Source organism: Brevibacillus migulae (assembly GCF_004521915.1).
Lineage (GTDB): Bacteria > Bacillota > Bacilli > Brevibacillales > Brevibacillaceae > Brevibacillus_F > Brevibacillus_F migulae.
Genome location: NZ_SDKD01000009.1, coordinates 1 through 115,343, shown reverse-complemented (window position 1 = coordinate 115,343; position 115,343 = coordinate 1). Strand labels below are relative to the sequence as shown.

The following is a 115,343-nucleotide window of genomic DNA, read 5'->3' as shown; positions in this document are numbered from 1 at the left end:
ATACAACCATATTCAGGATCGATATAGTATTCGGTAAATGAAAAAAGCAGGTGGTTACGGTGAATGCCCAGTGGCGGGGGAGTATCTTTGTATTTTTGTCAGCGGCTGGCTTTGGAGTCATGTCCATCCTGGCTGAGTATGCGTATCAAGTGAATGTAAGTATAGCGAATCTGCTGTTTTGGCGCTTTTTGCTGGCGGCTGTCCTCTTTTTTCTCCTGCTAATCGGGAAAAAGGAAACGCTGCGCGTAAATCGGAAACAGTTGGTCGCGTTAATTGGCTTGGGCGGGGTGCTTTATACCCTGCAGTCGTTCAGCTTTTTCTCCGCTGTCGACTATATCTCGCCTTCGATGGCGGCACTGCTGTTATACTCTTTTCCGATTTTTGTCTCCATTCTTTCCTATTGGCTGGAGAAGGAAAAGCTGAACAAGCAGACGTTGGGAGCCATGCTGCTGTCGGTTTGCGGCTTGGCGCTGGTCTTGGGGAATGCGTTTGACGGTCTTCATCCGTTGGGCATTTTGTTCGGGTTTGGGGCTGCCGTTTTTTATTCGTTTTATATCGTGTTGGGAAATCGGGTGGTGCAGACACTGCCGCCGCTGTTGACCAGCGCCTATATTTCCTTGTTTGCTTCGGTGTCGTTTTTGCTGTTTTCCTTTGCGGGAGACGGGTTGCGCTACGATTTGCCCGGACAAGCATGGGGAGCGATCGCAGGGATCGTCTTGTTTTCTACGGTAATGGCCATCGTCTGTTTTTTTGCGGGGCTCCGGCTGATCGGGGCGACGAAAGCTTCCGTCTTAAGCACGATCGAGCCCGTCGTTACCAGTGTTATCGCTCTGCTCTTGCTCGGAGATCAGCTGTCCTTGGCGCAGATGGCGGGGGGACTTTTGGTGCTGTCCGGGGCAGCGCTGATCGTCATTACGCGTTCAGGGGAAAAGAAAGAGCTGAGGCTGGAGATTAGTGAGAAGTAAAGAGGGGATCTAATGGAGGCAAAGCACAGTGTGCTGCTACGTGACAGATGCGCAGCAGGCATTGTGCTTTCATTTTTTCTTGGGGACGGTGAACCTTTTGCTCACGATCCGCGACTACCTTTATGAAAGCAAAAACAAAATCAAGGAGTGATCTTCATGAATAAATCCAATCAAAACTACAACATCAATCTGGCGGAGCTGGAAGGACTGCTGGAGCTTGCCTCCGACAAAGTGCCGCAGCTGATCTCCGGGATCATGAAAAGCTTCTATACAGAAGAAGCGGGCAGCCAGATTGGGAAAGCGGTCGGTGTGCTCTACAAAGAGCTGATCGCTGCCGGCATGCCGCAGGAGACAGCGGTGAAAATGGCAACCGACTATATGGTTTCCCTGAAGGATGTCCTGAAAACGGCAGATATGCAAGATAACCATAAATAAAGGAAAGGAGGAATTCCTGAATGGAGAGTCTGGTGAGTACGGTTCGCTTGCTGAAACGCTACGGCGACCGGACAGTGGTGAAGGGGATAGACTTGCAGATAAATCGGGGAGAGGTGCTTGCCATCATAGGTCCCAATGGTGCCGGCAAGTCAACCACGCTCGAAATGGTCATCGGCGTGCGTAAGCCGGATGAAGGCACGGTACGCTACTGGTGTCAAGAACCCAATAAGCATATCGGGGTGCAGTTGCAAACCACTCCCTTTTTTCCGGAGTTGAACACACAGGAAAATCTTCGTCTGTTTGCCGCCTTTTACGGAGTCAACATCACGGATCAGCAGCTCAACGACACGCTTGCCCGATGCGGACTGGAGGGAGCCCGGAAAACCGATGCCTCCAAGCTGTCGGGCGGTCAGCAAAAGCGGTTGGCCATCGCCATGACGCTGGTGCACAATCCCGAGCTGATTTTTCTGGATGAACCAACGGCGGCGCTGGATCCGCGGGCGAGACATGAAATCCGCGAGCTGATCAGCAAGCTGGCAGCGGCGGGAACATCGATCGTGTTCACCTCGCATGATATGGAAGAGGTGGAGAAGCTGGCCACACGTGTGATCATGATCGCCGATGGGCAAGTGCGGGCAAGCGGAACCCTCGAGCAGCTGAAACAGAAGCATCAGGTTCACAATCTCGAGCAGTTGTATTTGACACTCACGGAGTAAAAAGAGGAGGAATCGAAAGTGCGCATGATCGTGTTCAAGACCATGCTGGGCAGCTTGTTTCGCGATGCTCAGACGTTGTTTTGGTCCATCGCCTTTCCGATCGGATTGCTGGTCGGTTTGGGTACGTATTTTGATGATCCGCAGTATTCGCAGCAGCTGCTGGCAGGCGTCCTGACGATGAGCGTCTTGTTTGGCTCGCTGAACATTACGGCTTTCGGGGTCCTGCAGCAGCGCAACCGCGGTGTTTACAAACTGCTGAAAGCCACGCCGTTTTCGATCGCTTCCTTCGTCAGCTGTCTGACGGGGGCACGCACGGTAGTGGGGTTGATCGTCAGTCTGGTTACATTGGCGGTAGGCATGATGGTATTCCATGTATCTTTCAATGCGCTCAGTCTGCTGATGCTGGTACTCATTTTGATACTGGGAACAATCTGTTTTGTCAGCTTGGGCTTTGTGGCGGCCAACTTCGCCCAAAATGAGGGACAGGTGAACATGATTTCCAACCTGACGGGGATGCCGATGCTGTTTCTCAGCGAAGCGTTTTACAGCCTGGAGAATGCGCCGGTTTGGGTGCAGATGCTTAGCAAATGCTCACCGTTTACGTACTTTGTGCAAGCAGCCGAAGCCACGGTGCAAGGGAATTTGTCCGCCGCTTTTTTCTACGCGCTGATTCTTGGGTGCTTCACGCTGCTTGTCCTGGCGCTGGCTGTGTTAAGTTTTCGCTGGGATTCAGAAAGTAAGCGGATGATCCGGTTGGGGAGTGCGAATTAATTGATCGATACGTAAAGCGGGCTGCCTATTGGCTGAGGTGCCCGTTTTTTGTTTTTTTGCTGACGGAGCATGGATCGAACCTCCCCTTTATTCTTTGCCATACTCGGAAGCGGGTACTATCGACTCGGCAGGGGGCAGATGTTTACTTACGCGTTAAACTAGCAAATTTTGAGAAGGAGCCTGTGATAAGATTCGCTATACTGGGGGAAGGACGTTGAATATTCGCCCGCGAAGAAGTCCCTGTCAAGTGGGGGACATTTTGTGATCCTTGGGGAAACAGAATCGGTTTTTTCGAGTATCTCGATAAAACAGAGGAAAGGGAACGCATGAAAACGATCTTGGCGGATCATCGGTGAGGCAGCAGTATGTTGTCGATGCGAAAAAATCGGTGGAGGATCGCAAAAAGTGGCATATAGATGGCCATGAGAGTGGCGGAGGAGAACGTGATGAACCAGAATGGAATCATATTAGTGGCCAGTGTAACCATATTCAAAGACGAAAAAGTGTTGATCATCAAAGAAAGTAAACCGAATGCCATCCAAAAGTGGAACTTTCCAGGCGGCCGCATGGAAGAGGGTGAAGAAATTCTGTCTGCCGCACGCAGGGAGGTAAAAGAGGAAACAGGGTTGGATGTAGAGCTTATAAACACAACAGGGGTTTATACGTTCATCAGCAGTGTAGGGAATCAAGTGATCCTCTTTCATTTTACAGGCAAAATTGCGGGCGGTGTGTTGAATAGAGAGGAAGGGATCCTCGAGTGCAAATGGGTAAAGGTATCCGATCTCATCAGCATGAAGCAGGATGAATTTCGTGATGGACGTGTGATCAAACAAATCATAAATCGGTTACGGAATCAACTCACTTATCCATTAGATCTCTTCCATGAAACAATTACCTGACCGCCGGAGGGGCAGTTGAAATACGTGAAAAACCGCCTTGTCGGGCGGTTTTCATTCGTTCATTTCAAGAAATATTTGAGTTTTTTCAATCCGTTCTTCATGTTTGGGTAACGGAAGGGTATATCGAAGAGCGTTGTTTGTTTCAGGACGCTCTTGTGGTGAGAGAACGTATCGAAGCTTCCTTTGCCATGATAGGCACCGACCCCGCTGCTGCCGACACCGCCGAAGGGCAGATACGGGGAGGCAACATGATAGACGGTATCATTCACGCACCCCCCGCCAAAGGAGATGCTTTGCAACACCTCCTGCGCTGTGGCATCGGATTCTGTAAAGACATAGAGCGCGAGCGGATTCGGATGATTCCGAATCCCTTCTATCACTTCAGAGAGCTGACTATATTCCAGGACGGGAAGAATGGGTCCGAAGATTTCATCCTGCATCACGGGATCGTCCCAGGTAATCCTGGTCAGTACGGTCGGTTCGATAGCCAGCCCGTCTTTGTTTGTGTTCCCGCCGATGCGGATAACGCCGTTCGTGAGAAAAGACGCGAGACGATCGAAGTGCCTTTCGCTGACGATCCGCGTGTAGTTTGGATTCGTCAACGGCCTTTCTCCATACAGCTCTTTGATCGATTCGTGAAGATGGGTAAGAAATTTCTCTCTGATGCTTTGATGAAGATACAGGTAATCCGGCGCTATGCAGGTTTGGCCGGCATTCAAGAACTTGCCCCAAGCGATCCGCTTGGCCGCCAGCTTGATATTGGCGTCCTCGTGCACGATACAGGGGCTTTTTCCGCCCAATTCCAACGTTACGGGGATCAGATTCTTGGACGCGGCTTCCATCACGATTTTCCCAACGGGGACGCTGCCGGTGAAAAAGATCGTATCGGTTTTTTCCTGAAGCAGGGCTTGGCTGGTTTCCACGCCACCTTGAACGACCGTAATATATTCTTCGGGAAAGAGGGCGTGAATCAGCTCTCCTAATACGGCCGAGGTTTTCGGCGTCAGCTCGGAAGGCTTCAGGATCGAGCAATTTCCAGCGGCAATGGCACCTATTAGAGGGGCAATGGCCAATTGAAACGGGTAATTCCAGGGGGAAATAATCAGCGCTGTGCCGTAGGGCTCGGGATAAATATAGCCAGTGGAGCCGATATGGGTGAGCGGCGTTTTTACTTTCTGCGGCTTCGCCCATTTGCGTAGATGTTTCAGCGTAAAGCGTATTTCCTCCAGGACGATGCCGATTTCGGTAGAGTACGCTTCAAATTCGGATTTGTTTAGATCTGCTTTGAGAGCGTCAATAAACTTCTGTTCGTGATTTTTGATTCCGTCTCTCAATGTTTGCAGCGCATTCAGACGATAAGCAATGTCTTTCGTTGCGCCGGTGCGAAAATACTGTTTTTGCTTTTCGACGAGCGATCGGTAGTTTTCCATAAGGTACATGCCCTGCCTTTGTATGGATAGGTTCTACTTCATACTAATCTCCTTAATCCTTGCTCCTTACTCATTGGGTACAGTGGAATCTTTACGTGGTTGTCCTTAGATCCAATGAAATTGTGTGACCAAAAGAAAAAAGATGGTTACAAAAGAAATAATGAATAATGTCATGCCGATGTCTGTAATTCTTTTGTTTCGAAACATTAGGCCACTTAACCATGTGGAAAGCCCGAATAAAAATAGGGAAAACAGAACAGCAGCTATTGGCATGATGTTTCTCCTTATAAATCAAAATATGAAAAATGATCAAGTCCTTTTCGTTCATTTTACACATGGTGAATGTGATCGTCACATGTTCTTGAACCGATTATGAAAAATTAGTAGACGTTTTGAATCGCACCGGTACGATAACTGGTGATTCGAAGAAGGTTCTGAACAAGGCGAATCGTCAGCAAAAGGAAAACAGCGACAGTCTCGGACTTCGTATCGTCCAAGGCTGCCGCTGTCATCGATTGTGGGAATTATCCGACCTCTTTGCGCGCAAACAGCTTTTGTTCCAGCGCGAGCAGCTTGCTGCCGCTTAGCGTGAGATAGACCGACATGGCCAACAGGCAGATATGCAATTCGTGGCTCGAAAAGAAGCCTCTCTCGCCTGGGGGCATGACAAACATGACGACCAGCATGATCGCGGCAAACAGGAACGGGATGATTTGCGAGCCAATCCCGATGATCACGAGCAGCCCCCCGAGCAGCTCAATAGTGGCAACTACGTAGGCCATGAATCCCGGAATGCCCATCTTTTCAAAGAAGCCGGCTGCTCCGGAAAGGCCGCCTTGAAACTTCGACAGTCCGTGCATGAAGAAGATCAAGCCGACCACTATTCGCACGATCAACGTGCCAATCTCCGGATATTTTTTCAAAAGCATCGTTTTTCTCCTCCCTTTATGTATCTGTCTTTGATCTATGTTAAACTACGTCGTGTAGTGTAACATCGTAAAAAAAATCAGGTCATGGCGACCAGGAAGACCTGAACGAATATCAATACGGTACTCAGAGAAATGACGACGGATGTGGTTGGCAGTACAAATGGAATATTTGTTTGAGGGTCCAGTATGCGTTGGATGCGGAGGTTGATGGAAGCTCCGCCAATGGAAACATGCACGGCTGCGGGCGACGGGATAAACGTTCCCTTTTTCAACAGCTTCAGCAGTGCGCTGCCCAGCGGGATCGTGCCGCCAGCATGCTCCATGGCATGATGATCCGCCAACACTTCCCGAATGATTTTGTAGTTGGCATCCAGATGCTTGAGCACGGGAATGAACCATAGCACTTTTGCGAACAAAGACATCAGAAAAGATTTGAGCGGATCTGCGTGCTTGCGGTGAAAGATCTCATGATGGATGACGGCAGACAGCTCCTGCTCATCCAAAAGCTGTAAAAGGCCGGTAGATAGCACGATTTTTGGCTGGATAAAGCCATAGGTGAAGGCAAAAGGCTCCTGCTGCTGCACAACGAGAAACTCATTTTTTCCTTCGCCGAAAAGTCGGTTGATCCGGGCCGTTTCCTCGCGCTGCTCACACAATGACAGCTTGGCGGCAAAACGGTTCGCTAGCCAGAGCTGGTGCAAGGTCATCGATAACGCGAGCAGAAATGTGAACACGATCAGGGCGTTGAACAGGTAAATGACCGGACCAAGTCCCATGGAGCGGATCGTCATGCTGCACATTTGAAAGAAGTTAAACCGCAATTCCCAACCCATCAGACCGTAGAGCAGGTACATCCCCATTTGGAAAAAGACAAATCCGGCAATCAAAACACCTGATAAAAAAAGAAGGCGCGACCGATTTTCCCACATGTCTCATTTTTCCTTTTTCAATTGCAAGATTTTTTGTTCCAGTTTTTCTAACAGTTCTGGGTCTGCTTCCTCGAGATGATCGAGCATATGGTTGACGACCAAGGTGCCGAATTCCTCGATCAGCTCATGGGTCAATTCTTTTGATTGGTCATTGATGAAATCCGCTTTCGACTGGACGGGAAGATACAGTGACGAACGGCCATGGGCTCTTTTTTGCAAAAAGCCTTTTTCGACAAGCCTGTTCATGACAGTCATGACGGTGTTGAAATTAATTTGTTTTTCCTTCTCCAGCCTTTGCTGAACTTCCTTAATGCTCAGCTCGCGTTCATCCCATAGGATATTCATGATTTTTGCTTCCAGCGGTCCAAAAAAACGGTTGAGTCCTGACTCATGCATTTTAAAATGATGAAATTTCATTGCAGCACCTCACACTACGTATTGTAGTGTCATCGGCAGATGCAAGTCAAGCGTTAAGGGAAAGAAAAAGGAAAAATTTACAAACAGAAACGGCCCCCAGCTTGTGAAGCCAGGTGGCCGTATCCAATCATCCTGATCCAGCATGAAAAACTTCCACTAAAGAAGGACTCGACAACTTCTTCTTACTTGCACTCGTTCAGACGCTCTTCCAGTCGATCCCAAGTCTCGGTGATGCCTTGGAGCATGCCCATGTCCATAACCGTCTTGAGAGCATCGGCTGATACGTATTCGGCACGGTTGACCAGCTTCGTTTTGCCGTCCTGATCAATGAATTCCATCGTGATCTCGGTCGACGGCATGGCTTCATTCACATTGCCTTCCGCATCCGAAAAATAATCGGTGTAGACGATCTTCTCGGGCTCGACAATTTCCTTATAAACCCCTTTGCCCCAAGATTCCATCCCGAAAAAATCGCCTTGGTTCTGATCAACGCACTTCATGCAGTAATGCCAGACACCGCCCGGACGAAAATCGACGGTGCAGACAGGAACCTCCCAGCCTCTCGGTCCCCACCAGCGTTTCAGATGCTCCGGCTCTTTAAACATCTTGAACACGAGCTCGCGCGGCGCATCGAATACGCGCTCCAGCACCAGTACCCGCTCATTCTCAACTCTCGAAACCATTGTGTTGTTTGTCATTGGACTTCCTCCTTATGATCATGAAAGAATTATGGTTTTTCCTCGTTCTGCAATTCACGCAAGTAGTCATCCAGATTGTCGAATCTTTCTTGCATCGTTTTCTGGAAGGACTTTATCCAAGAATCCAGCGCTTGGAAGGGCTCGGGCCGGAGCTTGTAAATCCGACGGTTGGCCACTGCGTGCACTTCCACAATCCCGCTGTCGCTAAGCACCTTCAGATGTTTCGAGGCTTGGGGCTGTCTGAGCCCCAGCCGCTCGGCGATTTCCCCTACGGTCAGGGGACCATCGCGCAAGAGCTCAACGATATTCATACGATTCGGTTCGGCCAAAGCGCTTAGCGTGGTTATATCTATGCCGAGATGCTTCCTTGACATGCTGTTCACCTCATCATGTGATAGTCTCTCGGTATCAGTCACCCCTCCTTTATCACCATGTTCATTTCCTTGTTGCTTAAAATATACCCCAACAGGAATATTCTTGTAAAGGAATATTTTTTGCAAACCTTTCCAGGTAAGCGGCAGAGCCTCATCTCCGAAAAGATGAGGCTCTTGCGGATGGCGCTAATCAGCCGGAAAGCAGCGCCGCTTTATTGCTTCGTCCACTTGTCATACTCGCACAGTGGTCGCGGGGATCCCATACCGATGCAGCGGCAGTACGGCAAAAACCAGCATCAATACAACGAAAGCCACGAAATACGAGGACACATAATCGCGTAAAACTCCAGCCGCCAGGGGGCCGACGAAGGCGCCGACCGAAAAGGCGATGGACATGAAGGAGAACATGCGCCCATAGCGTTCGCGGCCGCTTAATTCAATGAACATGGAGGACATCGCCGGAAAGAGTACGCCTTTGGCCATTCCGACGATCAAAAGCATCATGAACAAGGGGACGGATGCGCCGGCTGCCATTCCGTAGAAGGTCATGGCGAGCAGGCCGGTTCCGACCATCGTTCGGTTGAATGGCGAAAACCGGTTCAAGAACAGCATGCTCAACGTGACGAGCGATCCGATACTCACTAATGAGAACAGCAAGCCTGTGGTTAGCATCCCTTTTTGCGAGGTATCCATCAAAGGAAGCTCGAAAAACAGGATTCCCTGTGAACATGAGATGCCTATAGGCAGTAAGAAAGCAATCCAGGTGTAGGGGCCAGCTGTCCCTCCCGCTGAAGCCGCGGTCAGGGAGTCGGAGTGAGGAGTGTGGCCAGTCCTATCTTCCAGCATGGATGTTTTCTCTTTCCCCATTGGTTGATCATGGATAAAGAGAAGCGCACAAAACGCAATGACGATGAGCGTCCAGCCGAGTACGGTAAACGCTGCGCTAAACCCAATTTTCGCAACCAAAATCGCGCCTGCTGCGGGAGACACGATGGATGCCAGTGTATGCACCAATCCATTCCCCGTCATCAGCTTTCTTTGCATGAAATGATCCTTCGCGATTTTTGCCAGCAGCGTCATGCAAGCCGGCGACAAGAAGGCAAGCACGAAGCCGCTGATCGAGCGCAAGAGCAATAGCTGCCATGGATTTGAGACATGCGCTTGGAAGAGAAGGATGACGCCTGCAAGCAACAGGCTAAGCACAATGAACAGTCTGCTTCCATAGCGATCGACACTAAAGCCGGCTAACAGATTGCCCGGCACATGCGTGATCGAATACATCCCCATCATCAGTCCGATGAACGACGGCGCCGCGCCCAGGGATATGGCAAAAGGCGTTAATATCGGATACTGAGCATGCAGATCGAACAGTGCCACGAACAGAAACAAATACAGCCAGATGGCGGTTCTCAAACCATTCACCCCTCCTTACTCCTCTGTATAGAACCTCCCTTACAGATGTACGCGCTAAGGACTAGCGTTAGACATGATTTGCGAAAACCAAAAGAAGGGAATTGATGCGGAGGCATGGAATGAAGAAAAAACCATTTCGCAAAAAGCGAGGGATTATTCTGAAAGAGAATTTTCCAAACAGAATCCATATTATCGGCTCGGTAGGAAGTGGAAAAACCACTCTGGCGAAAAAATTATCGTGTAGATATCACATACCGTATTATGAGTTGGATAATGTGGTCTGGAAGAGGCATAAATCTGGAGATAGGAAACGGTCAGAGGAAGAAAGAGATGAGTATTTGGAGAAAATCGTCTCTTCGGATCGATGGATCATTGAGGGCGTTCATTATCAGAATTGGGTATATGACAGTATTCACAATGCGGATGTAATCATATTCTTGGATACGCCATATTGGAAACGGATTTGTAGGATTACAAGGAGATTTCTCCTGCAAAAATTAGGGGTTGAAAAAGCCAATTATAAGCCGACATTCAAGATTTTTGTGAATATGTTTCGCTGGAATGCTAGCTTTGAGCAAAATGGTAAACCAAAGATCCAGCATTTGCAGCTTCATGGCAAAAGGGTTCTTGTTTTAAAAGATAATACCGAGATTGATCGATACTACACGTAATGTAGTCTGTAGGACGATTCTTTGCAGCTTGACCTTGTATGCCAAGTAAACACACTTCTTTCAAATGTGAAGGTAGATTACCTCCACACAGCGTCAGATTGAAAAGGGAACGTCATGCACCAACCTAATCCCGGCACTCAGTGACCGGCTGCCCTTCTCTTCAAATGAGGAAAACCAACATAAACAGGAGGTCGTACAAATCCATGGCACATGAACCCACTCGGTTTCAAGGTTACATCGATTCCTCGGAAATGCAACAAAAACTGTATAAGCGTTCCCTTCTGATAGTCGTGATTTCCCAGATTTTTGGCGGCGCAGGGCTTGCAGCTGGGGTAACGGTGGGGGCCCTTCTTGCACAGGAGATCATGGGAACCGATAGTTTTGCCGGTATTCCGGCAGCCTTGTTCACCCTTGGTTCAGCTGGTGCCGCCCTGCTCGTGGGAGGTCTGTCACAACGCTACGGGCGTCGGTTAGGGATTGCCGCAGGATTCCTGGCTGGCGGTCTTGGCGCGATTGGCGTATTGTTGGCCGCATACCTTCATAGTCTGGTCCTTTTGCTCCCATCGCTGCTAATTTACGGAGCAGGAACGGCAACGAACCTGCAGGCGCGTTACGCAGGCACAGACTTGGCCAGCCCTGCTCAACGGGCAAAAGCGGTCAGCTTCGCCATGGTTTCGACTACTTTTGGTGCGGTCGCCGGTCCGATTCTGGTAGATGTGATGGGCCGATATGCAGCTTCAATCGGTTTTCCCGCTCTCGCCGGCCCCTTCATGTTAGCGGCGATTGCCTTCATCCTTGCTGGACTGGTCATATTCATTTTTCTTCGTCCGGACCCATTCATCGTAGCCAAGGCTATTTCCCGTGCAAAGTCGGATGAGAGCCCATCTGGTGTTAGGGCAGCGGCAACAAAATCACAGCAAACGAACAACAAGGGCTTGGCGATAGGGGCAGCCGTCATGATCTTAACACAAATCGTGATGGTAGCCATTATGACGATGACGCCCATTCACATGAAGCACCATGGGCATAGCCTGGGAGATGTCGGATTGGTGATAAGCATCCATATTGGCGCGATGTATTTTCCTTCCCTCATCACAGGTATGCTGGTCGATAAAATCGGTCGCACGGCCATGTCAATCGCTTCAGGAGGAGTCTTACTCGCTGCTGGGATGGTAGCTGCTTTTGCGCCTGCCGATTCCATGCTGCTGCTTACCATTGCGCTTGCGTTGTTAGGACTCGGCTGGAACATTGGGTTGATTAGCGGAACCGCCATGATTGTCGATGCGACAGATACGGCAACCCGAGCGAAAACGCAAGGAACGATCGATGTGCTAATTGCGTTGGCGGGAGCATCTGGAGGGGCTTTATCAGGGGTGGTTGTCGCTCATTCCAGTTTCGCGACGCTTTCGCTGGCTGGCGGAGGTCTGGCCCTTTTGCTGATTCCGGTAGTGATATGGTCGCGCAAAAAGCAAAAAGGGGAGGCATCTGACACGATCTCGATGAATTGAGGGAAAGGTTGTGAGAAAAAGCCAATGCAAACGGAGGAAAACAAGGAAACCGCCGGCCTGCTGCATATGCAGGATGCTCCCCCGTTCAAAGAAGCTCGTATCCACATCCGCCGCCTGTACATGCTGCTGCCGCTTTGTCTAATGGCTTTTCTCATGGCCATCGTGGCTGCAGATACCCAAGCCACTACGATCGATGAGATCACCGACGATGGACTGGCATACACCTTGATCAGTCAAAAAGGCGCTCGGCCATACGGTGATACTCTCGTGATCGACAGAATATCCGTAGAAGGGGAGAGGCAGCGCATCTATCACAAGGATTTCAACGGCCTCAAACCATGGAAGCTGGGGATCGCGGATGTGGATGGGGACCGCAAGAAAGAGCTTTTGATTGCCGTCCGGAAAACGACGCACTTTGATCCACTGGAGAAAAACCGCATGTTTATCTTCCAATATGATGGCGAGAAGCTCTATAAAAAGTGGACGGGCTCTCAGATTGCTGGCGTATGGAACGATTTCTACGCTGGAAACCTCCTGCCGATTCCGGGGGATGAGCTGATTTTTATTGAGCAAGTCAGCGGCGACGAGGAAAGAATCAGCATTTATTATTGGTTTGATTTCGGGTTCGTATTTCTTGCGGCAAGCGAGCGTTATCCTGATATCAAGAACATATCTATTCGCGGGGAAAACCGGTTGAGCATCACGACAGCTGCGGAAGGTCAAAATCAGTCTCGCACGCTTATGGTTAAAAGTGGTAAAATTATCGAGTTGATTCCAAATCCATAAAATCGCGAGGTCCTGAAAATGAGAAGATTGTGGACGGTAGTGCTCGGTGCAAGCTTGATCGCGAGCGGCTGCATTCCTGGCAAGGAAGCGAGTTCGGATCAGAAAGTGCCAGCTTCTGTGCGCACAGCAGAAAGCGGGGAAAAGCCCCTTCCGCTGATGAAACTGAATGAAAAGTGGTCCACTCTAGAGGTGATCAGCAGCAGCAAACCGCCTTTCACCATTCCTGCCTATGAAGCAAAGGTAAAGCCTTACACCATCGCACCAGACTTCTCTAACATCGAAAATATCCACCAATTTTCAGGATTCACGGACCAGCAGCAAGAGATGCTGCGGAAAAATGGCTTTGTCGTACTGCCGAGCCGGGACACGAAAATGTTCTACGTCTATGATGCCAATGAGTACGGCGGGATCCCCAATTTCATTACCGCGGATTCTGTCCTGCATACGTATCATCAATTTTATGACAAGTCGCTGATGTCCGTCGAATCCGGCTATTTGAGCAAAGATCTGGACCGGTTGACGGAGCGGATGCTGGACAGTTCGGTTGCCATGCTGCAAGCGCTGAAGGAAGACGAGTTAATCAAGCTGCAAAAGAAGAATATCGCCTACTTTTTGGTCGCCCGTATGCTGATGAACCCGTCCGCTCCCATCCCGGACGGAATCGATAAAGAGATTGCTGAACTAGCCGGCAAGGAAATCACATTGATTCAAAAAGCCGAATCGTTTTCGCCATCCCCTCTGTTTCAGACCGATTTGGACTATTCGCAGTTTACAGTCAGGGGACATTATACGAAAAGCGAGGAGCTGGGCAGGTTTTTCAAGACCATGATGTGGCTGGGGACAGCGCCCCTGCCCTTCTTTACGGACAGCGGGGAGTTTTTATACGACAACACGCTGCAAGCCTTGCTCATGTCCATGACGACCTTCCTTGAATCGGAGGAGCCGGGCAGTGCCGAGCTGTGGTCCAATCTGTATGTGCCAACCTCTCAATATGTCGGGGTATCCGATGATATTCATGTATTCACCATGAACGGACTGCGCGTATCGGTATTCGGCAAGGACACAAATCCGAATGCATTCAACGACAAAGCATATGTGGAAAAGCTCCGCGAGGCGGTCAAAGCGCTGCCCGAGCCGAAGATCCAGGGGAAGCTTACCACCGTGACCACGCCTGTGGGCAAACAGTTCCGATACATGGGACAACGGTACGTGATGGATAGTTTTATCATGCAGAGCTTAATGGAACCCATCCTGCGTCCGGTGCCTTCCGGGCTCGATGTGATGGGGGTACTGGGAAGCAAGACAGCCGAGGACCTGCTGCTGCATACGTATAAACCGCAGGAACGCTGGCCTGATTACGAAAAGAATTTTAGGCTGCTGAAAGACAAGGTGTCCGGTTATCCGGAGGACATCTGGGGGAACAACCTGTACAACGGCTGGCTGTGGTCGATCCAGGATACACTAACAGAGTATGACGCAAAATCCGGCATGCCCTTTTTCATGACGACAGAAGCATGGAAGCGCAAGTCGTTGAATACCGGGCTCGGCAGCTATACAGAATTGAAGCATGATACAGTATTGTACGGAAAACAGCCGGTGGCGGAAATGGGCGGGCCGATGGAAGTGGCCAAGCAGCATTATGTGGAACCGAATATCCCGCTCTACAGCAAACTGCTGTACCTGACCGACTATACCATCAGCGTGCTGAAAGAAAGAGGGATGGCCAGTGAAGCGCTGCTTACCGGTGCTGATGAGTACAGAGATTTGCTGGAACTGCTCATTACCTGCTCGATCAAGGAGCTGCGCAACGAGAGCCTGACGGCGGAAGAGAATGAACGGCTCTTGTGGTACGGCGGTACGCTGGAGCATATTTCCAATTCCTACTTGACGGGAATGGCGCAGGATGAGTCTGCGTTAGAGCTTAGCGATATGCTCGTCTCAGACGTTGCCACCATTGCACCCAATCAGGCGAGCCCCGGAGGCAATCTGTCGTTGGGAACCGGGTATTTTGATCATATCTATGTGGTTGTGCCATTTAACGGGAAGCTGTCGCTGGCCAGAGGGTCGGTCTATTCCTATTACGAATTTGTCAGCGATAAACGTCTGACGGATGAGGAGTGGTGGGAGCTGAACGGACTGCAAAAGGTTCAGCAAGAGTACGGCACTTTCCTGGAGAGTACCGCGCCATCGAAAGCACTGCCCAAGCAACCGTCCTGGGTGGAGACCTTCAAATCGAATATCAACAAAGTGGAAACGAAGCCGCTCGAGGTCGATTGGGATCAGTTGAATGAGTAGGAGAAACAAAAAAAGTCCCGTATAAACGAGACCGATTCATTCATCATTTCCGGAACTCTATTTGCTGGTTGCCTGAAATTGGGATTGCACGTCACTGATTAGTTTTTGCGTTTGGCTAATCTCGTTGGATGCTTGTTTTAATGCTTCCTGAGCCAATATTTGATTGGCAGCAGATTGCTCAATGGCTTGCGTAATCATGTCTTTTGCCAAAGAAGAGGCAGCTTCAGCCCGTTTCAGTTTGTCTACATCAATTTGTTGGGACATCGTATTCCTCCGTCATGTAAATGGTAACAACGTTATTATGGCTTTTGCGATGGGAAATGATAATGTAAAAATTTGGATGAATAAAGGGGCAGTCTGGATCAATCATGATTCCAGACTGCCTTTTCATCATTCCCGTTTGCTTTGAGAAAATAAATGATCAGATCGGTGTCAGTACCACTGTCACACGTTGCTGCGAGAGGAAATAGCGTTTAGCTGCTTCCTGGATTTGCTCCATCGTCACAGCTCGAATCTGTCCGGCATAATCCGGCAGCGCTGTATCACCCGCATTGGCCATTTCATAGAGCAGGTGCATGTACGCTTTGCTCGTCTTGGCTTGGCCTTTGATCGAAAAGCTGTTGATCAGCCGTTCCCGGGCGCGATGCATTTCGGTGGCGTCGATCGGGTGATATGCCAAACGTTCCCACTCCTCCAACAATGTCTGTTCCACCGTCTCCAGATGCTCCTTTGGACAAACGGCGTAGCCATTGGCGTAGCCTGCTTCCAAAAACTCCTTGCTGAAGACTGTGAAGGAGTAGGCGAGCTGTCGTTCCTCACGAAGGCGGGAAAAGAGCCGCCCTCCTTTTCCCGTTAGCATGGAGCCGATGATATGCAGGGCGAATTTGTCTCTTGATGTCAGCGGTACGCCGGGTGTCTGGATGAGCAGATGGGCTTGTTGGCCTCTGGTGCCATAGTGCAGTCTGGTTGGATGCTCGGGCATAACTGTGGGCGCAGGCAGCAGCTCCGGATCAGTGGAGCGAGCGGGACGATTGTGCCACTGACGGGCAAAGCGCTCTGTAATAGCGAAGTTGGGGATTCCCCCGTATACGCTGATGATCATGGGTGAAGAGAAAGCTGCCAGACCGTTTTCTGCCACTTGCTCATAAGCAAGCTGTCGGGCAGATTCGTCATTCCCATAGATCGCATGCTCGTAAGCGTGTCCGCGAAACATGGCGGAGTGGGCGGCTTTTTGCATTTGTTCAAAAAAAGTGCCGGCTCGGGCTTCCATTTGTGATCGAAGCGTTTGCTGAATGTTCGGCCAGATGGATGGCGGGAACGCAGGTGAGCATACATAAGAAGACAACCGATCGATGACTTCACCCAATTGCTCCGTCAAGACGCTGATCTGGAGGCCGAAGCAGTCCTCTTTCACCAGCGGGAGCACAGAGAGTCCGGCACGCAGGAAGCTGCTTTCTTGACCTTCCATACCCGACCGCAGCAACCCATTCATCCAGAAAAGCGATAAGGCATGGGGAAGCGCAGATAGCCTGGGCCAGTCGGGAATCGCCCGATTGGGGAGAGCGACGACGACCGAGGTCATGGCGGTGTCGGGAACCGCGTGAATCAGCAAGCGGGACTGATCAGCGAGAAGTGTTTTTTGTCTGAAAGAAGTTTCTTTTTTGCTCATCTGTAGAGCAAAGGGTTGCACCAGTCGGGGATGAGCTGCTTGTACCGCCTGTCCCCACGCGGAAAGATATTGTTCAATCTGCTCGGGCTGGATCTGCCGGAGCATCTGGCGGTAGCGTTCAAAGCTGTCCATCTGCCGAAAATACAGCCACATCAGCCCATCATGGAGGGCTTTCGCTTCGATACGCTCCCGTTTTTTCTCATACTGCTGCTGCAGATGGATACGCAGCGTTTCCCATTCTTCCAGCGAAACGGAAGCTTGCGACACGCGGGACAGCATGATCGAGGGATCGGAAGCAGCTGCGGCAGCCTGTGCAGTCCACCCCAGCTTGGATAATCCGCCAAACCGAGTGTTGCTTCGTTCCAGCGTGCAGCCGTATCTTTTCCGGACAATTTCTGCGGCGGCTTCCGCAATGATTTGGCCTGCCGGGCTTTGCTCGCAATCGAGCATGCCTGCTGCATGATGGGTGGAAGAGCCCTGTGTCAGTTGATGATGGTTGTACAACATGTCCGGTTCAGCCATTTTTACAGAATGCGGATCCTGGGTGCCGCTGCTGCGGGAGAAGCGGGAAAACAGCCCGATGACAGTGTCGGTGAGCGGCTTCGATGAAGGGGCGCCCGCGATGACCAGCAGCAGATGATCCGGCGTATAGTAACGGTGATAGAAACGCGCAAGCTGGGAATGCCCGATGCGGGAAAGCGATTCCTTCGTACCCAAAATCGGATGGGCATACGCGCTGCCGCCCCAAAGCTGTCGATGCAGCCCTTCCTGCAATAACCAGGAGGGGTCACTTTGCCGCATCTCCAGCTCGCGGTAGATGATTTGCCTTTCTCGCTCCACCATGGCTTCGTCCCAGAATGGCGCGTGGAGCATTTCAGCCAACACCTGCAACGCCAGCAGCAGCTGCTCAGGCTGGGCGGTGATGCTGTACACGGTATGCTCCTTGCTTGTCGTGCCATTGATGAGCGCACCGGATTGCTCCAGCTGGTACAGCGGGGAAGACAGCTGCTCGCGGCGGCTTAAAAAAAGATGCTCCAAAAAATGACTGACCCCATGCTGGTCAGTCATTTCATCTGCACTGCCTGCTTTGATCCAGGCTTGCACGGTGATCAGCGGAGAGGAAGGGCTTTCGGCAATCAATGCCTCCAGCCCGTTTTCCAGACAAAGAATCAACGTGTCGTCACGCTCCTTGTCGATACTTCCAGGAGTGCGATACTGCTCAAGTAAGCACAGTGACGCATGATGCGCAAATCATAGGTGGGATGCTGCCAGTTGCCTTCCGCCGACTGATGGGCAAGCAAATGATCGAGCAGGCGATGATACAGCTCATCGTCATGCAGGTTGCAAAGCGCCATGCAGATGGCAAATTCGCTGATCAGATCGTGCAGGTTATGCGCCATGACCGAATCGGCATGCTGCCGGATAAAGGCAAGCACATGGCGGTAAGGCTCGGCTGGCATCGAGGGAATCTCCAGCATTTCCGCATCCGCAAAGAGAATATGGGTGTAATAGTAGGCTTGAAAGAGAAAGGCTACTTCCCGGGGCAGTCCGGCATAGGACTCCGTCAGTTGAAAATAGGCGGGCACCGGGAGGCCGCATTTTTTCAAATTGTAGGCGTACATGTATTGATAGAGAAAGCCGCTATGGCGTACCTGTGTCTCATAGGTAGCAAAGAGCTGCTCGGTTTTCGCGAGAAGTCTTGCGGTATCTGCTCCCGTCGGTTCATAGCGGCAGAGCAAATGAGCGAGCATCACGACCGCCATCAATTGATCGGCGAAATAGATGCGGTCGTGCAAGGTTTGACCGCCATGATCGGCCACATCCGCAAACGTCATTTGCTTGATCTGCGCGACACGTTCATCCACCGTCGCCTGCCATTTGCGGCTGAGCTCGGGAAACTGATCGCGAAAACGGAAGAGCAGCAGCTGGTTCAACCATGCATCATCCGCGAAAAGCAGGAGCGATTGGTCCGCTTGATAGCTGCGGTCCAGCCAGGCAAATGCTTTTTGCACGGCTTCCTGGGCTGCGTCTACGCGGTGCATGTCGCAACCTCCGCTTCGACACGTGCGACAGCGTTGAGCAGAAGGCGATTTTTCTCATCGGTCATGCCGATCAGCCAGTCGCCTGGGATTAAATTCGGATTGTCCTCCAGCGGCACATCGGAGATCACGACAGGATTTTCCGGTGTCACCTGATGCGTTTCGGTCGTAGTAATCCCGCTGGCATTGTAGCCGACCAGGATGTCTTGCGGTTCGGTGATATCACCCAGCTCCACCATGGTACGGAAAACGCGGCGTCCTTCCTTGTCCCGAGTCTCTACGATCGATGCCTGCTTGATGGGCAGCGGAGACACAAAATCGCTCTCAGGCATGTAGTAGTGGCCGATTTCGCCTTTTTGGTTATAGACGAGCACATCGCATGACATCATGTAGTTGCTGCTGTCATGGACAGCGATGTTAAAGTAATTCTTTTTGTAATCGCCGAGTGCGATCAGGATTTCGCTCGTGGCCTGCGGATTTTCCGGGCTGACAATATAGCCGATTTCCCGTGATTCGTGCAGCAAGGGGAAGGAATACCGATGCACGATGGAGATGGTCTTTTGCAGATTTTTCAAGTGGCTGGTGTATTTCACCCGCACCACCCCTTCGCGCACCAATTCAGACGTATAGGAGCATTCGATCCCCTCCGTGTATTCTTTCAAATCCGGGCTGATGACATAGCTGTTCACCGCTTCATGAATGCTTTTTCCGAAGAATCCCTCATTGGTCATCAAATCGGTAGTCAATACCACTTTAGCGCTTCTCATCTTCTCTTCATCCTCTCAAATATCGTAGTTTACAAGGCTCAGGCAAACGGGTGTGGATACGGATTGTCCGGCTTGCATGCATATCCGAGCTTTTGGGGGAGCTCCTGCAAGCGGCGCCCGCCCAGCAAGCGGTATGGATGGTTGCCGGTCAGGTGCACGAGACCGGGGACAACGGCACGGGCAACCCGGACGCCGAGCATGCGCAGATCGGGTGTCGTCAGGTCGATCCCGATCGCCCGATAGCCGTTTTTCTGCAAGCTATCGATTAAAAAGGGTAAATCTCTTTTTGCATCGGCTTCCCCGAGTGATGCTGCCATGTCCAATGTAGAGTGGAGCGGGGTAGGGCGCATGGACAAGCTGCGATCTACCTCAGGGTCCATGATGTACCCGACCTGTTTTCTCATCTCCGGATATTTGGTATAGAACACCGCGTGCTTTTGAAACGTATCGATGGTGGAAAAATCCGCCACCGGAGCGCCGGTCGGATGGTCCTTGACCAGCGCGCGGATGTAGGGGAAGCACTGGGTCGCTTCCAGCAAGGCTTTGTCCATCGCCGCCAGCGGATTGCGGCGGGCGGCACTGCCCATGCGCAGCATCGTCCTTCCTTGCTCCACGTTTTCGATCATCGCCAATGTGACAGGGACGGGGATGTCGAGACTCAAATCGAAGAAACGGTATGTAAGCCCGGTATCTTTGGGAAAGATGCTGGCAAACGTCGGGTTTGCGGCGATCAGATCGGGGCTTACCTCGCACGGCGGGAGTTTGCACAGCCAGGAGACAGCCAGGGCATCCCGCTCAATCACCTCGTACAGCCCGGTCAATATCGCATGCTCCCACGTCGGACCGGCAGCGAGCCCGGTTGTCAGCGAGACCGTGATATTGGTTTCCTCCCTGATCCTCCGGTACGGGATATACACCATCGCCGCAGGTACCCAGACCTCCTCGCCGCTGATCAGATCCGTTCCTTTTGTCCAGCGGATCGGTGTGTTCTCCCGGAAAGGACGATAGAGAAAGCCCGGCTGCGCGTATTGCTCGGCGGAAAACAGGGCGAATTCCTCCGGGTGAATGGCATGGGGCAGCTCCTTCCAAGTGGCTAGCGGCAGCGTTTTTTCATCGTACAGAGAGCCAGCGTAGCGCTCCAGCGTCTCGCCGATCGCAGAATGCAAAGCCGCTTCGGGTGTGTAGCCAGCTCCGGAATGCACGAGCATCGGCAGCAAGCTGTTGATCACCGATAGCTCAGGCGTCACACTGGCTGAGCTGAAGATCTTGGGATCCGTCGGAGCAAACTCCAGCTCGAACGTTTTGTTGACCAGCCCGATACGGGAATTGACTGCTTTTCGCAAATCATTCGGATAGTCTGGCAGCTGGGCAGCTTCCTTTGCCTGCCGTTCCTGACAGGAAGGACAGCGGGGGACGGGATAGAGCGCATCTTGGGTTGCGGCGAGCTTGTCTTCCTCCAGCCAGAGGACTTGTCCCTTCAAATCATGGGCATGCCCGGTTTGCTGCGCGTATTGCCAGACGTGCCAGCCAGCCGCTGCAAAAAGCTGCTCGCGAAAGGCAGGTGCGATGACGATCTCCACGGGCGTTTGCCCTGTGTCCTGCATATGGCGGGAAAACTCGTCACGCAGCTTCCCTTGGGGATCGTTCATATTCAAGCGCAGCTGTAAGCATTCGTAGCAGGGGAGGCAGGCATGGGCTTCCCAAAGCGGACCGATATAGGCGAGGCCATTTTTCTCCAGCCCGACAAAGAGCATGGAGAGATTGTGCCGGATCGCCCAGCGATTGAATTGGACACAGCGCGGGTCCTGGGATGTATCGGTCACGACGACTGTAAGTCCGGTGAGTGTGGGGAGGTAACGTTCCCACTCCTCTGGCTGTCCGTGCAGGGAGATGAAATCGACATCCGCCATGCCCAGCCGCAGCAGGTGAGCATGAAACTGCTCCGCCAACTTTCCTACCCCGACCACTGTGCCGGGCAAACAGTGCGGAGGAGCAGCGGGGGCTTCCCCATTTTCCAGAAAGCCGTTGGTCGTCAGGGTTTCTATGAAATTCTCCACTTCGCTGCTGTTCATTCCGGCAGGTGGGTTCTTTGTCAACTCGAGCAGCGTGTGGTTGCCGTCGAGAAGCGCGACGGTGTGCTCGACAAATGCGGAAAACAATGCGCTTTTGATACGATACAAGCCCTTTTGCGTCTCGATGTAACCATATTCCTTCGTCGCGCTGAACATCTTCACGCCTTCCCGGAGCCGTGGTGTCGTCTGCAGCGCGACTCGATCTTGTTCCGTTTTCATGGATTCACCACCTGTCAATTAGTGTGTGCCTCTGCCCACGCACATCATATAGAGCAGCGCTTCGTCCGAGCCGTCCAGCTGAAGCAAACGATTGAAATAATCGTCGGTAAAGCCCATCAGACCATGGGCGACCAGTCCGAGGCCAGATGACACCAGGATGAAATTTTCGCCGAGATGCCCGCAATCCAGATTGACGATCCGGTAGCCTCTCTCCCGGTATTTCCACTGGTTGCGCCGGAAATTGCCCACAAAAAACAGCGTGCAGGCAGCCTTCTCCAACCGATGGGAGGCGTTGACGTAGTCTTTCACATCCTGCGCCCGGTACCGCCCGGAGACAAGCAGCAATTCATGTTCATGCGGATGGTAGTAATACATCCCTTGGGGAACCTCTTCGACGTGCTCAATCAGCAGGTACACGTCGACTGGATAAAGGGCGCCGCCAGAGGGAGCGGCCCGGAGCGGATTGACGATCCCCTCCTGCCGGTTGCGCGCGATCGCGGTGACGCCATAGGAAAAGTAAAGCAGATGAGAGAGTTCTTCCAGCGTCATCGGCTCCGCTGCCAAAGGGAGCGTGCTGCGGCGGCGGAGGATCGCCTCCTCGATCGGCACCGTCCGCCGTTCGCGGACATCGGGGAGTTTCACGCGTACCGGGGCATAGCGAAAATCCTTGACCCCGTTGCTGATCACGCGCTGGATGTGGGGATCGATCAGCGAGGGCGGAAAAATGAAATCGTCTGGCCGCTGATGCTCATGAATCTTCGAGTTTTCATGATACAGCCGTGACAGCTCCGTATCCTGTCTGCCATCCGGCATATATTTCATGGAGGGCAGCAGCGGGCATTCCTGCGGGAGGAACCAAAAGCTGTCCTCGTACCCGCTGCTGCTCATGGGAAGCTGGTCGAGCCGTACGGAGACCCCATGCAAGTGAAGCTCGTCCAGCAACTCATGGGTAAGCGGGACAGAGTGCAAGGACCAACCATTCCGCTGAGCCGTTTGTTTCAAGGCAACCAGCTCTGCGTCGATATCCATCGGCGGATATTGCTGGCTCAACATGGTCCACGGCACGGCCAACTCTTCTGACGATGCTTCTTGTGCCCAAGCATCCTTTGGTGTGCTGCACCATGCTGCAGTCGGGCGGATCCCCGCGTCCTGCTGATAGGTGTACAGAGAAAAGGCATGCAGCAGCTGCTCGACAGCCCGTTCCAGTGCAGCGGAAAGATGAAATCCAAGAGCCAGCGTTCCCAACACATGTGGCAGCCCAGCCAACCGCAGAACAGCGGCGACTCCCGGCAGCCCATTTGCCTCGATTTTGTGTAACGCCAGCGTGCCGGACAGATCTTCCATGTTTCGCAGAACCGTGTGGAAGCGGGGGAAATGAGCTTCCCAGTCCACGATGCGAACGCTTTGCTGACGATTCAGTTGAAAATCAGCAGCGCAGCTTTGCTCCAGCACTTGGTAACACCCGGCCAGCTCCGCCAGCGCACCGCTTCCATGCAAGCCAATCCCTTCATACCACACCGAGAAGTCTGGCGGGTCTGAGGAAGACCGGTTCTGCAGAAAAGCCGCCAATGTGCGTTTGATGCTGGCGGCAGCCGCGTGCTCCCTGAGCGTGCTGACGCCGATCTGGTACATGTCCGTATCGTGAAAGGTCAGCTTGGATGCATAGGCGTAAAGCGGCATATAGGGCAGGGCAGGCATTTGCTTTAGCTGTACATATTCATTTCCAGTGTCCACAGCCAAAAAGAGCTGCTTCTCTACAGAAAAGGCTGCTGTCTGCATTATCGCGTCGCCTCCACCCATAGCTGCGGTCGCTTCGCGCTATCCGTACATACCGGACAGGCGGGATGCTTCCAGACGCGTTTATTGGCTTGCGTCAGCTGCTGGCAGTCCAGCTCGACGATCCGTCCCCAAGGGGTCTGCTTGGTCAGGGAACCGAACGCCTGATTGACCTGCATGCTGATCATGGCCGCGACCCAATGCATCGAGTTGGATTGGCAGGAGGTCCAGCCTTTGAAAAACGTTCGGGTCAAATCCTCATGCAAGGAGGAGGGGCCATCGGTGCGCTGATCATGCGGATGCATGTCCATACAGGAAAGGCAGGAGGAACGCTCAGGCCAGATCCAAGGGCCGATCGTGATTTTTTCCGGATCAAACAGGACAGGTACCCAGCGCATCTTGTGGTCCTGAAAGTACTTGTTGAGGGAGAAGAGCATCTCTTTTTGCGTGTGAGCCAAGGAAACGATGACCAAGGAGGAGGTGGGATCCATAGCAGCGATGGAGGGCAACGGCAGCTCCGCTTCAATCGTTACCTTGCAGCTGTTGGCGGTAAGCAACGGCTGCAGCATGCGGCTCATGGACAGATTTCCTGCCAGGTACACGCCTAGCTGCTTCAGCCGGAGAAAAGAGTCGAGCGGTTGTTCCTTGGTTCTTGCCAAATGGGTGTAAAGCTGGCGGTCGGCTTCTCTTTCCACATAGCCTTGATAGGCTTGATCGAGGGAAAAGAGGATGCCCATTTTCATCAATTGCGGAGCAACACCTTGCAGGATTTGCAAGTCGGTTGGGGAGAGGGCTTGATCTGCCGGAACCGTTCCAGTCAATTTCGGCAGAATGTTGCGGAAGAGAGCGTCGATTTGCTCGTTTTTCGCAACGCGATAGAGATGGCCCGCTGTCTGAATTTCGTAGGACTCGTCTTCGAGCTGGCGGAAATCAAAATCGGCACAAGAAAAGATCAGCGTGCTCAAATACATACCTTCCTTTCGTCAATGTAGTGAAAAAGCAGTTGGCGAAAGATGCGCTCAGCGGGCGATGAGGGGGGAGGTTGTAGCTATGGAATTAGTGAAAATTATATAGCATTGAGGTAAAATGTAAATGATTTCCTTGTAAAATTTTTGAAAATTGGTAAAGAAAAGGTATATTGAACAAATTTGTCGAAATTGTGAACGGACAAAAACGATTGGCATGAATGAACCTTTTCTCGCGTTTTCACGACGTAACGATTGTGGAGCAAAGTCATCCAAAAAGCTGGTTGAATAGGGGGTGTGCAGCATTACAGCGAACGGAGCGGAAAAGGAAACGGAGTATCGAACCCTGATTCGGCAAATCGCGAATGGCGATCGGAACGCATTTGAAAAGCTGTACCACCACTTTGTGGGTCCGCTTGCCGCCTACTTGAAAAGACGCTTTCATGACGAGCACCTCGTGTATGACATGATGCAGGAAATCTTTGTGGCCATCTGGAAAGGAGCCTCCTCCTACACGGGAAAAGCAGCCCCAAGCGCCTGGGTATTCGGGATCGCCCGGTTCAAGATGATGGATATGCTCAGGGAAAAATACAAGCGCAGCGAGCAGCTGGCGGCGTCTGCGGAAGACACGGACGGGCAGGGACAGATGCCGACGGAGCTGGATTTTTCCGATCAGCTGTCCACAAGCGTGGCGATACGCAGCGTCCTGGAAAAGCAGCCGCCGGATACTCGGGAGCTGGTGTCGCTCGTGTTTGAATATGGGTTCTCGTACAAGGAAATCGGGCACATCATGGGCATTCCCGAAGGCACGGTGAAAAGCAGGCTGTTTCACATCAAAAAACAGTTGAAAAACGAATTGGCAGATTGGGGGGCGCACTAGCATGGAAACAACCTGTGAAGAAATCCAAATGTCCTTGCCGTGGCTGATAAACGGGTCACTGAAAGCTACGGAGAGGGTAAGCGTTTACGCGCACCTGTCGAGATGTGCTGTTTGCAGGGAGGAAGTGAGCTTTCTCGTTTCCCTGCAGGAAGCCATCGCTCCGAAAGCGGAGGAGCAGCCGGCTGTGACGGGGATGGACACGCAGCTGCTTTTCCAAGCGATCCTGGAAAAAATCGATCAGGATCAAGAAGAACGGGAGCCAATCCAGCCCGTTCATTCCCCGCGAAACGAACCATCGCCGGATGTGCTCGCGTTGATCCAGGAAAGGTATCGTGATGAATGGGACGGTTTCCGCAATCGTCTGGAACCAGCGATGGAAGATCTGCGGGCATTCGCCCGTATCGTGAGAAGCTTGACCAGGTTGGCTGGATAGGAAAAGGCCGAAAAGAAGGAGAGATCATCTATGGATAAACAGCAAGTGAATGTCGAGGAAATTTCCAAACTGCTCGATTTGGCAACGGAAAAGGTTCCGGGTCTGATCCGCAGCCTGCTGCAGTCCTTTTACGCGGAGGAAGTCGCCAGCAGCATGGGAAAGGCGGTAGGCAGTCTGTACAAGCAGCTGATCGAAGCGGGATTGCCGCAGGATGTGGCGGCCAAAATGGCATCGGATTACATGGTTTCCTTGCGGGAAGTCAGCAAAGTCATGGGACTGGATGAGAGCCATGAGCGCTGAGCAGCAGGAGAAGGGAAAGCGGGAAAAGGACCATTACTCCGTAGGGGATGCCGGATTTTGGGGGATCGCCAATCTGACGGTAAGAGGGACCTACCTGTTGATGAGGCTTGGCACCATATGGGGAAAGACCGCCAAACAGAAGAAAAAGGCAGTCCGCGCTTTTGAACAGTCGCTGGTCAAAAGCGGCCTCCCTGCTGAGGCGATCGCCCAGCTCACGAAGGTATATCATGATGTGTTTGATTTATCCGCTTTGCTGGACTGGAAAACGTATCACACACGAGGTCAACGGAAAGAAAAGAAGCGTTGACCCCTTCTTTTAACTTCGCATTTACAATTATCCATAAAAATTGGAAAAATCTGTTGATTTCATCCCGGACAAGGTGATATGATGACGGTGGAGGTTGTACCAATCGGTAACAGTTCTATGTTATCGATGGGGGCAGCCTCTTTTATTTTGGGAAGGGAGGTAGAGTCGAGCATAGCCCCGGAATGATCATGCAGTGCCTCATAGGTAGATGTCAGAAACGCAACATCCAAAAACCAATTTTTAAAGGAGAGTGTTTTTCATGTTGTTGATCCTGGATGAAAAAACAAGCGTAGCACCTGAAGTGAACGAAAACTTTATCATCGCGACATCTTGCAGCTCCCTCGAGCTGGATATCATGGACGAGAAAGTGCAAGTAGCGCCAGAAGTGAACGAAAACTTTATCATCGCGACCTCTTGCAGCTCCCACGAGCTGGATATCATGGACGAGAAAGTGCAAGTGGCGCCAGAGGTGAATGAAAACTTCATCATCGCGACCTCTTGCAGCTCCCTCGAGCTGGATATCATGGACGAGAAAGTGCAAGTAGCGCCAGAAGTGAATGAGAACTTCATTATCGCGACCTCTTGCAGCTCCCTCGAGCTGGATATCATGGACGAGAAAGTGCAAGTGGCGCCAGAAGTGAATGAAAACTTCATCATCGCAACTTCTTGCAGCTCCCTCGAGCTGGATATCATGGACGAGAAAGTGCAAGTGGCGCCAGAAGTGAACGAAAACTTCATCATCGCGACATCTTGCAGCTCCCTCGAAATTGATGTAGATACCGAGTAGTTTGTAGCGGAATCCGCATAACCGGCCAAGGTGGTGAGAGAAATCTCGACGCCTTGGCCACCACTCTCCATTTTTGCTGACATCTACTTGATCGATACATAGCCATAAGCAAAGCAGTACACAGAAGGGAGGTCTTGTCATGATCGAGCTGAAACATGAGGTCAATCCGCTCGCCGTGCGTCCCATCTTGCCACCGGGGGTCAAGATGTTGGCCGTGAACGAGGAATTTGGCTATGTGGATTGTCCAGAAGGCTTGTTCCGCGTAAAAAGCCCGTTGTTTTCCCGATTTGTTACCCACGTGCTTCCATTGATGGATGGACAGCGCACGCTCGGGGAAATCGCACAAGAAGCCGCAAACCAGATGAATCTGGCAACCCTGCAGGAGATGCTCTACTCGTTTCGGGAAAAAGGGTTTGTCCAAGAAAAAATGGAAGGACCGGATTCTTCTGTCGCGTCCGCGTTGTTGATTACACGCGGAAAACTCAGTCATCACTTCCGGGCTACTTTCCAAACCTTCCAAATGCCAATAACGGTAATGAATGCAGACGATCCGGGAACCGACTGGGGGGAAAGCCTGGCTGACCATCACGGATTGGTCATAGCAGTTTCCGACCGTGTCCATGATCCATTGCTCTATCAGGTCAACCGTGCGTGCGTGGCAAAAGGGCTTCCGGTCTTGTTCGCCGGTCTGGAGAAAAAAGGGGCAGGCTACGTGGGTCCTTACTGGGAGCCGGGGGACATGCTGCCTTGCTTCGATTGTTTCCAGCTTCGGGTCAGCATGAATGATCCCCAAGGCAAATTGCGGCACGAGTATGCCCAGTACATCCTGGAGACGCAGGAGTTACCGGCACAGAGCGTGGTATCCTGGCAGCTGCTGGGCGAGTGGGCGAACCGGGTGGCAGCCGAAGCCATTCGTTGCATTCAAGATGCGTCCCTCCCCGCGTCGGTTAAAGGCAAGGTTGTCTGGTATAGCAATGAGGAAAAAGTCGTTTCCGAGGAGCATGAGCTGCTGCCTGTACCGCGTTGTCCCGCCTGCTATGCCAGACAAAAAGCGGAGAGCGAGCATCGTGAATATCCGAATAACCTGATGAAAGCGGTCAATCCGCGCGTTGGGCTGCTGCGGGATATTTTCTCCGTCCAGATGGGAGAAAAGGAACCGCGCATCTTTTCCTATGGGAGCACGACAACGGATAACTCTCTCATCCATAGTCCCATGCCGATCATGCGCCATTCCGGAGCGGGCTATGCGGAGCAGGATGCCATCTATGCGGCAGTGGGAGAATCCATCGAGCGATATGCTGCCAGCATGTATGACGAAGATCATTTGGTCTTGAGCACATGGGCGGAGCTGCAAAAGGAGGCGGTGCATCCCGAAAGCTTTGCGCTATTTTCAGCGGAACAGTACGCCCAGAGCGGCTTTCCGTACCAACGGTTTACCGAGCAGACGCCGCTTCGCTGGGTGCAAGGCTACGCATATCCGGACAAGCGTCCCGTATGGCTGCCTGCCTCTCTCGTCTATCTTCCCTATAAGTCTGTCAAAGGGGAGACGCGGATCGTCCCCTCGATCTCGACGGGGCTGGCTGCGGGCCCTTCCCTGCAAGCGGCGATTCTGGGCGGCTTGTATGAGGTGATTGAGCGCGATGCCGTCTCCATCTCCTGGCTGAACAAGCTGCCGCCGCGCGAACTGCCGTCGGACTTGATCGCGGCCTATAGCAGATGGGATCACGTATTCCCGACCGACAGCGGTATCACCTATAAATTGTATGACATGACGCTGGACATACCCGTACCGACCGTTTTGGCGTTTGCCCATCGGCCCGGCGAGGATCGGACCTTGATCCATGTAGGCGGTTCCTGTCGCCGCAATCCGCTCGCCGCCATCGATAAGGCGATGCTGGAATGCGCGCAGAGCTTCCCCTATATTCCGCAGCTGCTTTCCTATTATAAAGATTGGGTGCCGGGTCCGGCGTTCGAAAACGTGGACACGTTCCAGAAGCACGCCGTTCTCTACTCGATGTATCCGGAGCTGCAGAAGCAAGGCGGCTATTTGGTGCATCCTCAGGCAGAGACGCTGTTTCCATTCCGCCCGGTATCCCAAGCTTCCACGCTGACCGCTGCACAAGCATTGACAGGAACATCCGTTGAGGAAGATCTGAATGAAGTCGTCCGTTTGTTGAAAGAAAAGGAGCTGGACGTCTATGTCGTCGATCTGACCACGCCGGATCTGAAAAAGATCGGGGCGCATGTGGTGCGAGTGATCGTGCCGGGGATGCTGCATCTGTCCGGAAGCTTCACATACCGCCTGCTGGGTGGAAAACGGATCACGGAAGTACCGAAAGCCCTCGGCTTCTCGACGACTCCGACCAATCCTTATCCGCATCCATACCCATAGGGAGTCTGTTCATCATTTTTTCGTGAAAGGGGTGGAAGCCACATGATCTCATGCGACAAATTGCCGATCGTCAGCGGAGCAGATGAGCTGACAGGACATGTACAGGAATTCCAGAAGGACCCTCTCGCCTTGTTTCAACGTGCGGCAAGAGAGGCGGGGGATATCGCGCATCTGCGTTTTGGCCCCTATCCGTTTTATTTGATCAATCACCCCGAGTACATCGAAAGAATATTGGTTCACGACTACAAAAAATTCATCAAGCCAAGCATGAATGAATGGCGGCAGCTGTTGGGCCTCGGACTGATTACCAGCGAAGGGGAGCGGTGGATGCGGGAACGCAAGATGATCCAGCCAGCCTTCGTCCCTCGGCGCGTCAATGACTACACCGCGATGATCCTGGAAAAGACGAGAGCGATCTCGCGGAAGTGGCAGGATGGTAAGAGTCTCGACCTGTTTGAGGAAATGAAAAAAATCACGTTGTCTGTGGCGCTCCAAGCCTTTTTCGGATACAAGACGACGTTTGACTTTGAAATCGTGACGGCTTCGCTGCAAAGAATCATGGACTACATTTATGACGTGAATGCCAATCCGCAAAAAAGCGTGAATGATCCCACGCGGCTAGCCGCATTTGAACAGGATATCCAACGCTTGGATGACATGGTTTACACGATCATGCAGACCAAGCAGGAGGAAGCCGGACCGGAGGAAGGGGAAGATCTCTTGTCCATGCTCCTGGTCAAGGCGAAAGAAGAAGACCATCCGATCGGACCGCAGCAGATCCGCGACGAGGTCATCACTCACCTGATCGCCGGCTATGAATCAACCGCGACATCACTCGCCTGGACCTTTTACCTGCTCGCCCAGCATCCGGAAGCCGAAGCGGCTTTGCTGGCGGAGATGGAACGGGTACTCGCTGGCCGCGACCCGGAGCCTGCCGATATAGAAAAGATGTACTATGCGTCCGGCGTGTTTGCGGAAAGCCTGCGATTGTACCCGCCTTCCTGGTCGGTCGTGCGGATGGCAGCGGAACCGTTCGAGCTGGGAGAGCACCATTTCCCCAAAGGGACGCAGGTGTTCATGTCGACCTATGTGATGCATCGGAGCATCAAGTACTACGACAATCCCGATGCGTTTCGGCCGGAGCGGTGGAGCGGAGGATTGGGCAGGCAGCTGCCGACCTATGCCTATTTTCCCTTTGGAGGCGGGCCGCGCATCTGTATCGGGCGAGGCATGGCCATGCTTGAAGCCTTCCTCGTCATCGTGACCTTGTATCGTGAGCATCGCTTCACGTTGATGCCGGATCGTCCGGTGGAACCGATTGCTAAAATTACGCTGCAGCCGCGCACAGGGATATGGATGACCGTAGAAAAACGGAAAACGAGTAACCTATCGGGGGTGGGATTATGAATATCGATCTGAACATTTTCCCGGTTGCCTGGTACGCTGTGACCTGGTCGAAGGAACTCGGGAACAAACCGATCAAAGTGAGACTTCTCGGGAAAGATTATGTGCTGTTTCGCGATGAAAAGGGGATCGTGCGGTGTTTGAACGCCTATTGCCCGCATCGGGGGGCCGATCTGTCCCTCGGCTTCTGCCATGGCGGTCAACTGCAGTGCGCCTATCACGGGTGGCGGTTTGAAGGAGACGGTACGTGTGTAAGTATTCCGGCTCATCCCAACAAGCCGGTCCCGTCCATGGCTCATGCCCGGTCTTATCCGGTCAGGGAAGCCGCCTCGCTGATCTGGCTCTACCCGCAGCAGGTGGAAAACGAAGAGACGCTGCCGCCGCTCGGATTGTTCAAGGACTTATACGATGATCAATACACATTTACCCCGACGATGGTCACGTGGCAGGCTCATGTGACACGGGTTGTGGAAAGTATTCTGGACATGACCCATCTTCACTTTGTACATCGCAAGACCATCGGCCGCTATATGAAGCCTACGCTGGACCAGTTTTCCTTTACGGTGGAAGGAAATAACTGGGACATCCATGTGGACGGGGCGCACATCGAGTTCATTTTCCCGCAGCACATGATCCTGCGCAGGCCATGGGGCGGCAAGCGCTCCTTCATCAACTACTACTGCTTTACGCCGATTGACGAGAACCAGTCGAAAGTGTTCTGTGTGACCGGACGCAACTTTGCCCGTCACATTCCCGGCATGAACAAGTTTTTCATGAGCTACAACCTGAAGATTTTCAATGAAGACAAACCGATCGTGGAGAGTCAAAATCCGATCTCCATTCCGGAAATGATGCAGCTGGAGGTTCACGTCGACTCCGACGGCCCCCAAGTGCGTTATCGCCAGCGCTGGTATCAGTTTTTGCAAAATAAATTGGAGCCGCGGATCGACGTGCACGAGCAGCGTCTGAATATTCTGCGGAGTTAGCATGAAAAAAACACGGCTGCGCCAGTCTTTGGGCGGCATGAAAAAACGCTCCTATCCCTTTTGAGGAAGGAGCGTCTCTATTTCTGGAGTCAATCGTTTTATGCGTTCATCTGCTCATAGACGAGCCAGCCAGCGCCGATCACACCTGCATCATTGCCCAATGTCGCTGGGAGAATCTCGCAGGAATCAGCGAGAAACGGGAAGGCGATATAGTGGGTGAATTCCTTGCGTATGCGAGAGAACAGGATATCTCCCGCCGCGGATACACCGCCCCCGACGACGATTTTGGAAATGTCGAGCAGGTTCGCTAGATGGGAAAACGCCAAGCCGAGATAGAAGGCCACGTCGTCGATGATCTTCAGCGCCTCCTGATCGCCAGCATGAGCGGCATCAAAGATATCCTTGGCACGCAGGCTGCCTTTTTCGGACAGGACTGTCGCTAAGTGTGAGCTTTTTCCGGTCTTAGCCAGCTCGGTGCCTTCGCGGATGATCGCTGTCGCAGACGCGTACGTTTCCAGGCATCCGGTTTTTCCGCAATTGCAGGCAGGGCCTGTTCCAGGCGTCATGGTAATATGCCCGATCTCTCCGCCCACGCCGTTCTTGCCGCTGATCACTTTTCCGTTCACGATCACGCCGCCGCCGACCCCGGTACCCAAGGTGATCATGACCATATCCTTGGCGCCTTGGCCTGCGCCTTTCCACATTTCGCCCAGCGCCGCCACATTGGCATCATTGTCGACATAGACAGGGAGCCCCGTCACTTTTTCCAGCTTTTCTTTGAGCGGAACCTGCTTCCAGTTGAGGTTGACCGCCTGAAACACGAAGCCCGTTCCGGCTTCCACGGGTCCCGGCACCCCGATGCCCACTCCGGCTACCTGTTCTTTGGAAGCGTTTGCCGTTTCCAGTATGTATGTAATCATTTGATCGATTTTCGCAATTACTTGATCGTCACCCGCTGGTGTCGGTTCTTCTAATTTGTGAACAATTTCACCTTCCGTGGAAAGCAAGGCCATCTTGATGCTGCTGCCCCCCACATCAACGCCTACAATCACACGCTGAGTCATCCGATTATCCTCCATTGACACAAAAAGTGCCCTTTTTGTATATCTTACCATGTAACGTGCAGCATAGCGATTCCCAAAATTGGCTATACAGGATATGATGAGATGAGTAAAAAGATTAAAGGTTTAACACGGAAGAAGGGACAGGAAGTGAAAAGAGCGCGGCTCATCTATAATCCAAGCTCAGGACGTGAAATCATCCGCCGCCGCCTCCCAGACATCTTGAACCTGCTTGAAGAGGCTGGATACGAGACATCCACCTTCGCGACGAGAGGCGAACATGACGCGACCGAGGAAGCAGAGCGTGCTGTGGCCCGTGGATACGATGTCATCATCGCGGCTGGCGGAGATGGCACGATCTACGAAGTGGTCAATGGCATGGCTGAGAAAAAAGCGCGCCCGGCCCTCGGCATTATTCCTTGCGGCACGAGCAACGATTTTGCCCGGGCAATCGGCGTGCCCCGATCGGTGGAAAGGGCTTGCCGGATCATCTCCAAAGGCCAGACGAAAAAGGTCGACCTGGGCCGGATCAATGATCGTTATTTCATGAATATTGCGGGCGGAGGCTCGTTGACCGAACTCACCTACGAAGTGCCAAGCAAACTGAAGACCCTGATCGGACAGCTCGCCTATTATATGAAAGGTCTGGAAAAGCTGCCTTCGCTGCGCCCCACACGCATGCGTCTCGAGACGAAGCGAGGGGTCGTGATCGATGACGAGATCATGCTGTTCCTGATCGCCAACAGCCATTCTGTCGGGGGCTTCGACAAGCTTGCGCCGGGTGCAGATATCAGCGATGGCAAGCTGGATTGCATCGTCGTAAAGAAGGCAAGCCTACCGGAAATCATTCGTTTGGCCACGCTCACCATACGTGGGGAGCATCTGCGTGATCCGCATATCCTCCATTTTCAGACAGATTATCTGAAGGCCGTCTCGCTTGGAGATGAGACAGTTCAGCTTAATCTGGATGGAGAACTGGGCGGACAACTGCCCTGTGAGTGCTGGGCGCTGCCGGGACATATCGAGGTGTTCGTACCCTAGGGGCATGTGAGCGAAGGCTTGCACCCCTGGGGTTTCCTCAGGTTAGGCCTGTTGTTTTTGTGAAATCTAGACGTTGCCAAAGACTTGGCGCAGCCAAGTTTTTTCTAAAAAGATAAGAGGTAAGGAGAATCGATGGAGTGGGAAAGACAGCGAAGAAAAAACGAGCTACACCGAAAGCAGCAGCACGTGAACATACATATCCCGTATCGCTGGGACAAGTTGTCGAGCTGGAGGTGACCGGGCTGAACCACGAAGGGGCAGGCGTCGGACGGCACGAAGGCTACACGCTGTTTGTGCCAAAAGCATTGCCCGGAGAACGGATCCGCGCCCGCGTCGTCCATGCGAAGAAAAATTTCGGCTTTGCCGACTTGCAAGAAATCCTGCAGCCCAGCGCCAACCGGGTGGCACCGCCCTGTCCGGTCTTTGACCAGTGCGGGGGCTGCTCCCTGCAGCATCTGGACTATGCCCAGCAGCTCCTGCATAAGCAGCAGATCGTCAAAGACAATCTGCGCCGCATCGGCGGGTTTCCGGTGGAGGGAGAGGGAGCGATTCCGGTCCATCCGACGCTCGGCATGGACAACCCGTGGCGCTATCGGAACAAGGCGCAGGTGCCGATCGGCGAGCGCGAAGGCGGACTGATCGCAGGTTTTTATGCGGAAGGCTCTCATGACATCATCGATATCAATGCCTGTCTGATCCAGCACGAAGCCAATGATGAAGTGGTGCTTGCCGTCAAGCGGATTGCGTCGAAGCTGGAAATCCCGGCCTATGACGAGGTCAATCATACCGGGCTGCTGCGTCATGTGGTGGCGAAGGTAGGGGCCAGCACGGGAGACGTCATGGTCGTGCTGGTGACCACAGAAGCGTTTATTCCACGCCGGGAGCAGCTGATCGAAGCGATTCGCCTCGCGGTGCCTGCGGTGAAGAGCATCGTGCAAAATATCAACGAGCGGAAGACGAATGTCATTTTTGGCGACGAGACGAAAACGCTCTGGGGCGACGATGTCATTTATGACTATATCGGGCCGATCAAGTTTGCTATCTCGGCAAGGTCGTTTTATCAGGTGAATCCGGAACAGACGCGGGTGCTGTATGAGAAGACGCTCGAGTACGCCGGGCTGAGCGGAGAGGAAAATGTCATCGATGCCTACTGCGGGATCGGGACGATTTCGCTCTTTTTGGCGCAGAAGGCGAAGCGGGTGTATGGTGTGGAGATCGTGCCTGAGGCCATCGCGGATGCCAATCGGAATGCGGCGCTCAATGGGATTGAGAATGCGACCTTTGAGGTGGGGCCTGCTGAGGTGGTGATTCCGGCCTGGAAGGAGAAAGGCATTCGGGCGGATGTGATCGTAGTGGATCCGCCGCGTAAAGGCTGTGATGAGGCGTTGTTGACGACGATTCTGCAGATGAAGCCAAAGCGTGTGGTTTATGTGTCTTGTAATCCTTCTACGCTGGCACGGGATTTGAAGGTGTTGGAGGAGGAGTATGTGGTGCAGGAAGTGCAGCCGGTGGATATGTTTCCGCATACGGGGCATGTGGAAAGTGTGGCGTTGTTAAACCGTAAATAATTATATGAAACCCTTGAAAATCAAGGGTTTTCATTTTATATGTCTTACATCAGTGCAAAAATTTACCACATTTTGCCCACATATATATTCGTTGGTAATAAAGACCAAAAGGTCATTTGATTAATTTTAGGGGATTGATTATAATGTTTCGATAAGAGATAACAAATTGATAAGGATACTCTCTGGATGATGTTAACTTATGTTGGTTATCATGGGAATGAACTTGAAATAATAAATGATGCATGTGAGAGCGAAAAACATCATAAAAGTACTGGCGATACTCATTGGTACGGAGATGGAAAATACTTTTTTGAAGATAGCCCAGTAGGTAATGGTTTAGATCATGCCCATGCATGGAACTACAAAGAGCAAAAAAAGGACGAAGAACGAGTCCTGCAATCTACAAAGCACTTATTAATGTCGAGCAGTCTAGATTGTTTAATCTAGAGGATCAGAAAACCTCTGAACTTTTTAATGAGTTGAAGAGGAATCATCTTTCCACTATACTTCTACTTGCGGCAAGAGCTGGAAGAAAACCAAAGCCGAACTGGTATTATCCCCTCACGGTAGACAGTAAAAAAAGAGTTCATGCTATCATGGACTCATTACTGTTGACCGGAGGGGATTTTTTTATGCCACCAAAGAAGGGACAAGCTTTTACTCAATATAGTGAGGAAACAAAGAAAGAAGTTGTTCGCTTACGGCTCGAGGAACAGTGGAGCTATGCGATGATCCGAGAAAACTCGGTATAAAAAGTGATGCACAAATCGTAAATTGGGTTCGCAAGTACCGGAATGGAGAATCGTTTGAGGATTATCGGGGACGCTGGAACAAGAAGCATTTCAGTAGCGTGGAAGAAGAAAAAGCTTATTTGAAAGCACAGGTGGAATACCTAAAAAAGCTCAATCCGAATCTACAATGGGGAGGGAAGTTGGATAAGCAAGCCCGGTTTAGGACCATCGAAAAAATGAGTCAGACATATCTCATTGTAATGTTATGCAAGATTGCGGAGGTATCACGGGCTGGATTCCACAGGAGAGCTTCCTTGGGACCACGTGAAGCCCGCATGGAGAAAGATACTCTTCTGAAGGGGCATATCCTTGGCATCCATCGACTTCGACCTTATTTCGGGTATATACGTATGCGAACAGCCCTTAGTAAAGAAGGACTCCGAGTAAACCACAAAAAAGTACGTAAGCTCATACGAGAGTTGGGAATTCGCTCGGTGATTCGGCAGAAACGTCCCTTTGCAGGACGGAGACCATCTGTTGTCTTTTCGAATGTTTTCAATCGAGGATTCACAGCAAATACTATCTTGAAGAAATTTGTAACGGACATTACCTATGTACGAGTTGCACATGATTTCGCCTATTTGTCGGTGATATTAGACCTTTGCAACAATGAGGTCGTAGCTTGGGAGATGTCCTCCCGCAACGATCTGCAACTCGTTCTAAATACGGTAGGACATCTGAAAGCCAAAGGTGCCATTCTTCACTCAGATCAAGGCTTTCAATATACAACCAGAAGATATAGGGAATTATTAGAAGAGAAAGAACTCATCGGAAGTCATTCCCAAAGAGGAAATTGCTTTGATAATGCCTGTATTGAATCGTTCTTTTCGCATCTAAAAACGGAGAAGCTATACCTTGAAAAGCCTAATACAGAGGCAGAAGCACAGAAAATGATTGCGGAATATATCGATTACTACAACAATGAACGATTCCAGAAAAAACTCGGCGATCCGCTCCCCGGTTGAATACCGTGAAGCGGATCGCCGCATAAGTTAAACTTCTTTTTTTACTGTCCACTTGACGGGGCTATGACCACCAGTGCCTGCTACCCTTTTTATTTATCATTAATAGTTACTCTTCTGTCGTCACCATATTCTTTGCTTCGAGTAGGAACTGGTACATTTTGGACGAATATTAGAACAATAAGATAGAATTTTAGTTTATTGGAGAGATATTTGTGAAAATTGAAAGCCAGGATGTTAAACAGTTAATTACTAGTACAAAATTATTTAGCAATAAGGCCAGTATTTTCTCACTGTTAGCTTCATTTTTAACTTTACTAGGCTTTTTTATATACATGCTAGGTTATTCGTTTTTATATGGTTTTTATTTTGGAAAAGATCAAGATGTCCCTACGTCTATCCTAGAATTAATAATAGCAGCGGTCCCTTTTAATTTTTATACAGTTACAGTAATGGGTGTTTTTGTTCTTTTATTATACAGTTTTTTAGTTTCTTTAATATTTTATATAGTCAAACCATCAAACCATGTTAAAACGTGGAAGACTACTCTTCAAAAAATCATGGCCGTATGCGTAATCATATTTGTTGCGCATATATCAATATCGATTATTTTCTTTGGAGAGTTTAAGAATAATCTTGCTCAAATAATTGAAATGGGAATCTTTTTTTGGGTTATTTTCTTCTACTTTTTAGTATTTTCGATTTGGGTGATAAAGTCTTCAAAAAGACCAAGTGCAGGAATTAGCGGGTTGTTATATGCCTTAATTATTTTATTACTAATCGGTCAATATTCAGGAATTCCAATTGATGTTCAGGGTACAATATTATTATTTATTTGTTTTCCAATAGGAGTAATTTTGGCGAGATATAACAAAAGCAATTTTTTGATATATTATCCATACATTGCTGTAATTCTATTATTAATTTCACGTAAATTAATTGGATTGAATATAAATATTAGTATTTTTTTATCTCTTATCATAGCAATTATCTTTAGCGGTATATTTGAAAGGGTAAAGCAAACTCTGGTACATTTGTACAGTTTGTTGAAAAGAAAATTGCAAAGAAATGTTGTAGAGATTGTAGATACTACTAGCGATAAGGTTAACTGGAGAGTTACTTTTCCAGTTATGCTAATTATGTTAATTTTTGCAATAACCACAATAATTCCATATACATCTTACATAACAGGTAAGATTATGCGTTCTATGATCCCTGGAAGAGCAATACAAGTTATTGAATACAGTAACGGTACAAAGAGCATTTGTGGTGAACTTGTTACTTATAAGGATGGTGTATTTTATATCTCCAATACAAAATGGGAAATAGTGATATTAAAAAATTTGGATGTAAACGTGCAATTTAAAGAAGACAATGAAACAAGATGTAATTAAAATTACTTGACCACATCTTTGACCACACTTTAAAGTTATTTACAATGTCATGCGATGAACTAGGATAAATTTAGATTATAGTAACCCGCAGAACGATATAGTTCCGTAAAAAAATTTATTTTAAATTACTGCCTCCACAATACGGGGCATGTGGAGTGTTGTTCACTGTTAGTTTGGAATGGTGTAAATAGCAATTAAAGTCATCTCAAAGCCTAAATAGTCGAATTAAAGCCTAAAAAGGTCATCTTAAGAGCTAAGCGAAATTCAGGGGTCCATTCCAGTTTTTCCTCGGCTTTTTTGACTTTTTTTGACTTTGACATAGTAGGGATTTCAAAATTTGTTTTTACAACAGTTATTGGTTAGATAAATGGCCAAGCCCTTACTAAAAAGGAAAAAGAATTACTTGTTAAAATTAACGATTTCAAAGTGAAAATTTACCTTGAGTCCACAAAGCAAGGTAAAAGATTTGTACACCTTATCTGAAATGGTGGACGAGTTCAAGGAAGCAATTTAATGATCGAGGCATATAAAGGGCGGAGACTCGCCTTTTACTATTTTCAAAGGCAGAATAATTCGTAAGTCACAATGTTCCAGAGAAAACTCATACTGTACCGTTTTTCTCAATAGCACTTAAAATTTAGAAGGAAAACAGGAGACTTGCATAAGTAAAAAAGTAAGAATAAAATAAGAAAATAGTATAAATGAATAAAGTGGTTTGAGGTGGTTGAATTGGAAATAAAACTCTTTTATAAAACACAGAGGGAACTTGCCGCTGTTTTGAACAGTATAGTTGATGCGTACTGGGAAAATGACTTGAGCGAAGAGGATTTAATTAAAAATGTTTTAGAGGTCTACACCAACAATACAAAAAAAATCCTAAAGCATAATGAATTTACTACGATCCTCAAGCAACAGTGCGGAAAGAGAAGGCTTGAGGTTATTGGAAGAATTCTACATATGAACGGACAACTACAAGGTGAACATTTCGCGGTATGAAAGAAGGGAGCTGAACCATGTCTCAAGAATTAGATTATAGTGCGACTTTAACAGGAGCTTCTTTCATGTTTTATGAATTCAAACAGGTGGTAAGTCTTAAGTTACAGGGATATGATGAACAGGAAATTAGGGAGAAAGTCCTTGTGGAGAACCTTTTCCAATACCAGGTAAAAGCGAGTTTGAAACGAAGTATGCCTTCGGTATTAAGAAGAGTAGCTGTATTGGATGATACTCTGAGAAAAATGGTGTTGGATGAATCTCTGGAGACGGGTAAAATAATCAACCTCTATGCCATCATGAAGACTGACAGGCTCTTTTTTGAATTTATGAACGAGGTCATTCGGGAAAAGCTTGAATCGAATGATTATTTATTGGAGAAGAAAGACCTCAATCTCTACTTTACCTCTAAAGCCGAGCAAGATTCTGGGGTGGCTGGATGGACAGAACAAACCGTGCAAAAACTTAAAAACGTGATACAACGTATCTTACTTGAATCAGGTATTTTGAAGGATAAGAAAACAGGGGAACTAAATCGGCTGCTAATGGATGAACAATTGAAGAGGCACTTTATTAACATTGGCGACATTGCTTATGTAAAGGCAATGGGTGCATGAGAGGATACGGCATGGCAAATTTGCGAAAGAGACTCGATAAGGTCATACCCAAGATAAAAGAAGAGAAATTTATACAGGGCAGAGGTCTTGGTAACGAGATCAGTTTTTATGTATTTGATTACGAGCCTGAACATGAGTTAGTTGTTCGGGACTACATCATACATATCAAGAAAGAATTCAGCCACGAAGGATCAAACCGTAAGATTATCGAGTTTGACCTGTACAAGATGCTCATCGAGATTGCAAAGGATAAGCGGATTTTCGAGCGGATCTTTCAAATGGAGGAAAAGCAGGGGAAGGATGCTCTTTTTAAGGCAATGACTAATTTTGCAAAGCCCGATATCTTCCTACAAAAGATTAAGGAACAGATGCAGGATCATAATGTGGTTTTCATTACTGGAGTAGGGAAAGTGTATCCCTTTGTACGCTCCCATAATATCCTGAACAATTTGCAAGAGGTGCTCGATAAAATTCCAGTCATTATGTTCTTTCCAGGCAAATATGACGGGTTATCTCTTCGCTTGTTTGATCGTTTCAAAGACGATAACTATTATAGAGCATTCCGATTAGTTGACTAACCAAGAGGGGGAAACGGTTGTGCTAATTAAAGATATGTTTCAGAAGGACATCGAAAGAAATATTAAAGGCGTAATTAAGGTCGCCCAGACCGATGAGGAAAACATCTACCAGGAAATTGATGAGTATGTCGTAACCAGAGAATTACATAAGCACATGTCCAAGTTCTATGAAAACTATCAGCAGGGTATTAACGGTGCTACCGATAAAATGGGTGTGTGGATCTCAGGATTCTTCGGATCGGGTAAATCGCACTTCTTGAAGATTCTTGCCTATCTGTTGGAAAACAAGAAGGTGAAGGATAAAAAGGCGGTTGATTTCTTTACGGATAAGATCCAGGATCCGATCGTCCTGGCAAATATGAAACGGGCTTCTAATGTTGAAACTGAAGTCATTCTCTTCAATATAGACTCGAAAAGTCCCTTGGATAATAAGTCTAAAGAGGATGCGATCCTTCGTGTATTCATGAAGGTGTTTTATGAACACCGTGGATTCTATGGAGACATCCCAGGCGTTGCTGAGATGGAGAAGTACCTGTCAAAAGAAGGCGTGTACGAGGACTTTAAGCGTGAGTTTAAAGCGGCGGCGGGCGAAGAGTGGGTAGACCGCAGAAATACCTTCTACTTTGACGCTGATTATGTCATTGAAGCTTTGACAAAGGTCACTTCAATGTCCGTGGAGTCAGCTCGAAACTGGTTTGAGAACGGTGTGAATAATTACGAGATCAGCATTGAAAAGTTCGCCAAAGACGTAAAAGAGTATGTTGACCAAAAAGGGGATAAATTCCACCTGATCTTCCTGGTCGATGAGATCGGTCAATACATCGGTGACAGCCGTCAATTAATGTTGAACCTTCAGACGGTGGCAGAGGATCTGGGGACGCATTGCCAAGGGAAAGTCTGGATCATGGTTACGTCACAAGAGAGTATCGACAGCATCGTAAAAGTAAAGGGCGATGACTTCTCACGGATCCAGGGGCGTTTCGATACCCGACTGTCTCTTTCGTCGATCTCGGTCGATGAGGTAATCAAGAAACGGATTCTCTTGAAAAAAGAGCATGCGACCGACATGCTGAAACTCCTTTATCATGAAAAAAGTGCAATCCTAAAAAACCTGATTAGCTTCAAAGACAGTACCGCTGATCTCAGAGGGTTTGAGGATGAGAGAGAATTTGCGGATGTATATCCGTTTCTTCCTTATCAGTTTAAGCTCCTTCAAAACGTGTTCGAGCAAGTCCGCAAACATGGAAGCTCTGGTAAGCACCTATCTGAAGGGGAACGCTCCATGCTCTCCGCTTTTAAGGAGGCTGGACTGCGATTCAAGAATACCAATGAAGGGACGCTGATCCCTTTTTATGCATTCTACGATACGATTAAGGAATTTTTGACTCCATCTATCGTTCGGGTAATTGAAGGTGCGTATGAAAACCCAGCATTGAAAGATGACGAGTTTAATGTCGATCTACTCAAGGTGCTCTTTATGATCAAGTATATTAAAGAGCTTCCAGCGAACATCGAAAATATCGCCACCTTAATGGTGATAAGTATTGATGAGGATAAGTTGGCGTTGAAGGAGAAGATTCAGGCATCACTCAGAAAGTTGATTGCACAAACCTTAATTCAAAAGAACGGCGAGTTTTACATCTTCCTTACCGATGACGAGCAAGATATCAACCGTGAAATCAAGGCAATGAAAATTGAGGAAGATGTGGTTAAGAGAGAGCTTGCCACTTACATTTTTCAAGAGCTGTACGATGATAAGAGATTCCGTTACTCGCAACAATACCAGTTCTCTTACAACCAGAAGATGGATGAAAAGAATTACTGGAACCAAACATCAAGTATAGGGATCAACATCCTTTCTCCATTGTCTGATCATTATGCAAAATCCGAGCAGGAACTTATGCTTATGTCCTCTGGAAATGGTGAAATGATCTTAAAGCTCGGTGGTAATGAAGCATACATTGAAGAGATGGAAGAAGTTTTGAAAATCGAAGAGTATCGGAAGAAAAAGAACGCGACCCAGCTCCCTGAGAGTATTCAAAACATCCTGAATAACAAGCAGGCTGAAGTAAGAGAGCGGAGACGAAGAGTGAAGGATATGTTGGAGGAAGCGATTAAGGGTGGCGTTTTCTTCATCAATGGCGACAAAGTGGACATTAAAGGTGCTTCGGTAAAGGAAAAAATCAATACTGCTTTCCATTCTTTGGTTGAGAATGTGTATACCAAGCTGGGGCTTGTAAAGTCCTTCTTGGATTCTGAGAAGGATCTGGTTTCTCTTTTGCGGAATAAAGCCGATCAGATTACCATTGATGGCTCGAAACAAAATGACAATGAATTGGCTGTTAAAGAAGTATTTGAGTTCATTAGTCTTCAGGATAGTATCCAAAAACAGGTAAGGATCAAGATCCTCTTGGATCGGTTTAGCGACAAGCCGTACGGGTGGAAACCACTTGATATCGCAGGTTTGATCGCTGAGTTGATGAAAGAACAACGGATCAGAATTCGATTCAATGCTGAATACTTGGAGCCTGAAGATGGAAATATGGTCAATGTTCTCACAAAAGCAAACGAAGCTGATAAAGCCATAGTGACGAAGCGTGTGAAAGTTGATGAGTCCCTTTTGAAAATCGCCAAAAATATCTGTAAAGAAGTATTTAACAAAACGGATGTAGCTGACGATGAGGATGGACTTATCAAAGATGTTCGGGATCTCATGGATAAGCAGGTCACAGAGATCACGAATTTGAAAAAGCGTTATGAAGGTCGAAAATACCCAGGGAAAAGCCTCTTGGACAAAGGGCTTGAGTATTTCAATGAGTTCACCAAAGGATTAGACAACGTATCGTTCTTCACCAAGCTTCGAGACTTGGAAGATAATCTTCTTGACTGGGATGAGGACGTTGCTTATGTTCGGAGTTTTTTCGAGAACCAGAAAGAGATTTTTGATAAAGGTCTTCTTGCTTACGACAAGTACAAGGACAACAACGTTTACTTGATAGGTGAGGAAACGGAAAAGTACGCCGCTAATTTACAGGAAATACTTACGGAAGTCCAGCCGTACAAAAAAGTCAAAGAGATCCCAGAGCTTGTCAATAAGATTGATGAGGCTATTCAAAAGGTACTTGAGGACAAGAAAACAGCGGCGAAAAATGCGATTAAGCTTGATGTTGACCATCTGGAATTGCGTTCGAACCACGAAGGGGTATCGGAAGCAATCAAGAACCAAATCCAGACTTTTTATAAAAACTTGTTCCAGAGTATCGATGGCTTCACCGATATCTTTAAGGTTGATGCAACCGTTACCCAAAGTTACTCTTTTAAAGAGAATATGGATATTAAGATTGGTCGTGAAATCAACGAGTGGAACAATCGAACGCAACCAGTTGCTATTGACGGCGGTTCTTCTCACGGAGTTGAAACAGTAATAGTTCAGAAGGAAAAGGTGAAAATCAGTAGCTTACTTGCTGATAAAACATTGAAAACAGAAGAAGACGTAGACAAATTACTTCATTCGCTATCGGTTAGGTTGAAACAAATGATCAAGAATAACAAACAAATTGAAATCATTGAGTAAAAATGTGTGTGCCGTGGTTAAAGCCACGGCACATCAAATGATGAAAGTTCATTTTACAATTGGGTGGGTGACAGGAAAACATGAATAAAACAGCTTTGAAGAACTTTGCGACAAATGCACGAAAAGATTTAATGAAAAAGGTCGAAGCAAGGGCTTTTAAAATCGGGATTACCGAAGAAATTATTAAAACAGCTCAAATTGAAACCTCCGATGCTATCTACATTGATGGCAAACAACTATCGATTACTGAGAAGAAACAGCGGGACAAGCTTATTCAACGTATCAAGGAGATTGGTTTTAAAAGTGTGGTAGAGGAAGTTGCATACACATGGTTCAACCGCTTTATAGCACTACGTTTTATGGAGGTTAATAACTATCTTCCGACAAAAGTACGGGTGTTATCCTCCAGTAACCCTGAGAGTCTTGAACCTGACATTATAAAAGAGGCATTGTCAGTAGACTTAGATATTGATAGAGAATTGGTATATGAACTCAAAGTAAATAATAAAACAGAAGAACTCTTTAAGTATTTGATCATAAAACAATGTAATAGTTTGAATAAATACTTACCTTTTATGTTTGAAACTATAGAGGACTTTAAAGAAATTTTGTTTCCAGAAGGCTTGTTGGCGAAGGATTCATTAATTCGAGAGATGACTGATACAGAGGAAATTCCTGAGACTGATTGGGAAAATGTCGAGATTATCGGTTGGTTGTACCAATATTACATCGCAGAAGAAAAAGACCGTGTAATTAAGGCTAAGAAAAAGTACAAGATTGAGGAAATTCCATACGCAACCCAGTTGTTCACTCCTGATTGGATTGTGCGTTATATGGTACAAAATACACTTGGGCGTTATTGGGTAGAGGCACACCCTGAACATCGAGATTTAATATCTAAGTGGGAATTTTATCTCGAAAATCCAAATCCAGAACCAAATTTCGAAGAAAAATTGGCTCCTTTTATTAACAAGGAACTCAAAGTAGAGGAAATCAAGTGTTTCGACCCTGGAATGGGTAGTGGACATATTCTCGTCTATATGTTTGATGTCTTATATGAGATTTATAGCCGCTGTGGTTATATGGAAAGAGAAATCCCAAGGCTAATCATCGAGAATAATCTATATGGGTTGGATATTGATGATCGAGCATGTCAGTTGGCATGTTTCTCAGTTGTGATGAAGGCGATTCAGTATAATGGACGATTCTTTAGAAGCATTGAGAAGGATGGGTTAACCTTAAACTTAGCTTCAATTCAAGGCTCTAATCAAATGACTGATGAAGATGTTATATATTTTGCAGGAGAAAAAAGCGGTTCAAAATATCAGCAAATCAAAGAATTCTTTCAACAGTTCAATAATGCAAAAGTGTTTGGCTCTTTAATTAAAGTAAAAGAAGCTGATATGGAATTTGTGAAAAAGAGATTAGAAATTCTGAGAAATTCCCCATCTGATGATTTGTTTGAAGAAATGTCCAGAAAAAAAATCATCGATTTATTGCCTTCGATAATTAAGCAGTATGAAATAATGAATAATATTTATGATATTTTGGTATCTAATCCACCATATATGGGGAATAGGTACATGAATCTGGAACTGGTTCAATTTATTAAAGAAAATTACGATAAAACAAAATCTGATTTGTTTTCCGCCTTTATTGAATACAGTTTTGATAAGGTGCATAATAAGGGACATTTAGGTTTCATGACTCCGTTTGTTTGGATGTTTATCTCATCTTATGAACAATTGAGGAAATTAATAATCGATGGGAAAAATATTAGCAGTCTTATTCAACTTGAATATTCGGCATTTGAAGAGGCAACAGTTCCGATTTGTACGTTCACTTTAAGAAATTACAGTCTAAACTTACTTGGTGAGTATATTAAGCTATCGGATTTCACAGGGGCAAAAAACCAACCATTAAAAGTAATTGAGTCAATAGAAAACTCAAATGTCGAATATCGATATTCTTCTAAAACAAGAGATTTTAATAGAATACCGTCATACACAATTGCTTATTGGACAAGTGAGAGAATTAAAAAGATATTTGAGACTTCGATTACTTTAGGTGAAATAGCTGAACCAAAGGTTGGGTTATTTACTTGTGATAATGATAGGTTCTTGAGATTATGGCATGAAGTAAATATAAATCATGTGGGATTTGGATATAAAAATGCAAACGAAGCTGGAGAAAGCAAGATCAAATGGTTTCCGTATAATAAAGGAGGTAAATTTAGGAAGTGGTACGGTAATAATGAATATTTAGTTAATTTTTATGAAAATGGAAAAGAAATTAGTGAATTTAGGAAAGAAAAAGGTCAATCCTACTCACTCCCTGGTAGTAAGTATTATTTTCATAGTGGAATAACTTGGTCATTTATTAGTTCTACTAATTTCGGAGTAAGATATTCTCCAAGTGGATTTATATTTGATGTTGCAGGTTCTTCTGTTTTTCCAAGTGAAAATGATATCTTCTATATAATGGCGTATTTATGCTCTAAAATAACTTTTGAGCTATTAAAAGCACAAAACCCAACTATGAATTTTCAAGTTGGCAATGTAGCCAATCTCCCGATAATTTTAGACATAAATGAAAACATAAAGGACAGAATTAATGAATTATCAAAGGAAAATATATCACTTTCTAAAACTGACTGGGATTCATATGAAGTATCATGGGATTTTAAAAAACATCCATTACTCACTTATAAGTACGATACTTCCAAAATTGAAAATTCATATAAAAATTGGAGTCATTATTCAGAAGAGAGATTTAACCAAATGCACAAAAATGAAGAAGAGTTAAACAGAATCTTTATTCAAATCTTTGGTTTACAAGAAGAAATGACACCTGATGTGGATGAAAAAGATATAACAATAAGAAAAACAGAGGTTGAAAGAGATGTGAAATCGTTTATTTCATATGCAGTTGGTTGTATATTCGGAAGATATTCCCTTGATAAAGAAGGAATTGTGTTTGCTGGTGGTAAGTTCGACTCCCAAAAATACAACTCATTTGCTGTAGATCAAGACAACATACTACCTATACTATCAAGTGCTTATTTTGAAGACGATATATTATCAAGATTTATTGATTTTGTGAAAGTCACATTTGGCGAAGAAACTTTAGTAGAAAATCTTGAATTTATTGCAGATTCCCTTGGGAAAAAAGATGGGGAAACTGCTAAAGAGGCAATTAGAAGATACTTACTAAACGACTTTTACAAAGACCATCTCCAAACGTATAAGAAAAAACCAATCTACTGGCTCTTTACTTCTGGAAAACAGAAGGCATTTAACTGTTTGATCTACATGCATCGTTACGACAAATCTACTTTGTCGAGAATTAGAACCGACTACTTACATGAGCTTCAAAATCGACTGGATGCAGAGAAGAAGTCTCTCCTCAGTATTATCGAGGGAGGCGGAACTGCCAAGGAAATTAGCAATGCAAAGAAAGAATTGAAGGCAATAGACCTAAAAATTGAAGAACTGAAGGCATATGATGAACTTCTTCACCACATGGCTGACATGCAGATCGAAATTAATCTTGATGATGGCGTAGCCGTGAACTATGCCAAATTTAATGGTCTGCTTGCAAAACTGGATTAGTTTTCGGTTACAATGGGGATATACCAGTATTTTGGTATATCCCTATCCATTAGCTTCATAACAAAGGTGCTGAGAAGTAATGAATATTGATGAGATTATTAATACACTGAAGACAACCTTTCATCAACCGCTTGATGGCGGGGAACAACGAAAGATTGTTTTCTGGTTTGACAAGGATCAGGAATTTGTAGACTACATAGACGAGATCACTATAGAGAATGTCAAGGTACACAAATTGACAGAAGGTAACAGCTTCTATACAAAGTATCTTCTCGAAGAAGAAGATCCAGCTTCACATTTTCTGATATATTCTAACCAGGATGTGGGAACAGAAGACAACTGGCTTTTGGATACCCTTTTGTATTCGAAAAGCTTTTATGCGGATAAGATATCGCTCATTATGAATGAGTTGAAGATTGATGCATCCCAGAGAAGTGTTGTAAAGAAGTACGAGAAGTTTTTCGGCAATAAAGACCGCCTTCGTAAATTCAAAGCATTCGATACCACCACTTTCTCAGAGGAAACGATTGAACTGGCGATCATGAGTGCTTTATGCAATCTGAAATCGCCTGATTTTGAGGATGTTGTAAAGGTTATTCTCATTGATAATCTAAACGACAACGAGAACAAATATCTGGATCTGATCGGTAAGTTTTTCGACAGTCAAGTATTCTGGAAATACGTCTCCGATAGGTATGGGTTCGAGCAAAGCAATCCACTCCTGAAGGGGTTATTCCTTCATTTGACTGTCTCTGCACTAAGTCATGCAGTCGAAGAGCGGCATCTGTCTTTAATCAAAAACTATATCGCGACTCGTAATAAATCTAATGCATTCGTGTTTATCGATCACTGGATGCATCATAAAACGGATTATCTCGTGTATGATCAGCTTGCTGAAATGGCAGAAAAAGAGATCAGGCTTGCTGATATCTTGAACCAACTTCCTGTCGAGGAATTCAAGACGGCAGATACGTTTCCTTTTTTCGATAAGGCAATCATCATATATATTGCAAACAGTCTCGATGCAAGGCTTGAAGATTATGAAGAATACATCAAGCTGATCAATGTACGGAGAGCGAAGCATTTTTATGAGAAGTATCAATCTATTTACGAGGCGTTATACTATACCGTAAAAATGTTTGAGTTCTATAAAAAGTACAGTTTGGGCATTCCAAAAGCGCAGGCATTGGATATGTTCCGATCCTACGTTAACGATTATCATCAAATGGATACGTACTACAGAAAGTTCTATGTGGCATACGACAATGAAACAAACAGCGAAATCCTCAAGAAGCTTAAAGTGATGGTTGAGAACCTGTACACCAACTGGTATATGGGGGAATTAAGTTCACATTGGTCCACCGCTGTGCAGGATGAAATGAAAACAAGCTGGATGATCCCAGGTATTCAAAATCAAAAGGATTTCTACAGAAGTTTCGTTGCTCCGAAAATACACCAAGGTGATCGGGTATTCGTCATCATTTCTGATGCTCTTCGTTATGAAATAGCGGTGGAACTTTCGGACAAGCTCAATTCGGAAACAAAAGGGGCTTGTGAGATCCAGCCATTATTAGGGGGAGTTCCATCCGTGACGAAACTGGGGATGGCATCCTTGCTTCCGCATAAAAATCTGGAGATTGATTTGAACGGCAGAGTTCTAATCGACGGTAAATCTTCCAGCGGTCTGGAGAATCGGATCGAAATTTTGCAGGCGGCTGTTTCCGACAGTACGGCAGTGCATTTTCAAGAGCTGTTTGCCATGAACAAGGCTGGGAGAAGGGAACATTTCAAGGGCAAAAAATTGATCTACATTTACCATGACAGTATTGATGCTATGGGGGATAAAGCATCCACTGAAATCTATACATTCACAGCGGCGGAAAAAGCGATTGAGGAGATTTATAACATCATCAAGATCATTCGAGATGACCTAAGTGGAACGAACATTTTCATTACTGCCGATCATGGGTTCGTATATCAGCGGGATGCATTAGAAGAAAGCGATAAAATTGAGAAGGAAGGCATCCAGGCCATTGAGATTAAGAGAAGATATTTGCTGTCCCAGGATTCGGGCGAGAAAAGCGGTCTACTCGATATCAGCTTGGATTCATTGATACAAAACGAACACCAAATTACGGCATACGTCCCGAAAGCGACGATCCGCTTTAAAATGCAGGGGTCAGGAGTGAATTATGTTCACGGTGGGGCAAGCCTTCAGGAAATTGTCGTTCCTCTGATTCAATTCAAAAACATCAGAAGTGGTCAGAAAAACAGTCGGGAAATCGAGAAAGTGGACGTAAAACTCACGAACACTACAAGAAAAATTACAAACAGCTTGTTCAATCTTACTTTCTTCCAAACTGAGAAAGTGGAGGACAAGCGAGTTCCTCGAACAGTGAAGATCTACATGGTAGATGAGAACGATGGTGTAATCAGCAATGAAGAAACGATAATATGTGACCGTACTTCGGATAAACCAGAAGAACGAACGTTCAAATTACGCTTTGCATTAAAATCGATACCTTACGACAAGAATGGTAAGTATTACTTGATAACTAAAGATGAAGAAACGAATGTGATCGTGGAAAAAACACCGTTTACCATTAATTTGGGAATCGTAAGTGATTTTGATTTTTAGAAGAGGGGAGGAAAACGGATGGAGACAATGACAGGGGAACAAACATATGATCTTGATCGCAAACTAAACGAAGTGTTTTCAGGAAGAGTTGTTCGGAAAGATCTGACGAAGCTTATGAAAGAAGGAGCTAACGTCCCAGTATATGTACTTGAATATCTTCTTGGGATGTATGCGGCCACTGATGATGAGGATAACATCCGAGAAGGGATCGAACGAGTAAAGAAGATCCTGGCAGAGAACTTCGTAAGACCTGATGAAGCTGAAAAGGTCAAATCGAGGATTCGGGAACTGGGTCAGTATTCCGTTATCGATAAAATTTCTGTTACGCTTAACGAAAAAATAGATTCTTATGTTGCAGAGTTTTCGAATTTGGGACTTAAAGGGGTTCCAATCTCGCCGAACTATGTCAAAGAGTATGACAAGCTCTTGGCAGGCGGGATCTGGTGTATGTTGAAAATGGAGTATTTCTTCGATGAAGAAGTAAGGAACAGTAATCCCTTTAGCATTAGTAGCTTAAAACCGATTCAAATGCCGAATATGGATCTGAATGAGATAATGGAGGGAAGAAGAAGCTTCACGAAAGACGAGTGGATCGATGTACTTATTCGTTCGACAGGTATGGAACCAACTCAGCTTGAGAATAGAGTAAAATGGCATCTGCTCCTTCGACTTGTACCGCTTGTAGAGAATAACTATAACATGTGTGAACTGGGTCCAAGAGGTACAGGGAAATCACATGTCTACAAAGAGATCTCACCCAACTCTATCCTTGTATCGGGTGGACAAACAACCGTAGCCAATTTGTTTTATAATATGTCATCAAAAAAGGTCGGGCTTGTGGGACTCTGGGACACTGTAGCATTTGATGAGGTAGCGGGCATCACATTCAAGGATAAAGATGGCGTGCAAATCATGAAGGATTACATGGCGTCAGGATCATTTGCAAGGGGAAGAGAAGAGAAAGCGGCTTCTGCTTCCATGGTATTCGTAGGGAATATTAATCAAAGCCTTGATTCGTTGATAAAGACCTCTCATTTATTTGCACCATTTCCTGAAGCAATGGCAAATGACTCAGCCTTTTTTGATCGGATGCATTATTACTTACCAGGTTGGGAAGTCCCGAAAATGCGTCCAGATTTCTTTACCGATAAGTATGGGTTCATCGTCGATTACATGGCGGAATTTTTTAGGGAAATGCGTAAGCGTTCATTTGCAGATGCTATCGACCGTTACTTTAAACTCGGCAACAATTTGAACCAACGTGATGTAATTGCCGTTCGTAAAACAGTGTCAGGCTTAATCAAGCTCTTGTATCCGAATGGAGATTTCACAAAAGAAAACGTAGAAGAGATCCTGAATTATGCCCTCGAAGGACGGAGAAGGGTAAAAGAACAGCTCAAGAAGATCGGTGGCATGGAGTTTTACGATGTCCACTTCTCCTACATTGATAGAGAGACGATGAATGAAGAATATGTTTCCGTTCCAGAGCAAGGCGGCGGCAAACTGATTCCTGAAGGCTTAGGTAAACCAGGTCACGTATACACTGTTGGCCACGGAGATTCAGGCATGATTGGGGTATATAAGCTGGAAAATCAGGTCGTATCGGGTACAGGTAAGTTTGAAAAATCGGGTGTTGGTTCTCATCGTGGAGCAAAGGAAAGTCTGGATACTGCCTTCCGTTACTTTACTGCCAACTGCAAAAGTATCAGTGGCTCAATTAGTACGAAAACAAAGGATTATCTCATGCATATTAGTGATTTGCAAGGTATTGGATTAACAAGTGAGCTTGCAATTGCTGAATTGATCGGATTGTGTTCGGGAGCCTTGGAAAGACCTGTACAAGAGAGTATGGTGGTGCTCGGTAACATGACTGTTGGAGGCACAATTGCCAAAGTCGAGGAGTTCGCCAATATCTTGCAAGTATGTGTGGATGCAGGTGCGAAACGTGTATTAATACCAGCAGCTTCTGTTGTAGACTTCCAAACAGTTCCACCTGATTTGTTGATTAAGATACAACCTGTTTTCTATTCTGATCCGACTGATGCGGTGTTTAAGGCACTTGGAGTAGGTTAACAATTCGAAGAATAATAAAAAACTCCGCTGTTGAACTGAAATAGTTCCCAAACAGGCGGAGTTTTTCATGAAATGAGTTAAAATAAACTGTTTATAATATCTATATCTTTCGCAGATAGTTGATTCCTGTTTTCAGAAACAAAGCCCAACGCCTTTTTCCCTGCAGGTGAAGTATCTCCATAACCACTCCCCTTATATTCTCCTCCGACAATCGTCCCTTTTTATTCATATCTTCTTCTATCAGCCGGCAAACATAGTCACTTTTATTAGGCTGGAGTAAAAGATGCATGTAAATGTATTCATATTGTCTCCTGAAGCTTATTGATAGCTTGAATTTAGCCATTTTGCTTCGCCTACCATTAAGTAGCTTTTTACGTTCCCGTACTGTGGGTCATCTGAGATAGTGGCTTCAGGGAAAAGGTGAAGAATCAAGCTACCGCCACCACAAAACAAAATCTCGGTATTGTTAAACGTAATTCCTCTACTCAACGCAAAGCTGATAATCTCCTTTACATGGTCAGTAAGCGTAAAGAAGGCGTGATGGAGCTGAGGTTGCATATGTCTCGTCTTCTGATAACAGAGGATTTGGTTTTTGGTTAGGAAATCAACGGGAGGATTATCCTGATGGAACAAGAGTTTTGTTTGTTATTGATGGTGGAAAGAGTGGAATAGTTAAGCCTGTAAAAGCGAAACAAAGGGTAGCAACACAAACCTCAACTTACGAAGCTCACGACACCTACCCAACCTGCAACGGTATCTTCGGGAAGTAATAGTACGTCTACAAGTAAATCGAAGGTCGTTGTTTATAAGAATTGCAAAGAAGTTCGGGATGCAGGGGCTGCTCCTCTGTACAAGAGTGATCCAGGATATAGTCGTAAGTTGGAGAGAGATAACGACGGTGTGGCATGCGAGTAGAGATGTTAAATAATTCGTTTTTGACAGAATGTTCGATTGATTTGAGGGAGCAAAATGAAACTAAAAGAGGCAGTCACTTATGCGTGGAAGAATGCAATTGAGATCGAATTTGGCAAAAGAAAATCTTGGGATGGGGATACCTTTACATGTAAATGGATGAAAACGCACTGCCCGAATACTTGGGAAAAAAGAGGAGCCAGCGGGTTGTATTGGTTCTTGGTCAAAGATATGTCGATCGAAAAATTGAAAAATAAAAATGCGACTGACCTGTCTGAAAAGGGAATAAGTATTCCTGAAATTATAAAATACAACTCTAATCTCTTTCAGGATAACTTATGTAAACCAGATGATGATGGTTTTTTGATTATATACAATGGACACGAACAGAATATATTTGCAGGGATCCGATCACATTTCGCCCAAAAAAATAACAAAACAGGGGTAATTGGATTAGAAAAGTATAAGAGTTTATCAAAATATGATATATGGGTTCGATTATTCCATGATAAACTCCCTATGGAAAATTTGGAACCAGATGAGCAAAAATTTATCAAAGGTCTGTTAGGAGATAAGTCTGGCAGAGAAGCATTAGAATCATACTGGAGAACATATAACGGTTGGCCGTTCTCTGCAAGAGATAGAATCTAATAGTTGCAGGAGTGATTCCAGACAATAAGGAGCATCCAAAAGGCGGAAGGAACGCTTTTTTGGAATGCTCTTTTTACGTCATAACTTTTTAGGAGGAAGTGAACTGAGCAAAAAAACAGGGAAATGATTAGGAAATTCTTTGAAATAGGTAGATTATATTTTTATCGAAAACATGACTTTTCTGAATATCTTGTTGCCACGAGTCATAATAGATTTCAACAAAATAGGATTCCTTGTCACTTAGCTGTTAGATATGTAAAGTGGAGTAATATTTGTATTAACAATCGCCCCGATTTATTTTAGAAGAAAAAGTAAGATTACCATTAGTTGAAAAAAATTTAACGTTAGACAGGAGAAAATCAACACTTGGCGAACTTTGGAGATGTTTGAGATGATGGCTTGTTTGTTTTTGATTTCATTTTAGGGTCTTGTTAGTATATTTCCAAAGAAGAGGTTGGTACAATTATCAGGGGGGTTAATCATTTTTAGTTAATTCATCCGATAAATAGTTTAAAATATCTAATATTACGTATCCAAGAGTAGTGTGTAAATATGCGCTTTTGAGTAAAATTGCTTTTGTAACCGAGCTTTATTCATACAGGTTTAAACACCTACTTTAGCCGTTGTAATTGCTAAAGCAGATTGCATTTTTTTGTGATAATATTCCTTCAGAGGGGTCAGTTTTGGAGGGGAATTGTTATGAAGCAAGCGGAGTTGAGGAATGAAGAACAATTCAGGACATATTTATCAGAGAGTATTGATAATTCAAGAGTAATTAGTGATTGCATATCAAGATGTAGGAGAGTACAAAAACATGAAGGCGATTTAGCAGAACACTTTCATAAGGATCAAGGAAGAACATTGTTGGACAAGTTATCATATACTCTTGAAGATGCGAACCAAGGTATTCATCCCAAACATTCCATTACTATTACGGGCAGGAAAGGTCTGAGATCAATATACGAGGGTACTAAATCACTAAATCATGCTGTTAAAAGGTATTTCGAATATTTATCTTACAGTGGAAAGGATTTAAGTTGATACAAGTGGCAAAACATGGAGAAGGTTTAGGTTATGAAATAGTAAAGGCTGTCTTGAGTGGTGAACGAGCCTATTACTTTCCAAAAGGTGAAAGATTTTTGTGAACGGGTTTAAACAATAATACACCGACTATTTGTTTTGTCGGTGTATTATTGTTTAAATCTGGCTTGATTGTGAAGTTTCGCTGGCAGGGTTGGTTGCAACTATTAATATAAACAAACTCAATATTTTACCGCTACCAAACAGTTGGTCTTAGTTGATCCACTTAGTTCGCTTTTTCTAATCTGTATACTGCGGTAATATTATCTTCCTCATCATAATCAACTTGAAGGTCAATAGGTCCGTCCAATAAGGTATCGCTACCATTTTTCAATTGAACTATGTGTTGATCTACGACTGACCTGTTACTACTGATATTTTCATTATGATAAGTAAGATGTTTTTCGATTTCTGCTTTTTTATTGGATACGGTTTTACTTGTTCTAAAAATAGCATCAAGACCAAGATTTTTATCTTTTAAGATGCTATTAAATTTGTCATGAAATGCGAGTAACTCTTTATAATAATCTTCAATATCAGTTAGTCTATTTAAGCTAACCTCGGAGTTTTTTCCAAAGTCATTATTGATCTTTAAACAGATCGACATTACTTCTATATTACCAAAGGCGATGAGCAACTTTTGCTCAAATGTATAAGTCAACTCTTTAATCTCATTAACAACCTTGTCAATACCAAATTTTGTTTTTTCATTAATATGAAGAGCTTCATTTATTAATTGCGGAAACTCCAGTAGGATGGAGTGCATTTCATCATAACAACGTAATGAAATATCCTCCATTTTTGCCGAATAAACTTGCATGCTACTTCCATCCATATCACCTACATCTGGCAAAATAGATTTAAGATAACGAATACTGCCCTGAATTTTTCCGATTTTATCATTATTGTAAAGCCTTAGTAAAGTATCGATTTTGCGATCAATAACATTTAACTGTTTGTTTATTCTTTCTAAGTGTTCCTGAGAAGTAATGACTGTTAGTACACCTAATGCAGCATTGGCTAATTGTGTAGGATTTACTTTCCAAACATCCTTCATTTCTATCCATCCATGATTCCTAATTTGGTTTTTTTGATCAACGGCGATTGCCCTGAATTCATCAAGGGTTCCTTCTTTTCTCATAAGTTTAAATTCACCTGATTTTAACTTGTTAAGAACTTCCTCACCAAATTTAACCACCACTTTTCTTTCGTTTTGAACGATATCCTTGGCATTCGGTGATAATTTTATAACATTATTTATGTGGCTCTTTAGGGAATCCGTTAAAGCCAAAGCTTTAGGTGGGTTATACAATTCCAATTCCGTTGATTTATAGCTTTTAATTTCCCATGGTAAATCATAGGTGGGAGAATGTTGATAATTAATTTGAATGTTATTAGCTGTTTCATTTTTCCTTTTAAATTTAAGAAAAAAATAAACTGTAATGATTACAATAGGTATTACGATAAACCAAAAAATTGTATCCAACTCAAAGCACCTCTCTCTGCAACCAGTTTTATACTTATCAAGTTTACGTTTATGTTATTACATTGCAGAAGAATCTGGCAAATTGAAATTCCATATGCCAATGCAGGTGTCTTTCTAAAGTTTCATAACAGTATTGTTCGCTCCAAACCTTATCTTAGAGAAACGAATCTTGTCTTCAATCTCACCAAGGACTGGGAATCCCTCAGCTAACTACTGACGGATCACAGTTTTTTTTCATGTGTCCCGATCCGCCAGAGGCAACGGCTCATTAGAGGTATATAAACCTTATTTCTGATTTGATTGAGTTTGTACATTATTTCTCACAGTTGAACAATTTGCTCTAAAAGAACCGCTTTACCAATATGGGTGCTGGGAGGTCATATGTGGACATAATTTCTATATAATTCTCTAAACTTGATTTTATCCTTAAACAATCAGTGTTACTTGACAAAATTGATAAATGGGTAAATAATGGTTATATATGTAATTGGGAACGGGAGGGGTAACTATGAAAATGTATCTTGAGAAGTGCATGCTGTTGGACGAGCAAAGGAGCCTGATTGTAAGAGGAATACAAGAGGGAAAAAAGGAGTATCAGTCAATAAAAGCATTGCTTCCATCGTTCACTACTAATACGTATGACCCTCGACTACAGTACGATGCTGTAAATACCCATGTTGAAAAAATGATTCTGAATTCTCCTCATACACAGATGAAAGTTTTCAAGAAAAAAGCTGGGTTTCATCCTTATATAGTTATTCATGATTCGGTAAGAAATATATTTATTTTAGTCTCAAAGTTACCCAAAAACAAATACGTTTACAATCCAAGCGGGTATCGAGGGGACTTTGCTTCATCGAATTTCGATCGCCTCCTGGATATGGGAGCACCAAAAGAAGAATTACTTGGTGATACTATTTATCAACCGTCATTATTTCAGGGCTCAGATAACCACCCCTTTGGGATCATAGTAAGCTATGATCGGGATAGTGATATCATTTATGAGGGAGCTTTAAGACCTGACCAAGTGGATTGGATCTACAAGGAAGATATTACGGATGCCATCATCCTCAATACAAGAGACGTAATTCCACTGAACAACTACCGAGCTTCCGATATCGAACCTCGGCTTAAAACTCCAAAAGAAGACAACGATATTGTGGTTAAATTGAAGAATCCCCCTTCAACTTAGAAAGACTTCAGCAGATTAGGAGTAATTTATCATGAATGTAAAACAAGAGCCGCAGTTTAACCCGAAAAGGCTAAGGGAAGCACGTTTAGTACGTGGTATGACAATTAGTGACCTTGCAAAAAAAATTGGGGTATCGAAACAAGCGATATCCCAATTTGAACTGGGAGAGCATTCTCCAAAGCAAGAGACGGTGTTGGTGTTAATCAATACACTCAAATTCCCAAAAAGCTTTTTTTATCGAGAGTTCAATGAACAATATGTTGGAAACACATTTTTTCGTGCCAATGCTACAGCTACAAAGAAGAGCAAAGAAGTTCAATTCCAAAAGACATTATTAGCGGGGTATATCTACGAGTATTTATCTGAGTATATCGAATTTCCTGAGCTAAACTTACCCGATAGCTCCCTTTGCCTTAATACCGAGTGGAACAATAATTCGATTGAGCTATTAGCCGAACAAGTTCGGAATCATTGGGAACTGGGTGATAAACCAATCACGAATATTGTCCATTTATTGGAGAGAAACGGGGTCATTGTGTTTTCAGTGGATACTGATAGTGAAAAGGTTGATGCTTTTTGTCAGCACCGAAGAGGCAGACCCTTTATTTTTCTCGGCAATGATAAGCAATCCGCATTTAGACGTCAATTTGATGGTGCTCATGAATTAGGACACATATTGATGCACAAGGAAATCGATAATCAAGACGTACTTAGCCGAATTGAATTTAAAGAAATGGAGAATCAAGCAAATCGGTTTGCATCAGCATTGTTGTTGCCAGCAGAGGCATTTGCAAAGACAGTGACTTCAACATCATTGCTACATTTTGTGGAGCTGAAGAAATATTGGAATGTATCAATTGCCGCCATGTTGTACAGGTGTTTAGATTTAAAGCTAATTGATGAGAGTAGATACACATCACTTGTTAAACAAATGTCCATGAAGAAGATGAGGACAAAAGAGCCACTCGATGATGTCTTTCCTCTACAGGAACCTGTGGTTTTAAGGAAAAGCATCTTAATGCTATTGGAGAACAAAATCAAAAATGAATTGCAGTTAATACAAGAGATATCCGTACCACAAGAATATATCGAAATGCTCTGCAATCTTGATCAAGGCACTCTAAACTATAAAGAACCTGAGCCTACTATAAGGTTGATAAAGAGATGATTAAGACCGATAAGAAGCTCCAGTTCAAACCTGAACGGAGCTTCTTACATATTATCGTTTCCAAGGAGTATAGTTGAATATTTTGGTGAAGCAGGTGGGATGAAATTGCTCTCAATCGAAGAATATATTGCTCGAAGGAAGAAAGAAGATCAATTGAACGAATTCAGTCTTGCAAACCGCATGGAAAATATGAAGACCTGTGTTAACTATGTATTTGAGTATTTCAATCAATACCTGGATACAACCAAGTTGGATGAGCAGACTGTTTTGAATAATGAGCGGCTCGAAAAGTATAGGAATAGTATTTCGTACTATGATGAGGAGATCCAGGATTGGCTGGTACATATTTATGACGAGTACAATAAAAAATTGGATCGAGCGATTATCAACTTTCTAAAAAAGGACGAGCTGTTTTACCTTTATTACAGAAAGTGAATTCAGAAGCTCGTCATATGAATGCTATGCTCAATTAGTGAAAAAGAATCCTTTTCTGAAATACCAAACAGAATTGCTATTTTCTTTCATAAAGGATTATCATCAGATTCAAATCCAGCCTAATAATAGCAATAAATTTATGATCTCCGATGAAGTGGATCAATGGGTTGAAAAAACGTGGCAGAAGTATAAGGTTGATATCTTGGCATTTTGTAGCGATTGGGTTCATCGCTTTTATGACGATAAAGATAGTTGGCCAGTAAGCCATAGAAAAAAGAGCGATGTTCCGTATTGGAAATACGATTATGATTACAAGCAGAAAAGCAACTTGTTTAATCTGAATTCACTCTACAGAAGAATATCGGATAAACCATTTATTAAGGGAAAGAAGCAACACCTCGAAGCCACTATGATGTATTTTTGGCTTCATAATATAGAAGGGGATGAGGAGAACTATTGGCAAGAATATGTAAGCAAAATTTCCGATCACTCTGTTCTGCTTGCCAATTAAGCACTTGAACGATAGGTTCAATATTTATCAGGGGTGGTTACTCTGAAGCTAACTGGACTTAAAGAATTGTATGTTGATATGAAGACAAAAGGGATCAAAAGATATAAGTTTGCGTTTACTTATAACAAGGTCAGTTTCGATATTTTCTTTTTTACTGATGAAATCCCATATAAGTTGATGTTCGGGGTTAAGGCTCATAACTTCTACTTTGAGGTAAATGTGAATAACGGATTTGTCATTGATACCAACATAGGAGATAAATATACTCAGTTACGAAAGATACTTGGGTTACAGTACGATCCCGATAATCCATACAAGACTTTCTACTTTTTCACTGAATTCAATAAAAGGATTCCTCAGTCAGCGAATGTTCAAAATACTCCTGAACCATCTGATATTGCCTATTATCGGAAAGACGTAGAAGAATGTGACAAAATATACTTTATGGGTTGGAGAGATAACGAGAAGCGTGGAGAGAAAGTCAGTTCTGAGAATCTGTATAAAACAAGATTGCTATTAGATAATGAGGCGTATTTGATATGCAAGAGGAAAAATATCAGTAGCCGTTGGACACACGATAAAAGTTTAGCTCAAAAAATTCATTTACCCAATTAAACGTAACGATAGGTTCATTTTCTGAGGATCAATTTTCCCGCCGCTGGGTTGGATCCGCAGTAATCTAAGGGGCGATTCATATGGATAACAATGCTCTCGCAGATGAAATTGCACTCTTCATTTCATCCAAAAGAGAAAGTGATTATTGGGATTTTAAAGAAAAATACCATTCCAATAAAGCAAACTTGTTGCACGATATCATATGTATGGCAAATAACCGTGCTGATAGAGATGCTTATATAATATTTGGGGTGAGCGATGTTTACGAAATAAAGGGAGTGGAGGGAGACGAGAATCGAAAAACACAGCAAAATGTGATCGACTTTCTGAAGGCGAAGAAGTTCAGTGGCGGCATCAGACCATCTGTTGAGTTGAAATCATTGTTCATTCAAGGTAAGCTGATCGACGTTTTGATCGTAAAAAATAGTACAGAAACTCCATTTTTCTTAACTGAAGATTACTCTGATCAAGGGCGTATTGTACGTGCTAACTACATATACACTCGTGTTGGCGACTCCAACACTGAAATCAATAAAAGTGCAGATATCAATCACATAGAGTATCTATGGAAAAAACGGTTCCTGTTAAATAGACCTCCATTAGAACAAATCAAGAATAAATTGCGAACCAAGAGTGAATGGAAAAGAGAAGAGGGGATGTTTTATAACGTATTCAATCCTGAATATACAATAAGCTTAGAATATGATGCAGACTGTGATCGACCTGAGTTCTATTCCTATGTGATGACGAATCACAGTACATCATTTGGCATTCTGGATATAAGATGTTTCGGGACAAAGATGTTCAGTCAGCAATATGCGGTCCTGGATAGCGGAAGATATGTGACAACTGTTCCTGAATGGGGATTTATTTCTTTTGAAAAGCACAACCACGATGAAACATACTCTTACAAATACTTCGTAAAAAACAGCCTGAATTATATCCTTCATGAATTTTTATTGGAAGATGATCATGAAGCAATTTGGGCAAGAAACAGATTTTATGAAGTAGTTGTTACTTTCAATAGCGAAATGGAGAGGGAATTATTCGAGGAATACCTTGTCAGAAATAAACAGCAATTTATTGATGAGTTGTGCAAAGATGAGGATACTTATGAATGGATTTATTCTGAAAACGAAAGAGAGAAAAAACACATCCGTAAGGGGATTAAAACAGGAATTGCATTAAATAGTCTGCTTGAGAAGTATCGTAGGTTAAAAATGGCACAGTCTCTTTAGTCAAGTAAAAATGCAAAGATTCGGGGGCGATGTTGTGGTAGAAGAAATTAAGTTAAAAGACTTTATAAGCGACAGCATGATACTAACAACACACGAATGTAGGGTATGCGGCAATCTTGTCGAATTAGCTTTTGAACCATACTCTATTAATTTAGAGGGTAAGTATATCGAGATAGATAGGTTTCCGCAGATGAAATGCACTACTTGTAGTGCCTTGAGGTTGACAGAAAAGTCAAAAAAAGTGGTTCTTTATTTGCATGATGAGCTGGACAAGCGAAATCAAGAAAAGGTGATTTCGACGCATCGGCATCTCGGTATAAAATATGATTTTTGCGAAACCGTCGAATTTTCGTATGATTATGAAGACTACCAGAACATACCTGGTTTAACCGCATTGGCGGGTGATGGCTTTCTAACACCTGTATTTTTTAATAAGAACTGTCTTATCTATTTTATGCATCATCCTGAATATGAACTTAACCTTTTTTCTGAATCATATGGCACTCTTCGATATATGGACGATTTTGAAATTCCCTTTGGCATTAATAGTAATGGTAAGGTCGTAATGTGGTTGGGGGATTTAGATAAGCTGAATCAAGACACACTGGACTACTTGAAAATTCATAATGTTGAGTCTGACCATACCCTTATTAATTCGGAATTTTACTTAGGTCAAATGTGTAGCATATTTTCAGTGAACCGATTGTAGAAAGACAAATCATAAACTTACGAAACAAGCTATATGACAGTTTGAAGATTCGGAAAGAACTAAATCTTAATCATTTGGATGAAGAAGTTATAGCAGTATTGGAGGACATTAGGAAGCCTATCACCTATAGCTCCCTTGAAATTAAGCCAGTCATAAGTGCATTACATAAGATTTTGATTGAATCTGTGAACTTGGAAAATCTCAAATCCTTCTATAGAAGCACCGCTGAGCCTGTGGATAAGGAGCATGGGAAATGGGGAAGCATCAGGTATTATCAGTTTCTTTTGTTGTTGTTAAGTGGAAAAAATGAAGTTGATGATGAGGTCAAGAAACTAATTGCTCCCTTATATTTACTTAACGATTTAAGGATCCTTTATTTTCATATAATACCAACTGAGAAGCAGGAATCACTGAAACAAAATATTGTATCTACACTTGAATTAGAATCGTTTCAAGCCACGGAGCAAATGTATTCGAGATTAGTAAGTCGTTTATATGATTTGTTCGAGTACCTTGTCCAAAAATCATGAACGTTATTGCAATTGCCTAATGCTTCTATCGTAGCCGTTGAAATCAATACGTCGGTTCGGTGATCTTCGAATCTCGGAATAGATACGTTGGAAACATTATGTTTGATTGTTTCATGGAGAGGGATCTTATCTTTCAACATTTTGAGTTTAAAAATAAGAGCGGACCCAGAAAGGAAAAACGATATTCGTAGTCATGAATTCCATATTCTCACTAAACCCAAACCAATCCTACTATGTAAATAGCAATCAAAGTTTAAACAAAGCATAAATAGTCGTACTAAAGCTATAAAAGTCGTGCTATGAGCCGAGCGAGAAGCGGGGAACTGTTCCTGTTTTTCCTCGGCTCTTTTCTCTTCTTCAAAAGGATCGAAAGATCCGAAACCCCTTGCTAAATCTGACTTTCCTCCGATTTTTTTCTCCGATGCCCTCTGGACCTATCCCCAGCTTTTCTCTTGCTCTTCGTTCGACTTTAATTGCTTTTTTGACACTGATTTTTTCGGTCATAGCCTCTGTTTTTCCCCTGTTCGTAATACGACTTTTATTACTCAAGAAATTGGGCGAAATGGGGGAGGAAAGGCTGTGAAGCCTTGTGTCTGTAAGGCGGAGCGGCGGTGGGGCAAAGGTGACATGGATGATACGACTATTTTTGAAATGCACACAAAAAGCCTCAGAGACAACACTCTGAGGCTTTGGAATATCAAAAAGTGATGACAAATAACTCCCCCCTCACTCAAATCGATTCCACACGATCGTCTCCTCGATCGGCAGCCTTGCGGACGGGCGGGCCGGCTCTGCTGCCTTGCCGACCGACACGAGCATGATGGGCACATATCGATCCGGGATCGCGAAGGCTTCGATAAGCTTGTTGGGGTCAAAGCCGCCCATCGGGCAAGAATCCAGCCCCATCGCCTTTGCGGCAAGCATCAGCTGCATAGCGGCAAGAGAAGCGTTGCAGATAGCCTGATCTCTCGCCCAGTCGGGTTTGTTGGCATAAGCCTGCTCGATTTGCATGACCAGATTTAGCTTGATTTCCGGAGTCATTCGTCCTGCCTGCACATCCGATTCGAACACTTTCTCCGCATTGCGATCCGCATGCAAATCCCCGAGGATCGCGACGACAATGGAAGATTCGAGGACCTGACGTTGTCCGTACGCAATTTCAAACAAGACTTCCTTTTGAGCCTGGTCCGTGATGACGATAAATTTCCAATGCTGCAGATTCCAGGCGGAGGGTGCTTCTGAGGCGCTTTGAATGAGAGTCCGGATTTCATCATCCTTCATCCGGTAATGGTCATCATAACGCTTCACGGCATGCCTCTCTCTCAATACTGTAAAGAAATCCGACTTGCTATCCACTTTCCCATTCATTCCCTGCACACTCCTTTACTTGTGGTTGATTGGTTAAAGACTTTACCCTTCGACTTGCTTAGCCTGGTAACCTGGAGCGACGCTGCCCTGTTTGGTCTTCTGTTTCACATTGGTTCCAATCACTCCTGCAATAATGAGCGCGGAACCGATGAGATGGTAGACGGTCACTGTTTCACCGAGCATGAAGGCTCCGGCTGCGATCGAGATGACGGTAGACAGATTGGAAAATACACTGATCTTGGAAGCTTCAAGCTTGGTCAGCGCGTAGCTGGACGAGAAAGCCGTCACCAGCGATGCCAGTATGCCGAGATAAAAGATGGACCAGACAAATTCCGTATTCGCCAATGGCGTGAAGATTTGGTTCATTGTCCCGTCAGCCGCATGACCTGCGAGCGACGCTGCCCAAAAGATTACACATCCGATCGCCATCATGGAGCTGGTAACCTCGGTCGGTGTGAACGTGCGAAGCAGATAGCGGGAGAGTACGACATAGCCCGCAGATGCGAGACAGGAGAGGATAAGCAGCGATATGCCCGCTACATTGGCAAGATCAATGCCGGTTCCTTGCATGACAAAGATCAATACCACGCCGAATACGGATAGCAGGATCGAGAGCTTCTGCCGCAGTGTCGTGGATTCCTTCAGAAAAATCCCCGCCAGTATGGCGGTTAAGATCGGCGTTGTCGCAAAGATAATGCCGCCTTCAGCGGAGGAAGCGTGCTTCAATCCAAATGTCTGCAAGGTAAAGAAGCCGAGCGGATACATCATGGCTAAGAGAAGCAATCTTGGCCACGGCTTGCCCTTGAGTGAAATGCGAAACACGCCGGTGGCGACCAGTACGACAATTGCCGCGAACGAAAAGGAAAAACGAAGCGCAAGGGTGTCGATTGGGTTGGCGTACGTAAGGGCGACCTTTGTAAACATAAATGATAATCCGATGATGGCCGCATAGACGAGCACGGCGATATAGGCATAGACGCGTCCGCGCTGTGTCTTGGATTGCATGGATGAATTCCTCCTTTAAGCGAATGTAAGGTTCGAACCTGTCATTGGAATCGTAAGGCATCCCGTTTTGCAGCACAATTCGAAAAACGCGAAACTGTTTGGGTACAGTTATGGTCAGCAGTTATGGTGTGGCTGCGCTTTTTTCGCTATAGTGGGGTTTAAGAAGAACTTCGGACAGATCTTGAAGCGTGGGGGGGCGAGCAGGTCATGAAAAAATATTCGGAGATTCTGGCGGATATAGAACAAAAGCGGGCTGAGGGCGAGCTTCGCCCGGGGCAGAAGCTGCCGTCTGTTCGCCAGGCAGCGGATATATACGGCTGCAGCATCAACACGGTGACGCGCGCTTATGCGGAGCTTGAGAAGCGTCATGCGATCTATTCGATTCCGCAGAGCGGTTACTATATCGTGGAAGACGAAGAGGAAGTGGCCGGCATAGATGACGGGGTGATTGATTTTGCTTCTTCCTCTCCCGATCTGAATGTATTTCCTTACCGGGATTTTCAGCATTGCTTGAACAAGGCAATCGACACTTACAAATACCATTTGTTTACCTATGGGAATCCGAAGGGGCTTGACGCTTTGCGCGAAACGCTCGTGAAGCATCTCGCGGATGATCAGGTGTTTGCCAAGGCCCAGCAAATCGCGGTGACGTCGGGCATCCAGCAGGCGCTTCAAACATTAGCGCGGATGCCGTTCCCGAACGGCAGGACGGCAGTCTTGGTGGAACAGCCGAGCTATAATCTGTATTTGAAATTCCTTGAGGCGGAAGGGCTGCCGGTGAAGAGCATCGTGCGCACCGCAGGAGGCATCGATCTGCAGCGGCTGGAGGAAATATTTCGCGACGGGGATATCAAATGCTTCTACACGATGTCGAGACATCATAATCCACTCGGCACATCTTACGGTGTCAGGGAGAAAAAGACGATAGCCCGTCTGGCAGCCAAGTATGATGTGTATGTGGTGGAAGACGATTTTATGGCGGATCTCGGTGACAGGCGAGGCTTTGACCCGATATTCGCGTATGACCAGAGCGGGCATGTGGTGTATTTGAAAAGCTTCTCAAAGATCATCTTCCCGGGATTGCGTATAGGCGCTGTAGTACTGCCGGAGCCGCTCTTGGACAGCTTTCATACGTATAATGGGCAGAACGTTGCTGCCTTGCTGTCACAGGCAGCTCTTGATATCTACATCAAGAACGGCATGTACGAAAAGCACAGGGAAAAGATCTTTCGGCAGTATGAATCGAGGATCGAGATCTTGCATGATGCAGTGAAGACGTATAACGATGCGGGGCTGCTCGAAGTGGCGAATGTCCGATCGGGCGTGTATACGCAGTTCAAGATGCCACAGGCAGTCAATCTGGAGCGGGTGGTGGATCGGCTCAAGGAACGGGGCGTTCTCGTGCAGAGCGGGAAGCAATTCTACCTCTCAGACTATCTGCAGCGGGAGAAGTTTTTGCGAATCAGCATTTCTCGCGCCCGACCGGAGCAGATTCATGAGGGGGTAAAAGCCGTTATTGAGGAAGTAAAGCGGGGGATAAATGTGTAAGGTCTTTGTCCGAACCCACAATAGAACCAAGTTTTACATTGAGCAAACACCACTCCTGCGGAGCCATACGCGATCGTTGATAAACAGTCACTTACAATAATTTGAAACATTACCATTCCATTTCCGTCACATTGACAAAGACCATGGTGCAAAGAGGTGTATGTCAATGACCAAAAAATTAGTGGCGATGAGTACATGTGTGTTGCTGACTGTTGTATTGGGCAACGTTTCAAGTGCGTATTCCCCAAACAACCCCACTGCTCAAACCAACGGTATGTTTATTCCCAACGCGAAACCCTCCGATTGGAAAGAAATAAAAAAGCTGCCGCTCCCAAGATCCGATGAATGGAAGCCGCATGTGATCCCTTTGAAGAATACAGTTAAAAAATAGCGGATTTCGCGTTCACTTTCCCCTGCTACCAGATATTCCACGGGTACTTGTACAGCATTTGTATCCATCCTATTTTTTGGGAGATGCTATCTCCTAAGGAGGGATGAGTATGCTCAATAAAGTGATCGAAAATATGGATTTCAGCACAGGGTGGTGGTATCCAGTCACACTCGGCATCATTCTGATTTTATTTGTCATATTCATGCCAAAGCGTCTCAACTGGAGAGAAATTTACCTCACCATGGGGGTCATTGCAGCTTCCGTCTGGATCATTGACACCATCGTCTCGGTTTGGCTGGATGTGTTCGATATTGGGAAGAAAGGGTTAAGAGGCATACCTGAATTGTTTTTATACAGTGTAATCCCCCCTAGTATAGCGGTGATATACCTTAACTATTACATCGAAGAAAAGAAGCTGATGTATTCGATCTTATTTACGGCTCTCTCCTTTACGGCTGAATGGTTGGCGGTAGCTGTCGGGTTAATGAAGCTTCATCAATGGAGGCCCATCTATTCGATTCCCGTTTATTTGGTCGTGTATTACTTCTTATTACCGCTTCACCTTACTTTCTTGAAAAGCTTGAAACAGACAACCTGAGCTGTATCCATTCCAAGTGGCACTATCCACGATGCCGATTTAAGCAATGGCTTGCACGGATCTATGAGAGCGATCGGATATATGAGAAAAAGAGGAGCAATTGAGCAGCTCCTCTTTTTTCATCTTTCAAACTTGAAGAAGCATCAGAATTTACAAATGCTTTACTCCATATTGATTCGAGATTCACATCAAATTGGTAGAGTTAATGGAATATTGGGAATCAGGTAAAAATAGGGAGGTCTTTATGAAGAAAGTCAAACAAACATGGGCAGCATCCGCATTGCTCGCCAGTATCTTTTCCGCGATACCGGCGGCTTCCCATGCCGAGACGAAGAGCTTCACGGTAAAAGCCGACATGGAAACACAACCGGTGCAAACGAGTGATGACGCTGCCGATGATCCTGCGGTTTGGGTACATCCTTCTGATCCGGCAAAAAGCAAATTCATCACGACCAACAAAAAATCCGGTCTGATCGTCTACGATCTGGCGGGGAAGGAGATCAAATCGTATCCGTTTGGGAAATTGAACAATGTGGATTTGCGTTACAACTTTAAGCTGGGCAGCAAGACCATCGATATGGTTGGGGCAACGGATCGAACAGAAGGGAAAAACTCCATTGAAATCTATTCCTTTGATGGAGAGAAAGGAACGCTTGAAAATATCGTAGACCCTCAGCACCCGATCACATCGGCGGTAAGCGAGGTCTACGGCTTCAGCTTCTACCACAGTCCAAAGACAGGGAAATATTACGCCATGCTGACAGGAAAAGACGGCGAATTCGAGCAGTACGAACTGATTGATAACGGAAAAGGTCAGGTTCAGGGGAAAAAGGTAAGAGAATTCCGATTGCTCAGCCAGACAGAAGGCATGGTCGCCGATGATGAGTACGGGTATCTCTACATCGGCGAGGAGGATGTGGCGCTTTGGAGATTCACCGCTGAGCCTGATGAGGGAAACAAAGGCAAGATAGTCGATGTCGTGAATGGGGAGCGTCTGACGGAGGATGTGGAAGGCCTGACCATTTACTACGCGGCGGACGGCAAAGGATACGTGATCGCATCGTCTCAGGGAAATAACACCTACGCCATCTATGATCGCGAAGGAAGCAACGCGTATATCGGCAGCTTTGCCATTGGCGACAGCAAAACGATCGATGGAACCGGTGATACAGACGGCATCGATGTCATCGGAGTTGGACTGGGACAAAATTATCCGCATGGGATCTTCATTACTCAGGATGGAGCCAACACCGACCCGAAAGGACAAGCCCGCAATCAAAACTTTAAGGTTGTCGCGTGGGAGAAGATTGCCGATCAAATCAAGTTGCAATTGGATGCGAAAAAACAGGTCGATCCAAGGAGCCTGCAAAACCGGATAATCCCGGTAAAGGAAGAAGAATGATGCGACGGAGCAAGGCGGGGAGCGCTTCTTTTGCTGCTTGAATCGCTTGGCGCTGTCGAGCGTAAAGAAAAAAGAGGGGGATTCCCCTCTTTTTTTCGTGATTTAGGACTGTGCCGCATCCATTTCCTTTTTAAACATCTCGATCCGCTTTTTTCCCCATTCATACATCATCTCTACAATCGGCAATAGAGTCATCCCCAGCTCAGTCATCGAGTATTCAACCTTAGGGGGGATATCTGGGTAAACGACTCTATCGACAATCCCATCCTCCATCAGTTCGCGCAGCTGATTGGTCAGGATTTTATGGGAAATTTTCGGGAAAAGTTTTTGCAGGTCGCTAAAACGGTGGGGTCCTTCGACACCGAGATGCCACAAAATGACAACCTTCCATTTTCCGCTGATAATCGATAAGGTGAGCTCCTTTTCACAATGATAGTCACCATTTAAGATCTTTTGTTTAATCTCTTCTCGTAATGATTCTGACACGGCAACCATCTCCTTCCGAATAGAAGGTTACCTTTTTGTAACCTTCTCACATAAAAGTGCGTTCTTAACGGATCAGAACAAAAGCCTTACAATAAACTCAGCCTTACAGGCAAAACTTTTCGCATATAAGGGAGGAACATATACAATGAGCAAAAAAGCACTTCTCATTATACCACCAGAACGATTCAATGAAGATGAGTTATTCCATCCGAAAGAGCAATTGGAAGCAGCAGGAATCGAGGTCACCATTGCAAGCACCGTTACCGGCGAAATCACAGGCGACTATGAAGGCAAGGCAACCTCAACCGCGATCTTTTCCGAGCTGTCTCCTGCGGATTTTGATGCGATCTCTGTCATTGGCGGATCCGGAACCAATGATCATCTCTGGCCAAATCAAGCGTTGCAAGCTTTCCTGAAACAAGCCCATCAAGACAAAGTGCTTGTATCCGGTATTTGCGCAGGTGCTGTCGCTGTTGCCAAGACTGGTTTGCTGGCTGGAAGGGAAGCGACCTGCTATCCGATCGATCTCCAGAAGAATGAATTGGCAGCGAATGATGTCACCTATGTGGAACAGCATGTCGTGGCACACAGCGACGTCATTACAGGCGATGGTCCAAGCGGTGCAATCGAGTTTGGGAAAAGCCTGGTTCATGCACTGCGTTAATTTTTGAGTATGAAATCTCCAAAGCCTCTGCATGGTCTAAACCTGCAGAGGCTTTTTCTATTCTCTCCCCCTGCGGTAGTCCCCTCTTGTTCAGAAATTGTCCAGATTCGATCTGTATGATAGACGACGTTGCCAAAAAAAGCGATATGGAAATGGAAATGAGGAAGTGCTGTGAAAACTGTCATGATTGTGGAGGAACACTCCTTTTCAAGGGCGGTGGTAAGGAACATCTTTGAAGAAATGGGATGGAAGGTTCTGGCAGAGGTGGCTTCCGGAGAAGAAGCAATCCACATGTACAGTGTGTACCGCCCGGATCTGGTAATGATGGATATTCATTTGCGCGGGATGGATGGGATTACCGCGACCAGAAAAATTGTAGGAATCGATCCAGAAGCAAACATCATCATGTGTACGGTAGTGGGGCAAAAGGACGTGGTGGTCCGCGCCATTACGGCCGGTGCGAAGCATTATATGGTCAAGCCTTTGCAAAAAGAAAAGGTTGAGTACTTGATCGATCATTTGTTGGCAAGTAGGGCAGCGCACAGCCATGGTGATCAAATGCTCTCTTTGCAAAGCCATTAGGAAAAAACAAAGAACGATCGCCCCTCCTGATGGGAAGGAAGCAAACAAACGATCACGAACAACTATCTGCGGTATTCCACAAGGGGAGGCCGCTTTTTTGTGTATGAAAAAGGAAAACTGGTGGAAAATCCTTACACAAAAAAAGGTTTTCAACTATATTTAATAGAGATAGACATATTGGGGGTAAGAAGGGGCATTCAATGAATATCATTCTAATAGACGATGAGTATCTTTCTTTGAATTTCTTGGAACAACTGCTTCAAAACATGGAGCATGCTCAAATTATAGGGAAATACATGAATCCCTTCGAGGGAAAAGAGGCGATTCTTCAGGAAGATGTTGATGTCGTTTTCCTGGACATTCATTTGCCGGAAATAAACGGGATCGAACTGGCGGAGCAATTATTAGAAAAAAAGCCGAAGCTGCAAATCGTTTTTGTAACGGCCCATGACGATTATGCCGTTCAAGCTTTTGAACTGAATGCACTTGATTATCTTTTAAAACCATTCGGAACAGAACGATTATTGAAAACATGGCAGCGAATCATGGATCGTGTGAAAGGTGAGACGACGGAAAAAGTAGCATCGATTCAACCGATTCAGCGGATTCAGATAAACATGCTCCGACAATTATCGATTGAAGTGGAAGATCAGCAATCGTCCCTGCTTCGTTGGCGAACCAGCAGCGCACAGGAGCTGTTCCTGTATCTGCTCCAACATCGCGGCCAACTCGTGCGCAAGTCCGTCATGGTCGATCTGCTCTGGCCGGATACCGATTCGAGCAGGACGTATTCTCAATTGTACACGGCGGTTTATCATATTCGTAAAGTTCTGCAGCGCTTTGAACCGCATATCAAGTTACAGAATGTCATGGACGGATATATGTTGAACCTGGAAAATGCCCTGGTCGATGTGGATGAATGGGAAAAACACATCCGTGCGTTACCACCTCTTTCCGAAGAAACCGTCGATGAGTATGAAAAGCTCTTGGCAGCATATACGGGGGATTACCTGCAGGAATATGAGTACTGGTGGGCGGAAAGCGAGCGCCAACGCCTGAAAATGATCTGGCAGCGTTCTTCCTTTCAAATCGCACATTTTTACCTGGAGAGTGGTCAAGCAGATCAGGCGATCGGGAAGTATATGGAAGTATGCAATCGTTATCCGCAAGCGGAAGAGGCGCATTTTGAACTGATGAAACTTTATGCCATGCTGAGCAATGACCAATCGGTGCATCGTCAATATCAAATATTGACGACCGTTCTGGAAAAAGAATTGGACGAGCAACCGAGTCAAACGATTACCGATTGGTACCTCAAATGGAAGCAGGAAAAAAAGGAATGAGCCATGTGCTCATTCCTTTTTTGGAATCTGAAAGGCGACTGCAGTGCCTTGACCAAGGACGCTCTCAATGCGCAATCCTGTGCCGTATAGCTGCTTGAGGCGCCTGTCCGTATTGCGCAAGCCAATGCCAGAGGTTCCGGCTGCACCCGCCAGCTTCTCGAACACTTGCTTTTGTTTCTCCTCGCTCATGCCAACACCATTATCACGAATACAGACTTCGATCGAGTTCCCGATGTCTGTGATCTGAATTTCAATCCTTCCCCCTGAGGTGCGGTTCAGGATTCCGTGGTGCAGCGCATTTTCCACCAGGGTCTGTATGGAAAGGGGCGGCAACGGAATAGAGATGCGTGGGGCAAGATTCCAGAGTACCTCGATTCGTTCACCATGTCGCTCTTTCTCAATATAAAGATACGATCGTACCAGCGTTAACTCACGTTCAAGGGGGATCACGCGCTCAGCATTTTGAAAATCGAAACTAATGCGCAAGTACTTGCTGAATTCCTCCAGCAAGGCCAGCATCCGGGGCGTATCCATCGTCCCGAGGGAGGCGATCGAATTTAACGTATTAAAGAGAAAATGCGGCTGTATCTGGGCTTGCAAGAAGGCGGCTTCGATACGAAGCTGTTCTTCGATCGAAAGCTTCAGAGCGGTTAAGGCACGTACGCGTGACCGCAGTTCCATCGAATCCACCGGCTTGGTCACATAGTCATTGGCGCCGGATTGAAACCCTACCAAAATATCCTCGGGACGATTCCGTGCTGTTAACAGCACGATCGGAAGTTCGGAAAGGGAGTATCTCTCGCGAATCATGCGGGTCAATTCATAACCGGATATATGAGGCATCATCACGTCTGAAACGATCAGGTCATATGGGCCGGACTCCAGCTTTCTTAGCGCTTCCGAAGCGCTGGTCGCAGTCGAGATGTTGTATTGGGCGGTACCCAGGATATCGACCAAGATTTTCAGGTTTAGCGGGTCATCATCTACGATTAATAGAGTCGGCTTATTCGTCTCCACGACGGTGCTCGCAGCGATCATATCGTCGGGTACCAATGATGACGTTGCCGCGGATTCATCATAACTGCGGACAGAGAATAGTTCTGCTTCGGCTGGGAGTGCATCTTCTGCGGAGAGAGGCAGTGTAAAGGTGAACACAGTGCCTTCTCCGGGTGAAGACATCACGCTGATGGATCCGCCGTGCAGCTCGACCAATTGCTTGCAGATGCTAAGTCCGAGCCCAAATCCTCCCACAGCCGTTGTCAATTCGGAATGACCTTGTTCGTAAGGGAAAAAGATCCGCTGCTGGGTTTCTTCATCCATGCCAATGCCCGTATCTGCCACATGAATGTGGGCCATTTGATTTTCGACAGTGGCCCGAATGGTGATATGCCCTTTGTCCGTGAATTTGATCGCATTATGCAGCAGATTGAACATGATTTGGATCAGTCTGTTCTCATCGGCCTTGACTGTGGGGAAATGCTCCGCGATGTCGACATGCAATTGAAGCGGTTTGCCGTCAAGCATGAATCGGAGCATTTCCAGGATCCCGGTAACAACGGACTGCAGTCGGATGCTTCTGATTTGCAAACGGACGGTTTTTTCCTTCAGTCGCGTGACATCCAACAGATCATCCAGCATCAAGGCCATTCTTCTCGCTACAGCAATCTGGATCTCCAGTCTGTTTCGATGCTCTTCCGTTACCGGGTTGGTTCTGTCATCTAAAACGCTCTGTGTAATGTTGATGATGCCGTGCAGAGGGTTGCGCAGCTCATGCGATGTATTGACCAGAAAATCATCCTTTTGCTTATCGGCGAGCTGCAGCTTTTCAGCAAGCTGGGTCGCTTGCGTGTTCGCCCGAAAAAAGCGTTTGAACCAGAATCCGGCAAAGCAGAAAATGGTGATGATCAAATCAAACGGGTAGTGCATCATTTCAAAGCCAAGTCGCTTTTCCAGACTGGTCCAGATGATGTTGACGGCCAGACTGGTACAGGCGAGGAGCAAGTAAATGACGTCCTTTTCCTTTCTGAAAGCGGATTGCAGAATATAGCCTGAGATGATGAGGGAAGCAAGCAAGTACAGTCCGAGGAACTGAAGAGCCGTATAAACCACGTATGCAGACGGTGCAAAAAAGACGAGAGCGGCGTATGCCAGGCAAACGGCTCCGAACCATCTGATCACCTTCAAGTTACCATAGGCAGGAAACAGGTAATAAAGAAACGGCGGTAAAAACGATGCAACGCCAATATAAGATAAAATGGCGATCTTCACGGTAATCCCATACGGAAAATCGAACCAAATCAACAGCAATTTGTCATCGACTGTCAAGACACTGACAATCGCGCAGAGGATCAACAAGGAAAAATAGAGCAAGCCTCTATTCGCAGCTCCTAGGAAATACAGCATGATGGCGTACGCGGCATGGACGAAAAATACAATGCTCAACAAAAGCTGTAGGCCCATCGAAAGCGAGGCGTGTCGATTGACCGCTTCCAGCGATCCAAAATAAATGGGTTGAGTAATTCCGCCATTGCCAGCATGATTGGACACTTGAATCATCAATTCGATAACATTGCTGCCGGGCTGAATGAGGACGGTGTAAGGGACATTCTTGGCCAGGTGCCGTGCCTCTTGTTCCGATGGCTGTCCGGCCCCCTCCACCAAATGACCGTTGACATACACAGCAGAAGCGGTTCGAATTTCACTGATTTTCAATTGCAAGGTCTGCTCTGCGGCTTTATCCAGGATGATTTGCAATCGATACGTTCCATAGCGAAAAGTCTGATCGTCGTTCTCTGGAAATTGTCCCTCCCATGGACCAGGAACCTGTATATGCGTTCTTTTCGCGATGGAGGTGATCGTGGCGCTGTCCGGTTTCACCAGTTGGGAAGGAAAGAACTCCCATTCCCCGTTGAGCCTCAATACGCCTTTTTCAGGAATGGAAAAACCGCGCAGGTCCAATTTGCCGTTTACAGCGAAAGGCTGGTTGATCGGTTTTTGCATGCTGAGCACCGAAAGGCGGATGCCGGTAATGGCAATTAAAAATAGTAGGACGATTAGGACTGTTTTCTTTTTCATTAGCATAATTTACCTATTCGGTAATCTATCTGAAATTCCTTTTCCAAGAATAAACCACCAAAAACTCCGCTTTTCAGTCCCGAAGCAGAGTGGAATTAGCTACTGTAGCTCTCGATTCCTTGACTCAACATTTTCCGAAGTTGCATTGCTGACAAGGTGATTTGGAGAAAGTGAAAGATATTATTGAATCAGAACCAAGAATTATACTTGAATCTTGGTCAGAATACATTGATGAAAATATTGAAATGAAAAAGGACAAAAAAGCAGAGAAGATGGTTTTAAGTCGCTAAGATTGTTTTTAATAGAGGATTTGAATGGAAGAGGGGGCTAGGCGAATAAACACTATGCCCCTTTTGAGTTAGGTTGGGTTGTTATCAATTTTCGGGCTCGCCTAGGATAATTTATCGTTCTGCAGTCAAGACATCCGACAGAGAAGCACACTCTTCTCTCAACATAGACAAAAAATCCAAATCATGATACTTCCCTCTTGCGAAGAAGGCTCTTCTCATCGTTCCTTCATAGATAAACCCACATTTTTCAGCAATTCTTCGCGCTGCTGCATTATCTTTTGCGGTACAGATTTGAAGCCTTTGGATCGGTTTTAGTTCAAACAGGTAGGCAGAAAACAGTTTGAGTGCTTCCGTAGCATAACCTTTCCCGCGATCTTCTTTCTTGTAAATCTGGAAGCCTATTTCAAAGCCTTCGCTGTCACCGACTCCTTTGAAGAACGTAATGGCCCCTAATATACGGCCGGATTTATCGGTGATGAGCATTCGACCAAAATCATTTTCCCAATATCCTGCATCAGCGTACACCTTTTGTATCTTGGTTTCATGATGCAGCTCGGCTCCCAGATAATCCCCTCTGTGGCTAAGGTCATTCATCAAACTCAGCATTTCAGGCAAATCATCGTCTTGGATCAATCTAAGAATAACGTTTTTCCCCGATAACATCAGGTTGCCCCCTCAACATATATTTTTCTAAAGGAATAGAATCGGCTGCTGCACCATTCTGGAATATTGGCGTTCTTGGGGAAGATCGAAAGCATTTGGCTCATACAATTCTTGACAGTCAAAATTTTATCATAGATCATTACGATGACAGAAAGAAAATACTAAAAAATGGAGAATATCATGGCAGAACAGTATCGATTTATTGCAGAAGCTCATCCGGATGTCGAGCTCGGTTATCGAAGAGATAGCTTGGAATATGTGTTGACTTGTCCGACGGAAGGGATCAATCCAGAGACGGGAGTCATACTATTTATCACCCCTTTTGGCGACTCTCCAGATTCCGTCTACCAAGCGGAAAAGCTGAGACCATACTTAGCAGATAAGTATAATTGCATCGTTGCAGGTGTGCATTACTTTGGAATGGACAGAACAGTAGCATCGGTCGATTTTGACCCAGCATTTTTAGCCTTATTACAAGGAAAATACGGTATTCCTTTTACCGATTTCCTTACCGAAAATGGGACAATTAGCAATCAGACTCTTTCAATCCTTGCAGCTCATTTGACTAGGTTGGGGATCAAGATTTTCTCTGAAGATAAACCGAAAATGTATACACGTTATCATCTAAAAGGAGAATATCAATCGTTTGGTTTTTTACCTGCCCTTGATTATCTGGTTGTGCTTGGTGAGATTCTCAAAAAGTACCCAGAAGTTAATAAAAAGAAACTGATTGCTTATGGATCATCATACGGCGGTTATATCGCTTTATTGCTTGGAAAATTGGCCCCTCACACGTTCTCAGTTGTGATTGATAACTCGGGCTATTCAAAAGCGAGCATACATAATCTATGTTGTAAAGATTTCAATACCGGTTCAGAAGTATATCGCGATGCGAATGTGACGATCCGCGGAGTTTCACAAGAGCCTTGGACACTTTTAAATGAGTCTGACCCTTATTATTTTTCCGATAGCTGTCGTTCCATTAGAAGTTTGCTAGAAGAGAAACATAGAGTGCCTTCAGAAACTGCCTACTTCATTTTTCATGCGGAAAATGATAAGGTATGTTCCACCTCTGATAAAGAAGAAGTGGTGAAAATATTGGAGAAGTATAACCCTGTCTACTTTAAAAAGGTTACGGAGAGCGATTTGGATGGCGTTATTTTCAAAAACATGAGTCATGGCATGGGGGCTTCTCTCAGGGGCTTATTCGACCGTGTATATTCATTAGATAACCAAAAGCTATTAAGAGAAAGTGACTCTACCGATTTTGAGGAAGGAAATGAGTATCACTTTGATTGCGGCAAGAAAATATACCATGTATCTTTCTCTCGAGATTATGAGGTGAAAGTGGAGATAGTAGCCAGGTAAATTTTGTATAAAGGAAGGGGAAGTGTTGCGAGAACGGGAAAACCCTGTTATCTCAACGCTTTCCCTCATTTTTATGTCAGGGCTAACAGCGCCATAAAAGCCTTTCTTTTATTGAAACCGTAACCATCCGAACCACTTTCACGTTGTATATGTAGAAGCATCAAACAGCATACCATGGGGATGATCAAATGTTCCTACGCAGTCTTGAGATCATTCATAAACCCGCAACCGAAAAATATCCATTCAGCATCCCGTCCATCAAGCATTTGGAAACCCTTGAGTTTAAGACAAATGTGACATTCTTGGTAGGAGAAAACGGCTCGGGGAAGTCAACGTTACTGGAAGCGATCGCGTACCAGTGCGAATTTAACACTGCGGGTGGCAGCAAAAACAACCTCTATGAAGTAGACGCCTCCCATTCCAGCTTGGGTGACCATATTCGGCTTTCCTGGATGCCCAAGATCACGAATGGTTTTTTTCTGAGGGCGGAAACCTTTTACCACTTTGCCTCCCATCTGGATACGATGCCAGAAAGTCTGGGGTACTATGGCGGCCGGTCCCTTCATAAACAATCACATGGGGAAGCCTTTTTGTCGCTTTTTCGTCACCGCTTTGGGAAAAAGGCGATCTACCTTTTGGATGAGCCAGAGGCGGCCCTCTCACCAGCCAGGCAATTGGCGTTGCTGCGGATCATCAAGGAGCTGGAGAAGGATGCCCAGTTCATCATTGCCACCCATTCTCCGATCCTGCTCGGTTATCCCGGCGCGCAAATATTGAATTTTGATGAGCAGCCCATCCAGGAAATTCGCTACGAAGATACGATGCACTATATCGTGACCAGGCGTTTTCTTGAAAATCGACAGAGAGTCTTCGATGAACTGTTCCATGAGGATGGTGAATAGAAAAAATTGGAGAAATTTGTCTCATTTTGATTGATGTGTAAGAATTTTCCCTTTATAATCAGAAATGATACACAAATTTGTGAAAATACTGGGGGAAAAGGTAAATGCTAGTTGGAAAAGGCGCTGTACGTGAAATGGCGAATGATATTGATAAAGTAGTGAGAGAAATTGACCAAATTACACAATCCAAAATTGACCGTGTATCCGATAAAATTGACTCCGAACTGAACTCCTGCGGCCGCGAATTGACAAATGCGGCAAGCACCCTGTCGCAAATCAAGCCGCTGATCGACAGACTCGTTGCGCAAGTGGGACAAAATGCTCCTGATCATGTGCAGGTGCTTGTATCGTCCATTGCCCAAGAGGTGATGTCCAAAGTGATCGCAGCAAGTGGCAACATCGATGAAGTGCAAAAGAACATCAAAGATGTAGACAAATTGACCAACGAAATCGACAGCTTGACTGATGAAATTGACAAGTTGACCAATAAAATCGATGAGATCACTGATAAGTACCAAAAATAAGGAGGCTTGTCTCTATGAGTGATTACACACCGCCAGTCGGCCAGCCCAATTATATGTCTGGATGGGGAAACAACCAGGCAAAAGAAACCGCTTTAAAAATTGATCACATCGCGGATAAGGCGAAATTTGGCATCGAAATGCTGCGAAACGGCTTGATCGGGATTGATGCCTTAGAGAAAGAGTTGATCGAGCTTTCAAATGAGCCGCATCCTCCTTCCCAGGCACAAATTCGCTCGATTGCCCATCGACTCGATTCGCACCAAAAGCAGCTTCAGCAAGCGTTGGATCGCATCAAAGACATGATGAACGACATCGATAAGGAAACGGACTTCATCCAAAGACCACGCACAAGCTGGTAGTGGTGCAGACATAGCCGGGAACCCAGTTATCCGAGGGTTTCCGGCTATTTTCATTGCTCGCTCAGCTTCCCTCTGTTTTTTTCCTTTATGCCTTCCGCATAAAAATGCATAAGATGGTTAGAGCAAGATGAAGTTCGGAGGGATCGCGATCCGCATCGGCCCATCTCCAACAGGGAGGGGCTCATCACTCATGGTGTTGGTCGCGGTATGGATAACTTCATTGGCATCAAATAAATTGATGACTGTAGCCCGTGGCCGATCTGGAGGGTTTTCCATGCCAAAATGACTGTTTTCAGCGGGAATATGCGGAAGGATTTCGGGATTCGTCATAGTGCCGATCTCTGAAATACGATTATCAGCAAGGTTTGTTACAGAAGCCGGTGAATCATCCGGAGTGTTCGCAATCTCGACGGGGTCGTTTCCAACCGGGGTGAGCTCCGCCATTTCCGGATTCGTCTCTGTACTGATTTTGGATGTGGTGTTATCTGCCAACATCAAATTGTCACCAGAGTTTATGAGATAAGCAGTAAAAATGGGGGCAAAAGAAGTTACAGCGGAGATAGGAAATACTCGAGATTGGTCTAAGATGAGCACCCCTTCTTCCACTTCAGTCAAACGACCTTGAATCGGACTAGAATCTCCCTTAATGGTGATTGCAATGATTTGTCCTGTACAGTTTAGCAGGTGGGTACGGAGATTTTGAAAGCTGATGAATTCAGGACTGATTACGGAAGGTCCTGAAATGCCTTGAGGTCCGCTGTGCCCTGAAAGACGGGCGACTTTCGCTCTTTTAGTCTGAAGAAAAGATTTATGGATGACAGTCTTTTTTGCCATTTGACCGCGTTTTTTCTTCTTCCATTTCCAGGAGGCAATTGCTTTTTTCCGATACCGTTTGTTTTTTCTAGCCGAGTATCCCATCTGTCAAACACCCCTCTTGGCAATCATTCCCTCCCATCATACGCACAAACATTTATAGAGGACTAGATATTTACCTAAATTCGGTAATACACGGGAGTCTATTTCAGTCCGCACCTGTTGAGCAGACAGTAGGTGAGGAAATGGAATTTTCTTGCTGGACTGGAGGCAAATCTTTGAACGTTACTCTGAAAGTGGTCAACAGAGACAATTGGCTGGAAGCACTAGCCTTACAGGTATATCCGGATAACGTGACTGCATATCAGTTGTACCGCAGCGTCGGCTTTGTTGACACCGGAGGGTTTATGGGGGATGAGCGGATTCTCATGCTCCCGGTCTCTTCCGCGTAGTCCATACAGCTCGCATAAAAAACAGACACCGGAAACTTTTAGCTGGTGTCTGTTTTTGTATGGCCGGAAAAATATCTATTGGAAAAGTGAAAGATATTCGCATGCTTCTCCGTCTATAGAGTGTCGAGGAGGTGGAACACAATTGATTGAACATACCGGAGCGCGTATTGAGCAGTGGTTCCTCACTTACAGCGATGATGTCTATCGCTTTCTGGTCTATTATACGGGGCGGACGGATATCGACGATCTCGTGCAGGAGACCTTCATTCGTGCTCTGAAGGCGATCCAGTATACAGAGGTTCAGCATCCAAAAACGTGGTTGTTTGCGATAGCCCGCCATGTGGCCATTGATGAAAGGCGGAAAGCAAAGCTGCTTCGCTGGCTGCCGGACATCTTCCTGCAGCATCTGGTCTCCCCCGAAAAAACACCGGAAGAGTCGTTGGAATTGAGCGAGGATAAACGCCTGCTTTATGACATCATCAATCAGTTGAAGAGCTCTTACAGAGACGTGCTGATTTTGCGGGGGATCAAGGGCTTATCCAGCAAGGAGACTGCGGAGGTGTTGGGATGGAGCGAATCGAAAGTGAATATCACGCTGCACAGGGCGCTCAAAGCAGTGAAAAACCATTGGAATGTTCCCGTTTCGGAGGTGATAACAGATGCGGTCACACGATGAACAGTCGACCTGGGAAGAGCTGAAAGATTTCCCGGATCCAATCTTACCATGGGAGCGAAAGCAAGTGATTATCAAAAACATACGTAAAAAACGGAAACAAATGCAAAAGCTAGAACAAGGGAAAAGATATGTGGGATGGGTCACCAACGGGCTCATCACATGCGCCGTGTTATTTGCGTTTATCTGGTTGAAGCCATTCACTCCCCCGGTGAAAACAGAGGCAAGCCAAGCAGCCATCGAACAGGAAGGCCATCCTCTCATCGAGCAAAAATATATAACAGCGGCTCAAAAGGCAATCAAAGCGCTCGGCATTCAAAAGGACTTTCATTTTGTAGAGACGGAGGAAGATGCGGACTACTTTGTTGTCCAGACAAAAAATCGTGAGGCATTGGTATCGTTTAAACCAAATACGACCGAGGTTCGAACAGTCGCTGCGACGATTGCGTTCAATGAGCTGCCGGATAGCTATCAAAAATATGAACAAACGGCACGGAAGGCATCACAAGAAGCAAACCCACATCTACTTTTTCAAACGGTCTATTTCTATAAAGACAGTGAAAAATCTTCCGTATCTTTTCAGGTAGACGATCGTCAGTTTGTCAGAGTCGATCTGAAAACTAATAAGGTCGATGATTTCCACTTATATTTCCGTCCGGATGATGTGGATATAAAGGCTGTGGCCAAAGCGCAACAAGCGTTGTCGCTAGTATCGAATAAAACAGGTTTCTCCTTTACCCATGCAGAAAAATCATCCTATTTGCGTGGGCGAGAAGCAGTGTGGAGGCTCTCCAACACGGAGAGAAATGAGGTAGATTATGACAAATATGCTGTTGAAATCGACGCCAAAACGAACAAGATATATAAAGTACAATATGTAACCGATCTGTATAAAATAAAATCAATCGATGAAGTGATTCCTGTGACAAAACCGCTTGTCAAAAGCATCTTTGGAATCGATACAACCGGATATAAGGCTTATGGAGGAAGGAGTTGGGGAGGCTATTTGCTAAAACGTGAGGGCAGCCCAACAATTACCGTCAGTATTTTCGATTTGAACATTGGAAATGTATACAGCATCAGCATTGAAAAAATTTAAAGCAGTGGAAAAAGAGGGGCGATGTACCCCTCTTTTTTTACCCGATGATCTCTCGCTCTGCAAATATCCGTTTTGCCACAAACATCGCATTCAACACGCGCGGAAACCCGGTATAAGGGCTGCAATGCATGATCGCCTCCACGATTTCCTTTGGAGACAAGCCCACATTGAGCGCTGCATTGATATGTACCGTCAGCTGCGGTTCGCATCCGCCCAAGGTGGTCAGCGAGGCAATCGTGACTAGCTGCCGCTGCTTCAAATCCAATCCTTCCCGGGAGTAAATATCTCCAAAGCCAAACTCAACGACATACCGGCCCAAGTCCGGGGCAATGTCTTTGAGCGACTCGATGACGCGCTGGCCGCCTTCCCCGTCCACTTCCATCAGCTTTTCCCATCCACGTTCATAGCGATCATTTTTCATCTTTCTCGACTCCTTCAATCAATGTGGAAAATCTTGAAAAAATACTACACCCTAGAGCGCACTCTAGAGCAACCCCTTTTTCTGTGGTAGGATAAAAATATGGAAAAACCTCTGACGATCCAACAAATAGCCAATGTCACCGGCCTAAGTGTTCACACTTTGCGCTACTATGAAAAGATGGGGCTGCTGGAAGGCGTGGCCCGCAACGAGCATGGATATCGCCAATATTCCGAGGCGGATTTGTCCTGGATTGATTTTTTGCTCTGTTTGCGCGATTTGGGCATGACCATCAGCGAAATGAAATATTATTCCGATTTGCGCAGCCAAGGCGCGTCAACCCTGAATCCGAGACGCCAATTGCTAGAGGCCCATCATGAAAAGGTAACCACGCAAATCAAAGCGCTGGAGCAAAATCTGCATAAAATCAAGGAGAAAATCATCCTCTACAAACGTTTAGAGGAAGAGGCAGGAAAACAAGCTGACAAAAAATCAGGCGTAGGGAGGCTATCGATCACTTTGACAGTCAAAAAGATTACACCGGAAGAGCTCTATGAAAAAATGAAGAATCAGGAACAGGTGACGCTGCTGGATGTAAGAGCGGAGGAAAAATACAACGACTATCATATCGAGGGCGCTACGGTAGAGAGCCGCAACATCAACAAAACGGAGATTTTTGACCTGGTGGAAAAAGGCGAATCGTCTATCGCAGCTTTGCCAAAAGAAAAAGAAATCATCGTCACCTGCACAACAGGGAATTCGGCGGCCAAGTGTGCGGCCGTTCTATCCGAAAGGCAATACAAGGTTGTTGTGTTGGAGGGTGGCATCACCGCTTGGAAGAATTACATCGCCTCGAAGTAGTGACGACAAAAAAGGGGGAAAAGCTGCATCCGATTGGATCAAGCTTTTCCCCCTCTCCATATTCATCCTTATTGGACAAGGCTTGTGATCTTTTTCTTCTTCCAAGCCAATCGATAGTAACCATATTGCAGGAGTAAGCCAGCGATAAAGGCCGCCGGGTAGCCGATCCATATCCCTTTTAGGTCAAGACTCGAGTAATGGGATAGATAGTAAGCCACAGGTACTTCCACCAACCAGATTGTCATGACACTGATGACGGTTGGCCAGAGGACAGTCCCGCTCGCACGCATGGTCGCGCCAAAAATCATGGAATGGCCAAAAAGCAAATAGCTCCACAGGGTGATCATCAACAGGCTATGGGCAATCGCCAGCGTCGGGGGGCTGGTGAGGAACAAGGATAAAATGGGTTTCGCGAGCACATAGATCAAGGTGATTAAGATCCCGCCGATGACATAGTTCAGCATGACGCCGGCACGGACCACCTGCTGCAGTCGATCCAGCTGCTTGGCTCCGATCGATTGTGCAGCGAAGATCGAGACAGCCATACCCAGACTCACGGCAGGCATGGAAACGTAGCTGACTACCTGATTCACGGCACCATAAGCTGCGGTAGCGTCAGAGCCATACCGATTCACCATGGCGATCAAGACGATCTCCGCCAGCGAGACGAGGATCATATTGATGCTGGACGGAATGCCGAGGCGAAGCAGGAGCTTCAACAATTTCCAATCCATCCGCAGATGCTTGCGAACAGATGCGTCGAATTGGAGCGTATGCTTTGTTTTGCTTAGGTAAACCAAGGTAATGATAAATGTCAGGATGGTCGATATCACGGAAGCATAGGCGGCTCCGTACACATCCAAGCGCGGAAGACCCAGCCAGCCAAAAACCAGAAACGGCAGCAATGCGAGATTCAGTACGGTACTGACAAGGAGGGAGTAAAACGGTGTCTTCGAATCCCCGATTCCACGGATAAACGTGGTGTAGGCGATATATAAAAACAACACAGGCAGGCTCCAAAACAAGATGCGCGCATAATGAACACTCACTGCGAGGATATTTTCCGGTGTGCCCATGAGCTTCATGATATCCCAGGTGAAGATCCCGCCAATCAACGAGACCGCTACCCCCAAAAAGAAGGTAAAGGTCAGGGTCGTACCGACAATCGCTTTTAAGCGCTCCTCATTTCGGGCGCCATGGGCCTGACCGATCAAGATGGAACTGCCTGAACCGATCCCGATCATGAACGAAATCAAGAGAAAAAACAATGGAAAGAAGGACGAGATGGCAGCGAGGGCGTCGACTCCAAGCCAACGACCGACCACGATGCTGCTAACAAATTGACCGATGGATTGCAGTGCATTGCTAAGTAACAGCGGGATGAGAAAGAGAAACATCGCGCGCCATACCGGAGCGTCCGCACCTTTCTTTTTCAGTTCTTGAGCTGATTCCACTTCTCACAACCCTTTTCATGTTTATTTTTCTATTTCCCCGACAGTAGATAATGACGTTGCAAACAGAAAATTGTTACAATAGGCAAAGACTCTTTGAAAATGAAGCGGGCACGGCCATGAGGAGGAAGCGGACACAGATGAACATCCAGTACGAAGTGATATCGGAAGATCGTATTGCGTGCCTGAAGGATTTATGCAATGAATTGATGGCTTATCAAAAATCGAAGGCAGCGATTCGTCCGGAGCTGTTTGACGGCATGAGCTTTGAAACGCGAATGGTCCCCTCGGTCCGAAGCGCCAGTGCCAACCATATCGTCGCGGTCAAAGACGGGGATGAAATCGTGGGCTATGTGTACAGCACTATTGCTCCCAAGGAGACGTATGCGAACGAGTTTGCCACCTTCTTTGACATGGATTCTGTGAAAAAGACGAACGTAGGCTGTCTTTCCCAGTTTTATATCCGGGAAGGGTATCGCCAGCATGGCATCGGGAGCGTTTTATTTGAAAAGGCGATGGAATGGCTGCGTTCCCATGAAGAAATCGATGATTTGTTCATCTACGTATCAAATGGAAATGACGATGCGCTGCGATTCTATCAAAAGAAAGGCTTTCCGGTCAGTCATCAGATACTGGACGGGTTTATTACGGTATTGCGGAATAAAAAATAAGGGCGGCGCTGAAAGCGGATGGGAGAGTGGCATATTTGGCAAAAGTGATCGCAATAGGCGGAGGGTACAACGGCGGAGACTTTGACAAGGAAATCGAGCAAAAAATACGGAGCTTTCTTCCGAAGGATGAGCCAACCGTCATCTTTGTCCCGTACGCCTCGAATGATTTTGAAGACAATTACCGGCAATTTAAGGAGATTTACGAATCGCAAGGGTGCATCGTAAAGCTGCTTGAGCCAGGGAAAGAGAACTTGTTATTACAGGCCGATTTAATCTATCTGGGTCGAGGCTGGACCATTCCCCTATTGAAAAAATTGGATGAAACCAATGCGAAGTCATTTTTGCTGCAAGCTTATGAAAAGGGAGCAATGATCGCGGGTTTTAGCGCCGGTGCCCACGCGTTGTTTACGCTTGCGGGCAGTAACGAAGAAAACATAGGCTATGTGCTGGTAGAAGGATTGAACCTCATTCATGGCTGCATGATTTCTCATTACAACTACACGGATCGGGCAACAGCGTTCCATCGCTTACTGTCCGAACGAAAGCTGAACGGCATCGGATTGGAAGACCATACCATGATGGTGGTAGAAAATGATAGAGCAAAGGTATACTCAACAAAAATCAAAGCCAGCGGGCATATTATCAAAACAGAAGATGATTATTTCACGGTAAAGCCGATCAAAAATGAAGAATTTGTTCTTCCGCTTTAGGAAAGAATTCCGACAGTCTATGCCTTTATTTTGAGGAGGTAGACTGTTTTTTTATATTTGGGGGTACAGGGCTGCGATTGCACTGCCGTAAAGCATGAAAATGTTTTTCCCACGTATACGTATTATGAAGCGACAGGCACCGCATTACTTTTCCATGAAAGGAGAATCGACTTTGTGGAATAGCTCAGGGAATCAAAACAGGCCATTGAATATTTACAGTTACTTCATCGGCTACAATCCGCCCACCTCGGTAAATCCAGTCCCGGAAATGCCGAAGATCGATCACCAAGCGTTCTTAAGTCCGTTTACGTATGTGGTAGGGGATGTCACCATTGAGAGCAATAGCTATATCGGCCCATTCGTCAGCATACGAGCGGATGAGGGGAGTCCTTTTTATATCGGAAGCAACACCAATTTGCAGGACGGTGTCATTCTTCACGGCTTAAAAAACCGATATGTGGAAAGGAACGGGAAAAGGTACTCGATTTTCATCGGAAATCAGGTTTCTTGTGCACATGGTTGCTTGGTCCATGGCCCATGTGCGATTGAAGACGACGTGTTCATCGGCTTCAAGTCGATTGTGTACAATGCGCTGGTAGGGCGAGGCAGCTTCATCGCGACAGGGGCGGTGGTAACCAATGGTGTGGTGCTTCGACCGCACAGCTTTGTGCCGCCGGGCGCAAACATCGATTCACAGGAGAAGGCGGACAGTCTCTCTCCCGTCCCGAAAACAGAGGAGGAGTTCGCGAGGGAGGTACAGCGCGTGAATCAAGAATTTCCCGCGGCTTATTCCTTGCTATTTGGCAAACAGAAGTGCACGTGCGGGCTGTCTTGTTAGAGAGCCGTTCCCTCACATCTGCATCCACCCACTTTTCCGCATTCCTCGAAAACAACGAGATTCGTGTTATCTCCACCCCCTTTCCATCAGAACCAAATCCCGGATTTTTCAACGGTAACGGCATTCTTTTCCGTGCCGTATAACCCACGCATCACCTTGCTCATCCATCCCAGGAAACGAGATATACGTTGATCAACACGATCAGTCGAACGAGCAGCCAACAGCGCGATGGGCCGTCCCGTGCATCCGACGCCAAGATTGCTTCACTTAAGCGCAGCGGTGGAGACTGGCTGGATTTTGGTTGCGGCTAAGGAAATTATCTTTTATAGTGATTTTCAGGGGGTGGTAAAGATGGCAATTACCGATTGCCAGATTGCTTCGTCTCATGCAAAGCCAGGGAATTAGAGGCGATACTTTGCATGGGGCGTGATTTCTTCCTATCGCCCGAAAAGGCTTGTAGGCGTTTCTAATATCCCGGCTTTGCACCTTATTTGGCAAGATCCAATGAAAATAAGGGGCTGAATAAGCATGGGACCATTTATTAGAAACCATGAGTATAACTTTATCAAAAAACAGGCCGGTATCCTGCACCAGGCGTGCAGAACAGTTTCCGATCGAAGCGTGTTGGAATCGGTAAGAAACAGCGCGGTTTTCAAAATCATGGAGCTTTTTCCGGAGGCTTCAGGGGCGCACAAGCAATTGTTGGAGCAGCTTTATGCGTGCAAGGAAACCGAAGATTTTCACAGGTATCTGCGTTCATTGGAACCGTATCTGTGTGAATTTCCGCAAATAACGGATCAACAGATCAAAAAGCTGTTCCCCAAGAACAAGAAGCTCAAGATCCCTGATTTATCCGCGATCGATTATCGATTTGTGACCTATCTCAGCTGGATGGATGTATCTACGAACAAATTGTTCATGGTCTATCCGAAAGAGGGGCAAGTGATTGGCATCGAAGGGAAATTCACTCTTGCCAATAAAAAAAGCTATTGCTTTTTATGCAACAAGACGGGAGAGGTCGGATTATTCACGGCCATTACCAAATCAAGGCCAGCCCATTCGTCACCGGATTATTACAAAGCGATTGGCAATTACATGTGCATGAATGGCCAGGAATGTAACCAAAATATCACCGACTATAAAAAATTGGAAGATTTTCTTGCCAATGTACTAGGGAAACAGATGTAAAAGAAAGAAGGGAGCCGATATTTTCGGCTCCTTTCTTTGTGGCTTGGCTGCGTCCTATACATTTTTCAAGGAGCGCCGCTCAACAGCTCCCGGCATTTTTTCCAACCACCCGTGGTCAATCATGATGTTGGCGCCATCCTCGGAAAATTTGGCTATCTCCATCATCATCCGGCTGTAATCTGCAGCCAGGTCCCTTCTCATTAGCTTATTGATCAAACAATCACAAGACGGAAAAATCATATCTCCTGCAGCCGGAACGGTCATTGCTGTCGAGATCAAAGAATCCTTGTTTAGCAAGGTCTTCATCGGTCAAGACGCCATCATTACCGGCGGCACGCTGGGAACCGAAAAAGTGAAGGCCCGAGTGGTGCGGATGGACCCTGTCGCTCATAATCAGTCAGGAAATGGTCAAGACAAGGTGGCGACCATTACGGTTTACTTGTCGACCGATGCTCCAGCGCAAAAGCTCATTCCAGGTGTGAATGTCGATGTGGATCTAATTGATCAGCGGGCTTTGCTGGCCATTCAAATCCCTTACGATGCCGTATCCCATAATCAACAGGGCGAAAGCTTTGTCTGGAAAGTAACAGAAGACAAGGCCCATCTCGCCAAAGTGGAGACGGGCATCAAGGATGAGCGCAACATTGAAATCAAAAGCGGCCTGCAGCAGGGAGATACCGTTATCCTCAGTCCGTCGGAAGAATTGCAGGAAGGCCAGCCTGTACGAATTACTCCTCAGCCATCAAGTAACTGATATCCATAATGACACCGTCGACCCGTACCAGTTTCCCATCCTCATCAAAAAACGGTCTGGTATAATCGGATACCCACTTGATCTTGCCATTTCGATCGATGATCCGATACTGGTGATGAATCGCTTTTCCCCACATTAATTCTTGTTGCCTTTTCTCGACTGCTTCCAAGTCGATCGGGTGAATGGATTCTCTCCATAAATTGGGGTGAATGATAAATTCGATCTCTGAATAGCCGTAAATTCTTTCGCAAGAAGGGGAGATTTGAAAGACATTCTGCTGGGGAACATCCATCGACCAAAGGCAGACATCGATGCTGTTCATTTTTGCTGATCCGTTCACATGGAAAACTCCTTCGCGTATGGTGGACAACAGCTCCTGCTGTGCTTATCGGAATTTCTTTCTATTTCCATTACCCCTTTTATTTACTGCATAAACGAAAAGAATGGTTCGGAAGGAGGTGGGACAGCATCTGCCATTTTGCAAGGTTCCACAATCGTCCATCCGCATATGATGAAGGAGACTAAGCATAGAGGCAGAGGTGGTCCCCCAGATGATATCCGCCACAGAAGAAATGGAGCAGCTGTTCAGGAAGCTGGTCCCTTTTCAGTCGAAAGAAGATCGCAAGAAAACGATGTCGGAACTGTTGGAAACCACAGAATACAGCAAAAGCTTTCTAACGGCGCTGCGAGAAAGATTTGCTCCGGAAACACAGGAGCATGTATCGATCGTGACCTGTACCAATAAGCCGGATTATATCCGAAACATTTTCCGAAATTACAATTCGCAAGCTTGGGAACATAAAGAACTGATTCTCGTCTTGAACAGCAGCCAGATCGATGTGAAGCAAATTCGCAAAAGGGCGGAAAAATATCCGAACGTGTCCGTATATCAGCTGCCGGAACGCATCTCACTGGGGAACTGCAAAAACTTTGCGGTGAAAAAGGCAGTCCACGACTACATTGCTGTGTTTGATGATGACGATTACTATGCCCCCCAATATTTAGCCGATCTGATGCTCGCCTTTCGCTATACGAATGCGGATATCGTTGGCAAACGCTCTTACTATATCTATCTGGAATCCAGACAGCTTCTCGGGATTCGTCACCCTGGGCAGGAATACAAGTTTTTGGAAGGTGACGAATTTTTTGATGGCGGGAAAAAGATCGTAAAGAAAAAAGTGTTCGAAGAAGTTCAATACCGAAACGTTTCAACAACCGAAGACGTATACTTTTGCGAGGATTGCGCAGAAAAAGGAGTTACCATGTTTTCGGCCGATCGCTTTAACATGGTCTACATGCGAAGAAAAAATAAACGCACCCATACCTGGAAGGAGCATGACAGGAGGATCATCAAGACCTGTTCGGTGATTGGACAGACTGATCAATATAAAGAAAGTGCGATCCTTTGATTCGGCGATCCACTCGGCCACTGGCCTGAGGGATCGCTTTTTTCATGGATGATCAGGACGTAGGCGCGTTTTTCCAATGGGTCAGGGTTGACGGTTGTAGCGCTGCATCTCCATAATCGAGTTGAGTACGCAGCTTGCATCATGAAAAGAGGGTTCGTTGGCATGGCTATCCAAGGTTTGTGGCCAATCACATCTTTGCTTGTGGGTATTGCCGCTACCTATGCGGCGGGACTCCCGCTCTCCCTGGGGGTTGCTTTCTCCATTCTTGTGAGCCTGGTGACAGTGCGAAAGATGGGATATTCCTTCAAGCAACAGTTTCAGTTTGGCTGGGCAGGTGTACAGCAGACAAAGCCTGTATTGTCGATTTTGTTTCTGATCGGATTGTTAATCCCGCTGTTGATGGTGGGAGGGACGATTCCGGCGCTCATTTACTACGGGTTGTCGGTCGTGAATGTGGACTACCTCCTGATCCTTTCATTTCTCCTTGCCTCTGCCATATCCAGCATCCTGGGTACCTCGATGGGAACGCTCAGTACGATTGGTCTGCCGCTCATCGGCATCGCGCATGCCGCGGGGGTTCCATTGGGAATGGTGGCAGGGGCACTGATCTCGGGAGCGATGGTGGGAGAGCGATTTTCGCCGATCTCCAGCAGCAGGCTGTTGACCATGAATACGGTGGAACTGAGCGGCGCCAAGGCAGCATCCCGCATGAACGTGGCAGCGATGGTGGCGGTCATCTTTACCGGATGCTTGTTTTTGATGTTGGATGCCTTGCGAGGAAATGCCGGAGCGACCGATATGATCGCGACTTACCAAAGATTGCTGAAAGAGCAATTGGATGTATCCCTTCCCATGCTTTTTCCGATCGCCTTTCTATTATTGCTGTTCTTGTTTCGTTTGAGAGCAGTGACTGCTTTGATGGGAGGCATCGCTGTCAGTGCAGGAAGTGCGCTTATGCAGCCCTCGGTGGATCTCCATTCGTTGCTCAGCGCCATTCTGGACGGGTACGCCTTGCACTCCGGCACCGCGCTGGATGAAATGGTGCATGGAAAAGGCATCGGTGCCGTGCTGCAGATCCTGGTGCTGATCATTTTTGCAGGCTTTCTGAATGGTATCTTGAATAAAGCCAACCTGGTCGAGCCCATCATTACTCGTCTGATGGGGAAGAGTGCCAGCAGGTCCGCATTGGTTGGAAAGACGGTGCTGCTGTCGCTGGTCGTCGTCATGATCGGCTGCAATCAGACCATACCGATCCTGTTGGTAGGCGCCACGCTGCTCGAGCGGTATCGCGCGCAGCCCAATGGGAGCTGGTTGTTGGGACGCACGCTGCTCGACTCTGCTTTGCTCATGCCGGTCCTCGTTCCATGGAATGGCTTGGCGATGGTGATGGCGGTGACTTTGGGGGTATCCACGGTGGAATCATTGCCTTATTTGCTGTTCCCGATCCTGCTCCCGATTCTCACAATCCTGTTCACCAAGCATTTTGTCCCGATGCAAAAAGAAGCAGCCTCTGCAGCCTGAAAAGAGTCCCCTGTGCAGCCGTAGTAAAACAAAGAAAAGGGAATGATTGGCAGGAAGCTGCTGTATAAATGTGCAAGACAGACACGAAATCGGAAGGAATGGGAAGAGATGGAACGAGACGAATGGAAACAACGATGGACAGAGGTAGACCAATATATCACCGACATGCTGGTTCCGGTGGATCCTGCGCTGGATGCCGCGCTGAAAGCAAATGCGGAAGCGGGACTGCCGGCAATCGACGTGGCTCCGAATCAGGGGAAGCTGCTGCACTTGCTGGCCAAAATTCAAGGGGCCAAAACCATTCTGGAAATCGGTACGCTTGGCGGGTACAGCACGATCTGGCTGGCCCGGGCGCTGCCTGAAGGAGGGCGCTTGATCACACTGGAATATGCGCCGAAGCATGCGGAGGTCGCCCGCGCCAATATCGAGCGCGCCGGCCTAAGCCATGTGGTGGAGGTACGCGTGGGTCTGGCATTGGATTTATTGGAGCAGCTGGCTGCAGAGGGCTGCGGACCTTTTGACCTGATCTTCATCGATGCGGATAAGCCCAATAATCCGGCTTATCTGGAATGGGCGCTCAAGCTGTCCCGGCCCGGAAGCCTCATCATTGGCGACAATGTGGTCCGCGATGGCGAGGTTATTGATGCTTCGAGTGACAACCCAACGATTCAAGGGGTGCGCCGCTTTTATGAACGGCTGAGCACTGATCCGCGGGTAACTGCCACTGCCGTTCAGACCGTAGGCAGCAAAGGGTATGATGGGTTTGCCATCGCACGGGTAAATGGATAAGGCTTGTCGCTTCGGAACTGGAGCAGCGTGAATCCGATGTTTGATTCTCACGCAAATGGGAGACGCTAACCATTACTTAGAGAAGACTCCCGGCAGAGAATGGAACAAGGAGAAAACGTTTATGAACCTGACACCAGAACAGCGCGTCACTTTGCACGGCTTTAACAACCTCACCAAATCATTGAGCTTCAACATGTACGACATATGCTACACCAAGACAAAGGAAGAGCGTGAAGCCTATCTCGCATACATCGACGAGCAGTACAATGCTGATCGGCTCACGAGCATCTTGAAGGGGGTAGCGGACATCATCGGGGCCCATGTGCTCAATATCGCCAAGCAGGACTATGTCCCGCAGGGGGCGAGTGTGGTCTATTTGGTTTCCGAAGGTCCGGTGGTCGAGGTGCCGACGGAGTCGTTTGAGGAATCCCCCGGTCCGCTCCCTGACAACGTCGTCCTCCAGCTGGATAAGAGTCATATCACCGTGCATACGTATCCAGAGTATCATCCAGACGAGGGCATCAGTACATTCCGTGCCGATATCGATGTGTCCACCTGCGGGGAAATTTCACCGCTGAAGGCCCTGAACTTTCTGATCCACTCGTTTGACACGGACATCATGACGATCGATTACCGTGTTCGCGGCTTTACCCGGGATATCAACGGCCATAAGCTGTTTATCGATCATGAAATCAGCTCGATCCAAAATTACATACCGGACGAAGTCAAAGACTTGTATCAGATGATTGACGTCAACGTGTATCAGGAAAATATATTCCATACCAAATGCAAGCTGCGGGCATTTGACTTGAACAATTATTTGTTCGGCCATACGAAAGATGAGCTGGATCCCGAGGAACAACAGGAGATTACGGAACGGCTCATATCGGAAATGGATGAAATTTTTTACGGCAAAAATATCGTGATGGCGGGGAATTAGGTTCTCCGCTCAATCATCAGCACCCGTTCTTCCTTTCCGGAGCGGGTGTTTTTGTACTATACTGTTGCTCATACCAGCCAAATGGCAGATAGTCAGGTGAAAAGACATGAGTACCCACATGGAAGCCCCCAGATTGGCAGTAGGGGCAGTCATCATAAATGAGCACAATGAAATGCTGATGGTTTGGCGGAATCGCAAACCTGAGAAAGATACATGGAGTATCCCCGGAGGAAAGGTGGAGCTGTATGAAACTTTGGAGCAATGCGTCGTACGGGAAGTGAAGGAAGAAGTAAATCTCGATGTTGAGGTGAAAGGCCTGCTCTGCATAGCGGAAACCGTACAACCCGAAAATGAGGAGCACTGGGTATCTGCCATCTATGAGGTGGAAATCAAAGGCGGGGTAGCCCGGAATATGGAGGAGGGTGGAGCGATTGGCGATTTGCGCTGGTTTCCCTTGTCCCAGCTTCCAGGCAGCATCGCTTGTTTCACCATACCCGCGATTGAGCAATTGAAAAAAAGAGTCTGGTAAAGATAGTCGAATGCTCCGGAACACTTTGATACGTCCGTAATATGATGGTAGCAAAACAGATATTATTCATCACATTCATGTAAGCGCTGCCACCATAAGAGAGGAAGTGTGTCGGAATGTTCTGGATCGTCTGGGCAATAGTCGGGGTAGTTGTCTGGGCTGGCATGAGCTATCTCGTGTCAGGAGAGGTTGGCGGAAAAGGCTGGTGGGCTTCGCTGATCGCTGCGCTTTTGGGCACATGGCTGGGGGATCTGGTGCTGGGAGATTGGCTCTGGATGCTGGCTGGTTTCAATGTGTTCGCAGGTGCGATCGGCGGCATCGTGCTCACTTGGCTGTGGAGCATGGTCAGTAAAAGCCGGAGTAGCTGAGAAAAAGATAGAAGCTGCGTTTCGAATGAAGCGCAGCTTTTTTTTTTGATTTTTTTCAGCCACGTAAGGAAGGGAAGAGAGGGACGGGCGGTGTCTTTGTCACACCTACCAAGGTGGAGCTGCCAGTAACGGTACAAGCTTGTCGCGCAACCTCTACGTATGAATAGGCTTCCTCGAAACTTTTGCGTGACGTACCGTTTTTGGCAGCGGAACCGGACAGTATCTACCCCCTAGTGGGTGTGGCAAGAACGCAGCACCGCCCTCTCTTCCCTTCCCTCACCACAATGTTTGCACAAAAAAGACTACGCCAAAAGTCCGACGTAGTCAGTTCCTTTATAGACGCAATAGCGACATATCGAATGCGGGAACGAGGCCTTCTTTTGCAGCGCGGCCGAGCAGTGCTTCAATCGCCGCATAGCCGTCCTCACCCAGATTGGCCGTAAACTCATTCACATACAGCTCAATGTGCGCTTTGGCAACCTCAGGGTCCATCTCTTGCGCATGCGCCATCACATATTCTTTCGATGCTTCCGGATGTGCCCATGCATACTCGACCGATTGGCGAATCCAGCCTGAGATCGCTTGCAGGTCGAGTGATCGCCGCGCGATAATGGCGCCTAACGGAATCGGCAGACCGGTATCCGCTTCCCACCAGTTCCCCAAGTCCGTCAGCAGGGTAAGACCATAGGTCGGATAAGTAAAGCGCGCTTCGTGAATGACAAGTCCAGCATCAATCTTGCCATCGCGAACAGCAGGCATGATCTCATGGAATGGCATGATCACGATTTCGCCGACACCGCCGGGAACGTTTTGCGCGGCCCAGAGACGGAACAAAAGATATGCGGTGGAGCGATCGCTTGGAACTGCCACACGTTTACCAGCCAAGGAAGCGGGATCAGCGGCTTCTTTGGATAGCACCAAAGGGCCGCAGCCTCTGCCCAGGGCACCCCCGCATGGAAGCAAAGCGTATTCCGAGAGGACCCACGGAAGTGCGGCATAGGAGATCTTCAGCACTTCCGGCCCTTCGCCGCGAGCTGCAAGGCCATTCGTAATGTTGATGTCGGCATACATCACATCAAGCTGTGGTGCGCCAGGGACAAGCCCATGCGCCCAAGCGTGGAAAACAAATGTATCGTTGGGACAAGGAGAATAAGCAATTTTCATCATAACACCTCCGCTAATACTGTGCTTGCTGCTTCTAAGGCTTTCAGGGCATCGGGAATTCGCCACGCCGCCCGGTCGCGAGGTCCCACCGAGTTGGAGATTGCGCGGATTTCCATGACAGGTACGCCATGCTGGCTTGCGGCGGTCGCTGCGCCGAATCCTTCCATGGCTTCCGCAGCTGCGCCAGGTATGCGTGTGGCTAATTCCTCTGCGGTAGCGGCAGTGCCTGTTACCGTAGATAACGTGAGGATAGGCCCCATGCTAACGATCAGCCCTGCCGCTTGCAAGGCTTCCGTCACGCGCGCTGCCAGATTTGTATCCACACCAACGCGAGCAGAGCCAAAACCCAGCTCGTCCAGGCTTAAAAAGCCATCGGGGGTCTGCGCACCCAAATCCGCGGCGACAATTTCACTTGCCACAACCAGCGTGCCGATGTCAGCTTTGCCAACAAAGCCGCCCGCAATCCCGGCGTTCACGACCAGATCGTAGCGGGCTGTCGCCAGAGCTGTGGCTGTGCTTGCTGCCATCGTGACCGGACCCACGCCTCCCACTCGAACATCAAACCTGCTGTCGCCATGAAGACCTCGCAAGACCGCGTCTCTTTCTACGCCAACCGAGGTCATGACAAGTATGCGTTTTTCCGGTGTAGACCGTAAATCGGCAGGTTTGCCTACGTTACTCATCTCTTGCATGATTGACAAGCTCCTTTACTAAGAAATCACGAGTTCACACGATGGGAAGCATTCCATCTTCAAAGGTATCGCTAACTTTCTTCTGTGTAAAGAGGGGGAAGGGCATCCTTTTATTTAATTAATAAAAAATGATAAATAGTAGTAAGGATACTGATTTTCCTTGCACTTTACTAACGAATCAATTACATATTTTGCATATATGCCCATATAATAACTTGCTAATTCCGCTGGATAGGTTTACTATCTTTGTTTATCGGAGTAAAAAGTAGTTCTATAGGAGTTATCTTTCTGGTGGCAATAGGCTTTTATGAGGAAAACAGGTGCAACAGAATCAACAAAGGAACAGAGGAGTGTACAATCATGATGAAGTGGATGGGAGGGAGAGTCAGTGCATCGGTCACAACCAAATTAGTCGTTCTGCTCGTACTAATTTCGTTGTTGCCGCTTATTTTTACGTCTCTGACTCTGACCAATTATTCGACAGATACTACAACTTTAGAAGCACAAGAAAAGCAAATTAGTCTGGCCCAATCGAACGCCAAAAATATTGATTATTTGATTCAGCATAAAATTGATACGGTTCAGGAAATCATCAAACTTCATCCGGAATTTAAAAAGGGAGACACGCAGTACATCTTATCCATATTGAAGCAAATCGGCGAAGTTGACAAAGAAATCGAATACTTTGCCTATGTCGATAAAAATGCGCTGAGCACCAACTGGGAAGGCAAAACTTCGAATGTAGCAGACAGGGATTACTTCATCAAGGCGAAGGAAACCAGGAAGCCCGCGATTAGCGACTTGCTGGTGAACAAAAAAACAGGCGGATTTATTATCGTCTTGGCAATCCCTCTCCTGGACGGCGACACATTTTTGGGAACGATCAACTGTACGCTGAATCCGGCTTCCTTCGCGAGATATTCCAGTGATATCAAAACAGGTGAAACCGGATTATCCTACATTTGGTCGAATGCGGGGACCTTCATTACACACCCCAAAAAGACCCATATCGGGAAAACCATGAACGACATTTTTACGCCTGATCAAGTACAAGCCTTCAAAGACACCGTATTTGCAAATGACAGCGGAACGATGGAATTTATCAATTCCGAGGGGATTCCGAAAATGTCAGCCTATAGCACCGTCCCTTCTACCGGATGGAAGGTCATGGTCACTATGGACACCAGTGAGGTTTATTCAGAAGTGACCGATTTCGTGAATATCTCTGTTGTCATCGTGATCGCGGCTAGTGTGCTCGTGGCCCTGATTTCTTGGTATATCGGCCGACGTGTAGCAAAACCGCTCCGGGTACTGGCGGACGGCTTGAAGCAGGTGGCCACCGGTGATCTGACCGTGCGGGTTCATCCGAAATCCCGCGATGAAATCGGGCAAATTTATCAAAATATGAATATCATGCTCGATTCGATGAATGCGATGATCGATCAAGTGAACCAATCGGCTCAGCTTGTCGCTTCCTCATCCGAGCAGTTAACGTCCATTTCGGCGACAAACGTAGAAACCTCCCGAAAAGTCAGCCAAGCGATTCAAAGCGTGGTAACCGGTGCCGAGACGCAAAACCAAGCAGCTCAGCAAAACACTGCTGCGATGGAAGAAATGACAGCGGGGATTATGAGAATTGCGGAATCCGCCGCCATTGTTTCCGACACGACGACCAGCACGACTGCCGAGGTACAACAGGGGAATGAGGCAGTAAAAGATGCAGTAAGGCAAATGAATGCGATCCAAACGTCTGTGAAGCATACGTCAGAGGAAATTGCGATCTTGGGTGAATTATCTTCAAAGATCGGTGAAATCGTGACGGTGATCAGTGACATTGCCAGCCAGACGCAGATGCTGTCGCTGAATGCATCGATCGAAGCAGCACGTGCGGGGGAACATGGAAAGGGCTTCGCGGTAGTCGCCAACGAAGTCAAAAAGCTTGCGGAACAATCGAATCAATCTGCGGCAAATATTGCGCAGCTGATCAGTGAAGTGCAGGGAACAACAAATAAAGCGATACAGGCGATGAACGAAGGCACGACGGTGGTCGAGCAGGGTACTCAGATCATGAATCACGTGGGCGAAGTGTTTGAAACCATCTATTCCTCCGTCCAGCATATATCTGATCAGATCCGGGATATTTCTGCCGCGTCGGAGCAGATTTCTGCAGGAACGCAGGAAGTGACCTCCTCCATGGCCAATATGGCAGGGGTCATCAATCACTCTTTGTCCCATGCACAATCCATCGACGCTTCCTCACAGGAACAGCTCGCTTCGATGGAACAACTATCCGCATCCAGCGAGTCGCTTCGCACGATGGCCAAAGAGCTGCAAGAAACGCTTTCCAAATTTACGACCAAATAACCGAAAAAAACGTATTGAACCGCCATGCCGTGAAAAGCGACGTGGCGGTTCTTCATTTTGTTTTGGCCAAGCCGAGCGCAAGATGGTCCCACAAGATGTCTTCCACGATCTTGGCTTGACCATCCTCGCACGTCACGATCAGAATGACCTCCCCTTTTGGCCCGAGGTTCTTCTCACGTCGCAGCTTGCGATTCTTCATCCGATATTGAATCCAATTGATCAGCACACCCGTCACGAAACCGATGACCGCCCCGATGATCCCCCAGATGATCGGCCCCCATTTCCAGACAAATCCCTTGCTTGCCCCGATCGTACTGAACATAAAAGCTAAAATCATAGCTTTGTCGATCAAGGACATCCCGTCTGCCCGGTGCAAGCTGTCAATCAGCCTCGGCTGTTCTTTGCGCAGATCCAGCGGGACCGCGTAAATGTCGGTGATCCCTTTCGTCTCCAATTCGGAAATGGCGATTTCCAGTAAAGGAGTATATTCGAACGTAGCGAATATCTGCATTAGTCCGGGTTCCTCCCCATTGAAATCAACTTGCCCGCGGGCTGGTAGTTTTGCAGCAAAAAGTTCCGGAGATCATCTTCGAATAGTTTGTTGTTTTCCACAGAATTGATATAGGAATCGTAAATCGTGAAGAAATAAAAGGAAGGAACATACAAGAGCCATTGGGCCTCCAGAACCGAATTGGACGCTTTCAAATCTCCAATGATTAAATAATGAATAGCCAAAAGCAATTTGGAGTTGCCGATGAGAATGACGGTATTCGCCAGAATAAATACGGCCAGGATGATCCGATGAAGATACAATTGGCCGACACTAGGGATGGCCATGGACCAGACAGCTGCGAGCCAAGGCTTGCGTTTGTCGAGATAATTGATTTCAAATGCGCCGATGTCGAACTTGCTGTACGGGGCATTTTCCCTCTTTGCTAGAATATACGCCCTGTTTAAGTCGACCGTTGTCCGATAACTGTCCCATATCGCGAACAAGTAAACGGGGATGTACAAGGACATGTACGTAGGGTCCAACGCATCCCGTGCGGCTTGAAAATCTCCGTTGAAGGTGTGGATCATCGCCAAGTTGAGCTTGATCTTTTGATTGATATACATTTCCCAAATGATTAAGGCGTACCCGCGAAGATATTTATTTAACAGCAGGTGGCCAAAACCGGGGAAAGCCATCGACCAACCAGCTATGACATACGGATTCCGCAAATGGATCTGCGTGGTGCCCACCATGCTTACATGTGCGAGATACCGCCGGTTTCGTTCTGGATTGCGGAAATTGTTCATTTCATTCCCCTTTCGCACGCCGATTCGCTTGGGTTATTTTTCCCCGCCAGTTCCATACTTATCATCGTGAAAAATGTTTGGACGAAAATTTTTGTGATCAAGAAGTAAAAAAAGAACCGTCAAACGCGAATGTGCGAGCGTTTCGACGGTTCTTTCCCGTTCGTTTTATCCTTTTGGTTTGTTATACCCGCGCTCACCGTAGGGTTGCAGCTTCTCCAACCATTTTTCCTCCAATTTCTCCAGTTCATAGGCAGCGTCATAGTAGCCGGTTTCCTTCTTTTTCAGCACCTCCAAAACTTCAAAGCGAAAAGCATCTTCGCCGTACTCATTCCACTCCCTTTGCAGCTCTCGGTTGAGATGGCTGCCCATTTTCAGTTGAAATTCTTTTCCGTTTAACGTTTTTAAGTTTGGGGTGCTCGCGACAAACATCTTCTGATTGATGGTATTTACGATTCGGTAGACCCCAGCCTCGGTCTTGATGGTCTCTTTATATTGCAGCTTCAATTCTGTTTTGCGATCCATACAAAGTTTCCCTCCTGTCTATTCTGTGCGCCAATACATGCTGCCGTCTGCTTTCCGGTCCAGAAACCCATACTCGATGAGGTAGCGGCGGATGGTGACATGATCCTCGTACACGTCTTTCAAGATCTCATTTACGTCTTTCTCGGTATAAGTGGCATCCCGATCAAACCGTTTCGCGATTTCACGCAGTACGACCAGCTTCTGTTTTTGCTTCAAAGGAAATGCAGCCAAAGGGCCGTCCGTGCCTTCGGGGAAATATTTTTTCAGCAGCTTTTCGTTTTCTTCCAGCGTGACATTATAGCGTTCATCCACCATCCGGGCGGTCTTGTGCAGCTCCACAAAGGCAGGGGCATGCTTGTCTTTCTCTCTGAGCAGCTCCATCATTGCGAGGAACACTTTGGATTGACGTTCTTTTTCTTTTAATACAAAACGATGGTTGCGTATCGTGGAGGCGCTGCCGATTCCCAGCTCCTGCTGGACATCCTTGTCGCTTTTGCCTTGGTAAAAGAGGCGAAGCAGGCTGTTCTGGTGCTCGGTCAAGCCTGTCAGCTTTTTGTCCAATTGAATCAAATAGTCAAAAACGGATTGATGGGCATGCTCAATATGGCGCCTCATGTATCTTTGCGCATCGTAGAGCATATCATCATCCGGGTAAATGATGCCCTTCTCAGTCTGCTTGCCGCAGAGGAGGCAGAGAAAATGCTCGGATTCCTCAATATACCCTCTCTTCATCTCCTCCAGGGAAGCGTTCCAAAAACGTTCGGAGATATCCATGATATAAACACACCTTTTAATTGTTTGTTTTAATACAAACATTATCCGATATTGTCTATGTTAAAGTCAAGAAAAAAGGACCGCCATGATCTGGGGTCCTATAGAGGGCGAAAAACGAGTCGAGTTTCCCTCAATCTGTATCTTTTTGCTTTTTCCGCCGCGCATAAAATTCAGCAGCTTTCTGCCGATTCCCGCATGTCTCCATGCTGCACCAGCGTCTCTTCCCTGCTTTTGAAGTATCGAGAAAATGGAGGATGCATTCATCGTGCTCGCACTTGCGAATCCGATCGGGATGAACATGCTTCAGCGTATGGAGGATCGAGTGCAGGATATGGTAACGCACGTGATCAAACAGTGTGGCTCCCTGATGGATGAGTCCGATTTTTTCCGCAGAGGGGACAACGCTGACGATCACCCGAAGCTGCTCGGCTACCTTTTGCAATGAATCGATGGTGCGGGGGGAAAGCTTGCCTTGCTGTTCAATCTCGGTCATGACCATCTCACAGAGGTTGCGCAGCTCCTTCATGTCTTTCACTAATGATTGCATCGTCTCCGGGGTATCCAGAGCTTCGCTGTCACCGCTTCGCAAAAGGTGGTTTTCCACCAGCCATTCGTACGTTTTCTTATGATCGAGCAGGAGATCCTCCCGCTTTTTGTTGATGGTATTTAATAAGTTAATCCAGGTGGCTCCGCCTAATGTATAACGCGACTTGTCCATGATATCACCTCATTAACCATTATAACCGTTAAAAATGTATTTACAAGTTAGATAAGTTAATGTATGCTATAACCATTAAAACATTATTTTAAAGGTTAGCGAACGAGGTGGACTTGATGGGACAAATCGGTGAGCTCGCATTGCAGCAAAAGTTTGAAACGAATGGAATCCGCGTCGGGGAGAAAATAACCGATTTACTGCGCCGCTATTTGGAGACACTCGACTTCTTCTTTATCGCGACGGCAGACAAAGACGGTAACTGTGATTGCAGCTTCCGGGGAGGGCATCCTGCTGTAAAAGTGCTGGATGAAACCTCGCTAATCTTTCCGGATTATCCCGGAAACGGTGCGTTTCAAAGTCTGGGCAATATTCTGGAAAATCCGCATATTGGCATGCTGTTCATCGATTTTACCCATCAACAGCGCTTGCGCATTAACGGCAAAGCAGAGGTGCTTGATGATCCGCAGCTGTGTGCGCTTTTTCCGGGAGCGATCCAGGTCGTGAAAGTCGAGGTCGAGCAGGTGTATCGCAATTGCTCAGCGCGTATCCCGAAGCTGGCGAGAATTTGAAACCCTATTATGCGAAAAAGGTGGAGATGGAAATGGCAATGACAGCAGGAGTCAATCATGTAGGATTGAGCGTTACCGACTTGGCGGCATCCAAAGACTTTTTTGTAAACATCCTGGAATTTGACGTATTGCGATACGATGAAGGAGACCGCGCCTACATCACCGATGGCACCACGATGATTACCCTGTGGCAAACGGCAGAGCGGGAGGCGGATGTGAAAACGGCAGGCATGCACCATCTCGCTTTTCAGGTCGAATCGGTAGCGGTCTTGAGGGAGATCGAGGCACGCATGAAGCAAAAAAACGTACGCCTGCAATTTGACGGGATTGGGGTCAGAGGTCAAGAAGGGGGAAACATCGCGCTGTTCTGCTATGAGCCAAGCGGGATTCGCATCGAGCTTGCTACATCCGAAAAGGATCTGGCCGGGGAGATCCCGATCATTGGCGGCTGCGGTGTGGTGGATTAAAAGGGTTGCGGGATTGTCCGATCACTGGACAACCCCGTTTTTCTTTTGATGCCACCGTTTACCGCCAATACATCACCGAATCTTTTGACTCCTTCACCGCATTCGGATCCGCCTGCTGCGCATAGCCTGTTTCCTTTTTATGCTCTTCCGGACTCATGGGACGGTAGCCTTCCAGATCGTTATTCTGGTAGACCGCTTCCATATCCGTATCCCCTTTGCGTGCATCCATGTGATATCCCTCCTTTTTCTGCAAGCTTCTGGTAGTATCTCACTTGAAAAAGCGCGTATGCACAGACACTTCCCGCATTGACCAATGGATTTCCAATCGATATCATACTTATTAAAGAAACCTTGGAAGGGAGAGTGCCCACATGAAGAAAAGATCGCTTCTGTCGTTGCCAAAAGGCGTGGGCTACTCGACCGCTGTTTTCTTTGCTGCTGCTAATCACGGGATCAGTCTGTCCAAATATGGAGAGGAAAGCGACTCGTCTACCGTAGATTAGCCGTGTTATGGCACATGCCGGACATAACACCACGGGTCGCTGCCTGTGGTGTGGAATGGATAGATAGACATGACACCACAGGAAGCCGCTGTGGTGTCTTTTTTTTCCGCATTCGTGCAGTCAAGTTTTCTAATCGAAAAGGGAGGGAACAACGATGATGTTACAGGGAAAAAAGGTAGATGTGCGGTTTCTGGAACCGACCGATGCAGAGGCATTGCTGGAGCTGCATCGCAAAAACCGCGATTTTTTCCGCCAATTCATTACCACTCGCGAGGACTCGTTCTATACCATTGAACAGCAAGTAAACCTTATCGCGACAAGCAAAGAAAAAAGGGAGCAGGATCAGCAATACGTCTTTGGCATTTTTGCCAAAGGAACGAACCGGCTCATTGGCCAGGCAGCCTTGACGGAGGTGCTGCGGGGCCCGTTGCAAAGCTGTTATATCGGATATTTCCTCGATCAGGAGTGGAACGGAAAAGGTTGTATGACAGAGGCAGTGCAGCTGGTGGTCGAGTATGCGTTTCGCGAGCTAAAGCTGCATCGCATCGAGGCGGGTGTGATGCCCCACAATATCGCATCCATCCGTGTGCTCGAAAAAGCGGGATTTCAGAAGGAAGGCATTGCCCGCAAAAACGTCCATATCAACGGCAGGTGGGAGGATCATCAAGTGCTGGCCATCATCAACGAGGACGATTGATCAGCTCTCCGTTTCCTATATAATTGGGAAAGACAAGGAGAGAGGGGAAAATCGAGTATGGAAATCCGCATGCCGACCACAGAAGAAATGGAAACGATCCGAAAGCTGTCCCCGCAAGCGATGAAGGAAGGAACGATGGGAAGTGTCCTTCCTACCGATGAAAAGGTAAAACAAATGGTGGAGCCCTTGCTGGAAAAGGGTGGGTACTATTTGGCTGCAATCGACGATGGAAATGTAGCGGGGTGGGTATTGCTCGGCCCAAGCAAAGATTCCTTTACGGATGCGATGCTCGGGTTTATTTATGAGTTGTATGTCTGCGCTGATTATCGAGGAAGGGGCATTTCCCGACAGTTGATGCAGAGCGGCATCGAGCAGTTAAAGCAAGCGGGATATGAGGAAATTCGCTTGAATGTCTTTATCGAAAACGATGCGGCTATCCATTTGTATCGCCAATTGGGCTTTACCGAACGAAATATCACGATGAGCGTAAAAAGCTAGAGAAATGAAACGAGTGGAGGTCACCCAACGATGACAGAGATTGAAAAGGTCCATCAACGAGCCGGTAAGCTGGTTGAGCATGTAGCGACTATGGAGGAAGGGCTCCGACAGATCACGCAGGACGCCTTGCAGTTTACCGAGCATTACGAGGAGGAAGAGGTAGCCGCGATCGTGCGTCAGATCGCGGCAAACTATCCGCAATTCGAGGCGTGGCTGACGAGATTGCTGGAAGAAGAAGCGATGCCGGCGGAGATTGTCGCGGTGAATTTCGGTCTCTTTGAAGAAGAGGACGGCATCCGCTTATACATATCCGGCTCCCGGGCGTTTGATGAGGAGGACTTCGACTGGGCAGCCAATAACGACTATTTCCCGGATGGCCGTTACGCTGATATCGACGCGTACCATTCCTTTCAGGACATCCTGGAAAGCGATTTTGCATTCGGACTCTACCTGGCTCTCGCAACCTCCGTCCTGTACGTTCTGACGTTTGCTCGCCAGCATCAGGAGCTGCTGCTCACTGGGAAAGATGCGCTTCATTTGACCACAGGCTTTGATGACGGCGGATTGCTTTATATGGGCAAGGTGAGTAAATCGGGGGTGCAGCTCCCGCATGCAGGAAAATAAATTCCCGCCCTGTATCATCAATCTGTTATCCACATGATATGTAGCGATTGCATCCGCTGCTCCGTATATACTCATAGCCTCACAAGATTGGAAAAGATTGGGGCATGTATGAAAAGGAGTGAACTCTTTTGGCGGATGCAACGCAATGGGGGAGAAAGGAACTAGGGCTCCTGGGCGGCTCGCTGCTTGCAGGAATCTTGTTTGACTTTTTGTTTTACGGAAAGGAACTTGGGGTCTCGTACCCGCTTTTCGTGCTGGCCATCTACGGGCTTTTATGCTGGCAGCTTCGCCAGTACGGCAAGCTGCAGGTAACCTTCGAATGGCTGCTAACGGTACCGATTGCTTTGCTCTCTTTGACATTTTTCTGGTATTCCAACGGGTTGTTTCATTTCCTCAACTTCCTGCTGGTTCCGTTTTTATTCGTGGTGCAGAGTTTCCTCGTCGCGAAACGCAATAAACGGGACTGGTACAAAATCGGCTTTGTGGCTGAAGTGCTGGAGCTGGTGTTTTACTACACGATCAAGCATGTGCGGATTCCTTTTTCCTTTGTGAAAAATTGGATTAAGGCGAATACGGACAAGCGAAAGTATGGGGTCGCGATAAAAGTATTGATCGGTCTGGGCATTTCCCTGCCGCTGCTGCTGGTCGTGCTTTCGCTGTTATCCGAAGCCGACAGTGTATTCGGGTACTTTTTAAGCGAAATTCCGCGCATGCTCTTTGATCTGGAAATCATGGAAGTCTCCTTCCGCGGGATCTTGATCGGGGTGGTTTCGATTGGCACATTTGCGTACCTGTGGTCATTGCTGGCTCCGCGCGAAGAATCCGTAGAGATTCCCAATCCCGTGCCGCAGGAGGAAAAGCAGCGGTGGGACGGCATTATTCTTGTGACGATCTTAGTGGTGATCAACCTGGTGTATGCTGCTTTTACGATCATTCAAATCTCGTATTTGTTCAGCGGGGCACAGACTGTGCTGCCAGATGACATGACCTATGCAGAATATGCCCGAAAAGGGTTTAACGAGCTGGTGATGGTGACGATCATCAATTTCCTGATCCTGCTCATGTTTATGCACCTGACTTCGAAGGAGCAGCCGCGGGTATACCGGATGGTGCAAATCCTGCTGAGTCTCTTGACGGTTTGCACCGGATTCATGCTGTTTTCCGCGTATTTTCGCCTTTCGCTGTACGAGGAGGCGTATGGGTACACAGTGTCTCGATTGCTGGCGCATGCATTCATGCTGTTTTTGCTTGTGCTGTTTGGCATTGCGCTGGTAAAAATTTGGCGCGAGGGCATCTCGCTGATCAAGAATTACGCGCTAACGGGAATAGCAGCTTATTTGCTTTTGAACTACATCAATATCGATGCCATCATCGCGAAAAATAATATCAGCCGCTATGAGGAAACGGGAAAAATCGATGCGGATTATTTGACTCATCTGTCCTATGATGCGGTCCCCTATCTGGTGCCGTTGCTTGAAGATCGAGGGGTGGCTGAAATCATCAAGTACGGCTTGGATGAGATGCGCGAAGAGATGGACGATGACGATTCGTGGCAGTCCTTTAACTGGTCAAAATACAGGGCCAAGCAGCTTCTCGATAGCAATCGCTAGTCGTATCGCCAGTATTTTATGGTAAGATGGGATCATTCAATGCATCTGCAATCATGCGGGAAGAGGAGACGATTGACTGATGGCACATTTCGCGGCAATTTTGTACATGCAAGACGAGACCAAGAATCAAACGGTGCGCCCTGATCACTTGGCCTATCTGGAAGAGCTCAACGCGCAAGGCAAAATTTTCGCCAAAGGACCATTTTTGGATGGTGCGGGAGGCATGGTGATCTACATAGCGGATTCCTTGGAAGAGGCAAAGGAAATGGCGGAAAAAGATCCTTACGTTACTCAAGGTGTCCGCAGACTTGAGCTGCATGAGTGGAAAATCTAACCGAATATCATTACCCGGGAAAAGAGCGTGGACAAGTGCCACGCTCCTTTTTTCATTACAGCGGATCAAGCGCCCGGTTCCAAAAACGCAGCTCCAATGATCCCTGCATCATCCTCTAGCTGTGCCACCTGCAGATCGATCTTGCCGCGCAATTGGGGATAGAGCCGTTCATCCACCGCTCGATGCAGCTGCTCCCAAAACAGATGTCTGGATTTCATCACACCGCCCCCCAGGATGATGGTATCCGGATCGAGGATGTGAACGAGATTGGCGATCCCGGTAGCGAGGTTGGCAACAAATTGTTCGATCGCTTCCTTCGCCTGGGCATTGCCTTCCTGCTCGAGCTGGAACAAGCTTTTGCGCTGGTCAATCTGCTGCGCTTGCCGGTTCAACGCGGTGCCGCTGGCGAGTGTCTCCCAAGAGCCTTGGTTTAGCATCGGGTGGGCAGGGCCGTCGGGACGGATGATCATGTTGCCCACCTCTCCTGCGCAAAAATGCGCCCCCTGTATGATATTGCCATTGTATACAAAGCCTCCGCCGATTCCTGTGCTGATCGTCACGTAAAAGACGCTGCGCTTGCCTTTTCCGGCTCCAAACAGCGCTTCACCCAAGGCTGCCGCATTGGCGTCGTTGTCCAGTGTGACCGGAATGTCAAAAGTCGCGGCCAGCTTTCCTTTCAGATCAATTCGATCCCATCCCGGCAGATTCGGCGGGCTCAAAATGATCCCTGCTTTCGCATCCAGCGGCCCTGGGCATGCCAGTCCGATATGTGTGACCGGATATTCCTGCATGAGCGAGCCAATCATTTGCTGAAGATTTCGAATCACAAAATCAGGGCCCTTTTCGGCGAACGTCTTCATGGCCACCCGCTTGACGATCTGCCCCGCTTGATCGACGACAGCGGCACGCAGATTGGTGCCGCCGATATCCACACCAATGCGATAGCTTTCAGCCGCTTCCGGTTCTTTTCCGGGATGGGTGAGAAACAGCTCGAGCTCTCCTTCCACGACGATCCCCTCGCAACCGTGGGGAATCAGCACACTTTTCCCGGCGGTCAGCTCATAGGCCTGCTCGCCATGGTGCAGCTTGCCGTATCCTGCGACGACTGTCATGAGCGCATAGGGAGAGCGTGTGTCCAATTGCGTTTCACCACGCACCTCCCAGCGTGAAAGCTGGAATAATCGATTGCTCGTCAATATTTCCTGTGTAGAAGACGGATGGCGGATGGTTCGCCGTTGATAGCTTACCTCGTGATGCGGCACATTGGTCACGTCTATGCATTTCTCCAGATGCAGCTCCCGCAGATTTCCCTGGGCATCCCGTCGATCGTAATCATACAGGCGATAAGTCGAATCCGAGCTTTGCTGCACCTCCAAGAGAATAGTCCCTTTGCCGATCGCATGCACAGTGCCGCTGGGGACAAACAGGAAATCTCCTCGTTGAATCTTTCTTTGCTGCAGCAAAGCTGTCCAGTCACCAGCCGCAATCAATCGTTCCATTTCATCCGATACGGCAGCGTTATGCCCAAATACCAGGCGCGAATCAGGGGCGCAGTCAAGGATGTACCAGCATTCGGTCTTTCCATAGGGCCTACCTTCCAATCGCTGCGCCTGTTCATCATTGGGATGCACCTGGATGGATAAGTCCTCCCGAGCGTCAATGATTTTGATCAAGAGGGGGAATTCAGGCTCATCGGGATTGCCAAAAAGTTCGGGCCGTTCACGCCATAATTGACTGAGCGTCATTCCCCGGCAGTCGCCGTTTTCCACCAGATTGTCACCGTCTGGCAGGGCAGCTACGGCCCAAGCTTCGCCAATGTTAGGCTGCGCAAAAGAATAGCCAAACCGCCGGAGAGCCTCTCCGCCCCAGAGCCTTTCTTTGCATACAGGTGTGAGAAAAATGGGATATGCAGACATAGCGAAAACCTCCTTCACGAATTCGAGTTCACAAATAAGTATATAATTTTTAATTCAAAAGTATAGACATTTAAAATCAAATGTATATGATATAAGTGTAAGCGCTTCACTCGATAGGGAGTATTGGAAACCAGTTATTCAAGCGAGGGGGAGGAGTTACCATGAAAAAGATCTTATTGGCATGCAGTTCGGGAATGTCGACTAGTCTGTTGGTTGAAAAAATGAAGGCACACGCGCGCAGCATCGGAGAGGAAGCGGAAATTTGGGCGGTGGGCCAGGAGCAGGCGAAGCAGGAGATGGCGAAGGCGGACGTCGTGTTGATCGGCCCGCAAATGAGCTTTTTGAAAGGCGATTTGCAAAAGGAAGCGGCGAAATACGGGATCTCCGTCGAGGTCATCAATATGGTCGCGTACGGCATGGCGGATGGGAAAGCGGCTTATGAACAAGCGATTTCGCTGATGGGAGGTACACGATGAGTCAAGTTCTCACGGAGGAACAGCTTTCTTTTCAGCTGATTTTGCACAGCGGCAATGCGCGAAGCAAAATCATGCAAGCGTTGGAAGCGTTTAAACAAGGGCAGATGGGTGATTATGAAGTGTTGTTTGCTGGAGCGGAAGAAGATCTGCGGCAGGCTCATGAGTTTCATTTTCAGATGATTCAAAATGAAGCCCAGGGAAATGAAAACAAACTGTCGCTGCTGTTGATCCATGCGGAAGACCATCTCATGTCAACATTGACCATGAAGGATATCGTCAAAGGTTTGCTTGAGATTGTACAGCTGAAATGCGTGTAGGAAAACAAGAGAGGGATGATTGCCATGAAGCAGTCTGCTTTTGATCGATTTAGTGAAATTTTACTCCCGATTGCTGGGAAATTGAATAACAATCGATATTTGTCCGTTTTGCGCGATGCGTTCATGCTGAGCTTTCCGTTGACGATCTTCGGGTCGATCGTGGTCGTCTTGACCAACCTGCCTTTCTTGGATCAGTTGATGAGCGAAGGCAGCCTGCAAGCGTTTCGCGACGCCTTGGGAATTGCTCCGAATGCCACGATGGGAATCTTGACGGTATTCATTGTATTCGGGATTGGCTATTATCTTTCGCGAAGCTATCAGGTAGAAGCGATTTTTGGCGGGGCGATCGCCCTTACCTCGTTTCTCATGCTGACACCGTTTTTGCTGACGACCGAGAATGGGCAAACGGTTACAGGGGTGATTCCGCTAGATCGGCTTGGAGCCAAAGGGATGTTTCTCGGCATGATCTCCGCGTTTTTGGCGGCGGAAATTTATCGATGGGCGGTACAGAAGAACTTTACGATCAAGATGCCGGATGGCGTTCCGCCAGCAGTCGCGCGCTCCTTTTCTGCATTGATTCCGGCTACCTTGACGCTGACTGTTTTCTTGCTGATCAACATCCTGGTCACGCAAGCTTTCCATACGAATTTGCATGACCTCATCTATCGGGTGGTACAGGTTCCGCTCGTCGGTTTGGGCAGCGGCATTATTCCGACCTTGATTGCGATTTTCTTCATTCAGATTCTTTGGTTCTTTGGGCTACATGGTCAAATAATCGTGAACTCGGTGATGGACCCCATCTGGAATACATTGTCGCTGGAAAATCTAAACGCCTACACAGCCGGTGGACAAGTGCCGCATGTGGTGACCAAGCAATTTATCGATACGTTCACGGTCGGCATGGGTGGCACGGGGATGACGCTTGCCGTAGTGATCGCCATGCTGTGGTTCATGCGCAGCAAGCAAATCAAGCAGGTGGGCAAGCTGGCCATTGGTCCCGGCATATTTAACGTAAACGAACCGGTTGTGTTTGGCTTTCCGATCGTGATGAACCCGATGATCGCCATTCCGTGGATCGTGTCGCCGATGGTTGTCACCCTCGTCACTTATTATGCGATGAAGATGGGATTGGTACCTCCTCCGACCGGTGTGACGGTTCCGTGGACGGTTCCGATTTTTCTCAACGGGATGATGGCCACCAACTCGCTGGCCGGGGGAATCCTGCAGCTCGTCAACTTTGCGATCGTGCTGGTGATCTGGTTCCCGTTCCTGAAGGTAATCGACCGCATGAATGTGAAAAAAGAACAAGATGCTACTCAGCAGCAAGAGATTGCGCAATAAGGGAGATGATCATGTGAAGCAAGATAGCCAAGTTCAGTACCGCTTTCCTGCTGACTTTTGGTGGGGGTCGGCTGCTTCCGCCACACAGACGGAGGGAGCTGCGGATCGGGACGGAAAAGGGAAAAACATCTGGGACTATTGGTACGAGCTGGAGCCCCACCGCTTTCATGGCGGCGTAGGGCCAGCCGATACATCAAAGTTTTACGACCGCTATGAGGAAGACATTCGTCTGATGAAGGAGCTGGGGCACAATTCGTTTCGCTTTTCGATTTCGTGGGCCAGATTGTTTCCGCAGGGGCATGGCGAGATCAATGAAAAAGCGGTTCATTTCTATAATAAGGTGATCGATCAATTGCTTGCAAACGGTATTCAACCGTTTGTCAATCTGTATCACTTTGACATGCCGCTGGCGCTGCAGGAAAAAGGGGGATGGGAGAGCCGCTTCGTGGTGGATTGCTTTGCGGAGTATGCTTCGACTGCATTTCGTTTGTTTGGAGACCGGGTCAAGAAGTGGTTTACTCACAATGAGCCGATCGTGCCGGTCGAGGGCGGCTATTTGTACAACTTCCATTATCCAAATCTTTGCGACTTTCAAAAGGCGGTCCAGGTCGGCTTTCATACGATATTGTCCAGCGCCAAGGCGATCAAGGCTTATCGTGAACTGGGGCAGGATGGTCAGATAGGGATCATACTCAACCTGACTCCGTCCTATCCGCGCAGCAATCATCCGGCCGATCTGGAGGCTTCCCGGATTGCGGATGCCTTTTTTAACCGTTCATTCTTGGACCCTTCGGTAAAAGGGACATTCCCTCCGGATCTGGTTGAGCTATTGCGGAGCGTCAATCATCTGCCGATTATCGAGGAAGGGGATCTGGAGCTGATCAAAGCCAATACGATCGATCTGTTGGGGATTAATTACTACCAACCGCGGCGTGTGAAGGCTCGCGAATCGGTGCCGAATCCCCAAGCTCCTTTGCTGCCGGAGCACTTTTTCGATTTCTATGAAATGCCCGGACGAAAGATGAACCCGTACCGTGGATGGGAAATTTACGAGAAAGGCATCTACGATATCTTGATCAATGTGAAAGAAAACTACGATAACATCCCTTGCTATATTTCTGAAAATGGCATGGGGGTTGAACACGAGGAACGGTTCCTCGATGAGCAAGGCATGATTCAGGATGATTACCGGATCGATTTCATCAAGGGCCACTTGAAGGAGGTCCACCGGGCGCTTCAAGAAGGGGTCAACGTTAAGGGGTATCATCTCTGGACCTTTATGGATAACTGGTCCTGGCTGAATGCGTATAAAAACAGATATGGATTCGTCTCGGTGGATCTGGCCAGTGATGCCAAACGCACAGTGAAGAAAAGCGGTTATTGGTTTAAAGAAATGGTCGATAAGCAAGGCTTTTAGCCGGAGAAGAAAAAGATGGTCGGAATGGCCATCTTTTTCAGCTTGGGAAGAGACATGAGTCTGCGATTGGCTGTGCAGTCATAGGGATTCCATATTATAATGGAAAAGCAGATATGTGCGTACGGAAAATCGTTTTCAAAAGGAACTGGAGATAAAGCAAAAATGACAACGACTAAGTATCAAGCTATCGCCAACGAAATGAGAAATCGCATACGCAACGAATACTATCCGACCGATCAGCCGATTCCCGACGAGCTGACGCTGGCTGAGGAATTCTCCTGTAGTCGGATGACGATGAAAAAGGCGCTCGAAGTGCTGGTCATGGAGGGGCTGCTTCACCGCAAGCGCGGCCACGGCACCTTTATTTTGAAATCAGCCTTGCAAAAGCAGCTGGTGCATGTGCTGGAAAAGGAAACGATCGGGTTGACGGAAACGGCGAAGGGAAAGAAAGTGACCAGCCATATCGTCGAATTCAGCGTGGAATTTCCGAATGAAGTGGTGGCGAACTACTTGGCCATCGAGAGTACGGATCCCGTTTACAAAATCATTCGGGTCCGTTATGTCGAAGGGGAGCCTTATGTAATTGAGAAGACGTATATGCCCGTACAGAGGATCCCCGGTATCAATGAAGAAGTGTTGCATGGATCCGTCTATCAACATATCAAAGGGAAACTCGGGCTGACGATTGCTACTACGCATAAAATGATTCGCGCCGATAAGCCAAATGAGTTGGATCAGAAGTATTTGAATTGCAAAAAGGACGACCCTGTTTTGGAAGTAGAACAAATCGTATTTCTTGGCAGCGGCCAGCCATTTGAGTATTCCTTTGCGCGGCATCGGTACGATAAATTTGTGTTCACTACTCTCAATATTAAAAAGTAGCGGGAAGTAATGTTTTAAAGTGAACAGGTTTCAGGAATGGGGCGGTTCCCGGGGATGGAGCGGGGATGCCCTCTTTTTCTTTATCATGAGTGCATAGTGAGATGCTGATTGAGTTTCCAAATATTTATCTTGATTTCACACGTGGAGATGTGATAGATTTTATTTCGGCCCGATAAACAGGGTGGCAGCTTACTATCAAATGATGACGGCGAACAATTTTTGTCATTGTTTAAGATTTAAGAGTTGCTAAAAATTTTCACTTGAAATGAATTGTTCTGATGTGCTATAGTTAGTTTCGGCTCAGATGAGGCTAAGAAATTACGAGTCAGTTCAAAAAACCGATAATTACCACTTGATTTTATAAGAGTGTTCGTGATATATTGGTTTTCCGCCCATCTGGTGCGGTGGTGAAAATGTTCTTTGAAAACTGAACAGCAAAGCGTGAAA

At 47.0% G+C, this 115,343-nt stretch carries 112 protein-coding genes and 4 pseudogenes; 81 read left to right on the top strand and 35 right to left on the bottom strand.

Annotated elements, in window-relative coordinates:
* Positions 1-59: 59 nt before the first annotated feature.
* The 6 genes and pseudogenes from EIZ37_RS12410 to EIZ37_RS12385 all read left to right on the top strand — a co-directional run bounded on the left by EIZ37_RS12410 (position 60) and on the right by EIZ37_RS12385 (position 3,786).
* Entirely contained in the window at positions 60-965 is a 906-nt protein-coding gene (locus tag EIZ37_RS12410) for a DMT family transporter (protein ID WP_134684921.1), read from the top strand.
* Between the two features lie 156 nt (positions 966-1,121).
* Positions 1,122-1,400 (top strand): hypothetical protein, encoded by a 279-nt coding sequence (locus EIZ37_RS12405; RefSeq protein ID WP_134684920.1) that lies wholly within the window; start codon positions 1,122-1,124, stop codon positions 1,398-1,400.
* Positions 1,401-1,420: 20 nt separating this feature from the next.
* Entirely contained in the window at positions 1,421-2,116 is a 696-nt protein-coding gene (locus EIZ37_RS12400; protein WP_134684919.1) for an ABC transporter ATP-binding protein, read from the top strand.
* 24 nt (positions 2,117-2,140) lie between these two features.
* Entirely contained in the window at positions 2,141-2,887 is a 747-nt protein-coding gene (locus EIZ37_RS12395; protein WP_134685011.1) for an ABC transporter permease, read from the top strand.
* Positions 2,888-3,105: 218 nt separating this feature from the next.
* Positions 3,106-3,243, top strand: a pseudogene (locus EIZ37_RS26405) (VOC family protein); the annotation flags it as partial.
* Positions 3,244-3,303: 60 nt separating this feature from the next.
* Positions 3,304-3,786 carry an NUDIX hydrolase gene (locus tag EIZ37_RS12385; protein ID WP_328591357.1) on the top strand — a complete coding sequence of 161 codons (483 nt, stop codon included), beginning with the start codon at positions 3,304-3,306 and terminating at the stop codon, positions 3,784-3,786.
* Between the two features lie 59 nt (positions 3,787-3,845).
* Here the strand turns inward: EIZ37_RS12385 and EIZ37_RS12380 are convergent, their stop codons facing one another.
* The 7 genes from EIZ37_RS12380 to EIZ37_RS12350 all read right to left on the bottom strand — a co-directional run bounded on the left by EIZ37_RS12380 (position 3,846) and on the right by EIZ37_RS12350 (position 9,976).
* On the bottom strand, positions 3,846-5,216 hold the full coding sequence (locus EIZ37_RS12380) for an aldehyde dehydrogenase (RefSeq protein ID WP_134684918.1): 1,371 nt from the start codon (positions 5,214-5,216) through the stop codon (positions 3,846-3,848).
* Positions 5,217-5,740: 524 nt separating this feature from the next.
* A complete protein-coding gene (locus tag EIZ37_RS12375; RefSeq protein ID WP_134685009.1) occupies positions 5,741-6,145 on the bottom strand; it encodes a DoxX family protein in 405 nt (134 codons plus the stop codon).
* Positions 6,146-6,222: 77 nt separating this feature from the next.
* Positions 6,223-7,074, bottom strand: a complete 852-nt coding sequence (locus EIZ37_RS12370) for a M56 family metallopeptidase (RefSeq protein WP_134684917.1) — start codon at positions 7,072-7,074, stop codon at positions 6,223-6,225.
* A gap of 3 nt (positions 7,075-7,077) precedes the next feature.
* On the bottom strand, positions 7,078-7,491 hold the full coding sequence (locus EIZ37_RS12365) for a BlaI/MecI/CopY family transcriptional regulator (RefSeq protein ID WP_134684916.1): 414 nt from the start codon (positions 7,489-7,491) through the stop codon (positions 7,078-7,080).
* A 182-nt stretch (positions 7,492-7,673) separates the two neighbouring features.
* A complete protein-coding gene (locus EIZ37_RS12360) occupies positions 7,674-8,189 on the bottom strand; it encodes an SRPBCC domain-containing protein (RefSeq protein ID WP_134684915.1) in 516 nt (171 codons plus the stop codon).
* Positions 8,190-8,218: 29 nt separating this feature from the next.
* Positions 8,219-8,563 (bottom strand): ArsR/SmtB family transcription factor, encoded by a 345-nt coding sequence (locus EIZ37_RS12355; protein WP_134684914.1) that lies wholly within the window; start codon positions 8,561-8,563, stop codon positions 8,219-8,221.
* 231 nt (positions 8,564-8,794) lie between these two features.
* Complete coding sequence (locus EIZ37_RS12350; RefSeq protein WP_134685008.1) at positions 8,795-9,976, bottom strand: MFS transporter; 1,182 nt, start codon at positions 9,974-9,976, stop codon at positions 8,795-8,797.
* 119 nt (positions 9,977-10,095) lie between these two features.
* Between EIZ37_RS12350 and EIZ37_RS12345 the strand changes: the two genes are divergently transcribed.
* The 4 genes from EIZ37_RS12345 (at position 10,096) to EIZ37_RS12330 (ending at position 15,236) form a co-directional block, all read left to right on the top strand.
* Positions 10,096-10,647, top strand: a complete 552-nt coding sequence (locus tag EIZ37_RS12345; protein WP_205683823.1) for a P-loop NTPase family protein — start codon at positions 10,096-10,098, stop codon at positions 10,645-10,647.
* A gap of 203 nt (positions 10,648-10,850) precedes the next feature.
* Positions 10,851-12,155 carry an MFS transporter gene (locus tag EIZ37_RS12340; protein ID WP_134684913.1) on the top strand — a complete coding sequence of 435 codons (1,305 nt, stop codon included), beginning with the start codon at positions 10,851-10,853 and terminating at the stop codon, positions 12,153-12,155.
* A 24-nt stretch (positions 12,156-12,179) separates the two neighbouring features.
* On the top strand, positions 12,180-12,941 hold the full coding sequence (locus EIZ37_RS12335; protein ID WP_134684912.1) for a hypothetical protein: 762 nt from the start codon (positions 12,180-12,182) through the stop codon (positions 12,939-12,941).
* An 18-nt stretch (positions 12,942-12,959) separates the two neighbouring features.
* Positions 12,960-15,236 (top strand): DUF3160 domain-containing protein, encoded by a 2,277-nt coding sequence (locus EIZ37_RS12330; protein WP_134684911.1) that lies wholly within the window; start codon positions 12,960-12,962, stop codon positions 15,234-15,236.
* Positions 15,237-15,293: 57 nt separating this feature from the next.
* Here EIZ37_RS12330 and EIZ37_RS12325 read toward each other — a convergent pair whose 3' ends face one another.
* The 7 genes from EIZ37_RS12325 to EIZ37_RS12295 form a co-directional block, all read right to left on the bottom strand.
* Positions 15,294-15,500 (bottom strand): hypothetical protein, encoded by a 207-nt coding sequence (locus EIZ37_RS12325; RefSeq protein ID WP_134684910.1) that lies wholly within the window; start codon positions 15,498-15,500, stop codon positions 15,294-15,296.
* 157 nt (positions 15,501-15,657) lie between these two features.
* The gene (locus tag EIZ37_RS12320; protein WP_134684909.1) at positions 15,658-18,078 is read right to left on the bottom strand and encodes a M16 family metallopeptidase; all 2,421 of its coding nucleotides are present in this window, start codon (positions 18,076-18,078) and stop codon (positions 15,658-15,660) included.
* Positions 18,075-18,947, bottom strand: a complete 873-nt coding sequence (locus tag EIZ37_RS12315) for a hypothetical protein (protein WP_134684908.1) — start codon at positions 18,945-18,947, stop codon at positions 18,075-18,077. The genes EIZ37_RS12320 and EIZ37_RS12315 overlap by 4 nt, the downstream gene beginning before the upstream one ends.
* Complete coding sequence (locus EIZ37_RS12310; protein ID WP_134684907.1) at positions 18,935-19,711, bottom strand: DUF5944 family protein; 777 nt, start codon at positions 19,709-19,711, stop codon at positions 18,935-18,937. Before EIZ37_RS12310 ends, EIZ37_RS12315 begins: the two co-directional genes overlap by 13 nt.
* Before the next feature lie 38 nt (positions 19,712-19,749).
* Positions 19,750-22,002 (bottom strand): TOMM precursor leader peptide-binding protein, encoded by a 2,253-nt coding sequence (locus EIZ37_RS12305; RefSeq protein WP_134684906.1) that lies wholly within the window; start codon positions 22,000-22,002, stop codon positions 19,750-19,752.
* A gap of 18 nt (positions 22,003-22,020) precedes the next feature.
* Positions 22,021-23,781 carry a SagB/ThcOx family dehydrogenase gene (locus EIZ37_RS12300; protein WP_167568825.1) on the bottom strand — a complete coding sequence of 587 codons (1,761 nt, stop codon included), beginning with the start codon at positions 23,779-23,781 and terminating at the stop codon, positions 22,021-22,023.
* A complete protein-coding gene (locus tag EIZ37_RS12295) occupies positions 23,781-24,743 on the bottom strand; it encodes a TOMM precursor leader peptide-binding protein (protein WP_167568823.1) in 963 nt (320 codons plus the stop codon). Before EIZ37_RS12295 ends, EIZ37_RS12300 begins: the two co-directional genes overlap by 1 nt.
* A 295-nt stretch (positions 24,744-25,038) precedes the next feature.
* On the opposite strand from EIZ37_RS12295, the gene EIZ37_RS12290 reads away from it, so the two are divergent.
* The 8 genes from EIZ37_RS12290 (at position 25,039) to EIZ37_RS12255 (ending at position 32,232) form a co-directional block, all read left to right on the top strand.
* A complete protein-coding gene (locus EIZ37_RS12290) occupies positions 25,039-25,623 on the top strand; it encodes an RNA polymerase sigma factor (protein WP_134684903.1) in 585 nt (194 codons plus the stop codon).
* Between the two features lies 1 nt (position 25,624).
* The gene (locus tag EIZ37_RS12285; RefSeq protein WP_134684902.1) at positions 25,625-26,056 is read left to right on the top strand and encodes a zf-HC2 domain-containing protein; all 432 of its coding nucleotides are present in this window, start codon (positions 25,625-25,627) and stop codon (positions 26,054-26,056) included.
* 30 nt (positions 26,057-26,086) lie between these two features.
* Positions 26,087-26,356, top strand: coding sequence for a hypothetical protein (locus EIZ37_RS12280; RefSeq protein ID WP_134684901.1), 270 nt, complete (start codon positions 26,087-26,089; stop codon positions 26,354-26,356).
* A complete protein-coding gene (locus EIZ37_RS12275; RefSeq protein WP_134684900.1) occupies positions 26,346-26,663 on the top strand; it encodes a hypothetical protein in 318 nt (105 codons plus the stop codon). The genes EIZ37_RS12280 and EIZ37_RS12275 overlap by 11 nt, the downstream gene beginning before the upstream one ends.
* A gap of 259 nt (positions 26,664-26,922) precedes the next feature.
* Positions 26,923-27,450: a hypothetical protein gene (locus EIZ37_RS12270; protein ID WP_134684899.1), complete on the top strand. Its 528-nt coding sequence runs from the start codon at positions 26,923-26,925 to the stop codon at positions 27,448-27,450.
* A gap of 139 nt (positions 27,451-27,589) precedes the next feature.
* A complete protein-coding gene (locus tag EIZ37_RS12265; RefSeq protein WP_134684898.1) occupies positions 27,590-29,842 on the top strand; it encodes a TOMM precursor leader peptide-binding protein in 2,253 nt (750 codons plus the stop codon).
* 42 nt (positions 29,843-29,884) lie between these two features.
* Entirely contained in the window at positions 29,885-31,249 is a 1,365-nt protein-coding gene (locus tag EIZ37_RS12260) for a cytochrome P450 (protein ID WP_134684897.1), read from the top strand.
* Positions 31,246-32,232, top strand: coding sequence for an aromatic ring-hydroxylating oxygenase subunit alpha (locus EIZ37_RS12255; protein WP_134684896.1), 987 nt, complete (start codon positions 31,246-31,248; stop codon positions 32,230-32,232). Before EIZ37_RS12260 ends, EIZ37_RS12255 begins: the two co-directional genes overlap by 4 nt.
* A 98-nt stretch (positions 32,233-32,330) precedes the next feature.
* Here EIZ37_RS12255 and EIZ37_RS12250 read toward each other — a convergent pair whose 3' ends face one another.
* The gene (locus EIZ37_RS12250; protein ID WP_134684895.1) at positions 32,331-33,296 is read right to left on the bottom strand and encodes an ROK family glucokinase; all 966 of its coding nucleotides are present in this window, start codon (positions 33,294-33,296) and stop codon (positions 32,331-32,333) included.
* 147 nt (positions 33,297-33,443) lie between these two features.
* On the opposite strand from EIZ37_RS12250, the gene EIZ37_RS12245 reads away from it, so the two are divergent.
* The 16 genes and pseudogenes from EIZ37_RS12245 to EIZ37_RS12170 all read left to right on the top strand — a co-directional run bounded on the left by EIZ37_RS12245 (position 33,444) and on the right by EIZ37_RS12170 (position 55,737).
* The gene (locus tag EIZ37_RS12245; RefSeq protein WP_134685006.1) at positions 33,444-34,334 is read left to right on the top strand and encodes a diacylglycerol kinase; all 891 of its coding nucleotides are present in this window, start codon (positions 33,444-33,446) and stop codon (positions 34,332-34,334) included.
* Positions 34,335-34,471: 137 nt separating this feature from the next.
* Complete coding sequence (gene rlmD / locus EIZ37_RS12240; protein ID WP_134684894.1) at positions 34,472-35,902, top strand: 23S rRNA (uracil(1939)-C(5))-methyltransferase RlmD; 1,431 nt, start codon at positions 34,472-34,474, stop codon at positions 35,900-35,902.
* Positions 35,903-36,088: 186 nt separating this feature from the next.
* On the top strand, positions 36,089-36,349 hold the full coding sequence (locus EIZ37_RS12235; protein WP_134684893.1) for a hypothetical protein: 261 nt from the start codon (positions 36,089-36,091) through the stop codon (positions 36,347-36,349).
* A gap of 185 nt (positions 36,350-36,534) precedes the next feature.
* A pseudogene (locus EIZ37_RS12230) lies at positions 36,535-37,689 on the top strand (IS3 family transposase).
* 181 nt (positions 37,690-37,870) lie between these two features.
* Entirely contained in the window at positions 37,871-39,049 is a 1,179-nt protein-coding gene (locus EIZ37_RS12225) for a hypothetical protein (RefSeq protein ID WP_134684892.1), read from the top strand.
* Between the two features lie 720 nt (positions 39,050-39,769).
* Complete coding sequence (locus tag EIZ37_RS12220) at positions 39,770-40,045, top strand: TIGR04540 family protein (protein ID WP_235827981.1); 276 nt, start codon at positions 39,770-39,772, stop codon at positions 40,043-40,045.
* A gap of 17 nt (positions 40,046-40,062) precedes the next feature.
* Entirely contained in the window at positions 40,063-40,659 is a 597-nt protein-coding gene (locus EIZ37_RS12215; RefSeq protein WP_134684891.1) for a DUF1819 family protein, read from the top strand.
* An 11-nt stretch (positions 40,660-40,670) separates the two neighbouring features.
* Entirely contained in the window at positions 40,671-41,237 is a 567-nt protein-coding gene (locus tag EIZ37_RS12210; RefSeq protein WP_134684890.1) for a DUF1788 domain-containing protein, read from the top strand.
* A 19-nt stretch (positions 41,238-41,256) separates the two neighbouring features.
* Complete coding sequence (gene brxC, locus EIZ37_RS12205) at positions 41,257-44,811, top strand: BREX system P-loop protein BrxC (RefSeq protein ID WP_134684889.1); 3,555 nt, start codon at positions 41,257-41,259, stop codon at positions 44,809-44,811.
* A gap of 80 nt (positions 44,812-44,891) precedes the next feature.
* A complete protein-coding gene (gene pglX, locus EIZ37_RS12200) occupies positions 44,892-48,422 on the top strand; it encodes a BREX-1 system adenine-specific DNA-methyltransferase PglX (protein ID WP_134684888.1) in 3,531 nt (1,176 codons plus the stop codon).
* 79 nt (positions 48,423-48,501) lie between these two features.
* On the top strand, positions 48,502-51,060 hold the full coding sequence (gene pglZ / locus EIZ37_RS12195) for a BREX-1 system phosphatase PglZ type A (protein ID WP_134684887.1): 2,559 nt from the start codon (positions 48,502-48,504) through the stop codon (positions 51,058-51,060).
* An 18-nt stretch (positions 51,061-51,078) separates the two neighbouring features.
* Positions 51,079-53,133 carry a protease Lon-related BREX system protein BrxL gene (gene brxL / locus EIZ37_RS12190; RefSeq protein WP_134684886.1) on the top strand — a complete coding sequence of 685 codons (2,055 nt, stop codon included), beginning with the start codon at positions 51,079-51,081 and terminating at the stop codon, positions 53,131-53,133.
* A gap of 542 nt (positions 53,134-53,675) precedes the next feature.
* Positions 53,676-53,783 (top strand): annotated as a pseudogene (locus EIZ37_RS26400) (excalibur calcium-binding domain-containing protein); the annotation flags it as partial.
* A 148-nt stretch (positions 53,784-53,931) separates the two neighbouring features.
* Positions 53,932-54,048 (top strand): annotated as a pseudogene (locus tag EIZ37_RS12180) (excalibur calcium-binding domain-containing protein); the annotation flags it as partial.
* A 54-nt stretch (positions 54,049-54,102) separates the two neighbouring features.
* Complete coding sequence (locus EIZ37_RS12175; protein WP_134684885.1) at positions 54,103-54,696, top strand: hypothetical protein; 594 nt, start codon at positions 54,103-54,105, stop codon at positions 54,694-54,696.
* A gap of 699 nt (positions 54,697-55,395) precedes the next feature.
* Positions 55,396-55,737, top strand: coding sequence for a hypothetical protein (locus EIZ37_RS12170; protein WP_134684884.1), 342 nt, complete (start codon positions 55,396-55,398; stop codon positions 55,735-55,737).
* 265 nt (positions 55,738-56,002) lie between these two features.
* Here EIZ37_RS12170 and EIZ37_RS12165 read toward each other — a convergent pair whose 3' ends face one another.
* Positions 56,003-57,262, bottom strand: coding sequence for a hypothetical protein (locus EIZ37_RS12165; RefSeq protein ID WP_134684883.1), 1,260 nt, complete (start codon positions 57,260-57,262; stop codon positions 56,003-56,005).
* Between the two features lie 508 nt (positions 57,263-57,770).
* On the opposite strand from EIZ37_RS12165, the gene EIZ37_RS12160 reads away from it, so the two are divergent.
* The 7 genes from EIZ37_RS12160 to EIZ37_RS12135 all read left to right on the top strand — a co-directional run bounded on the left by EIZ37_RS12160 (position 57,771) and on the right by EIZ37_RS12135 (position 63,130).
* Positions 57,771-58,454 carry a hypothetical protein gene (locus EIZ37_RS12160; protein WP_134684882.1) on the top strand — a complete coding sequence of 228 codons (684 nt, stop codon included), beginning with the start codon at positions 57,771-57,773 and terminating at the stop codon, positions 58,452-58,454.
* Positions 58,455-58,485: 31 nt separating this feature from the next.
* Positions 58,486-59,622 (top strand): XRE family transcriptional regulator, encoded by a 1,137-nt coding sequence (locus EIZ37_RS12155; protein WP_134684881.1) that lies wholly within the window; start codon positions 58,486-58,488, stop codon positions 59,620-59,622.
* 99 nt (positions 59,623-59,721) lie between these two features.
* Positions 59,722-60,057, top strand: coding sequence for a hypothetical protein (locus tag EIZ37_RS26645; protein WP_328591355.1), 336 nt, complete (start codon positions 59,722-59,724; stop codon positions 60,055-60,057).
* 37 nt (positions 60,058-60,094) lie between these two features.
* Complete coding sequence (locus EIZ37_RS26640) at positions 60,095-60,568, top strand: hypothetical protein (RefSeq protein ID WP_328591354.1); 474 nt, start codon at positions 60,095-60,097, stop codon at positions 60,566-60,568.
* Between the two features lie 33 nt (positions 60,569-60,601).
* Positions 60,602-61,183, top strand: coding sequence for a DUF6037 family protein (locus tag EIZ37_RS12145; RefSeq protein ID WP_134684880.1), 582 nt, complete (start codon positions 60,602-60,604; stop codon positions 61,181-61,183).
* An 80-nt stretch (positions 61,184-61,263) separates the two neighbouring features.
* Positions 61,264-62,421 (top strand): ATP-binding protein, encoded by a 1,158-nt coding sequence (locus tag EIZ37_RS12140; RefSeq protein ID WP_134684879.1) that lies wholly within the window; start codon positions 61,264-61,266, stop codon positions 62,419-62,421.
* A 34-nt stretch (positions 62,422-62,455) separates the two neighbouring features.
* On the top strand, positions 62,456-63,130 hold the full coding sequence (locus EIZ37_RS12135; protein WP_134684878.1) for a hypothetical protein: 675 nt from the start codon (positions 62,456-62,458) through the stop codon (positions 63,128-63,130).
* A 1,256-nt stretch (positions 63,131-64,386) separates the two neighbouring features.
* Here the strand turns inward: EIZ37_RS12135 and EIZ37_RS12130 are convergent.
* The gene (locus EIZ37_RS12130; RefSeq protein WP_134684877.1) at positions 64,387-65,028 is read right to left on the bottom strand and encodes a nitroreductase family protein; all 642 of its coding nucleotides are present in this window, start codon (positions 65,026-65,028) and stop codon (positions 64,387-64,389) included.
* A gap of 42 nt (positions 65,029-65,070) precedes the next feature.
* Positions 65,071-66,033, bottom strand: a complete 963-nt coding sequence (locus EIZ37_RS12125) for a DMT family transporter (RefSeq protein ID WP_134684876.1) — start codon at positions 66,031-66,033, stop codon at positions 65,071-65,073.
* Positions 66,034-66,240: 207 nt separating this feature from the next.
* Here EIZ37_RS12125 and EIZ37_RS12120 point away from each other — a divergent pair, with 207 nt between their 5' ends.
* From EIZ37_RS12120 to EIZ37_RS12105, 4 genes are all read left to right on the top strand, one after another.
* Positions 66,241-67,581 (top strand): aminotransferase-like domain-containing protein, encoded by a 1,341-nt coding sequence (locus EIZ37_RS12120; protein WP_134684875.1) that lies wholly within the window; start codon positions 66,241-66,243, stop codon positions 67,579-67,581.
* A 166-nt stretch (positions 67,582-67,747) separates the two neighbouring features.
* Positions 67,748-67,972, top strand: a complete 225-nt coding sequence (locus EIZ37_RS12115; RefSeq protein WP_134684874.1) for a hypothetical protein — start codon at positions 67,748-67,750, stop codon at positions 67,970-67,972.
* A 109-nt stretch (positions 67,973-68,081) separates the two neighbouring features.
* Positions 68,082-68,570, top strand: coding sequence for a hypothetical protein (locus EIZ37_RS12110; protein WP_134684873.1), 489 nt, complete (start codon positions 68,082-68,084; stop codon positions 68,568-68,570).
* A gap of 244 nt (positions 68,571-68,814) precedes the next feature.
* Entirely contained in the window at positions 68,815-69,972 is a 1,158-nt protein-coding gene (locus tag EIZ37_RS12105) for a phytase (RefSeq protein ID WP_134684872.1), read from the top strand.
* Positions 69,973-70,074: 102 nt separating this feature from the next.
* Here EIZ37_RS12105 and EIZ37_RS12100 read toward each other — a convergent pair whose 3' ends face one another.
* Positions 70,075-70,458: a winged helix-turn-helix transcriptional regulator gene (locus EIZ37_RS12100; protein WP_134684871.1), complete on the bottom strand. Its 384-nt coding sequence runs from the start codon at positions 70,456-70,458 to the stop codon at positions 70,075-70,077.
* A 145-nt stretch (positions 70,459-70,603) separates the two neighbouring features.
* Between EIZ37_RS12100 and EIZ37_RS12095 the strand changes: the two genes are divergently transcribed.
* The 3 genes from EIZ37_RS12095 to EIZ37_RS12085 all read left to right on the top strand — a co-directional run bounded on the left by EIZ37_RS12095 (position 70,604) and on the right by EIZ37_RS12085 (position 73,047).
* Positions 70,604-71,122, top strand: coding sequence for a DJ-1/PfpI family protein (locus EIZ37_RS12095; RefSeq protein ID WP_134684870.1), 519 nt, complete (start codon positions 70,604-70,606; stop codon positions 71,120-71,122).
* A 171-nt stretch (positions 71,123-71,293) separates the two neighbouring features.
* A complete protein-coding gene (locus EIZ37_RS12090; protein ID WP_134684869.1) occupies positions 71,294-71,704 on the top strand; it encodes a response regulator in 411 nt (136 codons plus the stop codon).
* Between the two features lie 200 nt (positions 71,705-71,904).
* Complete coding sequence (locus tag EIZ37_RS12085) at positions 71,905-73,047, top strand: response regulator (protein ID WP_134684868.1); 1,143 nt, start codon at positions 71,905-71,907, stop codon at positions 73,045-73,047.
* Positions 73,048-73,056: 9 nt separating this feature from the next.
* Here the strand turns inward: EIZ37_RS12085 and EIZ37_RS12080 are convergent, their stop codons facing one another.
* Together EIZ37_RS12080 and EIZ37_RS12075 are read right to left on the bottom strand one after the other, a co-directional pair.
* Positions 73,057-76,122, bottom strand: coding sequence for an ATP-binding protein (locus EIZ37_RS12080; RefSeq protein ID WP_235827979.1), 3,066 nt, complete (start codon positions 76,120-76,122; stop codon positions 73,057-73,059).
* A gap of 401 nt (positions 76,123-76,523) precedes the next feature.
* A complete protein-coding gene (locus EIZ37_RS12075) occupies positions 76,524-77,075 on the bottom strand; it encodes a GNAT family N-acetyltransferase (RefSeq protein ID WP_134684866.1) in 552 nt (183 codons plus the stop codon).
* A gap of 180 nt (positions 77,076-77,255) precedes the next feature.
* On the opposite strand from EIZ37_RS12075, the gene EIZ37_RS12070 reads away from it, so the two are divergent.
* The 4 genes from EIZ37_RS12070 (at position 77,256) to EIZ37_RS12055 (ending at position 80,228) form a co-directional block, all read left to right on the top strand.
* On the top strand, positions 77,256-78,443 hold the full coding sequence (locus EIZ37_RS12070) for a DUF2920 family protein (protein WP_167568819.1): 1,188 nt from the start codon (positions 77,256-77,258) through the stop codon (positions 78,441-78,443).
* A gap of 188 nt (positions 78,444-78,631) precedes the next feature.
* Positions 78,632-79,345, top strand: a complete 714-nt coding sequence (locus EIZ37_RS12065; RefSeq protein ID WP_134684864.1) for an AAA family ATPase — start codon at positions 78,632-78,634, stop codon at positions 79,343-79,345.
* Positions 79,346-79,449: 104 nt separating this feature from the next.
* Entirely contained in the window at positions 79,450-79,869 is a 420-nt protein-coding gene (locus tag EIZ37_RS12060) for a hypothetical protein (protein ID WP_134684863.1), read from the top strand.
* A 14-nt stretch (positions 79,870-79,883) separates the two neighbouring features.
* The gene (locus EIZ37_RS12055; protein ID WP_134684862.1) at positions 79,884-80,228 is read left to right on the top strand and encodes a hypothetical protein; all 345 of its coding nucleotides are present in this window, start codon (positions 79,884-79,886) and stop codon (positions 80,226-80,228) included.
* 117 nt (positions 80,229-80,345) lie between these two features.
* Here EIZ37_RS12055 and EIZ37_RS12050 read toward each other — a convergent pair whose 3' ends face one another.
* The gene (locus tag EIZ37_RS12050) at positions 80,346-81,146 is read right to left on the bottom strand and encodes a YncE family protein (RefSeq protein WP_134684861.1); all 801 of its coding nucleotides are present in this window, start codon (positions 81,144-81,146) and stop codon (positions 80,346-80,348) included.
* A 173-nt stretch (positions 81,147-81,319) separates the two neighbouring features.
* Here EIZ37_RS12050 and EIZ37_RS25930 point away from each other — a divergent pair, with 173 nt between their 5' ends.
* The 3 genes from EIZ37_RS25930 (at position 81,320) to EIZ37_RS12040 (ending at position 83,265) form a co-directional block, all read left to right on the top strand.
* Positions 81,320-81,493, top strand: coding sequence for an N-acetyltransferase (locus EIZ37_RS25930; RefSeq protein ID WP_167568817.1), 174 nt, complete (start codon positions 81,320-81,322; stop codon positions 81,491-81,493).
* A gap of 142 nt (positions 81,494-81,635) precedes the next feature.
* A complete protein-coding gene (locus EIZ37_RS12045) occupies positions 81,636-82,169 on the top strand; it encodes an RNA polymerase sigma factor (RefSeq protein ID WP_134684860.1) in 534 nt (177 codons plus the stop codon).
* On the top strand, positions 82,153-83,265 hold the full coding sequence (locus EIZ37_RS12040; RefSeq protein WP_235827977.1) for a hypothetical protein: 1,113 nt from the start codon (positions 82,153-82,155) through the stop codon (positions 83,263-83,265). Before EIZ37_RS12045 ends, EIZ37_RS12040 begins: the two co-directional genes overlap by 17 nt.
* Positions 83,266-83,302: 37 nt before the next feature.
* Here EIZ37_RS12040 and EIZ37_RS12035 read toward each other — a convergent pair whose 3' ends face one another.
* Positions 83,303-83,686: a carboxymuconolactone decarboxylase family protein gene (locus EIZ37_RS12035; protein WP_134684859.1), complete on the bottom strand. Its 384-nt coding sequence runs from the start codon at positions 83,684-83,686 to the stop codon at positions 83,303-83,305.
* 99 nt (positions 83,687-83,785) lie between these two features.
* Between EIZ37_RS12035 and EIZ37_RS26635 the strand changes: the two genes are divergently transcribed.
* A complete protein-coding gene (locus EIZ37_RS26635; protein WP_328591353.1) occupies positions 83,786-84,544 on the top strand; it encodes a rhodanese-like domain-containing protein in 759 nt (252 codons plus the stop codon).
* 68 nt (positions 84,545-84,612) lie between these two features.
* Here the strand turns inward: EIZ37_RS26635 and EIZ37_RS12020 are convergent, their stop codons facing one another.
* On the bottom strand, positions 84,613-85,941 hold the full coding sequence (locus EIZ37_RS12020; RefSeq protein WP_134685002.1) for an MATE family efflux transporter: 1,329 nt from the start codon (positions 85,939-85,941) through the stop codon (positions 84,613-84,615).
* A gap of 194 nt (positions 85,942-86,135) precedes the next feature.
* Between EIZ37_RS12020 and EIZ37_RS12015 the strand changes: the two genes are divergently transcribed.
* The 4 genes from EIZ37_RS12015 (at position 86,136) to EIZ37_RS12000 (ending at position 89,402) form a co-directional block, all read left to right on the top strand.
* Positions 86,136-86,666: a GNAT family N-acetyltransferase gene (locus EIZ37_RS12015; protein ID WP_134684858.1), complete on the top strand. Its 531-nt coding sequence runs from the start codon at positions 86,136-86,138 to the stop codon at positions 86,664-86,666.
* A gap of 44 nt (positions 86,667-86,710) precedes the next feature.
* Positions 86,711-87,376, top strand: coding sequence for a Type 1 glutamine amidotransferase-like domain-containing protein (locus EIZ37_RS12010; RefSeq protein WP_235827991.1), 666 nt, complete (start codon positions 86,711-86,713; stop codon positions 87,374-87,376).
* Positions 87,377-87,548: 172 nt separating this feature from the next.
* Positions 87,549-88,214, top strand: coding sequence for an LbetaH domain-containing protein (locus EIZ37_RS12005; protein WP_235827975.1), 666 nt, complete (start codon positions 87,549-87,551; stop codon positions 88,212-88,214).
* A 528-nt stretch (positions 88,215-88,742) separates the two neighbouring features.
* The gene (locus EIZ37_RS12000) at positions 88,743-89,402 is read left to right on the top strand and encodes a FusB/FusC family EF-G-binding protein (RefSeq protein ID WP_134684856.1); all 660 of its coding nucleotides are present in this window, start codon (positions 88,743-88,745) and stop codon (positions 89,400-89,402) included.
* A 54-nt stretch (positions 89,403-89,456) separates the two neighbouring features.
* Here the strand turns inward: EIZ37_RS12000 and EIZ37_RS11995 are convergent, their stop codons facing one another.
* Positions 89,457-89,708: a DUF3231 family protein gene (locus EIZ37_RS11995; RefSeq protein WP_134684855.1), complete on the bottom strand. Its 252-nt coding sequence runs from the start codon at positions 89,706-89,708 to the stop codon at positions 89,457-89,459.
* Here EIZ37_RS11995 and EIZ37_RS11990 point away from each other — a divergent pair.
* The gene (locus EIZ37_RS11990; RefSeq protein ID WP_134684854.1) at positions 89,689-90,156 is read left to right on the top strand and encodes an efflux RND transporter periplasmic adaptor subunit; all 468 of its coding nucleotides are present in this window, start codon (positions 89,689-89,691) and stop codon (positions 90,154-90,156) included. The two genes, EIZ37_RS11995 and EIZ37_RS11990, sit on opposite strands and share 20 nt — an antisense overlap.
* Here the strand turns inward: EIZ37_RS11990 and EIZ37_RS11985 are convergent.
* Positions 90,131-90,496 (bottom strand): PAS domain-containing protein, encoded by a 366-nt coding sequence (locus EIZ37_RS11985; RefSeq protein ID WP_134684853.1) that lies wholly within the window; start codon positions 90,494-90,496, stop codon positions 90,131-90,133. The two genes, EIZ37_RS11990 and EIZ37_RS11985, sit on opposite strands and share 26 nt — an antisense overlap.
* Positions 90,497-90,707: 211 nt before the next feature.
* Between EIZ37_RS11985 and EIZ37_RS11980 the strand changes: the two genes are divergently transcribed.
* From EIZ37_RS11980 to EIZ37_RS11955, 6 genes are all read left to right on the top strand, one after another.
* Positions 90,708-91,565: a glycosyltransferase gene (locus tag EIZ37_RS11980; protein WP_134684852.1), complete on the top strand. Its 858-nt coding sequence runs from the start codon at positions 90,708-90,710 to the stop codon at positions 91,563-91,565.
* 162 nt (positions 91,566-91,727) lie between these two features.
* Complete coding sequence (locus tag EIZ37_RS11975; protein ID WP_134684851.1) at positions 91,728-93,086, top strand: Na+/H+ antiporter NhaC family protein; 1,359 nt, start codon at positions 91,728-91,730, stop codon at positions 93,084-93,086.
* Between the two features lie 108 nt (positions 93,087-93,194).
* Complete coding sequence (locus tag EIZ37_RS11970) at positions 93,195-93,875, top strand: O-methyltransferase (protein ID WP_134684850.1); 681 nt, start codon at positions 93,195-93,197, stop codon at positions 93,873-93,875.
* A 121-nt stretch (positions 93,876-93,996) separates the two neighbouring features.
* The gene (gene speD / locus EIZ37_RS11965) at positions 93,997-94,815 is read left to right on the top strand and encodes an adenosylmethionine decarboxylase (protein ID WP_134684849.1); all 819 of its coding nucleotides are present in this window, start codon (positions 93,997-93,999) and stop codon (positions 94,813-94,815) included.
* Between the two features lie 106 nt (positions 94,816-94,921).
* Entirely contained in the window at positions 94,922-95,344 is a 423-nt protein-coding gene (locus tag EIZ37_RS11960) for an NUDIX domain-containing protein (RefSeq protein ID WP_134684848.1), read from the top strand.
* 116 nt (positions 95,345-95,460) lie between these two features.
* Positions 95,461-95,712 (top strand): hypothetical protein, encoded by a 252-nt coding sequence (locus EIZ37_RS11955; RefSeq protein WP_134684847.1) that lies wholly within the window; start codon positions 95,461-95,463, stop codon positions 95,710-95,712.
* Positions 95,713-96,045: 333 nt separating this feature from the next.
* Here the strand turns inward: EIZ37_RS11955 and EIZ37_RS11950 are convergent, their stop codons facing one another.
* Positions 96,046-96,876, bottom strand: coding sequence for a 1,4-dihydroxy-6-naphthoate synthase (locus EIZ37_RS11950; protein WP_134684846.1), 831 nt, complete (start codon positions 96,874-96,876; stop codon positions 96,046-96,048).
* A complete protein-coding gene (locus EIZ37_RS11945; RefSeq protein ID WP_235827973.1) occupies positions 96,876-97,568 on the bottom strand; it encodes a futalosine hydrolase in 693 nt (230 codons plus the stop codon). The genes EIZ37_RS11950 and EIZ37_RS11945 overlap by 1 nt, the downstream gene beginning before the upstream one ends.
* Before the next feature lie 360 nt (positions 97,569-97,928).
* Between EIZ37_RS11945 and EIZ37_RS11940 the strand changes: the two genes are divergently transcribed.
* The gene (locus tag EIZ37_RS11940; RefSeq protein ID WP_134684845.1) at positions 97,929-99,932 is read left to right on the top strand and encodes a methyl-accepting chemotaxis protein; all 2,004 of its coding nucleotides are present in this window, start codon (positions 97,929-97,931) and stop codon (positions 99,930-99,932) included.
* A gap of 52 nt (positions 99,933-99,984) precedes the next feature.
* Here EIZ37_RS11940 and EIZ37_RS11935 read toward each other — a convergent pair whose 3' ends face one another.
* The 5 genes from EIZ37_RS11935 to EIZ37_RS11915 form a co-directional block, all read right to left on the bottom strand.
* Entirely contained in the window at positions 99,985-100,443 is a 459-nt protein-coding gene (locus EIZ37_RS11935; RefSeq protein ID WP_134684844.1) for a hypothetical protein, read from the bottom strand.
* Entirely contained in the window at positions 100,443-101,231 is a 789-nt protein-coding gene (locus EIZ37_RS11930) for a hypothetical protein (RefSeq protein ID WP_134684843.1), read from the bottom strand. The genes EIZ37_RS11935 and EIZ37_RS11930 overlap by 1 nt, the downstream gene beginning before the upstream one ends.
* 165 nt (positions 101,232-101,396) lie before the next feature.
* Positions 101,397-101,753 carry a GIY-YIG nuclease family protein gene (locus EIZ37_RS11925; protein WP_134684842.1) on the bottom strand — a complete coding sequence of 119 codons (357 nt, stop codon included), beginning with the start codon at positions 101,751-101,753 and terminating at the stop codon, positions 101,397-101,399.
* Between the two features lie 18 nt (positions 101,754-101,771).
* Positions 101,772-102,527 carry a DUF2087 domain-containing protein gene (locus EIZ37_RS11920; RefSeq protein ID WP_134684841.1) on the bottom strand — a complete coding sequence of 252 codons (756 nt, stop codon included), beginning with the start codon at positions 102,525-102,527 and terminating at the stop codon, positions 101,772-101,774.
* A gap of 130 nt (positions 102,528-102,657) precedes the next feature.
* On the bottom strand, positions 102,658-103,245 hold the full coding sequence (locus EIZ37_RS11915) for a CGNR zinc finger domain-containing protein (protein ID WP_167568813.1): 588 nt from the start codon (positions 103,243-103,245) through the stop codon (positions 102,658-102,660).
* A 116-nt stretch (positions 103,246-103,361) separates the two neighbouring features.
* Between EIZ37_RS11915 and EIZ37_RS11910 the strand changes: the two genes are divergently transcribed.
* Entirely contained in the window at positions 103,362-103,814 is a 453-nt protein-coding gene (locus EIZ37_RS11910) for a pyridoxamine 5'-phosphate oxidase family protein (protein ID WP_134684840.1), read from the top strand.
* 32 nt (positions 103,815-103,846) lie between these two features.
* Complete coding sequence (locus EIZ37_RS11905; protein ID WP_167568811.1) at positions 103,847-104,281, top strand: VOC family protein; 435 nt, start codon at positions 103,847-103,849, stop codon at positions 104,279-104,281.
* Positions 104,282-104,339: 58 nt separating this feature from the next.
* Here EIZ37_RS11905 and EIZ37_RS25925 read toward each other — a convergent pair whose 3' ends face one another.
* Positions 104,340-104,510 carry a hypothetical protein gene (locus tag EIZ37_RS25925; RefSeq protein WP_167568809.1) on the bottom strand — a complete coding sequence of 57 codons (171 nt, stop codon included), beginning with the start codon at positions 104,508-104,510 and terminating at the stop codon, positions 104,340-104,342.
* Positions 104,511-104,652: 142 nt separating this feature from the next.
* Here EIZ37_RS25925 and EIZ37_RS26545 point away from each other — a divergent pair, with 142 nt between their 5' ends.
* From EIZ37_RS26545 to EIZ37_RS11880, 6 genes are all read left to right on the top strand, one after another.
* Complete coding sequence (locus EIZ37_RS26545; protein WP_268898745.1) at positions 104,653-104,784, top strand: hypothetical protein; 132 nt, start codon at positions 104,653-104,655, stop codon at positions 104,782-104,784.
* A 157-nt stretch (positions 104,785-104,941) separates the two neighbouring features.
* Positions 104,942-105,481, top strand: a complete 540-nt coding sequence (locus EIZ37_RS11900) for a GNAT family N-acetyltransferase (protein WP_205683825.1) — start codon at positions 104,942-104,944, stop codon at positions 105,479-105,481.
* A 57-nt stretch (positions 105,482-105,538) separates the two neighbouring features.
* On the top strand, positions 105,539-105,979 hold the full coding sequence (locus tag EIZ37_RS11895) for a GNAT family N-acetyltransferase (protein WP_134684837.1): 441 nt from the start codon (positions 105,539-105,541) through the stop codon (positions 105,977-105,979).
* A gap of 30 nt (positions 105,980-106,009) precedes the next feature.
* On the top strand, positions 106,010-106,603 hold the full coding sequence (locus EIZ37_RS11890) for a hypothetical protein (protein ID WP_134684836.1): 594 nt from the start codon (positions 106,010-106,012) through the stop codon (positions 106,601-106,603).
* Positions 106,604-106,731: 128 nt separating this feature from the next.
* Positions 106,732-108,213 carry a DUF4153 domain-containing protein gene (locus tag EIZ37_RS11885; protein WP_134684835.1) on the top strand — a complete coding sequence of 494 codons (1,482 nt, stop codon included), beginning with the start codon at positions 106,732-106,734 and terminating at the stop codon, positions 108,211-108,213.
* A gap of 79 nt (positions 108,214-108,292) precedes the next feature.
* On the top strand, positions 108,293-108,547 hold the full coding sequence (locus tag EIZ37_RS11880; RefSeq protein WP_134684834.1) for a YciI family protein: 255 nt from the start codon (positions 108,293-108,295) through the stop codon (positions 108,545-108,547).
* Positions 108,548-108,612: 65 nt separating this feature from the next.
* On the opposite strand, the gene manA is transcribed toward EIZ37_RS11880, so the two are convergent.
* Positions 108,613-110,463: a mannose-6-phosphate isomerase, class I gene (gene manA / locus EIZ37_RS11875; protein WP_134684833.1), complete on the bottom strand. Its 1,851-nt coding sequence runs from the start codon at positions 110,461-110,463 to the stop codon at positions 108,613-108,615.
* A gap of 161 nt (positions 110,464-110,624) precedes the next feature.
* On the opposite strand from manA, the gene EIZ37_RS11870 reads away from it, so the two are divergent.
* From EIZ37_RS11870 to EIZ37_RS11850, 5 genes are all read left to right on the top strand, one after another.
* Positions 110,625-110,939, top strand: a complete 315-nt coding sequence (locus EIZ37_RS11870) for a PTS sugar transporter subunit IIB (protein WP_134684832.1) — start codon at positions 110,625-110,627, stop codon at positions 110,937-110,939.
* Positions 110,936-111,256, top strand: a complete 321-nt coding sequence (locus EIZ37_RS11865; RefSeq protein WP_134684831.1) for a PTS lactose/cellobiose transporter subunit IIA — start codon at positions 110,936-110,938, stop codon at positions 111,254-111,256. Before EIZ37_RS11870 ends, EIZ37_RS11865 begins: the two co-directional genes overlap by 4 nt.
* Before the next feature lie 24 nt (positions 111,257-111,280).
* Entirely contained in the window at positions 111,281-112,597 is a 1,317-nt protein-coding gene (gene celB / locus EIZ37_RS11860) for a PTS cellobiose transporter subunit IIC (protein ID WP_134684830.1), read from the top strand.
* Between the two features lie 13 nt (positions 112,598-112,610).
* Positions 112,611-114,014: a glycoside hydrolase family 1 protein gene (locus EIZ37_RS11855; RefSeq protein ID WP_235827971.1), complete on the top strand. Its 1,404-nt coding sequence runs from the start codon at positions 112,611-112,613 to the stop codon at positions 114,012-114,014.
* Between the two features lie 162 nt (positions 114,015-114,176).
* Entirely contained in the window at positions 114,177-114,896 is a 720-nt protein-coding gene (locus EIZ37_RS11850) for a GntR family transcriptional regulator (protein WP_134684828.1), read from the top strand.
* Positions 114,897-115,343 lie beyond the last annotated feature (447 nt).

Coding starts and splice junctions, on each gene's coding strand:
- EIZ37_RS12405 (WP_134684920.1), top strand. CDS start 1,122: ATGAATAAATCCAATCAAAACTACAACATCAATCTGGCGGAGCTGGAA.
- EIZ37_RS12400 (WP_134684919.1), top strand. CDS start 1,421: ATGGAGAGTCTGGTGAGTACGGTTCGCTTGCTGAAACGCTACGGCGAC.
- EIZ37_RS12395 (WP_134685011.1), top strand. CDS start 2,141: ATGATCGTGTTCAAGACCATGCTGGGCAGCTTGTTTCGCGATGCTCAG.
- EIZ37_RS12385 (WP_328591357.1), top strand. CDS start 3,304: ATGGCCATGAGAGTGGCGGAGGAGAACGTGATGAACCAGAATGGAATC.
- EIZ37_RS12380 (WP_134684918.1), bottom strand. CDS start 5,216: ATGGAAAACTACCGATCGCTCGTCGAAAAGCAAAAACAGTATTTTCGC.
- EIZ37_RS12375 (WP_134685009.1), bottom strand. CDS start 6,145: ATGCTTTTGAAAAAATATCCGGAGATTGGCACGTTGATCGTGCGAATA.
- EIZ37_RS12370 (WP_134684917.1), bottom strand. CDS start 7,074: ATGTGGGAAAATCGGTCGCGCCTTCTTTTTTTATCAGGTGTTTTGATT.
- EIZ37_RS12365 (WP_134684916.1), bottom strand. CDS start 7,491: ATGAAATTTCATCATTTTAAAATGCATGAGTCAGGACTCAACCGTTTT.
- EIZ37_RS12360 (WP_134684915.1), bottom strand. CDS start 8,189: ATGACAAACAACACAATGGTTTCGAGAGTTGAGAATGAGCGGGTACTG.
- EIZ37_RS12355 (WP_134684914.1), bottom strand. CDS start 8,563: ATGTCAAGGAAGCATCTCGGCATAGATATAACCACGCTAAGCGCTTTG.
- EIZ37_RS12345 (WP_205683823.1), top strand. CDS start 10,096: ATGAAGAAAAAACCATTTCGCAAAAAGCGAGGGATTATTCTGAAAGAG.
- EIZ37_RS12340 (WP_134684913.1), top strand. CDS start 10,851: ATGGCACATGAACCCACTCGGTTTCAAGGTTACATCGATTCCTCGGAA.
- EIZ37_RS12335 (WP_134684912.1), top strand. CDS start 12,180: ATGCAAACGGAGGAAAACAAGGAAACCGCCGGCCTGCTGCATATGCAG.
- EIZ37_RS12330 (WP_134684911.1), top strand. CDS start 12,960: ATGAGAAGATTGTGGACGGTAGTGCTCGGTGCAAGCTTGATCGCGAGC.
- EIZ37_RS12325 (WP_134684910.1), bottom strand. CDS start 15,500: ATGTCCCAACAAATTGATGTAGACAAACTGAAACGGGCTGAAGCTGCC.
- EIZ37_RS12315 (WP_134684908.1), bottom strand. CDS start 18,947: ATGCACCGCGTAGACGCAGCCCAGGAAGCCGTGCAAAAAGCATTTGCC.
- EIZ37_RS12310 (WP_134684907.1), bottom strand. CDS start 19,711: ATGAGAAGCGCTAAAGTGGTATTGACTACCGATTTGATGACCAATGAG.
- EIZ37_RS12305 (WP_134684906.1), bottom strand. CDS start 22,002: ATGAAAACGGAACAAGATCGAGTCGCGCTGCAGACGACACCACGGCTC.
- EIZ37_RS12300 (WP_167568825.1), bottom strand. CDS start 23,781: ATGCAGACAGCAGCCTTTTCTGTAGAGAAGCAGCTCTTTTTGGCTGTG.
- EIZ37_RS12285 (WP_134684902.1), top strand. CDS start 25,625: ATGGAAACAACCTGTGAAGAAATCCAAATGTCCTTGCCGTGGCTGATA.
- EIZ37_RS12280 (WP_134684901.1), top strand. CDS start 26,087: ATGGATAAACAGCAAGTGAATGTCGAGGAAATTTCCAAACTGCTCGAT.
- EIZ37_RS12275 (WP_134684900.1), top strand. CDS start 26,346: ATGAGCGCTGAGCAGCAGGAGAAGGGAAAGCGGGAAAAGGACCATTAC.
- EIZ37_RS12270 (WP_134684899.1), top strand. CDS start 26,923: ATGTTGTTGATCCTGGATGAAAAAACAAGCGTAGCACCTGAAGTGAAC.
- EIZ37_RS12265 (WP_134684898.1), top strand. CDS start 27,590: ATGATCGAGCTGAAACATGAGGTCAATCCGCTCGCCGTGCGTCCCATC.
- EIZ37_RS12260 (WP_134684897.1), top strand. CDS start 29,885: ATGATCTCATGCGACAAATTGCCGATCGTCAGCGGAGCAGATGAGCTG.
- EIZ37_RS12255 (WP_134684896.1), top strand. CDS start 31,246: ATGAATATCGATCTGAACATTTTCCCGGTTGCCTGGTACGCTGTGACC.
- EIZ37_RS12250 (WP_134684895.1), bottom strand. CDS start 33,296: ATGACTCAGCGTGTGATTGTAGGCGTTGATGTGGGGGGCAGCAGCATC.
- EIZ37_RS12235 (WP_134684893.1), top strand. CDS start 36,089: ATGATGTTAACTTATGTTGGTTATCATGGGAATGAACTTGAAATAATA.
- EIZ37_RS12215 (WP_134684891.1), top strand. CDS start 40,063: ATGTCTCAAGAATTAGATTATAGTGCGACTTTAACAGGAGCTTCTTTC.
- EIZ37_RS12210 (WP_134684890.1), top strand. CDS start 40,671: ATGGCAAATTTGCGAAAGAGACTCGATAAGGTCATACCCAAGATAAAA.
- pglX (WP_134684888.1), top strand. CDS start 44,892: ATGAATAAAACAGCTTTGAAGAACTTTGCGACAAATGCACGAAAAGAT.
- pglZ (WP_134684887.1), top strand. CDS start 48,502: ATGAATATTGATGAGATTATTAATACACTGAAGACAACCTTTCATCAA.
- brxL (WP_134684886.1), top strand. CDS start 51,079: ATGGAGACAATGACAGGGGAACAAACATATGATCTTGATCGCAAACTA.
- EIZ37_RS12175 (WP_134684885.1), top strand. CDS start 54,103: ATGAAACTAAAAGAGGCAGTCACTTATGCGTGGAAGAATGCAATTGAG.
- EIZ37_RS12170 (WP_134684884.1), top strand. CDS start 55,396: ATGAAGCAAGCGGAGTTGAGGAATGAAGAACAATTCAGGACATATTTA.
- EIZ37_RS12160 (WP_134684882.1), top strand. CDS start 57,771: ATGAAAATGTATCTTGAGAAGTGCATGCTGTTGGACGAGCAAAGGAGC.
- EIZ37_RS12155 (WP_134684881.1), top strand. CDS start 58,486: ATGAATGTAAAACAAGAGCCGCAGTTTAACCCGAAAAGGCTAAGGGAA.
- EIZ37_RS26645 (WP_328591355.1), top strand. CDS start 59,722: ATGAAATTGCTCTCAATCGAAGAATATATTGCTCGAAGGAAGAAAGAA.
- EIZ37_RS12140 (WP_134684879.1), top strand. CDS start 61,264: ATGGATAACAATGCTCTCGCAGATGAAATTGCACTCTTCATTTCATCC.
- EIZ37_RS12130 (WP_134684877.1), bottom strand. CDS start 65,028: ATGAATGGGAAAGTGGATAGCAAGTCGGATTTCTTTACAGTATTGAGA.
- EIZ37_RS12125 (WP_134684876.1), bottom strand. CDS start 66,033: ATGCAATCCAAGACACAGCGCGGACGCGTCTATGCCTATATCGCCGTG.
- EIZ37_RS12120 (WP_134684875.1), top strand. CDS start 66,241: ATGAAAAAATATTCGGAGATTCTGGCGGATATAGAACAAAAGCGGGCT.
- EIZ37_RS12115 (WP_134684874.1), top strand. CDS start 67,748: ATGACCAAAAAATTAGTGGCGATGAGTACATGTGTGTTGCTGACTGTT.
- EIZ37_RS12110 (WP_134684873.1), top strand. CDS start 68,082: ATGCTCAATAAAGTGATCGAAAATATGGATTTCAGCACAGGGTGGTGG.
- EIZ37_RS12105 (WP_134684872.1), top strand. CDS start 68,815: ATGAAGAAAGTCAAACAAACATGGGCAGCATCCGCATTGCTCGCCAGT.
- EIZ37_RS12095 (WP_134684870.1), top strand. CDS start 70,604: ATGAGCAAAAAAGCACTTCTCATTATACCACCAGAACGATTCAATGAA.
- EIZ37_RS12085 (WP_134684868.1), top strand. CDS start 71,905: ATGAATATCATTCTAATAGACGATGAGTATCTTTCTTTGAATTTCTTG.
- EIZ37_RS12080 (WP_235827979.1), bottom strand. CDS start 76,122: ATGAAAAAGAAAACAGTCCTAATCGTCCTACTATTTTTAATTGCCATT.
- EIZ37_RS12075 (WP_134684866.1), bottom strand. CDS start 77,075: ATGTTATCGGGGAAAAACGTTATTCTTAGATTGATCCAAGACGATGAT.
- EIZ37_RS12070 (WP_167568819.1), top strand. CDS start 77,256: ATGGCAGAACAGTATCGATTTATTGCAGAAGCTCATCCGGATGTCGAG.
- EIZ37_RS12065 (WP_134684864.1), top strand. CDS start 78,632: ATGTTCCTACGCAGTCTTGAGATCATTCATAAACCCGCAACCGAAAAA.
- EIZ37_RS12060 (WP_134684863.1), top strand. CDS start 79,450: ATGCTAGTTGGAAAAGGCGCTGTACGTGAAATGGCGAATGATATTGAT.
- EIZ37_RS12055 (WP_134684862.1), top strand. CDS start 79,884: ATGAGTGATTACACACCGCCAGTCGGCCAGCCCAATTATATGTCTGGA.
- EIZ37_RS12050 (WP_134684861.1), bottom strand. CDS start 81,146: ATGGGATACTCGGCTAGAAAAAACAAACGGTATCGGAAAAAAGCAATT.
- EIZ37_RS12040 (WP_235827977.1), top strand. CDS start 82,153: ATGCGGTCACACGATGAACAGTCGACCTGGGAAGAGCTGAAAGATTTC.
- EIZ37_RS12035 (WP_134684859.1), bottom strand. CDS start 83,686: ATGAAAAATGATCGCTATGAACGTGGATGGGAAAAGCTGATGGAAGTG.
- EIZ37_RS26635 (WP_328591353.1), top strand. CDS start 83,786: ATGGAAAAACCTCTGACGATCCAACAAATAGCCAATGTCACCGGCCTA.
- EIZ37_RS12020 (WP_134685002.1), bottom strand. CDS start 85,941: ATGTTTCTCTTTCTCATCCCGCTGTTACTTAGCAATGCACTGCAATCC.
- EIZ37_RS12015 (WP_134684858.1), top strand. CDS start 86,136: ATGAACATCCAGTACGAAGTGATATCGGAAGATCGTATTGCGTGCCTG.
- EIZ37_RS12000 (WP_134684856.1), top strand. CDS start 88,743: ATGGGACCATTTATTAGAAACCATGAGTATAACTTTATCAAAAAACAG.
- EIZ37_RS11995 (WP_134684855.1), bottom strand. CDS start 89,708: ATGAAGACCTTGCTAAACAAGGATTCTTTGATCTCGACAGCAATGACC.
- EIZ37_RS11980 (WP_134684852.1), top strand. CDS start 90,708: ATGATATCCGCCACAGAAGAAATGGAGCAGCTGTTCAGGAAGCTGGTC.
- EIZ37_RS11975 (WP_134684851.1), top strand. CDS start 91,728: ATGGCTATCCAAGGTTTGTGGCCAATCACATCTTTGCTTGTGGGTATT.
- EIZ37_RS11970 (WP_134684850.1), top strand. CDS start 93,195: ATGGAACGAGACGAATGGAAACAACGATGGACAGAGGTAGACCAATAT.
- speD (WP_134684849.1), top strand. CDS start 93,997: ATGAACCTGACACCAGAACAGCGCGTCACTTTGCACGGCTTTAACAAC.
- EIZ37_RS11960 (WP_134684848.1), top strand. CDS start 94,922: ATGAGTACCCACATGGAAGCCCCCAGATTGGCAGTAGGGGCAGTCATC.
- EIZ37_RS11955 (WP_134684847.1), top strand. CDS start 95,461: ATGTTCTGGATCGTCTGGGCAATAGTCGGGGTAGTTGTCTGGGCTGGC.
- EIZ37_RS11950 (WP_134684846.1), bottom strand. CDS start 96,876: ATGAAAATTGCTTATTCTCCTTGTCCCAACGATACATTTGTTTTCCAC.
- EIZ37_RS11945 (WP_235827973.1), bottom strand. CDS start 97,568: ATGCAAGAGATGAGTAACGTAGGCAAACCTGCCGATTTACGGTCTACA.
- EIZ37_RS11940 (WP_134684845.1), top strand. CDS start 97,929: ATGATGAAGTGGATGGGAGGGAGAGTCAGTGCATCGGTCACAACCAAA.
- EIZ37_RS11935 (WP_134684844.1), bottom strand. CDS start 100,443: ATGCAGATATTCGCTACGTTCGAATATACTCCTTTACTGGAAATCGCC.
- EIZ37_RS11930 (WP_134684843.1), bottom strand. CDS start 101,231: ATGAACAATTTCCGCAATCCAGAACGAAACCGGCGGTATCTCGCACAT.
- EIZ37_RS11925 (WP_134684842.1), bottom strand. CDS start 101,753: ATGGATCGCAAAACAGAATTGAAGCTGCAATATAAAGAGACCATCAAG.
- EIZ37_RS11920 (WP_134684841.1), bottom strand. CDS start 102,527: ATGGATATCTCCGAACGTTTTTGGAACGCTTCCCTGGAGGAGATGAAG.
- EIZ37_RS11915 (WP_167568813.1), bottom strand. CDS start 103,245: ATGGACAAGTCGCGTTATACATTAGGCGGAGCCACCTGGATTAACTTA.
- EIZ37_RS11910 (WP_134684840.1), top strand. CDS start 103,362: ATGGGACAAATCGGTGAGCTCGCATTGCAGCAAAAGTTTGAAACGAAT.
- EIZ37_RS11905 (WP_167568811.1), top strand. CDS start 103,847: ATGGCAATGACAGCAGGAGTCAATCATGTAGGATTGAGCGTTACCGAC.
- EIZ37_RS25925 (WP_167568809.1), bottom strand. CDS start 104,510: ATGGATGCACGCAAAGGGGATACGGATATGGAAGCGGTCTACCAGAAT.
- EIZ37_RS26545 (WP_268898745.1), top strand. CDS start 104,653: ATGAAGAAAAGATCGCTTCTGTCGTTGCCAAAAGGCGTGGGCTACTCG.
- EIZ37_RS11900 (WP_205683825.1), top strand. CDS start 104,942: ATGTTACAGGGAAAAAAGGTAGATGTGCGGTTTCTGGAACCGACCGAT.
- EIZ37_RS11895 (WP_134684837.1), top strand. CDS start 105,539: ATGGAAATCCGCATGCCGACCACAGAAGAAATGGAAACGATCCGAAAG.
- EIZ37_RS11890 (WP_134684836.1), top strand. CDS start 106,010: ATGACAGAGATTGAAAAGGTCCATCAACGAGCCGGTAAGCTGGTTGAG.
- EIZ37_RS11880 (WP_134684834.1), top strand. CDS start 108,293: ATGGCACATTTCGCGGCAATTTTGTACATGCAAGACGAGACCAAGAAT.
- manA (WP_134684833.1), bottom strand. CDS start 110,463: ATGTCTGCATATCCCATTTTTCTCACACCTGTATGCAAAGAAAGGCTC.
- EIZ37_RS11870 (WP_134684832.1), top strand. CDS start 110,625: ATGAAAAAGATCTTATTGGCATGCAGTTCGGGAATGTCGACTAGTCTG.
- EIZ37_RS11865 (WP_134684831.1), top strand. CDS start 110,936: ATGAGTCAAGTTCTCACGGAGGAACAGCTTTCTTTTCAGCTGATTTTG.
- celB (WP_134684830.1), top strand. CDS start 111,281: ATGAAGCAGTCTGCTTTTGATCGATTTAGTGAAATTTTACTCCCGATT.
- EIZ37_RS11850 (WP_134684828.1), top strand. CDS start 114,177: ATGACAACGACTAAGTATCAAGCTATCGCCAACGAAATGAGAAATCGC.